Below are 81,184 nucleotides of genomic sequence, written 5' to 3'. Positions count from 1 at the left end.
TTACTACATGCCCCTCAACATTGGGCCAAAAAAGGGGCGACGCCCCGCGCCGGGGGGGGGGATTGGCGCGAGGCGTCTTTAACCGGCTCGGGGGGGGGGATTGAGCCGGGGCGGCCTCGCAGTCTGTTTCTAAAAAGAACTAGAAGGGGCCAGCCACGTCCAAGTATTACATATCACGAGGAATCTGCAAATACCTTTTAAAGGATTTAATGCCCAATATGTTCGATGTCACGATATTCGATGTCACGTCTCCCCGAGCCCGACATCCCACGTCTCCCCGAGCCCGACATCCATGGGTAAGCTCAGAGTCTATGAACACCGGCGAGAACAGGGCTTCAACAACGCCGCAGCCGCACGCTTCTACGAACACAGGCATCGTGGACGATGCTCCCGCCACCGCTAACTCTCGCGTCGCTGCGTTCTTTGACCTGGATAAAACCATTATTGCCAAGAGCTCGGCATATGCGTTCAACAAGCAATTCCTCGAGCGCGGCATCATTTCGCCGACGGACATGCTGCAAATGGCACTCAGTCACGCCCTGTACATGTCACAGGGACACGATGAGGCGCAAATGGAGGCCACGCGCGAGCAGTTCTCCGCTCTTATCGCTGGTCACAGCGCCCGGGAGCTGCGCCAGGTCGCGATCGAAACCCTAGAGCAGAACATCACGCCGTACATCTACGCCGAGGCCTTGGAGCTCATTCGTGAACACCGCGCACGGGGGCATCAGGTGTTCATTATCTCGGCGTCGGCTCGGCAGATTGTTGAGCCCATTGCGCAGGCACTCGGTGTCTACAACGTGGTGGCCACCGAGCTGGAGGTCCGCGATGGGCTCTTCACGGGTGAAACGGAGTTCTTCTGCCGAGGCGAAAACAAGGCTGTGCAGATGCGTCGGATAGCGGAAAAGCGCCAGTTCAACCTGGCCGAATGCTTTGCGTACTCGGATTCCATCACTGATGAGCCCATGCTGGCTGCAGTCGGCCATCCCGTTGTGGTCAATCCCGATCGCGCTCTGCGCAAGATTGCGGCAGAGCGTGAGTGGCCTGTGCGCCAATTCCGGAATCCCGTCCCGCTGTTTCGCGCGCCGTCGAAACGCAATGCTGCAATTCTTGCCGGCGTCACACTGGCGCTTGGCGCGGGTGCGACGCTGTTGGCACTGCGCAAAAACGACGACGAGCCAAAGGCCGACTAACCCACCATCCAGCAGCCGGCCCGCCTACACCGCTTCGGCGATACCGCGCGCTTCCACGGCACCGGCCTTCAGCCCCTCCAGATGCAGGAGAATCCACGAACGCAGGCCATCGGCGTTTCCCGACGCGAACCCCTCTGCGGCCTCGAAATACTCCTGGCGGTGGCGCGTCCAGTAGACCTCGGGCACGGCCAAGCCACGCGGATCCAGGCCGGTTGCGACAGTCGTCAGCCGCGAGGCGGCGCGGGCGATGATGCCGTTGTGGTACTCAAAGGGGCGCAGAGTCAGCAGTTCACCGTGCACAATCGCCGAGAGCACACCAGCATGGATCTGGCTGCGGCCAGTGATGAAGTCACCGAGCACGTGCAGACGCTGTTCCTTCATCGCAGACGAGAGCTTGTCGTCACCAACCGGACGCCCGGCTTTCATCCGCGCCTCGGAACCGTCTTCAGTCTCACCTGCGGGCGATGCGTTCAACGCAAACTTGGCCAGCACCTGCTGCGGAGCGCGCTGCCACACGCGAGTGGTCTCACCAATTGACTCCGGGGAAATGGTGTCGGCAACCCGAAGGGCTGCTGCGAGTACGGGATCGGTGATGTTGCCGTCGTCGGGAAGCGATGGCTCGCCGCCTTCTAGCCACGCCGATGCCCGAGCGCCACGCAGGACCGACTCGGAGCCGGTGACGTTGTGCTTGCGCAGGTTGGCCTTGTGTCGGTGGACGGCCTGGATAGCCTTGGCCGCGACATCAGCCGCGTGCGCAACGCCGTCGAGCTGCCACAGGGGCGCGAGGGGGTCCTTGGGGTCAAGCTGCGGAATAGCAGCGGCGGGAGCACTGTCAGCGCCACCGGCACCCGATTCAGATGCCTTCGCCTGCGCTGCCTCACGCTCTGCGCGCTTCTTCGCCGACACGGAGGACACACCCAGGCTCATGCCAGCTAGGCCCCCCTTTCCGGCACCGGCGCCATTGCCGACACCATTGCCAGCACCGGCGCCAATTCCATCGGCTCCACGCACGTTCTCAGGCTGATTGTTCATATCCCACACCCTAATTCTTCACCGCTAAGTAAGTGACAAACTTATATAGAAATGGTCAAAGATGAGAAAAACTTCAACGAGTTCTTGGCTTTTTCGCCCTTATGGCGCGCCCTACCCACAATCAGAGGTAGTATGGCAGTTTGTAACTGCAGGTTTAAAGTTTCAAACCATCTTTTCCAACCATCTGCGTAGGAGGAAGTACACGTGAGCAACGACGATACGAAGGGTCTCTTTACCGACGGCACCGAACCGCGTGTTACCGCTATCCCGCTGAGTGATGTGGATAGCAACGCATCGGGTGATGCTAGCATCGGCCAGCTCGTGTCTAATGCTTCTTCGCAGATTTCCGCTCTGGTTCGCTCTGAGATTGAGCTGGCCAAGGCCGAAATTGCTGGCGAGGCTAAGAAGGGCGCAGTTGGCGGTGGCTTCTTCGCGGTTGCCGGCGTCGTCGCGCTGTACTCCTCGTTCTTCTTTTTCTTCTTCCTCGGCTGGCTGCTGGATGTTTGGCTGCCAACCTGGGCTGCGTTCCTCATCGTTTTCGTTCTGATGCTGGTCATCGCCGGTGTTGCAGCACTGCTGGGTCTGAAGAAGGTCAAGTCGATCCGCAAGCCGGAGAAGACCATCGAGTCGATGCAGGAGCTGAAGGGGGTCGTGCCGTCGGGGTCGGCGAAGAAGTCTTCGCAGTCGAACGGTATGTACACCTAAAGGCTTGAAAGAAATTGGGCGGGACTTTGTTGGTCTCGCCCTTTTGTCTTATTCAGTCCCGGTTTAAGCCCTTCGGATAAGGTATTTTCCCCTCATGACCTCCCTCCGCGATTCTCTCACTGGCCCCTGGCGTCATCGTCTCATTCACGTCCGCGGCCAGCGCCTACACATCGCCGAGTGCGGCCGCCCCTCCGATCCGCTCGTGTTGTTTATTCACGGCTCGACTGGCGGTTGGTTTGAATGGCGCGAGGTTTTGCCGCTGCTTAACGACGACTCGGGCGATCCCCTCCCCGTGCACGCTGTGGCTATTTCTATGCGTGGCTACGGTCAGTCCGACCGAACACCGCAAGGCTACGATCCGTTTGAGGCGGCCCAGGACATCGCCTCATCGATTCGCTCGTTGGGGCATTCGACCGCGCTGCTGGTCTGTCAGGGGTTCGGCACCTGGGTGGCGTGGACGTTGGCTTCGCGGCAGCCCAATCTTGTCTCCGGAATTATTGGTTGTGGTGCTGCACATCCGAAAGTGTGGCTGAACCAGTTGAAGAGCCCGTGGTCGGAGGACTTCCGCAGTAGCCTGGCTCCTCTGCTGCGCCGTTCGTGGTGGGACTCGCGGCCACGGGTACCGCAGTTGCGTCGCAATAAGTTCAGCACGCAGGCGGCTGAGGCTCGCCAGCAGCGGCTCATTGAGCGCATCGTGCGCGAGTCCATGTCCACCGCCGGGGAGGGGTTCGCCGAGACCCCCGCGGGGAAACAGACCGCGGAACTCATGACCGATAGCCTGGCCAGTGGTGCACTCCGTCCTGCACTGGCTCACATGAATTGGTGGACGCGGCCGGCTCCGGCCGCTTTCCGCAAGTGGTTGAGTGCGATGGAGGGCCCGTCGAAAAGCGATGAGCACACGGTGCTGCTCGTCGGCGAGCAGGACACTCGTACCCCACGTGCGCTAGTGGAGCTCAGCTCGAGTCACGTGCGCGTTGTGCCGGATTGTGGGCACTTCCTGCCGGCAGAGAAACCTCAGGCTGTGGTGCAGGCAATCAGGGATCACTTGGACTGGTTGCCGGAGGGGTCTTAGGCTTCGGCTCGGCTGAAGCTAGCCGGAACTCTCCTGCGGTTGCGGCTGGGGCTGACCTGTCCACAGACACACAACTTTCCGCTTACCCCGCCACGCACTGCTGCGTGCCGATGGCCCCGTAGTTATTCATCGCCTCATCGATGTGTGGCTGGACCTCGGCGTGCGTCAGCGCGTAACCAGTCTGGTCATTGTTCACACCGGCACCGAAGACCAAGCCCAGGATCTGGCCCTGCGGCGTAATCAGTGGGCCGCCCGAGTTGCCGTGGCGCACATCCGCCTTCAGAACATAGGACTGGCGCTCGTGTCGAGTCGACGAATAAATATCCGGGCCTCGAATAATGATGTTCTCCGTCACGCGCGCAGGTGTGGCCTTAAAGGGGCCGGACTCGGGAAAGCCCAGCACTACCGCGTCATCGCCCGGACGAGCTTCCTGATCCGCCCACTGCATGGGCTCCAGGGGCAGGTCGGTGGTTCTGAGCAGGGCGACGTCGTCAAGCGGATCGTAGTGCACGACGTTCGCGTCAGCCATGCCGACCACGGTTTCCAGCCGAACAGTGGTGGCGCCGGCGACCACATGCGCATTGGTCAGAATCAGATCCGGCGCAATGACAAAGCCAGTACCCTGCAGCAAACGTTCGCACTGCGGGGCCTCGCCCAAGACGCGGACGATGGACGGTCGAATACTGTCGACGACACCTTGTGAAATCACATTGGGGTCGGCGGGTTCATCGGGGACGTTCTGCTTGTAGCCGAATGGCGGAGCGATGGCGGGCATTCCATCATCGCGAAGCTGACGGAGGATGCCACTGAAGCCGTCGCTCCATTCGTCGGGCGCGACCTGGTCAATGAGGTTCATGCCCTTGGACTCACGTACCCAGTCGGCGAACTGCCCGGGCACGGCGGTGGCCAGGGGTACGGCGATCATCCATGTCACTACCAGCGCAGTCACGGACTGCACGATGGCACCGAGGCTCGAATCCAGGCCGACGGCCAACGGCGAGCGAATGGTATTCCGCAGCGACTGCCCTGCCACTGTTCCCACCGCATGACCAATCAACGCCAACAGAATCACCGTGCCGAGGCCCAAGAGAACCTTTCCCGACTGGTTCTCGACCTGCGCCATAGCTAGCGGCGCCAAGGGCACACCAATGACCAAGCCCAGGACAACGCCCAAAATGGCCATAATCGACGAGACGGCGCCCTGCTGCCAGCCGACGATAAGCGTGAAAATGAAAATCGCCAGCAGCGCAACGTCAAACACAGCGATTGCAGGCATCATCGTCGGCCTCCCTTCAGTACGGACAGTTTTTCACCATTAGCGGAACGCGCGAGCACTGGCAAAAGTTTCTGCACGTTGGTGTCGTCCCACGGTTCTGACCAGCCGGCCACGTCTAGCAAGTAGGACAGCACGCCGCCGGTAAAGCCCCAAACGACGAAGTCACCAACCTTAAATGCCGGTCCTGTCCAGCCGTGATAGCCCAGCATCATGCGGTTGTCCGGATTCGTCAGGTGGCTAATTGGCACATTGAGCACCGATTCCGTCTCTGCAGGGTCGACCACACGCAGCGGATGCGGTGCATGCCAATACGCCAACACCGGATTCACCGCGAAGCCAGTCCGCGAAATGTCAATCGAGTCCAGCACCCGCACCGGTGTCACCGTCTCTCGGTTCAGGCCGGTTTCTTCCTCGGCTTCACGCAGCGCGGTATCGATTTCATCCACGTCCTCGGGATCGACACGACCGCCCGGAAAAGCCATCTGGCCTGCATGCTTACGCAGGGTTGTCGCCCTGTGTGTAAGCACCACGCTGGCATCCTCCGGCCGTTGGTGCGCCTCCGCATCACCGCTGATCAGCACCAACACCGCCGACCGCGCCGGATTCCGCAACGGTTTCTCCTGCGTCGAGGAGTCTCGCCGCAACTTCGCAAACGCACGCTTCACGCTTGACGACGAAGCGGAGCGACCGGCCACCTGCTGCTCCGAGTGGCCTGTTGTGGCGTGGCTGGCGCTGCTGGCGTGACCTGCCGCGTCGTGATCAGCGCTGACCAGGTGCGGCGGCAAACTATTGGTCAACCATTTCGGCAGATACAGCCCCGAGCTTGCGTCACGATTCCACGACTGTCCCTGAGTCACTTCAATGCACCTCGCACGAGATCCGTAATCTGCTGCGCATCGGTGAATTCACCAGGATGAATGGTCGCCACCGTGCCATCTGCCTTAAACACCACGGTGATGGGCACAACTCGCGGTAGATTCAACGCTGGTCCGACCACGTCGACCGTGTCCGAGTAGGTCGGTAGCTTCACTCCGATTTCCTGCAGGAAGGCCTGGCCACGCCCCGCCTCACGAGCCGCATGCACCGTCGCCACCTGCACGTCCGGATTGTCCTTGGCCCATTGCTCAATAAGCGGTAGCTCTTGGCGACACGGCGCACAGTTCCACGCCCAGACATTAAGCACTGTCGGCTTGCCCTCGACGACCTGCCCCATGTCCACCAGTTCCACTTGCCCAGCCTCGTTGTCCTGGCCTGCTGAGTCTCCCGACTCCGCCAACAGCGGCAAGCGCACACCGGTCAGTGAGCCACTACCCGCTACCGCCGCGATCTCATCCTTTGACATCGCTGGCGCTGCCGGTGCACCATCCACTTCACCATCACTGCCAGCGCCATCACCATTGCCAGCGCCATCCGCACCGACACTCACACCAGATCCGGTCCCACCACCGTCGGCCTCGTCATTGCCACCAGTGGTATTCACAATCGCGAAAATCACCAGACCCACAATGCTAATTCCCGCGATGAGCAGCGTAATCAGCGATGCCGAACGGTTAACGTCCGCCTGCCGATCCTCATAGTGGCCACCATTGTGACTATGACCGCCCTGCTCATTCACGAAAAGTGCTCCTCGACTAGTCCTGTGTCGCTGTGGTGATGCGCGCGCTATCCCCGTCGTCAAGCGCGGAAAGTTCCTCCCCACTGTAGCCGTCATTAAGACCGGCCAGGTAGAGAAGCCATTCCCTGTCGTCTGACTTAATCAACTTCTCCGCAGTCTCCGGCTCCGCCGGCCCCGCGACGCCATACGACGGGCAATCTGCCGCCAAGAAGCACGCCCCGCACGCCGCCCGACGCGAATGACACACCCGGCGACCGTGGAAAATCAGCCGGTGCGAAAACCACGTCCACTCCGCGCGCGGTAGCACCTCCATCATCTCGTGCTCCACGCGCACCGGATCTTCCTGCTCTGTGAGACCCATGCGCCGCACCAGACGCCCAAAATGCGTATCGACCGTCAAACCCGGCACCCCAAAAGCATTCCCCAGCACCACATTTGCCGTCTTTCGCCCCACGCCCGGCAGCTTCACCAGCTCCTCCAACGTGCCCGGAACCTCGCCGCCGTGCTGCTCCATCACCCCCTGCGCAAAACCGATAATGTTGGCGGCCTTATTCCTATAGAAACCCGTCGGTCGAACGAGCTCCTCGACTTCTTCCTGATTCGCAACCGCCAAATCGGCAGGGGTGGGGTACCTAGCGAACAGCGCCGGCGTGGTCATATTCACCCGCACGTCCGTACACTGCGCCGACAGAATCGTCGCCACCGCAAGCTCATACGGATTACGAAAGTCCAGCTCACAGTGCGCATTCGGGTATGCCACCGCCAGCGTGCGGTTAATCCGCCGCGCGCGCCGCACCATACCCAGGCGCGTCTCCTTCCCCCGCGCCGCCGGATGCGCCCCCACCGCCCGACGCTTCTTCGACGTCAGGGATCCCTGCGGGTGCGTGGGCTGGGGTTTGTTTATCGTCTGATGCTTGCTTATCGACGATGCCTTGCCGGTCGTATCCATGGTCGTAGTGTATCGGCTACCCCGGATTGCAATTCGCGTGCGCACCTTTCGCGAGCTGAATCTTTAGATTCGTCCGGGATGCGGATGGAACCGGTAGCAGCTCGGGCATATTCGGTCAAAAACCAAAGAAGTCATGCCCCACCACATCTTGGAACACCGTTAGCGAATTGTTAGTTATAAATACACAGTTCAGCGGCTTTTCACCAGAATTCCCCACAGGCGCAGTGGCTCTTTTGCTACAGTGGTGCTTATCACATCTTGGTGACGGCGTAGTTTTGGGATGCATCTGTAGAGGCGATTTGTCGTGAAATTCGCCCAGGGATGAACCTGCCTTGAAGGCTGGCAGCGGCGTTACCGGGAAAGACCGAAAGTAGTGGAACTAGTGGGACGGGGCAGTTTCTCTTCCTGTTTGGCCACTGCAATCTGTAGTCGAGTGCTAATTTGGCGGCTGCTGGCCTGTATTTACGGTGGTTAGTGGCCCAAGACAGGAGAATTTTACCGTGGATGACGTCAAGGAGATTCTCTCCCGGGCCGGTGTATTTCAGGGAGTCGACCAGGAGGCTGTGCAGGCCTTGCTCGGCGAGCTCGAGACGGTTCGCTTCCCGCGTGGAACCACCATCTTCAATGAGGGGGAGCCGGGCGATCGGCTCTACATCATTATTGATGGCAAGGTGAAGCTGGCTCGTCGCTCAGCCGACGGTCGTGAAAACCTGTTGACCATCATGGGCCCGTCCGACATGTTCGGCGAGCTCTCCATCTTCGACCCGGGCCCGCGCACCTCCTCGGCGGTCTGCGTCACCGAAGTTTCCGCCGCGTCCATGAGTGCCGATCAGCTGCAGGAATGGGTTGGTTCGCACCCTGATGTTCCAGCTCAGCTGCTGCGCATGCTGGCCCGCCGTCTGCGCCGCACCAACAATTCACTGGCTGACCTCATTTTCACCGACGTCCCTGGTCGCGTTGCTAAGTCCCTGCTTCAGCTGGCCAATCGCTTCGGTGTTCAGGAAGGTTCTGCTCTCCGCGTGAACCACGACCTGACTCAGGAGGAAATCGCACAGCTCGTCGGCGCCTCCCGAGAGACCGTTAACAAGGCTCTGGCAGAGTTCGCCCACCGCGGCTGGATTCGCCTTGAGGGCAAGTCCGTGCTCATCTCCGATACGGAGCGTTTGGCCCGCCGCGCACGTTAGCTTGTTGCGCACGTTAGCTTGTGGCGCACGTTAGCTTGTTGCGCTTGTGGCGCTGCCCAAACGACTCACATCCCGCAGCCTCTGCTTTTGGATCCCCGGTTCCCGTAGGAGCACATGAAACGCATGAGGCTCGCGGGATTTTTGTTGTCTTCCCCCGCTGGCCTGGCATGCTGACCTGGTATGCCGGCCTGCCATGCTGACCTGGCATGCCGGCCAAGTTTGGCGCACTTATCGATGCTTTTCTGCCACTTATCGATGCTTTCCCGGCACCTATCGATGCACCATTCACCGATTTCTCCTTGCATCAATCACTTATCGATGCGCTGTTCACTTGTGCGCGCGCTATAGCTCATCGACAAGTGGATACCTCATCGATAAGTGATTGAGCTGGCCCCGACGAGGCCAACCCACCCAACCGGCACTAGCCCACCCCAACCGGCACTAGCCCAAACAAAAAGCGCGCAACCCGCAAAATTGCAGGTCACACGCTCTTTTCATGCGGTGAGTCAAGCTCAGCTTCACTCAAGCTCGGCTTCAGCCCAGTCTCAATTAAGCCCAGCCCAGACCAGCCCAGCAACCGGCCGAAGCCCAAGCCGAAGCCAAAGCCGAAGCCCAGCAACTACTCCCCGTGATCGCGCAGGTAGCGCAGGGTCACACGAGTCGACTGCTCAGCAGCATGACGCAGCACCGGATCGACATCCGTGTAAATCTCATCCACAATCTGGTCGACCGTAGCTTCGTCGCCCAGCTTGGCAACGGCATCCTTCACCTGCTGCAGGCGCAGCTTACGACGCTCAATGTACTTCTGCGTCATTACAGTGATGTCCGGCAGGTCAGCACCATGACCAGGCAGCAGACGAACACCCTTGCCGCGCGAATCCAGCATTTTCAGGGTTTCCATGTACTTACCCAGGTCGCCGTCGGTCTCCGAAATCATAGTGGTGTGGCGGCCAGCGATCGTGTCACCGGTAACGATGCCTTCAACATCATCCTCGCCATCACCAGTGTGGATGAAGTAGCAGACAGAATCAGCGGTGTGACCAGGGGTTGCCACGACCTCAATCTGCGGAGTCACTCCGTCGAGGACGATACGTTCGCCGTCGACAAGCGGATCCTGACCTCCCGCGCAGTACTGAGACTCCAGCTCACGAATCGGCGCGCCGGTGAGCTGACGGAAACGTGCGGCGCCATCAGCATGGTCGCCATGACGGTGCGTCAGCAGAATCAACGCAACGTCGCCGGCATAGCGCTGGAGGACGTTCAGGTGTCCCTCGTCCTCCGGACCCGGATCGATGACAATGCTGCGGCTATCCCCCTCAGCCTTAATAACGTAGGAGTTCGTACCCTCCAGCGAAGAGTAGCTGGGGTTCGGGCACAGAACGACGCCCACGGACTGAGAAATCTGACGCAGTTGGCTATACGCAGGATGCTCCATGTCCTCTATCCTACGTGGTTGTGCAATCCGGGGAGCGGGCTACGCCCTCCAATTCGGCTCATTTGGGTGTAAGCACGCTTTACGACGTCCCGGAGAACGCAACATCCCCACTGGTCACGGCACCAAATACAGCAGCTACTGGGCTACTTCAACGATGATCTCGACTTCCACGGGTGCGTCCAGCGGAAGCTGATTCACACCCACTGCCGAACGAGCATGCTGGCCGCGTTCGCCGAAGACGTCGCCGAAGAGTTCCGAGGCTCCATTGATAACGCCCGGCTGACCAGTGAATCCGGCGGCGGAGTTGACGAAGCCGACGACCTTCACGATGCGGGTGACATTGTCGAGACCGACCTCGGCATCGACTGCGGCCAAAGCGTTGAGAGCGCAGGTGCGGGCGGCCTCCTTGGCCTCCTCAGCAGTGACTTCCGCGCCGACGTGGCCGACGTGGGTGAGCTCACCGTTTACGAATGGGAGCTGACCGGAAGTGAAAACAAGGTTGCCCGTACGCGTTGCGGGTACGTAGGCCGCAACTGGCGCGGCAACGGCAGGCAGGGTAAGCCCGAGGTCCTCGAGGGCTTGGGAAGGAGTGCGAGATTCAGAGTTGCTCATTTAAGTTAAGCCTTTCCACGGCGGCTAAGGGCCCGGCGAATAAAGCCGGCCAAAGAAAGATGGCAGCCAACCGTGAGTCAGCTGCCAATCGAAAGCACAACCGCCGTTGCTAGTTAGGTGCTAGACACCGAGGTAATTAGTCAGCCTTCGGGCGCTTGAAGTAACCAACGTGGTTTTCGCCGGTCGGGCCCGGGAGAACGGTGACGAGTTCCCAGCCGTCCTCACCAAAGTTGTCCAGGATGGCCTTGGTGTTGTGAATGAGCAGCGGTGCGGTGAAGTATTCCCATTTAGTAGTCATGGAAGCTACTTTATCTGTCCCCCAGCCTCGCGCGCTGGGGGTTCAGTTTTACTTCGGTCTAAGTTCGGTTTTTACTTAGCCAGCTGTCCGCCAGTCCGGCGGCTTTACTTAGCCAGCTTTGCCTTGCGCTGAGCTGCGTACTGCTCAGCGTAGAAGTCGGCCCACGAAGTAATTTCCGGGTGCTCGCGCAGCATTGCGCGGCGCTGACGCTCGGTCAGGCCACCCCAGACGCCGAACTCGACGCGGTTATCCAGAGCGTCGGCACGGCACTGCAGAACCACTGGACAGTGGCGGCAGATAACTGCGGCTTCGCGCTGTGCGGCGCCGCGAACGAACAACTTATCCGGGTCAATATCGCGGCACTTAGCGCGCGGGACCCACTCCTGACGATCGCGGAAGCTCTCTACACCGAGCTCGTAGTCTGGCGTAGTAGCAGTGCGGTTGCGATCGGGAATCGTGGCGGTCATTGTAGCCTCCTCGTGCCTGCGATTTTCGTTATTTCGAAATAGTTTCAACTAAATAGTGCTGAAATTTTGTTGTAAGTCTATTCACACCAACCAAATAATGTCGATTGGGTCACACTGGGAGGGTGGGCGTGGCGCAGCTCTAAATACAACGATGCAGGTGGGGCAACTTTTTCCAACAAAAGCACGGGGGTGATTTACGTCACTATGAAAATCTTTTTCCAGAAACCACCACACGATGAGTTGCCCGGTATTGTAAGGGCGCTCGTAGCACTCCTCCCCCGCTCGCCAGGCGTTTTTCTGGGCTCGCCGGGCATGTCTCTAGGCGGATTTTCGAAAACTCACTTCGGCTCAATCCGCCCTACCTTGTAGTGTGATTGCTGTGAATAAAGGTTCGACGCTGTTCAAGCTCTCCGTTGCCACTGTGTTGGCTGCGTTGATTGTGGCCAGCGCCCTCTTTCCTCTTGTGGGCGGCTCGGCCTACCTCGTCGCGCGCACGGCTGATGAATTCGCGTCGGCGTCGCGGTCGGTGATTTCTAAGGACGCACCGGGGGTCACCACTATTACGGATCGTAATGATCAGCCAATTGCGTGGCTCTATGATCAGCGGCGGTTTAATGTGCCGTCGGAACGTATCTCGCCAGCTATGAAGGATGCGCTGGTCAGCGTGGAAGATAGGCGCTTTTATGAGCACTCTGGTGTGGACTGGAAGGGTACTGCTCGTGCGGCGGTAAAGAACTTCATGTCCCAGTCGGTGCAGGAAGGCGCCTCCACAATTGAGCAGCAGTTGATTAAGAACCACACGCTGCTGGTGGACGCAGAGTCGGAGTCGGAGCGCCGCGCTGCTACTGCCACGGATTATGGTCGCAAGATCCGCGAGATTCGCATCGCGTTGGATCTGGAAGATGAGCTGACGAAAGACGAGATTCTGACTAAGTACCTGAACTTGGTCCCCTTCGGCAATGGCGCGTTCGGCGTGGAAGCTGCAGCTCAGACATACTTTGGCATTCCCGCGTCCGATCTGAATGTCCCGCAGGCCGCTCTGCTCGCGGGCATGGTTCAGCAGTCCTCCGGGCTCGATCCGTATACAAATCCGGAAGGTGCGCATGCACGGCGTAACGACGTGCTTGCGGCCATGGAATCCACGGGGGCAATTGGCCCGCAGGAGGCTCAGGACGCCAAGGCAGCTGATCTCGGCATCCTTCCGGAGCCTCAGCGCCTGCCGCAGGGCTGTATCGCGGCGGGCGATCGGGGTTTCTTCTGTGATTATGTGGTCTCCTACTTGGAGAACCACGGTATTGAGACCGAGAAGCTCAAGCGCGGTGGCTTCCATGTGAAGACCACACTGGACCCGCGTGTGCAGGACAGCGTGCAGGAGTCTCTGCGTCAGCAGGCGTCACCGACTGCGGATGGCGCAGCCGAGGTTATGAGTTTGCTTGAGCCTGGGGATGACTCCAGGAAGTTGCTCGCGATGGCGTCGTCACGCGTATACGGCCTCGATGCGGAACAAATGCAGACCGTGCAGCCGCAGCCATTTACGCCGGTGGGCAATGGCGCGGGCTCGATTTTTAAGATTTTCGCGGCGACGTCGGCGGTGGAAAAGGGGCTGGGTATTGACACCAACTTCCCGGTGCCGCGTCGTTATGAGGCCTCCGGGCTGGGCACCGGTGGCGCAGAGGGCTGCCCGCCGGGCCTGTACTGCGTGGAGAACGTAGGTAGTTTCCCGCCGTCGATGTCGCTGCGTGAGACGCTCGCACGGTCGCCGAATACTCCTTTTATTCAGATTTCGGAGCTGGTCGGCGTCGATGGCGTGATGGACATGGCGGTACGCCTGGGCATGCGCTCATACACGGAGCCGGGCAGTTTTGATGGTGAGTCCTCGGTGGCGGACTATGTCTCGGAGCATAAGCTCGGCTCATTCGTGCTGGGTCCGACGGCGGTGAATAACCTTGAGCTGTCCAATGTCGCTGCCACCCTGGCCAGCAATGGCCGCTGGTGCGAACCCTCTCCGATTGAGTCGATCACGGATTCCAAGGGCAATGCGGTCAAGCTGAATGTGCCACCGTGCGAGCAGGCAGTGGAGCCGGGGGTCGCGCACGCAATTGCTAATGCGCTCAGCAATGACGCCACCGATGGCACCGCGAAGGATGCCGCGAAAGAGCTGAATTGGGAAGGCCCAGTCGCGGCTAAGACCGGTACCACCGAGTCGAACCAGTCCGCGGCATTCCTGGGCTTCACCGGCGGCCTGGCCGGATCGGTGTACGCCTACAACGACACCCCGACGGTCACGGAGCTGTGCACGTCGCCGCTGCGCCAGTGCCCGAACGGCAACCTCTTTGGTGGTCGCGAGCCCGCGCGGACATGGTTCGGCGCAGTCGGCCCGGTTATCGAGGACTATGGCGGAAAGAACCTCCCACCACTGGATTCGGACTACGGCCTGGGTACCTCTATCACCCAAATGCCGAATGTGGTGGGCATGCAGAAGGCCGAGGCTCGGGAGACCCTTAAGAAGGCTGGCTACAAGGTAGAGGAACGCACAGTCTCCCTCACCGGCGAGTCGCGCGGCATCGTGGTCGGGTTGGATCAGCCGCCGCTGCTACTCAAGGGTGGCACCGTCACGATCCGCGTGGCCGATGGCACCCGTCGTCCGACCCCGCCACCAGCGCCGTCGCCACGACCGGACTCGACGACGTCCCGGCCGGATCCGCTACCGCAGTTCCCTCGTCCGAACACTCCGCCAGCGCCGAGCTTGCGGGATCTGATTCCGCTGCTGCCGTTCTAGGTCGCTCCTGCCGTTCTAGTCCGCCCTAGAAGACAGCTCCAACGCTTATCGCCGAAGAGGGTAACGGCGAAAGGTCGCGCTAGCCCTGCAGGGCAGCCTTAACGGCCTCGGAAAGCCGCTTGCCATCGACCTGGCCAGCGGCCTTTTCCTTAGCCACCTTCATAACCTGGCCCATGATCTTCATGCTCGGCGCGTCATCGCCAGCAACCTCGGCCACAGATTCCGCGACGAGGTTCTTCACGGCGTCGTCGTCAAGCTGTTCCGGCTGGTAGCGGGCGAAAACCTCTGCTTCGGCGAGTTCGGCGTCGGCAAGTTCCTGACGGCCGTTCTGGGCGTACATCTCAGCGGACTCGCGACGCTTCTTGACCTCCCGCTCAATCACACGCAGCACCTCGTCATCGGTGAGCTCGTGCTTGGAGCCGGAAACCTCCTCGGTCTGGATGGCGGCCTTCAGCATGCGCAGCGCCGCAACGGTTTCCTTGTCGCGGGCCTTCATCGCGGCGGTCATATCGGAGACAATTGTGTTCTTCAGTTCACTCATACGCCCTAGATTACCGCTGTAGTTGATAGTGTCTCTGTCATGACATCGCGCGCTTTTTCCAACCAAATTCTGCGGTCTGCCGCAGCTCTCGCCACGCTTGGCTTGACGACGTTCCTCTACGCGAACCAAATCGAATTGCGTGCATTTAAACTCCACCGTGTGCAAGTTCCCGTGCTGGCACCCGGCACGCTCGCCCGGGTGGGAAAGCGCGAGGGTGAGCCTTTCCGGATTCTGCATGTCTCCGACTTCCACATGCTCCCCGACCAGAAGTTGAAGCAGAAGTGGGTTGCCAGCCTCGATGCTCTGAACCCTGACCTGGTGATTAATACCGGCGACAACCTGGGCAGCGACAAGGCCGTCCCCAGTGTCCTCGCAGCGCTCGGCCCCCTACTGAACCGTCCGGGTGCCTTCGTGTTCGGTACGAATGACTACTTCGCGCCACGGCCTGTCAATCCGCTGAAGTACCTGACAGGCAAGAAGCGCAAGCCCTCACGCGTCGAACTGCCGTGGCGCGGCATGCGCGCTGCGTTTATCGAGCACGGCTGGCAGGATGCCACCCATGCCCGGCTGGAGTTTGTGGCGGGTGGCGTGAAGGTGGCGCTGTCCGGTGTAGATGACCCTCATCACGAGTTGGAGGATTATTCGCAGATCGCCGGTGCTCCGAATGCGGATGCCGACATCGCTATCGGCCTGTCGCACTCGCCAGAGCCCCACGTGTTGGATGCTTTTGCGGAAGACGGCTACGACCTGGTGCTTTCCGGCCATACCCACGGTGGCCAGGTGTGCCTGCCCGGCGGGAAGGCCATTGTGACCAACTGCGGTATCGACCGCTCGCGGGCCTCGGGGTTGTCGCGCTGGACCGAGAAGACATGGCTGCATGTCTCCAATGGCCTTGGCACTTCCCCTTACGCTCCGGTGCGCTTGTTCTGCCGCCCATCCGCGACCTTGATTGAGGTTGTGGAGCGGGATTCGTAGTTCGTAGTCCGTCGGGGTGCAGTTCGTAGTTTGTAAGGGCGCGGCGGAGACCGCGGCTTGTTCCCACAGCCCGTTAAGCAGGCGTTTTGCATTCTGACTCAGCGTCGGGCTAAAGTAAGTCCTCGCAAGCACAGCACTGAGACGTATGTTCCCAGTTCGTGTCTGCGGCCTCGGGGTATGGCGCAGCTTGGTAGCGCGCTTCGTTCGGGACGAAGAGGCCGTGGGTTCAAATCCCGCTACCCCGACCAAGTAGAAACCCTCTCTCACCTGGAGTTATCCAAGTGAGGGAGGGTTTTGTCATTGGCTTCTGGGCCTACTTTTCGCCGCCGTTCAGGGTTGATAGCCAAAGAGCGTGTCTGACTCTCAAGATAGCGACTAGTCAGACCCCAACCGCGGCAGCACCACAGCCCGGGGTTACGGGGTTACGTGGCAAAACTGTCAACCCGAAAACTCAGGGGCTGCAAATGTGAAACTGTCTGAGTTTATGACACTTTCAAGCCATTTTTCGGGCCATTTTTGTCATAAACCTAGTCAGTAACTCGGATCAATCCAACGTCACCAGACATAAACGCAGTCAGTAACTCCCACCGACGCCCCGTTCATCACTCGTTCCTATGTATTTTCACTACTGGATCCACAGAGCCTTTCCCCGCTCCCCCAAATGCCCCTTTCACCCCGCGTGGAGCAATTTCGTGGCTGTTAGTCTGTAGAAGTACGAACCTTTTTAACAGCAATGTGAAAGTAGCCCCCAAGTGACGCACCTGGCAACAGCTCTGGCATCAGCCAGCCCCTTTACAGCCAGTCCGCCGTCGGCGACCGCACCACCAGACCAGACATTGGCTTCTGAGTTTGCGTCCGGCGGCGTATCGGCAACATTGAATTCTTTAGATTCCATTCTTTCTGCCCCGGCAACGATTACCCCCCAAGCAAGCAGCTCCGCAGAGCACGCAACAACGCTCGCAGCTCAAGCAGCTCAAGCAGTCCAAGCCACCCAAGCAGCCCAAACCTCCGCCAACAGCCTGACCCTCCTTTCGGTCCCGCTGTTGGTCGCGGTTGCCCTGGCGCTGACCCCGCTGTTTGTGAAGATCCTTGGTCGTCATGCAGGCTGGCCCATCGTCGCGTTTTTTCTCGCGTCGGTGGTCCAGCTTTCGCGTGTAACGGGCGATATCCTCGACGGCACCACCTTCACCTGGTCCCGCGTCTGGTCCCCGGAACTGAATGCGGCGTTTGCGCTGAAGCTCGATCCTCTCTCCATGGTGTTCAGTTTCTTGGCGCTGTTGGTGGGCTCGATAGTCTTCATCTACTCCACCGCGTATTTGCCGCCGAAGAAGTCCGCGATGAGCTTCTACGTCCTGATGACGGCGTTCATGCTGGCGGTTTTGCTCCTCGTGCTTGCCGACGACATCATGCTCCTCTTCATCGGGTGGGAGCTGGTCTCGATGGCGTCGTTCCTGCTCATTGCAAGGTCGGGTTCGTCGGGCGAGTTGGGCTCGTTGCGCACACTCCTGCTGACCTTCACCGGCGGCCTGCTGCTTCTGGCCGCCCTCGGCGGTGCTGTGTGGCTGACCGGTTCCACGAATCTCACCGAGGTTTTGGCTTCGCCTGAGTGGGAGGCCAACCCGGCAGCGCGCAGCCTCATTGCCGCGCTGGTGGCCCTGGGCGCTTTCACGAAGGCAGCTCAGTTCCCCTTCCACGCCTGGCTTCCAGAGGCCATGGCGGCGGCAACTCCCGTCTCGGCTTTCTTGCACGCTGCGGCCGTCGTCAAGGCAGGCGTTTACCTGCTGATGCGTTTTTCCACGGTCTTCGCGGACGTGCGCGTGTGGCAGTTGCTGCTGATCGTCATGGGTATGTGGACGGCTGTTGCCACGGCCTACTTTGCGCTGCAGCAGACTGACCTGAAGAAGCTGATTGCGTACTCGACGGTCTCGCAGTTGGGTTGGATTGTCGCCACGATTGGTGTGGGCACGAAGTTCGCGATTATGGCTGCGGTTGTGCACACCATTGCGCACGCGATGTTTAAGTCTTCGCTGTTCATGATGGCTGGTGTGGTTGATCACCAGGCAGGCACGCGCGATATTCGTCGCCTCGGTCCGCTGTGGAAGCAGATGCCGTGGAGCTTTGGCTCGATGATTTTCGGTGCGGCATCGATGGCGGCAATTCCGCCGTTCTTCGGCTTCATGTCGAAGGAAGGCATGCTGACCGCATTCGAAGGTGCGCCGCTCAGCAACACCGGTGTCGTCATTCTGCTGACGGTGGCGGCGATTGGTGCGATTGGTACTTTCGCGTACTCGGCACGTTTGGTGTTCGGTGCATTTGTGGATGGTCCGCGCAACGTGGACCACATCACTGAGGCTCCAATTTCGCTGTGGCTCCCGGCTGCCATCCCTGGCGTGCTTAGCCTTCCAGCCGCCTTCGCTGCCGGCGCTATTTTGAACCGCCCGCTGGACCGCGTGGCCGATACGGTCGGTCAGCTTCCGGCTGGCACGACTCAGGAATCGCACTTGAGCCTGTGGCACGGCGTGAATGTGCCGCTGATCATCTCTGTGGTTGTGCTGGCTGTCGGCGTGGGCTTCATCTTCACTCGTGCCCGCGTAGGCGCCGTCATGGCAGACCGCAAGCTCTTCCCGTTCACTGGTGTGGAGGCAATCAACGCGTCGCTGAGCGTCTCGCAGCGTGTGGGGCGCGCGATGGGCAAGGTGGCGCGTTCGCATCAGCCATCGCGTCACCTGCTGCCGCTGCTTGGTTTGCTCGCGGTGTACGCCCTGGTTATTGCAATCGCTCCGGGTGTCGGGGGCGCTCCGGTGCTGCCGAAGATCGACGGCATCGATCACCTGACCGATCTGATTCCGCTGGTTGTTGTCGTGATTGGCGTGTGGGCCACGCTTCGGGCGAAGAACCGTTTGCAGGCGGCTGTGCTGCTCGGCGTCACCGGTGTTGGTGTCACGCTGCAGATTCTCCTGCTGGGCGCACCGGATGTGGCATTGACGCAGTTCATGGTGGAAATCCTGACTGTCGTGCTGATGATGCTGGTGCTGCGCTTCCAGCCGCGTGCGTTCTCTGAGACCTCGAAGAACCGCCGTGCCTCGGCGGCGGTTGTGGCAGTTGCCGTGGGCTTGGCTACGTTCGGCGCGGTGTGGTTCCTCACTGGCCGTCGTCAGATGCCTGAGGTCGCGCAGTGGTACATCGATAACACTGAGAAGGTCACGGGCGAGACCAACATTGTCAACTTGATCCTGGTTGAGTTCCGTGCTTTCGATACGATGGGTGAGCTGGCGGTTCTCGGTATGGCGGGTGTCGCGATGGCGGCGGTTGTCACGTCGATGCCTCGCTTCCCGCACCTGCTCGATCAGCCTTCCCCGCTTGCGGAGCCCGCTCTGAACTCCATCATGATGCGCTGGCTGGTCCGCTGGTTGGCTCCGCTTCTGTTCGCCCTGTCCGCTGTGGTTCTCTACCGCGGCGGTACCGCTCCGGGCGGCGGCTTCAACGCGGCGCTGATTGGTGCCGCTGCCGTCATGCTGATTTACCTGTCCAAGGACCGCGACGAGCTGGTCTTCGGCAAGAAGATCCCGGTGGCGCTCAGTGCTGCGGGTGTCATCACGGCTATCGGCACGGGCTTCGTCGGATTCGCCAAGGGGTCGTTCTTGGCACCGCTTTACGGCGAGTTCCTGGGGCAGCACCTCACCACGGCATTGCTTTTCGACGTCGGCGTGTACCTGGCCGTCATCGGCATTGTGGCAACCGCGCTGAATCTCCTGGGCGGCCCGAACCGTCCTGGTGTGACCGGGTCGGACGATGTGATGCAGGATCTCTACTCAGACCGCTCGAGCTTGCGGGTGCCGCCGGAGATGGGCGTGTTCGCCTCAGAAGCGGAGAGCGCCTCCGCCCCCGCCCCAGCTCATGCCACCGTTGAGGAGGCTAAGAAGTGATTATCGCCATCATGGCTGCCGTCCTCGCAGGCGGTGGCACGTACCTGGTGCTACAGCGCGGCATGCTGCGCACCATCATCGGCATGACTCTGATTTCCCATGCCGCCAACCTGATTATTTTGTCCACGGGTGTCGGCGCCTGGCGCGGCGAACCGCTGCTGGGCAACGAGACCACTGCGGGCGCTGGCGCTGCCGAGCAGATGGCTGACCCGCTGCCGCAGGCATTCGTGCTGACGGCCATCGTGATTACCATGGCCGTCACCGCGTTCATGCTGGCTCTGTCTGGTTTGGGCCGCGATGACGACACTCGTATCCATGAGGACCGCGAGGCTATGCGACAGCTGTCGACGGCTGGTCGTCGTGCAGGTAAGCACATTCCGGCTGACTCGGACTCCACGGTCACCGGCACCCCGGGAGTCACTCCGGCTCCGGATAAGTTCCCGCGCGAGACCCCATACGGCGGTGACGAGAAATGGTAGAAGCCTCTGCAATGTCCCCTTCAACTCTGTCTTCGCTACTGCCGCTGTTTGCGGCACTGCCGCTGATTCTGTCGGCGGTCGCAGCCATTCTGCCGAAGCTGTGGATGCGCGCGACGATGGGCATCGCCGTTCCGGCACTGTCGTCGCTGGCTGCGTTTTGGGTGATGTTCTACGTCGCTGACAACGGCCCGGTCGGCCACGGTGTGGGCGCGTTCCCCGGTGGTATCTCGATTCCTTTCTTGGCGGACACGTTCTCCATGCTGATGCTGGGTGTGGCCGCGGCTGTGGTTGCCATCGGTAACTGGTTCGCCCACGTCGCGGGCGAAAACACTTCGCGGTTCTTCCCCTCCCTGACACTGATGATGTTGTCCGGTATGTCGGGTGCTTTCCTGACTGCCGATTTGTTCAACTTCTTCGTGTTCATGGAGGTCATGCTGCTTCCCTCCTACGGCCTAATTGCGGTCACCGGTACCTGGCACCGCCTGGCTGCTGGCCGTAACTTCGTGCTGGTCAACCTCTTGACCTCCACGGTGCTGCTGATTGGTGTCGCGCTGATCTACGGCTCGGCGGGCAATGTGAACATCGCAATGCTGGCCGACATGGCCAGCGAGGGCGGCCCTGGCGGCACGGGTGTGGTCGCGCTGGGAATTGTCATCATTGCGCTGTGTGTGAAGGCTGGTTTGGTTCCGGCGCACACATGGCTGCCGAGGACGTACCCGTCGACAAGCCCTGCGGTGATGGCACTGTTCTCTGCGGTGCATACGAAGGTTGCGGTGTACATGCTCTTCCGCATTTACGTCGTGATTGTGGGCATGAATCCCTCCTGGCACTGGCCGATCATTATCATCATGGCGATCTCGATGCTGGTCGGCGCGTTTGCTGGTCTCGCGGAGAACACCATGCGTGAGGTGCTGGCCTACCAGATGGTCACGGGTATGCCGTTCATTCTGATTGTGTTGGCGTTCACGGACGCTAACGACGGGGGCAGCGCCAAGGCTGCCCTGGCTGCGGGTATTTTCTACGCAATCCACCACATGGTGACTGTCGGCGCCCTCATTCTGGGCTCCGGCGCAGTGGAAGAGACCTACGGTACGGGTACGCTCTCCAGGCTTTCTGGGCTTGCTCGCCGCGACCAGGCGGTCGCCTGGGTGATGGCGGCAATGAGCTTCTCCATTGTGGGCTTCCCACCGTTTTCCGGCGTGTGGGGCAAGGTGGGCATTGTCTTTGCCTCTGCCGCCACTGGCGATGCCCGCTCGATCGTTGCGATCACCGCAATCATCGTTGCCTCGCTGGGCTCGCTGCTGGCCATGATTCGCCTGTGGCGCGCGGTCTTCTGGGGCCGACCGATGCAGGGCGTGGATGATTCTGTTCGAGTTCCGGGAACGCTGGTTGCGCCGTCCGCCATGCTGGCAATTGTTTCTGTGGCCATGTTCGTCGCGGCCGGCGCCGTCACTTGGGCGACCACCGGCGCGGCTGATGCGCTGCTGAATATTGATGGCTACCGCGAGGCGACTCTCGGCGGAGTTGAAAACGCCATCGGAGGTATTTACTGATGAAGTTTCTGCATGTTATCCGCTATTCCCTCTGGCTGGTCTGGCAGGTTGTTGTGGCTGCGACGGACGTGGTGCTCGATACTCTGCGCCCGAACCAGAAGCAGCAGCCGGTACTCATTGGGCTGCCGCTGCGTGTGAAGTCTGATCTTGAGGTCACTCTCTTTGCTGAGTCCATCACCATGACCCCGGGCACGCTGGTCTGCGGCGTCCGTGAAACCGATGCGGGACGGTTGTTTATCATCCACGCGATCTTCGGTGCCGACCTGGACGCGCTGTACGACTCCCTCTACGACATGGAGGAGCACCTCGTCCCCCGCCTCCGCGATGTCCCCCGCCCGAAGGCATTTGTCTTCGAGGAATACAACGCAGACCAGTTCATTGACCCGGATGCCGTCGTCGGTGTTGCCGCTGAGGTCGACCATGGTCTGCCACTGCCGGATGGCATTGCCTCCAATGGCGAAGACAAAGGAGCACGCTCATGAATGACACATTGATCGATCCCACCGCAGTACAGGTAATTAGCGGCATTGGCATTGCTCTGTGTTCAGTGGCGCTGCTTGTGGGCGTGGTGCTGATCTTCCGGGTCAAGGGCAATGTCTCACGCGCAGTGCTTTCCGACGCCGCCTTCTACCCCATGGTGGGAGTGTTCCTCACAACTGCCATGCTGCGGACTACAGCCATTACTTTCGATATTGCAATGCTGGCGGGCTTGCTTGGCATTTTGTCGACCGTGGGCCTGGCCCGAGTTATTTCCCGTGGCCGCCGCTAAGACCGATTAAGGACGAATCGCACTATGAGTATCGCTTCAATCCTTGTAACTATCTTGTTTGCCGTGCTGGTCATTGGCGGATCTCTGTACCTGCTCCTGGCGGGCGTGGCCATGTGGCGCTCTAAAGATGCCCTGAGCCGGTTGAACCAACTTTCCGCCGGAATCATGGTGGGCATCCCCGCGCTGGTGATTGCCAACTTGGTCTTAGAGGCCGACCAGGGCGATCTGACGTGGGGCAAAACCCTCACCGCCATTCTGGCCATTGTTGCTGTCCTGGTCGTCGCTACCGTCGCCTCCGAAGTACTTGGACGCGCGGTGCTGGGTGCCCGTGACGGCTCCGCTGAGGACTACGTCCCGGAGCGGTAGCTAGCGGCGCGGGAAACGTCCTGAACACACCGTTAGCGGCCAGTTTCACAGCGACCCCTCAGCGCGCTCCGACACCCCCTTTAGGCCACCCGGCCTACCCAAAAGGGGGTATATTTCCCCACACTTTTGGCCTCCCACAATGTGATGTACCTCTCATAGGCTATGGCCCGGTCGTTAACTCCATTTATGTCCCTAAATTGAGTGGCAGTTTTTGCCATTTACTAAACTTTGGTTTCCCTTACTTAGGGAACCCTTAGTTATCATTTGTGATGAATTTGCCGTTTGCCTGCACCTTTGTGACACCAAGAACAAAACAATCAATGCAATCCCGGTAAATTTTAAGAAAACAACGCTTTTGTCATCCGATATTCAGGCAGAGGCCGGAGTCGTCACAGACACCACAAAACCGCCCTCTTTCCAATGTTTTTAGGCGAATTTGAGCGAGCTTTGAGGGACGCAACCGACCGAAAGCGGATCGAGGCACTTATTTTTTCATTGCAGCCCCTTGCCCCATCGGTTAACTTAATTTCTGTGAGTCAGCCAAGAGCGACTCAAAATCTTTACCCCCGAGAACCTAAGGATTTTCTCATGTCCTGCTCCGCAGAAGATATCGCAACCATCCTCGAAGCCCTTCCGGCCGTCACCGTCGAGAGCCCGCTGCCGGCTTTCGAGCAGCTGGCTGGCAACGACGTCAACTTCGCTAACGTCGGTGGCGACCTGAACCTGCCGTTCGGTAACGACTTCCTGGACATCTCCGTCACCGACGACCACTCCACCCACGACTCCCACGACGTCGAGGTTTCCGACTTCCTGAACCCGGAGACCACCGTCGACAAGTCCGACCAGCGTAAGTTCGACTTCCTGAACCCGAGCATCTCTGGCATCGGCGCCAAGTAAGCTCCTGGGCTTCATGGCAGGACAATAGCTCCGCCAATCCTTGACACAATAAACCGCCAGTCTCTAAAAAAGACTGCGGTTTATTGTTCAGTTAAAACCGATATTCTTCATTTCGTTACTGTCTAAAAGGAACACCAAAAATGGACGTCACTCCTATCGTTGAGGTTCTGGAAGCAATGCCTTCCGGCCCGACCGTCAACGTCACCTTCGAGATTAACCCGACCATCGATGGTGACCTGACCCTCCTGGAAACCGGTGACTGGAACGCTCCGTTCGGCCGCGACTTCATGGACATCAACATCACGAACGATCAGTCCACCCACAACGACAACTCCACCCACGTCTCCGGCGTTGAGGCTGATAGTGTCTCCGACGCTGCCGAACAGGGTCGAGAGGTGTCCGAGTCCGCCGAAGAAGCCGACGAGGCTGCAGCTGCTCCGAAGTCGCTTTTCAACGGCTCCCCGAGCCTGCCGGGCATCGGTGCCTAAAACAGCTCACACTTAGGGTTGTTCCTTAGCCGCCCAAACCGGGCCGGCGTGCAGGCAACCACAAAGCCGTGGCTGTCATGCACAGACAGAAGTTTTAAATAAAGCGTTAGCCCTGCAGATGGTTCAACCATTTGCAGGGCTAACGCTTTTCTATTTACTTTGATCTACCGCGTGACTGTGCAGCTCTACTCTGCGGTTTTACTGCACAGCCCTACGCGGTTGCTTTACTTCGTTGCCTTAAAGCGCTTTTCCACCTCGGCACCGAGCCAGGAATCAACGTTGGCCCAGTACTGATAGACACGCTGCTCCACCTCTGGGGAGACACCCTGCATGGCACCGACGATGTTGTTTGCCAAGCGATCGCGCTCGGTATCGTCCATCACGTTGCGAACAAGGTCGCCTGGCTGCGAGAAGTCATCATCCTCAGGGTGCTGCACGTAGGCGCCAGCGTAGAACTCTTCGCCCACGCTCTCCCACTGACCAAAGGCACCAGCATCGACCTGGCCGGCGTGACCGGAGCGCACTGGGCAGCCAGCGGCCTTAGCCGCAGCCGCGGTATCGGCCTCCGGGCCGCGAGCGGTGGCGTTGGAGCCGTGAACCGGCAGCTTCGGATCCGAGTAGTAGTACGTGGCCGCACCATCCTGCGAGAAGGAATTCACTGGGCAGCGAGACTGGTTCACCGGCAGCTGATCGCTGTTGACGCCAAGGCGGTAGCGGTGCGCATCAGCGTAGGAGAACACACGCGCCAGCAGCATCTTGTCCGGCGAGAAGCCGACACCCGGGACCGTATTCGACGGTGCGAAGGCGGCCTGCTCAACCTCAGCAAAGAAGTTGCCCGGGTTGCGGTTCAGGGTGAAGTGGCCGACCGGAATCAGCGGGTAGTCCTTCTGGGACCAGGTCTTGGTCAGATCGAACGGGTTCACCTTGTAGCTGGCGGCCTCGTCGTAAGGCATGATCTGCACCTTGACGTCCCAGGTTGGGTAGTCGCCGCGCTCAATTGCCTCGAAGAGATCCTGGCGAGCGTGGTCGGTGTTTTCGCCAACCAGCTCGGCGGCTTCATCATCCGCCAGGAACTCCCAGCCCTGGCGAGTCTTAAAGTGGTACTTAACCCAGAAACGCTCCCCTTCAGCGTTAATCCACTGATAGGTGTGAGAACCGAAGCCATCCATATGACGGAAGTCCTTCGGAATACCGCGGTCACCCATCAAGTAAGTGACCTGGTGAGCGGACTCCGGAGAGGCAGTCCAGAAATCCCACTGCATATTGGCGTCGCGCAAACCTGTGTCCGGCAGGCGCTTCTGAGAGTGGATGAAGTCCGGGAACTTAATGCCATCGCGGATGAAGAACACTGGCGTGTTGTTGCCCACGATGTCGAGGTTGCCCTCTTCGGTGTAGAACTTCAGTGCAAAGCCGCGCACGTCACGCCAGCCATCCGGGGAGCCCTGCTCACCTGCGACAGTAGAGAATCGCGCCAGCATCGGCGTGACCGTGTTCGGCTGGAATACTGCAGCCTTGGTGTACTTGGAGACATCCTCGGTGATGGTCAGTTCACCGAAAGCACCTGCACCCTTAGCGTGAACAACGCGCTCCGGAATGCGCTCGCGGTTGAAGTGCGCGAGCTTTTCCAGCAGGTGGATGTCGTGGAGGTTAATACCTCCCTGTGGGCCATTGGTTAGCGAGTGCTGCTCTGTAGGAACCGGCGCACCGTTGAGGCGAGTGGTCGGACCATTGGAACCTTCATAGAGATTGGACATGGGGATTTCCTCCTAAAGACAGGGGCTAGATGGCAGTCACAACATGCCCTGACGTTTTCCACCCTACACGAAGTTTCATATTTTGCCTATTAGTCTCCCGCGATTGATATGTGGACTTAATTATTAGTCCGATTAGGTTCGCTGTATCAGCCGCAAACACCCGGCCCTAAAAAGGGCAAAATTCCCTCTGCGAAAACCACCCGCAATGACCGTCGAAAAGCACTTACCGCGCTTTCATGCAATACCTATCAGCACTGAATAAAAGGTATAGCCAGCACTACCACTGCCCACGGGGGGTTAAGGGTAGGATTTCACGCGTACCACGCTGTCAATTTGGATTCTGATCGGATACTTCTGCAGACATGAAAAAACAAGGGAGGGGCGCAAAAGCGCTCACAGTCTTCAAGTACACGCTGGCGTTGCTGGCGACCGTTGCGCTTCTCAAGATCGCATTCTTCCCCGCTAACGACGAGGACTATGCGCAAGCAACCGGTGATTTCTCCCAGCCCACCACGGAGCTATCCCCTCAGCGGATCAATAACACGCAGAAGCTGTCTGCCACCATCGTCCCGGATGAGCCCACCGTGATCCGCGCCAACGCTTCCGGTGAAATCACTGACGCCTATGTCAACAGCGGCGGCAACGCCGTAGAGGGGCAGAACCTGCTTCAGGTGAAGAAGACCTCGGTATCTGAGACTGCCAGCACCTCCGGCGGCGCGGATTCCGATGAAGAAGGCGCCGCAGCCGCCGCACCCGAAACTACCGTGACCTGGGGAAACATCACCGCTAAGGCTTCTGGCACTGTGCAGTGGGATATCGTCATTGGCCAGACGGTTGAGATCGGCCAGGAGATTGGCACGATTTCTCCGAACAGCTTCCACGCCGTAGCACCTATTAAGCCGAGCCAGCTGTACACGCTGGGAGACTCGATTAACAATGGCCGCCTCGCCATCAACGATGGCCCGGCACCGTTTTTGTGTGATTCGGTGAAGACTGTCACTGGAAGTAGCGCGGGCTCGCAGAACACTGGCGCCGGAGATGGTGCTGGCATGGGCGCCGCCGCTGCTGGAAATTCCTCGGGCGGCCCACAGCTGCGCTGTGACATTCCCGCAGATCAGACCGTCTACGAAGGTGTTCCTGCCACGCTGATTCTTGGCAGCGGCACCACCTCGGAGGTCCCGGCACTGCCGGTGACCGCGGTGGAGGGACGCTTCCGCGAAGGTGTCGTCTACGCTCCGGCTAAGGATGGCGGCAAGCCCACCAAAATCAAGGTTGAGCTCGGCGCCAACGATGGCACTTTCATTGAGATCAAGCGCGGCCTGAAGGAAGGCCAGCAGGTTTTGGAGTACGTGCCGTCCTACAAGGATGAGTCCGCCGGCGACGGCACTGGCACCGGCGCTGGTGATGGCAGTGACACTGGCTTCGATGAGTCCGGCGATGACGCTGGCTCTGAAAAGTAGGCCCGCGCCATGCTTAGTTTGACCGCAGTCACTCGAACAGTGACGCTGCCCAACGGCGAGGAGCTGCCTATTTTGAAAGGCATCGACCTCGAAGTGCCACGTGGTGAGCACCTCAGCATTGTCGGCCAGTCCGGTTCGGGTAAGTCAACGCTGCTGAACATCATTGGCATGCTCGATTTGCCGGATTCTGGCACGTACACGTTCAACGGCACCGATATTTCCACCTTGTCAGACAGGAAACGCGCTGCGCTCCGGGGCGATAATTTGGGATTCGTCTTCCAGCAGTTCAACCTCTTCCCTTCCCGCACCACGCTGGAAAACGTTGAGGTTCCGCTGATGTACGACCGGGGCGAGAAGTTCTGGAATCGCACCGAACTCGCCGCCGCGATGCTGGAGCGCGTCGGTCTGGGCGATCGTCTAGAGGCCACGCCCTCGCAGCTTTCCGGTGGTGAACAGCAGCGTGTGGCGATTGCCCGTGCGCTCGTGCGCCAACCGCAGCTCATTCTTGCCGATGAGCCCACTGGTGCGCTCGATGTCGACACCGGCAAGATCGTCATGGATCTGCTCGAAGAAGTCGCCACGGAAAACAATGCTGCGCTGATTGTGATTACGCACGATTTAGAGGTCGCCGAGCGCGGCGATCGGGCACTTGAGCTTCGCGACGGTCAGTTGCACGCCGACTCCGTCCTGCTATCTGCCGCCAACGCTATGCACGGCTTCGAGGAGGTTGCTGATGACGACGAATAAAGAAACAGAATCGAAGTCACGGCCTTCCTTCCTCTATGCAGCAACGCCTTATCTCGGCGCTCTGCTGGAAGCGTGGCATGAGCTGCGCATTAACCGTGGCCGCATCATGCTGTCGCTGGTCAGTGTGGCCGCCGCAGTGTGGGCGATGACCACAGTCATTGCGCTTGGCAATATTCTCACCAGTTCCCAGGATGCGGTAACCGCACAGAGCACGGGCATCGCCGGCACGGTCACGTTGACTGCCGGAGCGGGTAGTTCCGGTTCTGAGGAAGGCAGTAACTTCGGCGACGGCGGCTTCAGCAGTGACAGCAGCGCCGGCACGATGGCCGATAGCTTCGGCGACTTCGGCGGTGGAGGCATCGGCGGAAACGGACCGGACGATTTGAGCGTCATCAATCCGGACGGGTCCATCAACGACGCTTTTTCCACTGCCACGCATCGCCTGGTAGAGACCACCCATGCCAACTTGTGGTCGCGTGTTCGCATGCAGCCAGCCACACCTGAGCACAATATGGATGACTGCGCACCGGATGATTACGAGTGTTTTTCGCCAGGCACCCCCGAGCTGATCGCCGCTGACCCGGGCTGGTTCGATATCTACGCCCGCACCATCGTGCAGGGACGTCGCCTTGAAGATGCCGATGGCCAGCGCTTGATGAACCCCGTGGTGGTCAACGACCAGTTCTACGAGAGCCTGGGAAACCCAGCGCTAGCCGACCACCCAACCTTCACCTTGAAGGAAACCGGCAACACCACTTTCACCGTGGTGGGAGTGTATAAGTCCCTCGGATCGTGGGACGCCCCGAGCATTGTCACGCACTACGATTCCTTCCTCAATGCCGGCTACGAGGGTCCGGTGGGTGAGCCGCAACTTCTCGTCGCAACGCCTGAGGAGTCCGCGAAGGAGAACCAGAAGGCGCTGCACAACATTTTCCAGGCGGAGCTCGGCCCCAGCTGGAAGGTGAATACCTCCCTGTCGGAGAAGGACACGGAGATTTCCCAGGAGATGAATAACACCATCACTACGGCGCTGGGCATTATCGGTGGCATCGTGATCGCGCTTGGCGCGTTGGGCCTGCTCACGGTCTCGATTGTCACCATCGGCCACCGTGTCCGTGAGATTGGTATTCGTCGCGCAATGGGCGCGTCGGCAGGACGGATTTTTATCTCTGTGTTCTTGGAGTCGATTGTCGCCACGACGGTGGCGGGCGTGGTTGGCGTGATTGCATCGATCATCACGGTCAAGCAGCTGCCGCTGGATAAGATGCTGGCGTTGCCGCTGGAGACGGGCGCCGTGGCCTACCCCGTCACGGCCGCTGTAATCGGCGTGTTGGTCGCGACGTTCGTGGGCGCGCTGGCGGGTATTATCCCGGCCACCATCGCAGTCCGCGTCAAGCCCATCGACGCCATCCGCTTCTAACACTTCAGCCCCCTAGTTCGCCTGGCTGCGTTGCTGCCTGCTTTTTGCAGGTGAGGCCACGTGCAGCCAGGCGAATTATCTTTAGGTTTTAAGTTGCTAAGCTATTGCCATGACTCCCGCACGCCTCGTCTCTAATGACGAATACATCACGCAGCTGGCGCTGAAAGCCGGTCGCGGTGATCAGGCTGCGCTGACGGAGTTTGTGCGGCTGACGCAGAAGGACGTGTGGCGTCTGCTCGCACATCTGGGTGGCGTTGATGCTGCGGATGATTTAACGCAGGAGACGTATCTGCGTGTCATGGGGGCGCTTCCCCGCTTTGCGGCGCGTTCTTCTGCCCGCACTTGGCTGTTGTCGCTGGCCCGGCGCGTGTGGGTGGATTCGGTCCGTCGTGATTCGGCGCGTCCGAAGAAGTCTGCGGTGGAAGTGGAAAATGCTGCCGAGCAGTTTACGACCGGCGAGTCGTGGTCAGAGCTCGCTGACGCTCGCGTGCTGCTGGAGCAGCTGCCGGAGGAACGCCGCGAGGCACTCATTCTGACGCAGGTGCTGGGTTACTCCTACGCGGAGGCCGCGGAAATCGCAGGTTGTCGTGTGGGCACTATTCGTTCCCGTGTCGCCCGTGCGCGCCGCGATTTGGTTGCTGCGCTTGACGACGGCGACAGTGCCATCGGCGACTCTGCAGCTGTTTAGCCCCCGCTCCGGCCAGGGGACGTAGCCAGCCGTTGTAGGTTGTGGCCTCTCGAAGCTGACTAACGGTCCAGTTCGATTTTGTAGGTCGAGGCGATATCCGCATGGCCGAGGGCATCACGCATTTCACGCTCCGCGTTTTTCAGGGCAGCTACAACGGCGGGGAGGCTCGCCTGCGGTGGCATTGCCACAGTCACTTCCAAGGTGGGTATTCCATTATCCCGGTAGACCCGTGAATCCGCCTGGTTGATGTGGGCGTTGCGCTCTAGATCGGTGCACACCGCATCGGCAACATCGGCGACCGGCAGCGAAATCTCTCCTAACTTTTCCTGTGATTCCGATGCGGCGACCGTGCTGAACCGGTGCGATCGCAGATTAGCGACCACCAGGCTGCAGCCGACCACCGCTAGAATCGCTGTGATTACACCGAGGACGGGAACATACCAGCTTTGCTCAGGTAGTTTTCCCCAGGATTCCATCCGCCCGGTGTCATGAAGCCACTGTGCAGGAGCGACATCGAGGTAGCTAGCAATCGCCCATGTTGCTACCAGTAGTAACAGCGCTGAGAAGAGGAACAACACAATTCGGTCGAATACGCTTACTGATGTTTTCACTTGTCATCACCTTCGTATCCGCCGTGAGTTCCGGAAGCAAGTGCCGTGCCATTCTGGATTTCTTGGTAGTCAGACTTATGCATCCACACTGGCAGGTTGCCATCGTCATCGACGCGTACATACCGGCGCGGGGCGGGAAGAAACACCGCGATGAGCTGTCCCAGCCCATAGATTGCAGCGAGGATTCCGACGAGGAGCAACACCCATGACGCGGCTGAGCCCTGTGGGTTGCTGAACCAGTCGAATACCGGTTGTAACCATGAGGTGTCACCTGAGCTATTGGCGCTAATGATTGCTTCTCTACCTGCGACAATGGCCGCTGCAATCATCAACAGACCGGCGAAAACTCCCAGCCCGCGGACCTTTGGTGATTGACGCGGGTCACGTCCCTGGCGAGTTTCGACTGACTCGTCCGAGACCACCGCGGCCGATGACCTCTCAGTCGGCGTCATAGGGTGTCACCTCAATCTTTTTCAGTGGGCGCGGCTCTGGCGTGCTTACCACCACGGTACGTGGTTGTGGCACGGATACCGGGCGCAGCTGCTCCTGTCGTGGTGCGCGAACCTGTTTCAACCGGGTTGGACGCGGCACTTTAACCGGCCGTAGTAGTGCTGGTCGTGGCGTCTTAACGTTAATTGTGCGTGGCGACGGCACTCGTACCGGACGCAGCTTTGGTTGCCGGGGGACACTCACCTGCACCAAGGACTTCGGCTTTGGTGCTGCGACTTTTCGCAGCTGTATTGGCCGTGGAGTTGGTGTGCGACGCACCTGTACCGGCTTCGGCGCCGAGGTGCGAGTCACTGGTAACGGCGGTGGCGCAACAACGCGACGGGCCGGTTGCGGCTTTGGTGCCTTAATAGCCACAGCTGGTTGCGGCTTCGGCTGCATGACAAAGCGCATCGGTTGTGGAGCAGGTGCTGGGACACTGCGTACTCGTTCTGGACGCGGCGGAGTAACGCTGCGTACCAGCTGCGGTGTCACCGGCTGAATGCTACGCACTGACTGTGGCTGCGGTACTGAAATACTGCGCACTGGCTGCGGCGTCGGCACGGCGATAGACCGCACTTCTGGGACCCGCCGCACCTGCGGTGCGGTTACTACCTGCTGGTTCACCCGGACAGGTGTCAACTGCGGGTGATCTGAAAAGTACGCTAAGTCCTGTCGGGTGACACGCACGTGCCCGGGTTCGACGCTGTCGATGTCAACATCGACGGTGACATTTTCAAGACCGGCCATATCAGCGAGCCAGGCGGCGACGCTTGAACGAATGCGCACCGCAATTTCCGCTGTCGGCGCCGGCCATGATGCAACGGCGCGAACTGCGACTCGAACTGCACTAACGGCATTGGTCGTGGCAGAACTAGGGGCAATCGCACTATCGATAGAGACAATTGGATAGTCGCGCCCTAGCACACGGGATTGGTCGAGGGTGCCGGGAACCGCGCGCACGGCCATCTCTACGATGCGGCGGATTGCCTTTTCGCTTACGACGGTGGTGCCACGCGTTGCTGGAACGTGGATAGTCACCGTCGGCGGCCTCCTCGGTTGAACTTACGGTTGAGTTCGGGCGCATCGATTTTGCCATCGAGTACCGCACCGGCTGCACCGGCCAGAACTCCGAAGGCAATAACCGCAAGAAAACCCGTGAAACCACCAATCATTGCGGCGAAGCACAGGACAACGGCAATCGTCGCGAAGGTCTTTGTGTAATTATCGAACATGAAATTCCCCTTTATACGGGCCTAACTACCCATCCTGCCCTGCTCCGACGCGCAATAGTTGTCAACTACTGGACGCGTGGCTGTTCCTTGGGCTCGTTAGCAGCCGCGATGGCCTTGCGCTGCTCTTCGCGCTGCTTAGCGGCCTCTTCTTCGCGCTCCTGCGGGGTCTGGTAGTCGGTGTGAACATCGGAAACATCGACATTGACTTCAGTGACCTCGAGGCCGGTCATACGCTCAACGGAGCTAATGACGTTCTGACGGATAGCCTCAGCCAGTTCATGGATGGCAACGCCGTACTCGGCAATGATGGTGACGTCGACTGCAGCCTGGCGCTCGCCGACCTCAACAGCAATTCCCTGGGATACGTTGGCGCTGCCGCCGGAAACAAACTCACGGACGGAGCCAGCGAAGCGATCCATGCCGCCGCCAAGGTCATAGACACCGGAGACCTCGCGGGTAGCGATACCGGCAATCTTGGAGACGACGCTGTCGTCGATAGAAGTGTGGCCGTGGCCGGTTCCCTTATTCGCGGAGTCCGAGCCAGCCTGAGTTGCCGGGGTGTTCTTAGCAGTGTTCTTTGCATTGTCAGCCATGATGTGCCGTTCCTGTTCTCAGTGTTGTAGACGAAATGTCTGGACAATGCCGATGCTATAGCCGCCACAGGCAATCTGCAGTGCGGCTAGGAGTACATGACTGCGAGAGAGCCCCTCCAGCAGGGATTTCGTTATGAAAGTCTTTTAGAAAACTGGATTACAGACTTGATGTGCTTTTCTTCCCCGCCATCACGGAGAGCGCTGTAATTTCTAGATTATCCCTGCTTGGCGGCAGGATATGACCTCTCATTTCCCGTTCTGACATCACGAACGAACCCCACGTGCCAGCCGTTTGCTAACAAATTCGACAACTTTGTATAACGAGTGGCAACTTACAGCGAGATTCCACGTTTAAGCGGTGTGTTAATGCCGACCACGATCGAAACTCGTGCGCACCGCGATTTGGTTGCCGCGCTTGACGACGGCGACAGCGCCAGCGGCAACTCTGCAGCTGTTTAGCCCCACTCCCCAATGGGCGTTGGCCTTTCTTCTACCCCATTTTTAGAACGCTACCGCACATGATTGATCACTTGAGCGTAGGTTCTGTCTTAACTGATAGGTTTATATATTTCCTTATATTCGCGATACGAAACGGGTATATGAACTGCCCGACACGCATACGTTCCATCTTTTTCGACGAGATTAGCTTTGTTTTTACGCATCTTTGGGATGATTGGACGCTTACTTTGCGCGTTCGTATTCGCCCTCTAGGAACCACAGCCTGAGGAAATGCTTTTCAATGCGCGACCTGAAAACGCCACAACCAGTTTTTGGGCCGCCACCGACCAACTCACTGAGGAGCAGATTTCCCCATGAATAGACCTTCATGGATTTTCACTGTCACTGCCGTTATCACCGCTACAACCGGACTACCGGCCTACGCGGCCACCATCAACCAAGGCGATCCAGTTGTCATCGTTCACGCTAATGGACCACAGGCTAGTGTCTGTACAGCCGGCTATGTCGACAAAACCAATTCGCAAATCTACACTGCAGGTCATTGTGGACAAGACGGAGACACAGTGACGGATGGGACCTTTCAGAAAATTGGAGTATTCCAACCGTCTCCCACCTATGACCATTCACTAGATACAGGAAACGACATTGGAGTTGTCTCGCTTGATGACCCCGCTACTGCCGGTGAGAATTCGTATTCAGGCGATTCGACTCTATCCCCCACAGATGTTCAAACTGGCGAGACAGTCTGCATATACGGAAACACTACGGGGAGAGTTTCCTGCGGTTTAGCCGCTGATCGCGAGGCATACCAAATCGAGGACAACGCTCTACAGGTTCAGAACGTACACGCTCAACGAGGCGATTCCGGTGGCCCTGTATGGGTTCCGGAAAAAGGCGCTGTCGGCGTTGTATCGACTACCTGGAACATCATCGATGGGAACGGGCAGCAGCTTGGTTCCTATATCACCGCTAACTCACCCTGGTAAAAGGGCTTTGTTTGCGTAGGGCTTCCTGATGGGTGGGACGCGAGTCTTGTTCTTTGTGCTGCCCAATGGGTTCTGTGCAGGCGACTGCACAGAACCCATTCTTGTTATTAGGACTGCTGGCGGCGAGTCCAGAACCAACCGCAGCTTGCGACTACCGCACCAAACAGTGTCCAGAGAAGAACTCCGTTTCCGCCGGTCTTTGGCAGCTTACCGGTCTTGGTGTCGGTCACCTGCATGATCATGAGTTCGCCGGAGCCTTCGGCCTTGATAAGCGGGCTGCTGCCACCTACCACTGAGACGGTGTACTCCTTGGTCTCCTGGTCAATTGAGATTTCAAAAGCTACTGGCTCTGGCAGCAGGCTAAGTCCTGCCGGTGCCATCGTTTCTACAAGGTAGAAAGTGCCAGTTTCAGTGATTTCAATTGACTTCTGAGCAGGCGTGATGGTGTAGACCGGTCCTCCACTGTAATCCGGCTGCCCACCAGCCGAGGGGTAGATATCGAAGGTTGCACCACCAAGTCCCGGTAGAATCTTGACTCCCTCACCATCGACGTACTCCGCCTTTTCCAAGGTCAGCTTGCCCGGCTTGGTGTCCGGCGCTTCGTAGTTATCGACGACACAGGAGACGGAAGACAGGACCTTATTGGATTCCGACATCTTTACGCGGAAACCGAACTCGCCCACATTTTCCACCTTGAGAGGTGAGGTTTTCCCGTCGCGGGTTTGAGTACATACGGCGTTGAAGTCACCGGTGGAATCCAAGGTGTCACCACGGCGGAACAAAGTGAAGCCCTGCTTCTGTGTTTCAGTCAGAACCAGCGACTGCTCACGCTCGCTTTCAATGTTCCACGATGCAGTACCCTTGTCGGATTCAGAACCGGAGGTTACCTTCATCGACTGATGAACCAGCGGGCCATTACCAGAACCGATGACATTGTTATTTGCGGACAGTGTGAACTCCCAACCAGGGGCACCGTCTTCGAGAACCTTGCCGTTTTCATCGACAATCCTCTTCTTGACCTTCACTACACCGTTGCATCGTGTGGTTACGTCTTGGGCGATTGTTTTCATCTGTTCGGCAAGCTTGCTGTAGTTAGACACCCTCACCGTGTCATCAGTGCCCGAGATATCCTCGCCCATGGTCTTGACATCACGCGTACCGTAGGTCCACCTCGATTGATTGAGAGTGACCGTCTCTTGCCTCCCATTGGGTAGACGCTCATACACCTGCAGGGTCTGGCTGCCGGCCGCGTCGTACGCCATTTTCAGGTTCACCAAGATGTCGGTGCCGATGTAATTGGCGTGCGAAGCCTTCGGGTGATCACTTCGAATTTTGTAGTAGAGGCCTGGGGCTTGTCCCGGATCTGCTTGCCAGCCAATGCGCTTGGCGTCTTTGAGCACCAGATCATTCGTTACAACGGGGCGTTGGCTGCTTCGCCCGCCAAGAGTCAGGTCGACCATGAGCGGCACAACACGGGTACCGGCAGCTTTGAGTTCGTTGGATGCTTTGATTGCGTCGTTGAGAGCACTAGCCTGAACGAATTCACCACCGATGCCCTTGCTCTTGATTGTCGAGGAGGTCGTGGGCATACCATCAGTGATGAAGTACACCACGTCGTAGTCGTTATCCTTGACCTGCTTCAGGCCCGCTTCCCAGTTCGTAGCACTGTTATTTGCGTTATAGCTCCAGTTCTTAACTACGTCCTTTGCTCGCTGGACGCCCTGCTCCGACAGCATTGAAATATATGGTGGGTTCTGACCGTGTGTCGTTCCAGCCTGATTAGCCGGACCGTCACTTGCGAAGTTATAGATGCCGAGCTCGGCTGGAGTGCCCTGCAGGGAATCGATAAATGCATTCGCGGCCTTTTTAGATGCTTCGAAACCATCAGTATCTGCGTAACGGAGCGATGTCGAAAGGTCTGCTACTACAGCAATACGCAGACCACAACGCTGTGGCATCGGCGGGTTAGGGACTCGCCCATGCACCCATTTGGCTCCATCTGGTGGCGAGATAATCTCCGGTGGTTTTGGCTCGTCCTTTTTCTCTCCATACACATCGAGGGTGACCTTCAAATTCTTGTTCTGCGAAAGATTATTAGTGAAAGTGAATACCGCATCCTTCGGTACAAGGGCAGAGTCAACCGGCTTACCATCCTTTACCGGAACAACGTCCATGGTGATGAAGCCGTTGCCAATATTGACGTTGCGTTTCTGCAGAGTTACGCCTGGCTCAATCTGGTCCAGAGTGAGGTTGTACTTCTGCGGATCCAAGAAGGTCGCGTCAGTCTCGATACGCACGGTTGCGTACTTCATGTGAGATTCCTCAGTCACCTTAGCCGTAAAGGCATTAGGCTTCTTCGGATCTACTGGGTCAGCTTTAACTGCAAACTCGTGGCCGATGGCATCAAAGTGACGCCCTTCGACAGCCGGTGGCTTGGGATCTTCAGAAGAATTTGAGCAGTCTTTAACTTCACCACTTAGATTGAAAGTCCACTCGGTACGCGCGTTCGGAGCAAGCTTAAACCCCGACTGTGCCATTGCAGTGACCTTGACTGTACCCGGCTTGTTCTGCTCGTAGACGTGCCGGCCAGCCGGCTTCTTCTCTGCGTTGAGGTAGTAATCAACACCCTTGGTGTCCGGGATATTGATGTACGCCTTCTCCACGCACTCCGGTGCAGTCGCGGGATCAACAAGGGTCGGATCCGCAGGAGTTACCGTTCCTGGTTCTGGCTCCGGATTCTCCGGCTCGGTGGGCTCGGTGGGCTCAGTTGGCTCTGTCGGCTGGGTAGGCTCCGTCGGGTCAGTTGGCTCACTTGGGCCGGTGGGCTCAGTAGAGCCGTCGGGAGTACCGCGAAGGGTGACGGATACGCTGCCAGTTGCTGTCGAACTGTTGTAGTTCAATACTAAGTTAATCTTATCGCCCGCTTTCACCGTTTGATTCAATCCGCTGTGCACAATTTCAAACGGTGCCTTTTTCGATGCACCAGACCCTATATTTGGGGCGAACTGAGACGGAATCGTCCTGCCATTAATACTTAGCTCATATCCCTTAAGCCACTCTGATCCACCAACATTGAACTGAAGACTGTCAATCGTCGCGTCGCTATCAATAGTGAACTCAAATTTTGCATCGCCCGGATTGGGCTGCACCTTAATCTTGTTAAACTCATGCTTCGGCGGAGACGTCGGAATAACCTCCGTCTGCGCCTGTGCCTGTGGCGCATTGGGCGCAAACGCCTGACCGCTGACAACGAGAGCTACCGCTAGCAAAGCGGCCAAGAACATGCGAAGCGTAGTTCGCATTGAATCCGGCAAGCGGAATGTTGTCGAAAACATTAGTTCTTCCCACTTTCTGAGTTCTTCTTGCTAGCGGCGATAATGACGAATCCTCCGCCGATTAGTGCTGCAGCGGCAGCTACCAGGCCTGCTACCTGCACACCGGTGAGCGCCAAGGAGCCGGATCCTCCGCTACTTCCCGAGCTTGAGGATGAACCCGACGAGCCCGAAGGCGTCGAGGTACCAGGCTCATCAGGTGGCGTGGAGGTAGTCGAAGTGGTCGTCGAGGTTCCCGGTTCACCCGGAGTGGTCGGAGGAGTCTTCGGCGGGGTCGATGTGCCCGGCGTAGTCGGCGGAGTTCCAGGTGGTGTTGTCGGAGGGGTCTTCGGCGGAGTGGCCGGAGGCGTCGACGGTGGTGGTGTCTCCCCCGGCTTGTGCGACTTCGCCACAATGACTCCCTCTACAGGAGTGGAGTCATAGTCCGCGCCATAGAAAGGCACCGATACCAAGAAGGGGTTGATCTCCCGATAACTGTCGTTCGGAGCCGTCGAGGTCACAAGGTAAATACCCTCCGGCAGGTCACTGAATTTAACAGAGCCGTTTTCGTCAGTGACCTGGCTGAAGTGGAGGTCTTTTGGCCACTCGGCAAGCTCAGCTGCGGTGGCATTTTCCACCTTCTCGCGGTCCTGCTGGCTTGACGGCGAAATTCCCTTAAGACGATGCAGATGAATGGTCACGCCAGAAATAGAGCCCGACGCCGTCGAATTATCATCGTCCGGGTTTCCTGGGCTCAAGGTAATTCGCACAATGTCAGTGCCGCTTGTTGCTGAAACGCCCGGAGCGTCCACGCGTCCAACAATCCTGGCCGCGTTGGCGTCATTCGCGCCGATTGCACCCATCACTGCAACCAGAGCGCAGGCAGCTAAGAACGCAGCTATCCGGTTCCAGGTGGATGTCAAATATTTATTCATTGTCGTTTTCCCACCACGAAGTGTTGTTATTATCCTCGGACGCTGATTCGCTGCCGTCAGCGAGTTCATCGCTGTCTGCGTCGCCATCAGCAGTCTCGACGTCCGCGTTCTCGGCGTCGTCGTCAAGCTCTTCGTCGGCGTCGAGGCGTTGGCGCCAGAGCCACCACGCAAAGCCTGTGCCAAGCACAAACACCGCTACGAGCAGGGCGTACATCCACCACTGCCATCCAGCTCCGTGCGTTTGGTCGAAGACATTGCTTTCCGACGGATCCATCGGCACTTGGTGCCCACGCACTAGCAGACGATGCGTGTTGATTCCGTAAGGGGTGCAAGTGATGAGGGTGATGTAGTCCTGGCCGTCAACGGGACGAAGATCATCGGTCTCATGCGGAAGTACAACCTTGATTTGATCAATTTCGTACTTCAGCTTGTGGCCTGCGACCTGGATATAGAAGGCGTCTCCCTCTTTTGCTTTCCGCAGGTTATCGAAGAGCGTTACGTTAGTAAGTCCGGTGTGACCGGTAATGATGGAGTGGGTTCCAACACCGCCGACTGGAAGATCGGATCCGTATAGGTGTCCGAGCCCCTTGGCGAGCACCTCATCACTGGTGCCGTGGTAGATCGGCAGGTCGGCCTTAATCTCTGGGAAGATTAGACGCGCCATCACGTCGGTAGCGTTTAGCTGATCGAGATAAGCGGCGTACTCAGGGTTGTGGTCATTAATTTCGTTAAGCCACGGGTCCAGAATCGGGCCGGTGGTGTGGCGCTCATTGTAAGAATGAGCACGCTCCCACTGTTCATCTTTAACTTCTTGGGGTACGGACTTCTCCAGCTTGGCGAACTCTTTGGCCGCCTTAGAGGTGCCGTAGTTATTCAATGCCGTGGAGACAACCGGGTACAGCATCACAAGTAAACCCACAATCACCAGAATTGCGGGGAGAACCATGCTGTTCTTTTTCGCCTGCTCAGGCTGATTAGGCTGCTCAGCTGATGCGTCCCGCGTCAGAGTCGACGCAGAGTGTTTACCCACGGAGGAACTCCCAAGAAGTCAATCAAAAAGGGATGTGGCCTTTCTCTTTCTCACCGGCATGGGAATGCCTGCTGTTGAAAAAGAGCACATCGAAAGGCCGCAACAGTAATTTCAGTGATGCGCAAACTACAGGAATGGCGTGCGCTGTTGAACGCACGCTATTCCCGCAACACTGGAGCTAAAGAGCTCCAGTGACCGAGCCTTTACTCGGGTTTAGTTCTTGGAACCGCGGCGGGCGAACCATGCACCAGCTGCGACGATAGCTGCACCGATAGCAGCCAGGATGCCAATACCGGCACCACCGGTCATCGGCAGGTTCGGGGTAGTGTCGTCGGAGTTAACGACCTCACCCGGGTTAGCGCCGACCTGGACGGAAGCCAGCTTGTAGACGCGCTCCGGGTCAGTCGAGGTAGCAACCAGCTTGAACTCGAGTGCCTCCGGCAGCAGCTCCTTGCCCTTCGGAGCCTTGGTCTCAATCAGGCAGTAGTGGGACTGGTCATCAGCGGCAACCTCAGCATTGTCTTCGAAGTCGTTGACGTGAAGACCGGTAATCTTGACGATACCGTCCTGGCCAGAGACGAAGGTGGTCTTAATTTCGCCGCCCTGCTGACCGTTTACCGGAGTCCAGGAATCCTTCTTGGTGGTGTCAATTTCGGAGCACTGCTTGCCAGCCTCCTGGCGGACAATCTGGAACTCGGCGCCTTCCAGACCCTTGCGGTTGCCATCGACCTTCTTGAACTGCAGGCCACCCCAGTAGGTCTTGACCTCCGGAGTCTCCTTCGGAGTGGAGTTTTCGGTACCATCCGGGTTGTTCTGGAAGACCAGAGCCTTGTTCGGCGCGATATCGGTATCCTTCGCGAACTCAGGCTTCAGCTTGGTGGTGATGGTAACGACGACCTTGTCACCGGCCTTGAGAGTATTTGCAACTTCTGGCTTCAGGGCGACGTCGACCTTGTTGCCCTCGAAGAACTTCCCATCAACATCCTGCGTCGGCTGGATCTCCTGGCCAGCGACCGTCACCTTCACGTCGGTGATTTCCAGCTTCGGGTCAATCTGGTCAGTGATCTGGAACTGGGTGCGCTCCGTGTTCGGCTTCAGCTGGCGAGCAGTACCTGTGACGGTGTAGACAAGGTTCTTATCACCAGCGTTCTGGTCCTTGTCCTTGACGGTCTTGGTCGGCTCTTCGTCCTTGTAGTTCTTCGGGAACGCGTGGACATCGTAGTTCCAGCTAGTGCCCTGGTTATCCCCACCGTTATCCGCGGTCATCGGAACGAAAGCGATGAACGGAACAGCCGGGTCGTAACCTTCCTTCGGACCGGTCTCAACAACCAGGTAAGCACCGAGGTCAAGATTCTGGGAAACGACCCACTTGCCGTCTGGGCCGGTCTTACCGGATGCGACCTCGGTGAGGACTCCAGCCGGGAGGCCGTCCTTCAGCTGTGCGCCCTGGGAGAAGTCTTCAGCCTTCAGCTTCGAAGCAGCCAGCAGACCCTCGTTGGTGGTGACATCGATGGGGGTAGCGCCATCTGCAGTCTTGTTGATCTTGTAGACGGTAAAGCCGACACCCTCAAGCACCTTACCACCGTTGGCCTTAACGTCCTCGACATCAGCTTCGGTACCAGACGGCTGGCCTTCGCTGGTCGGGTTACCGAACTTGTGAATGGTGAGCGAGCCCTTGGCGTTCTTATTCACCAGTGGGGAGTCCCCGGCAGCCTGGTTGATGGAAGTGTCCTGAGCGATTGCAGCCGGGGCGGAGACACCCATCGACAGACCGACGATGGCAGCGAAAGTTACCGAGCGGGCGGTACGGGAGAACTTATTCACGAAAACAGGTCCTTTACAGAAGTCCAAAATGAAGCGACACGCTTCAATACGTCTCGCGATTCACTCCAGACGGCGACACCAACGTTCCCCGACTTGCCAAAACTGAGATTTTCCTTAAGAAAAAGACCAGTCTGTCTAACCTTTTAAGCCTAAGCGTTATGAACTTTAATGTTTGAATGTATAAACATTGCAGCTCAAGCTCATTGCTTGCTCGGTTAACAGCGCTCAGTGAACCGCTTATAAATAACTTAACCGCTTAAGCATCTGGCCGATACCCCCAAGGAGAACGGGCCGCGACACCTAGGCATGAAAACCCTTCGCATTCACACTTCGTACTACCTCCGCGATAGCTCTTTGCACTGTTCGCGACGGGCTTTTGCTCATTCACCCAAAAAAGCGTAAAGATTTCCGCGATTTATCCCCCTCCCCCCAATCAGGGCTAACCAGTTGGTTTGTATCAATAGCTTTTACCCCCTACCGCTATCGTCGCAGCGCACGCCGGGCAAATGAGGGCTCATCAACCTTCTCGTATTTGCTGTCACGACAACGTCGTCAAGCGAAAGCAAAAGGACACCATCAAAAAACCAAGAAACGCCCCGCGACCCACCGCCTTGTGCTAGGACCTGTAAAAGCACAGAGACAGTAAGCGACACGGGGCGCGCTTCGGCGTCACAGGGGACGTTTAGAGAACCGCCCAGTAGTGAACATCGTTGTAGCCGTTGAGCTTGAGGACGTCACCAATCTGGTCGACCTTCTTCTTGCCCTCAGGGGTCATGCCATCCGGCATGATCTGCACGTCAGCGCTGTGATCGCCGGTGAAGGTGATGTTGACGTAGTCCTTGCCATCGCGGTGCTCAAGCTCGAAGACGTAGCGGTTGACGGCTAGCTTGCCCGAGTGGAGGAACCCACCCTTGCCCGGAGCGACAACTGCAGTGTCAGCAGAGTTTGCAGGTGCAGCTACTGCCTGTGCGGCAGTGGCAACCGGAGCGGCAAGCACGAGTGCGCCCACACCCCAGACACCGATTTTCTTCAACATGCTCATAGGTACTTCCTTATCTTCTGTGTTTCTGCAGGGTTTCTGCAGATTTGTTCTGTGTTTTTCTGTGACTGTCGGCGCCGCCGTTGTTCGACGGCGTTCAACAGCCACAGCCAATGAAATTGGTCAACTAGTTGAGGCTGAGCCCCAGCGCCCTAGTGCTCTGATCTAGCGCACTGGATTAGCGCACTGGAGTGGCCTCGACGATGATGTTGTCGGCGTAACCCAAAGTGCCGCCGACGAACTCGCCTCCACAGGTAATGAGGACCAAGCGGTTCTCACCAACTGCATCGTTGACGACCTCAGGCATCTGAGCGCCCTTGACCACCTGGATCGGATCCTTGCTGACGGTGAAGTCTCGGCTTTCGCCATCCACCTTCACCGTGACAGTGTCACCAGCCTTCAAGTCAGCGAAACGTGCAGCGTAACCATCACCCTGATCCACCTCATTGACGTGACCAGTAATGACGGACGATCCAGCAGCACCTTTCTCACCGGGAATCGCTGAGGCGGAATACCAGCCCAGGCGAGAAACATCGGTCGGAGGAATCAGAGATCCCTGATCAGTCAGCTGAACGAAATCAATCGGAGCCGACTTACCATCAATGAGCATCTCCATCTCGTGCACAGCTCCCCGAGAACCCTGTGCTGGAGTAGGAAGATTCTCCTGCGCACCTTCGAGCGCCGAATCATTGCGGTTCAGTTGGGCAATCACCAGCAGAGCGATAACGCCGATTAATGCGATAGCGGCGATATACACCCGTGGCTGCTTCCACCAAGGCACGTCCTGCAGGTCTTCGACTTGGCCATCGGCCTGATCTTCGTCCTGGCCAAACGCATCAACATGGCCGAGTGCGCCAGTTTCGGTTTCCGGTTCGAATCCTGGTGCGTTTCCAGGTTCCTTGCCGGTCTCGTCCGAGCCAAACTGATCAGTCATGGAATCTCCTTAGTTCGTGGCTACCGTCGGCAGAGCGTGAGTAGCCAAACCAGTCGGGCCAGACGGAACCGAACTAATTGCACGTCGTTCCGAGTTCGGAGCCAACGGCTTTCCGTGGTTCTTCTGCTTGTCCTGGCCAGTGCCACCGATGATGGTGACGTTGGTGTTGTTCTGCTCCGAGTGCTGATTAATCACAGTGGTCGGGGTAGCAGCTTCGCTGGTAGGTGCAGAGGAATCGTCGTTAGGCGTGTTCTGCTCGCCCTCATCCTTCGGCTGCTCAGATGGCGTGTTCTCCGGGGTCTTGCCGTTCGTGACAGTCTGCTCCGCAGAGTTGATGTCCTTGTGAACAGCAACTTCCTTGCCATTGGCATCGGTCAGAGTCTCGAAGACAACCTGGGAAGCGCAGTCGCCGTCAGTGATGATGATCGGGACATCAACCGTGCCTGCGGATGCCGTCGGCACAAAGTGCAGGCGGCTCCTAGCGCCAGTGGACTTGCCCGTCTCCTTGCACATCAGCTCACCGGTCAACGTGTACTTCGTGCCCGGCTTCAGGCCAGTGAAGTGCACGGTGTCGATGACGACAGCACCCTTTTCAACCAGAGCCTTGCCGGCAATACCGGCAGTAGTCGTGATGGCTGGGTTGTCCTCAGACTGCGCTGGGGTGCTCGGGTGGTTCGGCTTTTCCGGCTGGGCAGGCTTCGTCGGCTTGGACGGCTTTTCCGGCTGGGCAGGCTTCGTCGGCTTGCTCGGCTTTTCCGGCTGAGCGGGCTTAGTCGGCTTGCTCGGCTTGCTCGGCTTTTCGGACTCGGACTTAGACGGAGTTGTCGTCTCAGACGGCTCTTCCGGCTGTGTCGTCTCCGGCTGCTCGGACGGCTCATCCTCGCTCGGAGTTACCGGAACGGTGGACGTGGTCGGCTCAGTCGAGCTGGTCTCCGGTGCGGTCGTCTCCTCGGACGGAGTTTCGCTTTCCTCAGTCGGGGTGTCTTCCGGCTTCTCCGGAACCTCTCCAGTCACGGTCTGGCTTGCGTCATTGATATCTGCGTGGTCAGCGATCTCATTGACCTGACCAGCGCTTTCCTTACCAGTCGAGTCGACCTCATCAGAGGTCAGGTGCTCGAACACGACAGCCTCAGCAACAGGAGTCTTAACAGAGTCAGACACCTCAAGAGTGACAGTCACAGTACCGCTTGCCGACGTCGGCTTGAACGTCGCCTCGCCATGACCAATCACAGAGCCATCAGCCTTATTAACCAGTTCACCGGAGAGGGTGTAGTTCTTACCAGGCACCAGGCCCTCGAAATGCACGGTGTCGACAACCTTGGCATTAGCCTCAATGCGGTTGCCCTGAAGCTCGGCTACCGTGCGCAGCTCCGGCTCCAGCGGCGTATCAGCGGGTTCGCTCGGCTTAGACGGTTCGGTAGTCTCAGTCGGCTCCGTCGGTTCCGTGGTCTGCGACTCAGTGCTGTCAGTCGGCTCGGTCGGTTCCGTCGGAGCGGCCGGCTTCGTGGACTCGGAGGTGTTAGGAGTAGTCGTCGATGAGCTCGGCTGCTCTTCGCTTTCCGACGTCGTCGGAGTCTCAGACTCACTGGTCTCAGAAGTAGTGGTCTCGCTGGACGACGGCTCCGTTGTCTCTTCGGTCGTCTCCTCGGTTGTCTCTTCGCTCGTCGGGGTCTCTTCGGAGGTCGACGGCTGCTCCGGCTTTTCGCCGTGAACGGTCTGAGCTGCGTCGTTGATGTCCTCGTGGGTAGCGATTTCTACCCGCTGACCATCGGTGTTGTCCTGGCCATCGGCGGTGACCTCTGTCGAGGTCAGCTTTTCAAATGCAACAGCAGCGGTAACCGGCTCATCTACATCATCGGAGACGGTAATCATGACAGCCTGCTCACCCGAAGAGGTCTCCGGAGTGAATTCCACGCTGCCGGTCCCCAAGATGCGATCAGCATTGGTCTTGTCCACCAGGGTGGCGTCCAGGCGGTAGTTCTTACCCGGAACCAGGTCGGTGAACTTCACGATGTCCTTAACCACAGCGCCCGCAACAATCTTGTTGCCGTTCAGGCGAGCCTGAGTGGAGATCGACGGCTTACGCGTGGTCGGCTTCTCCGGCTCGGACGGCTTGGTCGACTCGGACGGGGTCGTGGTCTCCGCAGGCGTGGTCGGAGTAGTCGGCTTTTCCGGTTCGGTTGGCTGCTCCGGTTCAGACGGCTTCGTCGGCTCTGCCGGAACTTCACCGGAAGACGGAGTGACATTGTCAATCACAATGATGTCTTGTTTCTTACCATTGTTGAAAATGTAGCCAGTGCGGTTCGTGCCATCGACAGTGCCCTGACCGACGTTAGCCGGACCAGTGAGGTAGTCGTAGACAGCCTTCGTCGATGGGTTGTGAATGCCCTGGGAGAAGTCAATGCCATCGGAGAAGTGCCACAGAGCGAATTGAGTTGCGTTATTGGCGTCCAGCACTTTCAGACGTCCTTTAACTCCAGCCGCCTTCCCCAGTTCATCCAAACCAACAGCTGGAGAACCGTGGTGCGCAATCCAGTTGAGCTTCCGGTATCGGTCAAAGTCGTTCCGCAGCTTGTTATTGGTATCTGTACTGCGCGAGAACTGACTGAAGTTCTGTACACGACCGGTGTCATAAAGATCACCGGCGACGCTGGCCTCAATGCAGTAACCCATTTTGTGGCTACCAAATGGAGTTGCCGCCTCGTCAAATGCCGCAATGAGTGGCCCAAAATCACGGACATTTCCATTGGCTTCAACACCCTTAACTGTTCCAGGAACACTCAAAATCTTCTGGATCGTCAGGGTTTCGCCAGTGTCTTCTGCCTCCTGCGCATGCGCAATTATTGGAGATTTAGCGAAGAAAAGAGCGAGCACAGCCACGAAGCTAAAAAGCGCCAACCAGCGCTTCTCGTTTGTAAAACGACCGAACATGAGCCCTCCCCCTTCCTTCGATTTCAGTGCGTTATACACCTTTCGCTACCTTTCCAGCCTTCAATTAACAATCAATGACCACGCATAAGCGTCTCCAGCCCCCATCACAGGTAGCCCAGTTGACATCGCCTTCTAATTCTCATTTATAGCGTTGGCCGTCCCCGAATATAACAAATACATTTTATGTTTGTTGAGCCATTTAATTGCCACCCCTATTGTCTTTTATTTCAATGTCAATAATTGTTGTTTGCATATTTTTTCTGGGGTGGACATTTGGACACCACACACATGCCGAAGTTCCACCTTTCGCCACGACACCTAGCCATTCAACCCATAAAATCACGATTAACCTGCGCATATGAAGTTTTTTCAATGAATCCCCGCCCATTAATTTGGGTTAGAATGTCTCCCATGTCACGATTTTCATAATTGTGAGTTACGGCACAAATGACACCCCACCCCCACCTAATGAAAATGCAAGCCAATAAATCTCTAAGAGCAAAAATGATGTCTCAAGACTATTTACAAAAGAATCCCCGGACATCATTTAATAAGCCACATAATTGTGTGCTAATTGCGGCTGCATAAATAATCGCCTCTCCGCCCCAACCTCTCCATCCGCGGTTAATAGACAAAAATGGGTCTGATTCACGGCATTCCAACAGATCACGTTATGTAAAACGCGACTGAATAGGGGACTGCAAATGTGAAACTGTGCGAGTTTATGACGCTTTCAGGACATTTTTCGGGCCATTTTTGACATAAACGCAGTCAGTAACTCGGATCGACCCAACGTCGCCAGCTATAAACACAAAAAAGCGCCTCCCCACTCCGCAAGGAGTGAGAAGGCGCTCGTGCGCTGTTACGTATTAATAGCCGCGAGAGCTAATAGCTGCGCAGTGTCATTGTAGTGCAGTGCCTAAGTCAGCTTAAACGGCCTTAGATAGCCTTTGCACCGGTGAGGTCCAGGTCGACTGGCAGGTTGTCACCCGCACCGTCCTCGGCCAGCAGGCCACCCTGGTTGTTGCCGCCGGTCTGGGCACCCTGCTCCTGGCCGCCAGTCTGGAGGCCACCCTGGTTCTTACCACCGGTCTGCAGGCCCTGCTCCTGGCCGCCAGTCTGAAGGCCGTTCTGGTTCTTACCGCCAGTCTGGAGACCCTGCTCCTGGCCACCGTTCTGCAGACCCTGGTCGCCACCGACGTTTTGCAGGCTCTGGTCCTGGCCACCGGTCTGGAAACCGGACTGACGCTCACCAATCTGGCCCTTGTCGTTAACCTGGTCGCCGCCGACCTTGTCGCCCTTGTCCAGCTTGTCGCCGCCAATCTGGTCTCCGCCGTTCAGCTGATCGCCGCCAGCGTTCTGGAGACCCTGGTTGCCGCCAACGTTCTGCAGAGCGTTGTCCTGATCGCCACCGACGTTCTGCAGACCCAGGTTGCCGCCCTCAGTCAGAGAGTGGAAGTTCGGGAACAGTGAGTCGACCTGAACCAGTGGGCCCTCCGGGAAGTTCACGTTGAACTCAGGTACCGGCAGCGGAGCCGGTGCTGGCAAGGAGGAAATCAGTTCGCAGATATTGCACAGGTTATCCATGATGATCCTTTAGAAAAATGAAGTGTAGATAAATGGTGTGGCGCGATGCCCAGAGCTGAAGGTAAAGGGCTTCTCGCCTTCTCCTTTGCGGCCACTGCCGTGCTCACACGAAAACCGTACCGGTGATGAAAAACGGTCACAATATAGAAATTCGACCCACTTCAGCCAGGAAATTGGAAACAGAATAACGGCGAAATTTAACCTGCACTTATGCCCAAACGTCGCATGTCACGGGTCACATTGCTAGCCGTTTGGTCACCCCAAACCAGGCTCGCCTTTTCCAGCAGAAAAGCCTCGGCACCTAATGAACTGCTCCCCATTAGTTGGACTGAGAAATCAGTTACCGACTAGTGGGGAGTAGTTGTCATTGAGAGCACGAAGTTCGCTAAGTGAATATCAGCGCGAGCAATTGGTTGAACTATTTGAGCAAGGCATGGGTTATACAGCCGCTGCCAATGCCCTTGGTGTCTCCAAGTATGCCGCCCGTATGCTCTGTCGTCGGTTTAAGCTGCATGCAGGCTATGTCTTGTGGAGAAACCGACTAAGCAGCAGTACTCGTTCGAGATCAAGAAGGAAGTTGTCCAACGCCACCTTGCTGGCTAGACAGCGATGGATCTTGCACGTGAATTTGGCCTGTCATCACAGCAGCTGGTCCGCGGGTGGTCGTGGAAATGGCGCAAAGACGGCGATGACGCGTTGAAACCAAAGCCGAAGGGCAGACCCAAAGGATCGGTCACGCCGAAGCCGCTGTCGGAGGAAGACAAGCTGCGTCGCGAAAACGAACGGTTGCGGGCCGAAAATGCCTATCTAAAAAAAATGCGGGACTTGAGGAATCAGGGACGCGCCTGAAAGTCCAGGCGATTGTCATCCTCAAGTCTCACCACCGCTTGGAGTACCTCCTAGAGGCAGCAGGTATGCCACGGTCGACGTTCTTCTACCACCAACAACGACTCAGTAAGCCAGATAAGCACGCCGAGCTCAAGCAAGCGATTCGGGAAAGCTTCGAGCGTAACAAGCATCGCTACGGCTACCGACGAGTGCTACTTGACCTACGCAACCAGGGCTGGGTGGTCAACCACAAACTCGTCTACAAACTCATGCGCCAGATGGGGCTTCGAGCTAAGATTCGCCAGCGCAGACCGTATATTTCCTATGTTGGGACGATCAGCCGCATTGCTGACAATAAACTTGACCGCAAATTCACCCCAGATAAGCCAAATACCGTCTTTGTCAGCGACGTCACCGAGTTCAGGGTTGCAGGCCGCAAGGTCTACCTGTCACCGGTGATGGACTTGTTCGACCGTTCAATCGTTGCCCACACCGTGGCTACATCGCCGTCGACAGCGTTGACCACCGATTCTTTGTCCAAGGCGATCGCGGCGTGGGCACCTGAACCCGGGTGGATGATGCACACTGACCAAGGTTTCCAGTACCAGCATGCCTCCTGGCGTGACCTGATTGGCGACAACGGTGGTGTTCAGTCGATGTCGCGTAAAGCCAACTGTTACGACAACGCGGTCATGGAAAATTTCTTCGGGCACGTGAAAACCGAGATGTACCACGGAGAAGTCTTCGACACGGTCGCAGAGTTCAACCAAGTAATCGACGAATACATCCAGTGGTACAACACCGAACGCGTCCAACAACGACTCAAGGGCCTGACCCCGATGCAATATCGAAATCAGACCCTTGAAGCCCTAACCGCCTAGAGTTAAACCAGTCCAACTTTCGGGGACCAGTTCACCTCGGATCCCCGCGGGGCTTTTTCTGCCCCTCACCCTTTCACTTTTGCTTTAGGTAAGGGTAAGTTAACTCCCACTATGACCTCGAACCCAGTTACCCTGAACACTCCGACGAACACTTCCGCCTACCGCGCGGCCTTTTCTGACCACCTACTCTTGGCCGCCCCTTCTGAACCGCACCATCGAATCATCCGCGCCACTGTTTATGACGTCAGCGCCCCGGCAGAAAACCTGCAGAGGATCGTCATCCGCTCCCCCGAGCTAGTCGGCTTTCAGCTTTCCGGCCCGGACGAATTCTTTGGCCTCTTTATGCCGGCTAAGCCCGGCGAGAATCTCCATTTACCCCTCCACGGAGGTGGCGCCAATATCCGCGCAAGCGTTACAGCCATGCCGGAGACCCAACGCCCAAATTTACGTTGGTACACCGTACGCTCACTCGATCCCGAGTGCGGACAGATAACTTTCGACGTGGCGACACATGGCGTCAAAAATCCAAAGGATGAGCACGTCGGACCAGGGCTCGCCTGGGCTCTTGCAACTCGTGTTGGCGACCAGGTAGGCATCTGGACATGCCAGGGCCTCTGGCACCGCGCGCAAAGTTCACAAACACTTATCGCAGACCCATCTGCCGTACCTTCCGTTCGCGCCATTTTGGATTACGCGGATGCGTTTGCCCCGGAACAGTTGCGCGACATACACCTCGTAGTGGTCGCCGAGAACCATGGTGACCTCGAGCCATCCCTCGTCGCCGACTGGGAGAGCAAGCTGGGCAGCCTAGAAGTGCTGTTTAGCGCTACAACGGACTTCAGCACGGCAGTGATGTCCCACCTACAGCAACTGGACCGTGCCGAACACCCCGCAACACAGTCGAAGTACGTCTGGGTCGCGGGTGAAGGACAGCTCTGCAAGGAAGTACGGCGCCACGCAATTCACACCTGGGGCCTCAATAGCGAATCCGTGCAGTGGTGCCCCTATTGGTTCCTAGGCAGGGCACGGCCTTAATTGGCCACAATCCCTCGCGGCACAATAATCGGAGCCATACCGCGGGGATCTTCCCACACCTCGGCATTCAAGCCATATGCCTCGCGCAACACATCCACCGTCAGAGCCTCCTTTGGAGAACCCTCGGCGATCTTTTCCCCTTCCTTCATGACGATCATCTCGTCGCTAAAAGCTCCCGCCAGGCCAAGATCATGAAGTACGGTAATCACCGTCTTGCCCTCTTGAGCGAGCTCCCGCACGATACTTAGAATCTCTATCGCATGTGCCGGATCTAGGTAGGTAGTCGGTTCGTCCAACAGCACAATTGGCGTATCCTGCGCCAACACCATCGCCATCCAGACCCGCTGCCGCTGGCCGCCAGAAAGCTCCGCCACGTCGCGGGCAACAAGATGGTCAACCTTCGTCTTCTTCAGCGCCTCGCGCACTTTTTCTTTATCTTCTGACGCCGTCGCTCCCCCACCCCAGAGCGATCGACGATAAGGGTGCCGTCCGCGCTCCACAAGTTCTCCAACGGTCAATCCCGCCGGACACAGCGGGTGTTGTGGCAAAAGCGCAATTAGTTGGGCGGCTTCGCGCGACCGCAAACTATGCACGTCCTTTTTCTCTACAAGAACCCGTCCTTCGGCGGGAGCAAGCAGCCGAGAAAGCGTCTTGAGCAACGTCGACTTGCCACAACCATTGGGGCCTAAGAGCGTGGTGACCTTCCCGGGCTCTGCAGTGAAAGACACGTCCTTAACAATGCTTGGGCCGTCGTTGTAGCCCACGGTGACGTGATCAACTTGAACGTTCATTGAACCATTCCTTTCAGAGTTCCGCGACGGGCCGCCAACCACACAAGCAACACCAACGCGGGGCCACCGATGATGGCGGTAACCAAACCCACAGGGGATGTAAATGGCAGTGCGCCCGCCACGACGGCGCACGCAGCTAATAGAGCAGCGCCTGCAAAAGTAGAGCACAACGGATGGGGCGTGGGCGTTCCGGCCACCAGCTTGGCCAGCTGAGGAGCCAATAGTGCCACGAATCCAATTGGGCCGACAAAGGAAACCACCACCGCGACAATGCCCGTTGCGGCAATGAGCAAAATAGCGCGCACCCTCGTGACATTTACCCCAAGTGTGGACGCGGTGGCGTCATCATGAGAAAGAAGAGGGACATCGCGCGTAACACAGAGGCCTAAAACTACGAAGGGCAACAGGCCCAACACCATAGGCAACAAAGCTTCCATACGCACAAAGCCGGTAGACCCAGCGAGCCAAGTTTGGGCATCCGTGGCACGAGTTAAGTCAGCCCGGAGCAGGAGATACTGCACTAAAGACTGCGTGAGGAAAGACAGTGCCAGGCCGATGACCACTACGCGCTGCGACGTCCCGAAGCCACCGAGTAGAACGAGCAAACCAACGATCACTAGTGCGCCAAGCAAAGCGAGTGCAGCACGCCACCAGAACGTCGGCGCCCCCTCACTCCATGCAGGGCGGGTAACTACGGTGCCCGCCACAACCAAAACCGCCGCGCCGCCGGATACACCGAGAATGTCCGGGCTGGCCAGCGGATTGCGGGCCATGGTCTGAGTCCACGCACCTGCCAGCCCTAGAGCCGCGCCGACCAGAACGGTAGCGATTGCTACAGGCAGGCGGAGATCCCACACCACGTTGATTGCTTGCTGTGTGCCCCCACCGGTGAGAACCTCGATGACTTCCATCGGGCTGAGCTTCACCGCTCCTTGCCCCAGGATTAAGCAGTAACAAAGAGCCGCTATGAGGGCGAACCCTGCCGAAGCCGCCAGGACGCGTCTGCTTCGTGAACGCTTAATACTACGGATAGACGTCATATCGCTCATATCGTCAGCTCCGAGTCATTCGAGGTCGGTGAACTCTTCTTACGTCGCACCGCCAGAATCATCACTGGGGCACCGACAATAGCTAAGACAATGGACATTTCCAGCTCGTTAGGCTGCAGGACGAAGCGGCCCACAATATCGGCTAGCAACACAGCCGCGCCACCAACAATGCCGGTCGGCAGCAAGAGGCGAGTCAGGGACGGGCCGGTAAACGGGCGTAATAGGTGTGGCACGGCGAAGCCCACGAATGTCACAAGCCCCACAGTGGCTGTCGCCGAGCCGGCGAGGATGATCACCGCTGCGGCAGCCAACAAGCGGGTTCTCGTGGGCGAGCTGCCAAGGGAACGGGCGGAGTCCTCTCCCATCGCAAGTAGATCCAGCGGGCGTGCTGCAAGCGCACCGCATAGAGCACCTAGTGCTAGACCTAAAGCAGCTAAGGCCACGTCTTCCATACCCCGCCCAGCCGTAGAGCCAACGGTCCAGCGGCGGAGCCCTTCCAGGGTGTCGGAAGAATAGAGGCTCAGCATATTCGTGGCCGCTTGCAGGGCGAAGGTAACTCCCACGCCCACGAGTACCAGAGTTAGCGGGTTACGCGATACGCGGGAAATCAACAGCACGATTAAGGCAGCGACGGCCGCCCCGACGAGCCCTACAAGTGTCCGCTCCCCGACCGTCGTTGCCCAGCCCAAGGTCAGTGCCGCAGCGACTGCGAAACTTGCTCCAGCGTTCACGCCGATAATGCCGGGATCTGCCAGGGGGTTGCGGGTCCAGCTCTGAGCAATGGCACCCGCCATAGCCAGGGCTGCGCCTGTGATCACAGCCAAGAGGGTGCGCGGAACGCGCAAGTCCCAAATGATGCCGGACTGTTCAGCATTGATGCCGGATTGCGTAGATGGGTGCGGACCATGCATGAGGATGCTGGTCACTTCGCCAATGGAAAGATCTTTGGAACCCAAGTACAGGGAGGCAAGCAGCAGCAAAGCCAAGCCAACGAGTGCGGCCGAAGTAAGCAAACGCCGGGAAAACACCAAAGAATATCGAGTTCTTGAAACGGACACTTTCAATTAAATTGCGTCAGAGAACTTGTCGACTGCCCAGGGGATGGTCAATGGGTTCGGCATACTCATTGCATTGCCCACGTTTTCGTCCATCCAGCGGACCTTGCCTTCGCGAACAACGTCCAGCTTGCTGAATGTTGGATCCTTCTTCAAGGTATCGGCGGCACCCTGGTAATCAAGGATGAAGAGGTAATCGACGTTGTTGAGGTCGCTGTAGTTCTCAGGTGCGATGTCGCGGTAGAACTCGCCCCCGTTACCTTCGAGCTCCTTCGGGATCTCGAAGCCCAGACTCTTGATAAACTGCCCGCGACCGTCACCGGAGGTGTACAGGCCGATCTTTCCCTGATAAGGCATGACGATAGCCGCACGCTTGCCTTTGAGCTCAGGGTGCTGCTGTTGGAAATCATCGAAGGCCTTCTGCGTTTCTTCGACGAGTTTGTCGCCTTCTTCTTGCTTGTCTACAGCGCCGGCGATCTGGTTGACCTGATCCCGCCAGGGGATCTGCCAGTCCGTGGCACCGTCTGGCTTAACGGTGGTTGGGGCGATGTCATTAAGCGCCTTCTTCGCCTGCGCGTCTACGGCAGAGTTCACCGCAATGATCTTGTCCGGATTAGCGGCGGAGATCTTCTCCAGGATTTCAGCAGTGAATCCGTTGGCAGTACCGTAAACCACTTCAGGCTTGTTGTCGCCGAGCTTTTCGGTAGCCCATGGGCCGACGCCAGACGCATCAACATCTCCCTCAGCACCCCAGGGCGCTACGAGGACTGGTTGGATGCCTAGAGCGAGCAAGGTATCGCTGTCTCCCAGGCCAACTGCGGCGATGCGCTCATCCCCGGTGCCCTCATTTTTTGACGCCGCCGCGTCGTCGCCTCGGGAGCAACCAGACAGAACAAGAGTGGATGCTGCCAAGACAGCGGCGGTCTTCAGCGCCGCTCGACGGGTCAGCGAATTGTTTCGAAACATGTGAAAGCCTAACGTGTAAGGAACTCTTTGAGACGCTGTAAAGTACCCGTAGCCCCAAGAGACTGATGGCCTCTTTCGGCTACGGCCAACACAGTAATCGGGTCTATATTACACAGGTAAGGCTAACCACACAACAGGCTGCCCTAAGTTAGTCCGCTTCCCGCTCGGCCGCTACCGACTCCATCGCCGCCCTGGCCACCCTAGCCACCCTGGCTCTCAGTGCCGAGATGCTCGCGCTATTGCAACTCGTGGCACCAACTGTCGGAAAAGTTGCACTTCGAAGGTCGAAATGTCGCTAGAACGGGAATCTGTCAGCACAGGCGCGCCTCCGAATTTTGCGACAATTCCCTGACCTGCAGTTTTGCGGAGCTGCAAATCAGCGTCTTTAACGCACTCCCGTTCTAGCGACATTCACCCCTGCTAGCGCCCCAAAAACGGCGCCGTCGGCCACGCATTCCCGGTCTAGCGACATCTGCACATCCTCACGCCGCCAAATAGGGCGCCGGCGCCTCCCGTGACGCAATCCCCCCAGCACTGCGCTCGCACAATCTCACATTCCGCTGGCGCTGCAGCCAAGCGGAAAGCGTGGGCGTCAATAAGAAAAAAATAGGCCCCCTACCGCAACAATGTGAACTGCTCCCCATTAGTTGGACTGAGAAATCAGTTACCGACTAGTGGGGAGTAGTTGTCATTGAGAGCACGAAGTTCGCTAAGTGCCGAGGCTTAACTTTTTGCGCTTTTAAGTACTGCGCTCAACTACTGGTCAGCGACCAACAACTCCGCAATCTGGATGGTATTCAGAGCAGCGCCCTTACGCAGATTGTCGCCAGAGACAACCAGCACCAGGCCACGCCCCTCCGGAACCGACTGATCGACACGGATACGACCCACCAGGGACTCATCCACACCAGCGGCGGCAAGCGGATTCGGAACGTCGACGACCTTCACGCCCGGCGCGGACTCCAGCAGTTCGGTTGCCTTCTCTACGGACAGAGCATTCTCAAACTCAGCGTGAATCACCAGCGTGTGGCCAGTGAACACCGGAACGCGCACACAAGTACCAGCAACAGCCAGCTCGGGGATAGACAGAATCTTGCGGGACTCATTGCGGAGCTTCTGCTCCTCATCAGTCTCCAGCGAACCATCATCAACAAAGTTTCCAGCCACCGGCAGCGCGTTGAAAGCAATCGGTGCGACATACGGACCAAAGTCCTCCGCAACCAGAGCCGAACCATCAGTGGTCAGCTTCTCCAGGTTGTCGATGTTCTCGCGCACCTGGCCAGCCAGAGTATTCACACCAGCAAGGCCCGAACCCGAGACCGCCTGATAGGAGGACACACGCAGACGCTGCAACCCGGCCTCGTCGTGAAGCGGCTTGAGAACCGGCATCGCGGCCATGGTGGTGCAATTCGGATTCGCGACAATGCCCTTCGGGATGTCCTGCAAAGCATCCGGGTTGACCTCGGAGACCACCAACGGGACCTCCGGATCCTTACGCCACGCCGACGAGTTATCAACAACAACAGCGCCAGCAGCCGCAAAACGCGGAGCCTGCTCCTTCGACAGCGTGCCGCCAGCGGAGAACACCGCGACATCAATGCCCTTCAGATCCTCATCAGAAGTAGCCGCGACATCCTCGACAACAATCTTCTCGCCGCGGAACTCCAACTCCTTGCCCGCACTACGAGCAGAAGCGAAGAAACGAACCTTATCGGCCGGGAAATTACGCTCCGCCAACAGGGTGCGCATCACACGGCCAACCTGACCAGTGGCACCAACAACAGCAATCGTGGTCATAAGAACTCCTTAACGTCCCGTACCAGCGTAAACAACAGCCTCGGTGTCGCCACCGAGATTGAAAGCGTCGTGCAGAGCCTTCACAGACTTATCGACATCCTGGTCATTAACCAGCACCGAGATACGAATCTCAGAAGTGGAAATCAGGTCGATATTCACACCCTCATCAGCGAGCGCCTCACAGAACGTCGCAGTCACACCCGGGTGGGACTTCATGCCAGCACCGACCAAGGAGACCTTGCCCACGTGATCGTCGTAAAGCACGTCCTTCCAGTCGTTGTCAGCCTGCAGCTTCTTCAGCAACGCCATCGCCTTCGGAGCATCCTCGCGCGGGCACGTGAAAGTAATGTCAGTGCGGTTATCCGCGACGGTGGAGACGTTCTGCAGCACCATATCGATGTTGATCTCCGCATCCGCAACAGCACGGAACATCTTCGCCGCCTGGCCCGGATCATCCGGAATGCCCAGCACGGTCACCTTCGCCTCGGAGCGGTCATGCGCCACACCGGTCAACACTGCTTCTTCCATAGGAATATCCTCCATCGATCCATCAACAAGGGTGCCAAGTTCATTGCTATACGACGAACGCACACGCAACGGGACATTAAACGCACGGGCGTATTCGACACTTCGCAGCTGCAAAATCTTCGCGCCAACCGCGGCCATCTCCAGCATCTCCTCGAAGGAAATGGTGTCCAAACGCTGGGCATCCGGCACAATGCGCGGATCCGCCGTGTACACGCCATCCACGTCGGAGTAAATCTCGCAGACGTCTGCCTCCAGAGCTGCCGCGAGAGCGACCGCAGTGGTATCCGAGCCACCACGACCCAGCGTAGTGACGTCCTTGGTCTCGCGGTTCACACCCTGGAAACCGGCCACTAGGCAGATATGGCCCTCATCGAGAGCCTCACGGACACGGCCCGGAGTGACCTCGACAATGCGGGCGTTACCGTGGCGCTCCGTGGTAATTACGCCGGCCTGCGAACCGGTAAAAGAACGGGCCGAGGCGCCGAGGCTTGCGATAGCCATAGCGACCAGCGCATTGGAAATACGCTCACCGGCGGTCAGGAGCATGTCCATCTCGCGTCCCGGTGGGACCGGGTTGACCTGCTCAGCGAGGTCCAGAAGCTCATCGGTGGTGTCGCCCATTGCCGAGCAGACAACCACGACGTCATTGCCCTGCTTTTTGGTTTCCACAATTCGTTCTGCAACACGACGAATGCGTTCGGCGCTCTCCAGGGATGAACCACCGTACTTCTGCACAACCAGTGCCATGGTCGGCAACCTCCAAAAACTAGGCAACTATATGCACGTGACTATTATTGACTCAATTTACTTGAGTCGCATTCGTAATTACATAGTGGGTTACCAAAACGTAGCTTGCGGAGGTTGTGCGGAGGGTTTGGATCGGGTTGCGTGGGGGTTTGCGGGGTGTTTGGGCGTGGGTTGGGTGCGGATCGGACGCTGCTGCGGGCTGCAAATGTGAAACTGACTAAGTTTATGACAAAAATATGCCCTGAAACTTGTCAAAACTGTCATAAACCTAGTCAGTAACTCTCGGTACTGTGCCAGGAACTCCGGGCTCAGTCAGCTCCACTCCGAGCTCAGTCAGCTTCTTGGCCGAACCAGCTAATTCCCGAGGCGCTGCGGGCACCAAGCACTGCCCCGCCCAACCCCTGCGAAGTGGACATGACAAGTGTTGCGTGCCTAGCATCTCCTACGTGAACAATGACCTTCTCGCAGCGATACTGGCACTGCTGTCCGCACTCAGCATCGCGTGGGGAACCGTCATCCGCCACAACCTCTCCGGAACACTGGAAGAGGGCACCAGCACACTTCGCGGAGTGGCGAAGACCCTGAAGCTGCCGCGCTGGTGGCTGGGCTCGGGCCTGGCGATTGCCGGGTATGTATTTCAGGTCGCGGCGTTGGCATTTGGCACGTTGCTCCTGGTGCAGCCGTTGCTGGTCATGAAGCTGATGCTCACGCTCCCGCTGGCGGCGAAGGTCAACGGTCGGCGGATTTCGCGGTCAGAGATGATCTGGTCCGTGGCGCTTACTTTTGCGGTGGCGACGCTGGTGTTGCTCGGCAAGCCGACTGCCGGCTCCACCGATATCCCCACCTACCTGTGGGGATGGGCTCTTGCCGTCGGTGGCGTGGTCACCTGCGGGCTTTACGCCGCTGCAGTTCAGTGGCCCAACACCGGCACCGGCGCCGGTGGCGGCTCAGACACCAAACAGCGCGGAGTGCTGCGCCAGAACCCGAAGGCCCTACTGCTCGGCACTGCAACCGGCTGGCTGTACGGCTTCGTCGCGCTGCTGTCTAAGTCGGTGGTCGATACCTATGTCAACGACGGACTTGTCCAGCTCCTGCTCTCCTGGGAACTCTGGCTGCTGGTGGCACTGGCGGTTATTGGCGTCGGCCTGCAGCAGGCGGCTTTTAACGCGGGACCGTTGCAAGCTTCGCTGCCAGCTATGACCGTCGTGGAGCCGATCGTTGCCTTCAGCTTGGGATACATCGTTCTTGGTGAGCGCTTCCAGGCAGTTGGTGTGCAGTGGGTGGCGCTGTTTATCGCACTGGTGACCATGATTTCTGCCACTATTGCCCTGGCGGCTCGGCCGGCAGAGGCGACCTCCACAAGCGCCCCAAGCATCGCAAACACCGCAGACACCGACGCCCCAAGCACCGAAATCACCACCACAGACTCCACCGATGCCGCCGCGCGGTAAGTAGAGTTCAACTCTCCCGGGTTGCATGACCTAAATTGGTATGTGCACTTATTAAGTCGTTAGCGATTTGTCGGCCTGGCTATCCCCTGCCCGGGAATTATCCCTGGTGAGAAAGACCCGTGGCCGCTATGCACAAGGTCACCAAAGGTAGGACTCGATGGGGCGTCATTCCCATTCCAAGCGGGCAACTTCCAAGCGGGCATCCAAACCGACATCTAAGCGGAAGTCCGAACGCGCAAACAGCACCAGCGCCGCAACCAAAACCGCCGCAACCAACACCAAAGCAAAGCCCCAAAAGGGCAAGAAGCTCAACTCGAACACCATCATCGCCCTGCTGTTGATCATTGGCGGTTTGGGCGTGCTGCTGTACCCGGTTGTCGCAACGCAGTGGAACAACTTCCTGCAGGCCCGCGCCGCAGATGAGTACTCCAAGCTGGAGAAATCCGCTCCTCCCGAGGTCTTGGACACCGCCTGGAACGAGGCCCACGAGTACAACGCCAGCCTCGGCGAGGTCAATCCCGGCGACGCCTGGACCACCTCCGATGACGAGTCCTCCCCCGAGTACCAGCGCTACCGCCACTACCTCGACGTGCTTGGCGAGACCGACGCGCTCGGTCGCATCGTCATCCCGTCCATCAACTCTGACCTGCCCATTTTCCACGGCACGTCGGAAAAGTCGCTTTCGCGCGGTGTCGGTCACCTCTACGGCACCGACTTCCCGGTCGGCGGCGTGGGCGAGGGCGAAGGTCGTCACGCGTCGCTGTCCGCGCATACGGGTCTGCAGAATGCGACGCTGTGGGACAACCTCGACAAGGTCAAGAAGGGCGACGCGTTCTACATCGCAGTCGCGGGTCACAAGTTGAAGTATGAGGTCCACGACGTAGCCGTCGTAAAGCCGGATGAAACCGATGCTTTACGACGCGTCCCCGGAGAAGACCTAATCACCCTGATTACGTGCACGCCTTACGGCATTAACACGCACCGCCTGCTGGTGACGGGGCACCAGGTGCCGATGGATCCTGACGAGGAATCCGTGTTCGACGGCAGCGGTTCGCAGTGGCAGTGGTGGATGTGGGCCATCCTGGCAGCAGCGGCGGTGATTATTGCGCTGCTGATTTGGTGGCTGCGGAAGCTCTCGCGCGACGGCAAGAGCGAACCGGAGGCCGAGCGCGAGAGCGACGAGGCGGAGGATTAGGCCCCCTTACGAGGTGGCCATCACCTTCGTCTCCCCGATTGCGTCCTTGATGTCGTTGATTCCCTTTTCAAAGATGCGCTGGAGGCCCAGTGCCAGGATCAGCGACGGGATGATGAACAGCGCCAACATGAACATCAGCTTCCAGTAGTCGGCCTCGTAGATACCGGCGATGGAGCTGCGGAACATGTCAATCGCGTAGGTACCCGGCAGCCACGGGCTAATGTTCTGGACCCACTGCGGCACCAGAGGCAGCGGATACGCGCCACCTGCAGCCGAGACCTGCATCACCAGCAACAGCACGCAGATGGCCTTGCCGGCATTGTCGAAGGTGAAGACGAACGAGAAGACGATCATCATGAACACCAGCGAGATGATCCAGCCGGCCAGCAGCATCAGGAATCGGTGTGCGGGATCGATGCCCACGTACACCTGGAGTCCCAACACCATCAGCGTGGCCTGAACTAGGCCAACGGTGGCGAAGGTGGCGAACCGGCCGAAGTACTTCTCGGCGCGGGTGTAGTCATCGGTCTGGGCAGCGTTGATTTGCTGGTCGCTGGACTTCTCGGCCTCAGCGTCAGCATCATCGCCGACCTCAGCGGCTGCATCGCTCTGCGCATCATCGAGCGCCTCATCGCTCTGCGCCTCATCGACCGCAGCTTCGACCTCATCAGCACCGACCTCATCGCCGACCTTCTGACCGCCGCGGCTACGGACCGTGGTGCGGATCAGCACCGACGACAGCAGCGCACCGATCCACAGCGCGAGGGTCGCATAGAACGGCGCCATACCCGCACCGAAGCTCTGGACTGGGAAGACGGGGTCTTCCTCGACCTGCACCGGCGCGGCCAACTGCGCTGCCAGGGCACTTGGGTCATCACCGACGGCCTCAGCAATTCGCGAGAGGTCACCGGTGTCCTTCGCCTCTTCCAGCGCGTTGTGAATCTCGTCGAAGCGAGCGGCCAAATCATCAAAGCGGGTGCTCAGACCCATCGTGGCGGCGCTGGTCTTACGAAGCGTATCCACCGGCGAGCCGGAAATCGTACCGCGGATGCCGCGAATGTCCTCGCCAATGACCTCGATGTCGTTGCTCAGACGCGACACCGGCTCCGACAGTGCGTCGATCTGCGGGCGCAGGTTCTGCTCGTAGGAGTTCTTGGCATTTTCCACAGCCGCAATCGCAGCCGTGAAAGCGTCCTTCGCCTGGCTTATCGACGATCCCGTATCCCGGCCACGACGCAAATCCGCCGCCACGGCGGAGAAACTCTCCTGCAGCCCACGGGTGCGAGCAATCGAGGTGTTCAGATCGGAAATCGCGCGGTCATAGCCCGGCTTAGCGACACCCGGAACCACTGCCCCCACGGTGTCTTCCAGGCGGTCGCGCATCGCAGTCAGACCGTCGGCCTGCTGGCCGAATTTGGCCGCCATCGCATCGAAGGTATCCGCGGTCGCGCCGCTGGTGGCCTGGGTGCCGTCGACAAGCTCGTTGACGCGGTCGCGCACGCCTTCGTAGCTCGACTGCGTTGCGTCGAGCGCCGTGCTAACCGAGTCGCGAACATTGCCGACCCCGGCTTCCAGATCGCCTGCGACGTTGCCGTCACCCGAACCATTGCGCAGAATGTCCATCCGCGCACCAGCGTTTTCCAAAATGGAATCCGCGGTCTCCACCAGCGGCACGGTGGTCTCCACCAGCGTGGACAGCGAACGAGCAGTCTGCGCACCGGAGCGCAGCCGCGCGGCGGTGTCATCAACGCGGTTTTGCACGCGCGTCAGTGCCTGCTTGGAGTCGGAGGTGTTTAGATACTCATCCAGCGAGGTGATCACGCCCAGCCCAACACTGGCGACGACCTGCGTGAAGTTCTTGTCAATCTCCTGAATAACGCCACTCGCGCCCTTACTCGTAATGATTGACGAAAGCGCGTTCTTCTTCTCATTCGTATAGAGCGTCAGCTTAGGCGCCTTGGTGCCCCGGACGTAGAAGGTCATCAGTTCAGTACTGAAGTTCTCCGGAAGCACGATTGCCGCGTAGTAGTCACCGGACTTAGTGCCGTCGATGGCGTCCTCAGAATCCGTAATCTGCCAGTCAATTTCGTGGTTACGGCTCAGCTTCGACAGCACCTCATTGCCCAAGTTGACGTCAATCGCACCGATATCCGTGCGATGACCACGGTCATTACTGGCGACCGCAATCTTCAGCTTTTCGGTGTTCTCAAACGGCTCCCAGCTGGCCAGCACATTAAAGCAGGTGAACAGCAGCGGAATCAGCACCAGACCGAAAACCATGATGCCGGTCATCGTGTTCTGGCGGATCACCCGAAAGTCGTTCCGCACAATTTCAAGAACGTTTCTCATTAGGCTTCACCTTCTGGGGAAGTCTTCACGCTTGCCGACGACACCTTCGTCTGTGGCTCAAACGTATCGCCAGCATTTTCCAACGAGTACGCATGCGGATGGGAAGTCTGGTGCTCCATGTAGGCGCGCAGCTCCTCCTCCGACATCTCGCTGAGCTCCTGGGCGTGAATCACAGACTGCTTGACGTACTCGCGCACCGCGATGTAGGCGAGGCAGAGCAGCACAAACAGGCAAGCCAGACCGAAGAACAGGGCCTTCTGATCCGGGTAGTTACGGGCCAAAATACCCAGCACCACCAGGGCGGCCAACGAGACACCAATGGCAATGCGCATGAACAGCGCGTAGCTGCCACGCAGATTCTCCATCCGCTCGTCGACTCGCGACTGGTACTCCTCGCGGTTACGCAGCGCAAAGACGAGGTCACTGAGCTTGTATCCGCTACCGACCAGGTGGACTTCTTCGTTGTTGACCAGTCCGCCCTCTTCAAGCTGGTGGTTGACCAAGACATTGACCGAGGACAGGCTGCGGCGCAGCCAGTAACCGACCACGTAGGCGACCACTGCCATGGCCATCAAGGTGAGCATGTTCTTCAGGTAGTAATTCGAGTAGAAACCACCAATGGTCTCGCGGAGAGCATCAATGCCGTAGGTCAACGGCAAGAACGGATTCAGCGCCTGGAAGAAGTCCGGGGTCATCTCAATTGGATAGAGACCGGCGGCGCCAGGAATCTGAATAAACGCGAGCACTACGGCAATACCACGTCCCACGTGGCCAAACGCCGCCACCAAACTGTAAATAATGGCGAGATAACACAACTCCACCACGACACAGGTGAGGACGAACGCAACCGCGCTGACATGCTGCACACCAATGACGATGTCACCGATAGAGACAATCAGCGCCTGGAAAGTAGCGATGATGCCCAGCAGCAATGTGCGGCCCATGTACGCCTGGCCCACCGTGATTTCCTTGAAACCTTCCGCGTCGACTTCCACGCGGAAAATCACAATCAGAATGAACGCACCAATCCACAACGACAGGTTGGTAAACAGCGCCGCCATACCCGAGCCGTAGTGATCCACCGGGAACACGGCCTCAGTCTGGATCTCGGCCGGATCGCTCAGGAACTGCGAAATTCCCTCGGGGTCGAGGTCATTGACCATGTTCATGGCTTCGCGCTCTTCGGTGGTACCCAGGGTAAGAACATCGAGACGCGCGGTTTCCAGGCCATCGCGTACGCCATCAAGGTCAGCCTTGAAGCTCTCGAGGACCTGAGTCGCAGCGGAAAGCTGCCCACTCGTAGCGTCGAGAAGCGCGGACGTTTCCCGGACGGTGTCCTTTTGCGCGCCAAGCGCCGCCGCGTACGAACCCACGCGCGCGTTGAGCTGATTAAGGGCCCTGCTCAACTGCGGGAGTGCGTCCTTGGACGCCTGGCGGATCTGATCCGAGGCGGCCTTGCCGTCCTTAGTGGCCTGCGCCAATGCCTCGCTGGTGGCGTTGAGGGAGTCGAGAGTTCCCTGCGCCGAGCCAGAGACATTCTTCAGGCCCTCCACCAGCTCTTTATTGGTGGCGTTGCTCTCGTCGAGCGCATCGATTGTGCGCTGGATTGCCTGTTTATCCGGGCCGTTGAGCGGGCTGGCATCCAACAGGGAATTCAGGCCGCCAATGACCTGATCCGCCTGCTTGACGATGTCCTCCGCCGCAGCCGTCGCGGAATCCGAACGGGAAATTGCGCCCTGCAGATTGCCAGTCATCGCGCCGATCGCGGCGTTGGCGTTACCGGTGCCCTCTACCAGGGCGGTACTGCCCTGCAGGTAGGCGTCGTTGAGATCCGCGGAGAAATTCAGGACCTCGTTGTTGAGCTCACCAGTAATCGCCTGCACCTGCGTCAACGCATCCTGGGCATCGTCGAGGGCCGTATCTACGCTGCCAAGAGTCTTCTTAATCTGCGCAATCGTCGGCTGCAGATCGCCAATCTGCTCCTGGATAGCGTCGACTTCATCGCGGCTATTGGCAACCGCATCAGCGACATCCTGGAAAGCGTCGGCGGAATTGAGACGAGCCGCATCGAACCGCCCCTGCAGCAGGCCGCCAGCTTCCTTAACCTCCTCGGTGACCGCCTTCGCAATCTCCTTATTAAAGGAAGCGGAGATCTGGCCATCAATGCCGGACGCGCCCTGCGCCGTGATGTGCGGCGAGATCGCGTTGATTTTCTGGTTAGCGCGGTATTTCAGCTTTGCTGGATGCCCCTGCCCTTGGATCAGATCGACCATTTCCTGCGAGAAATTCGGCGGAATGGTGATTTCGGCATAGACCTTGCCGCGCTTTAGATCTCGGTCTGCCTTCTCGGCATCGGGGAACTGCCAGCCCAGTTCATGATTTTCTTTTAGTTGTTTGACCACCTGGTTACCGATATTGAGACTTCCGGTAACCGAGGAACTCGCGCCCTTGTCCTCATTCACAATTGCCACGCCGATGTTCTCGGTGTGCTCATACGGATCCCAGAAGCCCGGGATGTTGAACCAGGAATACAAGGCAGGGGTAATCATCACGCCGATGATAATCACCCACACTCTTGGGCTATTGCGGAGACGGCGCAAGTCTCGCTTCAGAATAGACCAGCTAGTTTGCACCTTAAGGACGCTATCATCTTTACCCCGCTAAATACATTGGTCCTAGCTTTAGAACTATCGATGGGCGGGGCCGTCGGCAACGCCTTTCACTGCACGGAGCCCCACCGCACAGCCCCTAACGACGCAGAACTCTTACGGCACAGAAACCCGCGCATATTTCCCCCACTAAAACCCCCGAATGATGAAATTCATATAACCAACGGGGTAAGGTACATCACATGCAACGCGGACTACTGCTTCTATGCCGCGGCGGGGCTTGGGTTTAAGGCCGGCTCCCCGTCGCGGGGTTAGTTGTGCCGGCCTACAAGAAAAGTCCGAATTAGAAAGGCCCACAACATGTCTCCTTCCGACGCTTTTATTTCCGCTCCTTCTGTAATCTCCACTCCTGCTGGCGAGATTCCGGAAGGACAGCCTGCTTGGAATAAGCAGCGCAACTCCCAGATGGCAACCAACCGCTACCTGCCTTACGACCAGGAAGTTCAGGACTTCCAGCTGAAGGACCGCACCTGGCCGGACAAGCGCATTACTAAGGCACCGGTTTGGTGTGCCGTCGACCTGCGCGACGGCAACCAGGCACTGATTGATCCGATGAGCCCGGAGCGCAAGCGCCGCATGTTCGAGCTGCTGGTCCAGATGGGATACAAGGAAATTGAGGTCGGATTCCCGTCCGCTTCCCAGACTGACTACAACTTCGTGCGCGAGATCATTGAGAAGAACATGATCCCGGACGATGTCACCATCCAGGTTCTGGTTCAGGCTCGCGAGCACCTGATCCGCCGCACCTTCGAGGCATGTGCCGGCGCAAAGAACGTCATCGTTCACTTCTACAACTCCACCTCGATCCTGCAGCGCGATGTTGTGTTCCGTAAGGACAAGGACGCAATCAAGAAGATTGCCACCGACGCCGCGGAGCTGATTAAGACCATCGCGAAGGACTACCCGGACACCAACTGGCGCTGGGAGTACTCGCCGGAGTCCTACACCGGCACCGAGGTTGAGTACGCCAAGGAAGTTGTCGACGCCGTGGTTGATGTCATCGACCCGACTCCGGACAACCCAATCATCATCAACCTGCCGTCGACCGTGGAGATGATCACTCCGAACGTCTACGCAGACTCCATCGAGTGGATGCACCGCAACCTCAACCGCCGCGACTCCATCATTCTGTCGCTGCACCCGCACAACGACCGCGGCACCGGCATCGCCACCGCTGAGCTCGGCTACATGGCCGGCGCTGACCGCATCGAGGGCTGCCTCTTCGGCAACGGCGAGCGCACCGGTAACGTCTGCCTGGTCACCCTGGGCCTGAACATGCTGACCCAGGGAGTCGACCCGCAAATCGACTTTTCCGACATCGATATGATCCGCCGCACCGTCGAGTACTGCAACCAGCTGCGCGTTCCGGAGCGCCACCCGTACGGCGGCGACCTGGTCTTCACCGCTTTCTCCGGTTCCCACCAGGACGCCGTGAACAAGGGCCTCGACGCAATGGCAGACAAGGTCCGCCCGGGCGCTGCCGTCAAGGAGCTTTCCGACGAGGACCTGCGCGCGGTGACCTGGGAAGTTCCTTACCTGCCCATCGACCCGAAGGACGTCGGTCGTTCTTACGAGGCCGTTATTCGCGTGAACTCCCAGTCCGGCAAGGGCGGCGTGGCCTACATCATGAAGACGGACCACGGCATGAACCTGCCGCGCTCCATGCAGGTCGAGTTCTCCTCCGTCGTGCAGGCAGTCACCGACGCCGAGGGCGGCGAGGTCAACTCCAAGGCGATTTGGGACATCTTCGCAGGTGAGTACCTGGACCGCGAGGCTCCACTCGAGCAGATTGCCCTGACTGTCGATGCCCCTCAGAACGAGTCGGACGCCACCAAGATCAAGGCTCACATCGTCTACGAGGGCAAGGAGCAGACCGTCGAGGGTGTCGGCAACGGCCCGCTGGCCGCTTACGCCAACGCCCTGGAGAAGCTCGGCATCAACGTCGAGGTTCAGGAGTACGTCCAGCACGCTCGCACCGCAGGTGACGACGCCGAGGCTGCGGCCTACGTCCTCGCAGATGTCAACGGCACCAAGGTCTGGGGCTCCGGCATCGCTGGTTCCATCACCTACGCGTCGCTGAAGGCAGTCACCAGCGCGGTCAACCGCGCACTGGCTTAAACTCCACATAGTTACTGACTAGGTTTATGACACTTTCGTGGCAAAATTTGTGCTCAAAGTGTCATAAACCTAGTCACTTTCTTTTTGAGGCAAACTATCCAGCGGCCCCTCGGCCCCGCTACCCAATTACCCAACTACCCAATCAACGGGCCGGCATTGCGCACATCCGCACGGAAAGTCACCCCACCTGCGGCTACCACGCGTTCGCGCTCGATCAGGATTGAACGGAGCGTCGATAAGCGAACTGCGTGCAATTCCACCTCTTTCCACACCACCCTCGCGACATCCAGCCCCGTTGCGCGCAGCGAACGCTCGCGGTAGGTCTCCCGCGTGAGCAGCTCGGACTGAGCCGCAGGCGTCGGCGCGACCTCGCTTGCCGAATACTTGATGTGGCCATCGAACTCCACGACAAGCAGCAGGTCAGGGATATAAAAATCCACGCGGGCGAGAAAGTGCGGCGGATCGTGGCTGGTGCCGCGAGTCCAGATTTCGGCTTGCTCGTGGAACTTCAGTCCGAGCTCGAGAAGCGCGGCTTTAGTCAGCGCCTCACCGGGCGTTTCGCAACGACCATGACAGACCGCGAGCGCACGGTGAAACAGCTCTTGGCCCCGCACGCTGGGATAATGCACCGGGAGCTCCTCCAGCTGATCGCGCGTGGCGCCATGCCGCAGCGCACCTTCGACAGCCAACACCGCCGCCCGCCACGACACGGACTCCGGCCCCTTCTGCCTGAACCGGACGCGACACTCATCGAAGGCCGCACGCGCGAGCACCGCGACCCGCCGGTCCGCGAGCCCCTGCGTGTGATCCAGATGGATCTCCGAGCGCAAGCGCATGCAATAGTCGATGCCGTGGAACTCCTGACTCCCGCCCACGACCACAATCTTCGCATCGCGCACCAGCACCCACGAACCGTGCAAGGCCAGCGCTGCAGCTCCCGAAATGACGCCTGACGACGTCTCGGAGACCACCGCCAAAGCAGTAATAGCCAGGCGTTTCTCGCGGTGGAGCCCCTCCCAGGCGTGCGCGACTACATAGTGACCTCGGCAAAGCCGCTCCAGATAACCGGCCCGCGCCTGCCTTGCGACCTCGCGGTATCCATTCCCCGGCTGGTCATCCGGCCTAATGATTCCGAACTGGTCCGCCACCAGTTGCTTTCGTTTCTTGTTACTCACTTCTCCCCCGCCCCGTGGTTGTTGTCCTGTGGCTGTTGCCCCGTGGTAGTTATTTCGTCCTTATTTTTGTGGCGCTGTTTTGTGGCTCTATTTCGTGGCCTTGGCTTGTGGCACTGTTTTGTGGCCCCTATCTAATAAGGCGCGGAAATTACCCTCGCGGTTCCATTCCTTTTCGGCTGAGCACCCAGTCGGGGGAAAACTTTTGGGGCTTGCGTGGTTTTTGTAGTTTGCGTGGTTTACGGGACCCGTATGACCGTGCCCCACGGTCCTACTGAGCTTGAGGCCGAGCTAGTGCCCAAATTACTGACTAGGTTTATGACACTTTCGTGGCAAATTTTGTGCTCAAAGTGTCATAAACCTAGTCACTTTCTCCGCGGGTGAGCGCACCCGCTAGTCTTGAGGCATGACTGAATCGGCGCGCGAGGAGCGCAAAGCGACTGGGACCTCTTCTCAGACGAAGAGGCGGCGGCGGAATCGTCGCCGTTCTCAACGCGCGTCGGCAGCGGGCGCGAAAACACCACCAACAGCACCGGCTTCCACCACAACGGACGCAGCCACGACCAACGCAGCTACGCCGGCCTCAACCACCACCGACGCGGCCACGACCAGCGCGGCTATTACCGGCGCAACCGCAACCGGCGCGAGTACCGCTGGCACACCCACACCGGCCACAGCCGAGACCGCCGCAACAAAGGCCGCTGACGAGCACAAACAGTTCTCGTCGGCGGAGGAAGCTCCTTACGCAATCGTGTCCATCCAGGCCACGGGCATCCACCCCAAGACGTCTCGGCTGGTCAGTCTGGGAGTATCCACCGCCGACAGCAGCGGCAACATCGTGGACACCTGGCATGTCGTCATCAATCCCACCGAAGATCCCGGCCCGACACACCTCCACGGCCTCGAGCCCGCGGACTTCGAGGGGGCTCCGAAGTTCGGGGTTATCCAGGCCAAGCTCGCGCACGCGCTCGATGGGCGCACGTTGGTTGCTCATAATGCGCCGCTGGTCTGGGGTTTTATAGTTGCCGAGGCAAAGAGGGCCCGTCGTCAAGCGAATCGTGAGCGGTCCGCGCGGAATAAGCGGGGGCGTCGTCGCACGCGCACTCGTGTCGCGCGGATTCCGGCGCCCGCACGGATTGCCGATACGTTGGAAACAGCGCGTCGCCAGGGAAAACGGCTTGACGACGCCCGCCTGCGCGCCGTCGCGCGCGCCTACGGCCTCGATGTGCCTTCGCCCGAGGCGTCGATTGCCGGCATCTCGGTGCCGGAGCGAGTGCGGACGTTGGATGACGTCACCACCACGCTTGCGCTGTTCCGCGCACAGGGCGGGCTCGATGCGGGCGCAACCGTGAACATGTACACGCCCGACCAGCTGCGCGAAGACATTGTGGGCCTGCAGCGCTCGGCAGTGCGTGTCGACGCGATGGAGGCGCCGCGCCCCGTGGAGAACCCCGGCCGCTATACGCCGGGGCGGAAGCTCGCGGAGGGCATGGAGTTCGTCGTGGCGCCAGAGGTGTCGCTGGACCCGGATGAGCTGATTGAGGCGGGAGTGCGGGCTGGGCTGGCCTACTCGGAGAAGGTCACGCGAGAGTCATCGGTGCTGGTGTGTAACCGACCTGCGGATGTGACACCGGATCAACTGACGGGCAAGGCCATGCATGCCCACCGGAAGGACATTCCGATCGTTTCCGATGAGGCATTCTTGCGACTGGTCGGAGAGATGGAGAAGTAGGGCTAGGGCTTTTGCCCAGCGCATTCGTTCTGCGAATCATTCACAGTAAAATACACAGTTATGAAAGAAGGCACTTCACATAACGACGTAAGTGACCACAGTCGCGACCGCGCAAGCTCCCCGAGCCTGCGCGCTCGGTTTGCGACTGCCGCCGCTCACGCCGCCACCTGGGCCTCCCGGAAGTCCGGTCGCGGCGCGGGTGGCATGATTGGTGGCCTGATTGCGCAGAAGATTGACCCGCGCATTCTGGCTTCCCTCGGCAAGGGACGCCCGGCCGCGATCATCACTGGCACCAACGGCAAGTCCACCACCACCCGTATGTTCGCGGCCGCCATGCGCGCCGCTGGCCACAACGTGGCCACCAACGAGGGCGGCGACAACATGGACGCGGGTATTATCTCCGCGCTGCTCGCCACTCCCGATGCGGACAGCCTGGTCCTGGAGGTCGATGAGCTGCACGTCCCGCACATCGCAGAGGACCTGAAACCGCAGGTCCTGGTGCTGCTGAACCTTTCCCGCGACCAGCTCGACCGCGTCGGCGAGATCAACAAGATTGAGGCCACACTCCGCGCTGCGGTGGACGCTAACCCGCAGGCGACGGTCATCGCCAACTGCGACGACCCACTCATCGCGTCGGCTGCGTGGGATGCCAAGAAGGTTATTTGGGTCTCCGCGGGCGGTGGCTGGACCAACGATGCCACCTCTTCCCCGCGCACCGGCGGCCCCATCATCCAGGACGGCCACAACTGGTACGCCGTGAAGCCACTCCCGGACGGCTCGGAGTTCAAGCGGCCAGAGCCGGACTACCGCATCACTGCGGAGGGAGTCATCACGCCTGCTGGCGACACCCTGCCAATGAACCTCACGCTGCCGGGCAACGCCAATCGCGGCAACGCCACCTTGGCGATTGCGGGCGCTGTCGATATGGGCGCGGACCTGGAGAAATCCCTCCGGGCCACCGAGACCGTCGACAACGTTGCGGGCCGCTACTCCACCATGGTTGTGAGAGATGACAAAGGCGCCGAGAAGCACGTGCGCATGCTGCTGGCCAAGAACCCAGCCGGCTGGCAAGAGGCGCTGTCCATGGTCGATCGCACTGCGGATGCAGTGGTCATCGCGGTCAACGGTCACGTCGCCGACGGCGAGGACCTGTCCTGGCTATGGGATGTCCGCTTCGAAGACTTCGACGGCATGGATGTGTTATCCGCGGGCGAACGCGGAACTGACCTCGCGGTGCGGTTGCTGTATGCGGGCATTGATGCGAGGTTGGTCGCAAATCCGCTGCAGGCGATCCGGTCGTGTGAGGCGCGGGGGTCGTCGTCAAGCGTCACCCGAGTTGAGGTGCTGGCGAACTACACCGCCTTCCGCGATCTGAAGCGCGACATCGAACGAGCACAGGAGGAAAAGTAAATGAGCGAGCTGTCTATCGGTCTGATCCTCCCGGACGTGCTGGGCACCTACGGCGATGATGGAAATGCGCTGGTGCTGCGACAACGCGCGCGGATGCGTGGGATTGACGCCGAGATTGTCCCGATCAAGCTGGGCGACGCCGTCCCCACCAACCTGGATATTTACACCGTCGGCGGCGGCGAGGACGTCGCGCAGACCATCGCGGTGGAGCACCTGATTAACGACGGCGGCATCAAAAAGGCAGCCGATGCCGGCAAGCAGATCCTCGCAATTTGCGCAGGCTTCCAGATCTTCGGCAATTCTTTCCGCGCGGGCGGACGCGACGTCGCAGGTCTCGGTCTTGTCGACTGCACCACCGATTCGCTGCCCACGCGCGCAATCGGCGAAATCTGCACGCTCGTCGATCCCACGAACGGTTTGCTTGACGACGTCGACGCCAGCCCGCTGACTGGCTTCGAAAACCACATGGGTCGCACGACCCTGGGAGCCGATGCGAAGCCGCTTGGTCGGGTTGTCCGTGGCGTGGGCAACTCCAGCCCTGAGGTAGAGCAGGCGGACTCCGGGATTGCTCCGGGAGTAGACGTTGCTGCACTTAACCCCGCCGGTGGCGTCGAGGGCGCGGTGCAGGGCTCGATTATCTGTACCTACCTGCACGGACCTGTGTTGGCCCGCAATCCGCAGCTGGCCGACCTGATGCTGGCCCGCGCGACCGACCAGGACCTGTCGAGCCTGGCTCCTCTGGACCTTGAGGTCGTGGATAAGCTGCGCGAAGAGCGCATCCTGTCCAAGCCGCGTCCGAAGAGCGAGCGCTAGTTTTTGTGGTTTCGCGCGACCGGCCGAGCTGACTGGTCAGCGGCCGGTTGGCGGGCCTAGACCTTCAGCCGGCCCGTCAGCGCGCGGGACAAGGTGAGTTCATCGACGAACTCCAAGTCACCGCCGAGCGGCATGCCGGAGGCCAACCGAGTGACCTCGAGATCCGGGAAGTCCCGGAGCAGCCGGGCCAAATAGGTCGCGGTTGCTTCGCCCTCGGTGTTGGGGTCAGTCGCGATGATGACCTCGTGGATTTCTGGGGGTTGGGTCTCGTCGACGTCGTCAAGCACGCCTGCGATACGTTGCAGCAGCGTGCGGATATTGAGCTCGTTCGGACCGATGCCGCCGAGCGGATCGAGCGCCCCGCCGAGCACGTGGTAGCGACCGTTGTACTCCCCCGTGCGCTCGATGGCCTGGATATCGCGCGCCTCTTCAACGACGCACACCAAACCGCGGTCGCGGCGTGTGTCCGAGCAGTACTGGCACACATCGGTTTCCGAAATATTGCCGCAGACCCGGCAGAATTGCACACCCTCGCGCACCCGACCAAGCGCGGATTGGAGCCGGCCGATGTCCTCCGGCTCCGCCTTCATCAAGTAGAAAGCGATACGCTGAGCTGACTTCGGGCCGATGCCCGGCAGGCGCGAGAACTCATCAATGAGATCTTGGAGTGGTCCCTCGAACAATGATAATTACCTACAAATACTGGTCTGAAAAGCTAATTTAGAAACCGAGGCCACCGAGACCGTCGAAGCCCTGGGACAGCGGGCCCATCTTCTGCTCTGCCAGCGACTGCACCTTAGCGGTAGCGTCCTGGAAAGCAGCGAGGACCAGGTCCTGCAGCCCGTCGACATCCTCCGGGTCTACGACCTTCGGATCAATGGCGATGTCCGTGACCTCGCCCGAGCCCTGCATAGTCACCTTGACCAGACCGCCACCGGCCTCACCGACGATGGTGGAGGCGACGATCTCCTGCTGTGCTGCCTGCAGCTGCGCCTGCATCTGCTGTGCCTGCTGCAGAATTGCGTTCATATCTGGCTGAGTCATAACTAACTTTCCTAACTATTATGCTTTTTACGTGCAGATTTATAGTTACGCGCACGCTTAAAGGCTCATCGCCCTTGCTTTACGACGCGCATCGCCGCCCCATTCTAACGGCTCTAGCGGTCTTCTAGCGGTTTGGCTCCCAGCTCCTTTTCCAGCATCTCCATGACCACGTCCTTTAGCGAGCGGTGATCGAGAGACCCGACCTCGTTCGCGGCCTCGAAATACTCGGAGGTGTCCTCTTCGTAGTTATTGTCCTGCGGGGTTTGGAGAACCGGATTGTAGTTGGTGTTGGCGTTGGAGTTGTAGTTGGACGGGTTGCGCGAACCGTAGCTCTCTGCGCCCTCTGCTCCCTCTGGTGGAGCGAACTCCTCCATCGGCTCTGGTGGCAGTGGGACGCCGCCGAAGCCCGAATCTTGATTGGCTTGGGCCTGAGCATTTGCTTGAGCGTTTGCTTGTGCCGCGCGCAGGAATGACTGCGGCTGGTTTGGCTGCTGCGGCTGTTGCTGGGCCGGGTTCGGGTTCGGTTGAGCTGGCTGGCTTGGCTGACGTGACTGATGTGGCTGAGCCGGCTGGTCGTGGCCTGCCTGCTGTCCCATCGCAGCACGCTTGGCGGCTTCGATTTTGGCACGGCGCTCAACAACGGATGCGTATGTCGATGACCGCTGCGGGCGCGGTGCTGGCTCTGACTGAGTCTGCTGTTCCTGCTGTACCTGCTGCTCAGATGTCTCTGGTTGCGCTGGTGCTGCGGGTGTCGGTGCAGGGGCGGTGTCGTTCGGCGAGGACGAACCTCTTGACGACGAATCATCCTCCCCGGAACCACCATTAGTAGCTGTTGAACGCGGTGCGCGCGGGCGCGTACCGACGACACAGTGCACCTGGCCGTTGAAGCCCGTCACCTGCTTCACTGCAGCGGACAGTGCCTGAGCGTAATCAGGCGTATTGAGCCTGGTAGCGAGCGCTCCTGTGCTGTGTCCAATGACGAGCGTGTCGTTTTCGACATCGAGCGGTACCGCCTGCTCGGCCAGCACGCGAATGGGGAACGCATGCTGTCCGTCGACAGCCGCAAGGATGTCCTGCCAGTGCTCGCGGATTTGCTCGATACCGGCGGGTGCAGGTTCGGGCTCCGGCTGTGCTGGTTGCTCCGGCTGTGGGGCCTGAGTTGGCTGTTCAGAGTGAGCTGTCGAGGCAGAGACAACTGGCTCTTCCTCGACAATCGACATCGAGCCGCCTTCCCCCTCACGCTCGCGGGTTTGCTGCTCACGCTCCTGCGCAAGCTGCGCCCGAGTCTGCTGCTCGCTGATGCGGGCATGCTCCGCCATCTTCCGACGGAACTCACGAATCTTCTCCGCCTGTGCTTCTTCCTCGGACATCGGCTGCTCAGCCGGTTCAGGCTGCTGCGGTTGTTCGGCCTGCTGAGACTGTTCAACTGATTCGGCCGGCGTAGCCTGCGTAGGCTGTTCAGCGGGCGCAGTAGGTGTTTCTGGTGCAGGCTGCGGCTCAGTTACCGACTCCTGCGACACCGGTGCCGCTGGTGCAGACTGCTGCTGAACAGGTTCCGGCTGGGACTGAGGCTGCGACGATGCCTGCGCGGGCGCCGCCTGCCCAGCACGACTGCCCTGGGCCTGCGCCCCCTTCTTACGCTGGGCATTCCGCTGGCGCCACGCCTCACGAGCCGACTGGCCAGACTGCATCGGCGAAGCATCGGCCTCAGCCGCACCCGACCCCGACCCCGCGGCGGAAGACGCCGGTGCCGCTGCGGGGGTTGCGGCCCCCGAGCCGTCGGCAAGCGCGGGCCTGCCGTGCTCCAACGCCTCTACGCGTTGCAGCAGCGACTCCACGGAGTCTTCGGTGGCGGGCAGGAGCATGCGCGCGCACAGGACCTCGAGAAGCAGGCGCGGCGAAGTCACGCCGCGGAAGTGACGCAGGCCGTCAGAGAGCACCTGCGTGAAGCGCGTCAGGGTAGCCGGGGGAATTGTCCCGGCCTGCTCCAGGACGCCGTCGATTTGGCTCTCCGGAATCTCTACAAGCCCCTGCTCCAGCGCGTTCGGCACTGCGGACAGCACCAGCAAATCACGCACTCGGCCAAGCAGATCCGAGGCAAACCGAGCCGGATCCTGGCCCGACATAATCACACGCCCGACCACGCTAAACATGGCCGCGCGATCGCCTGCCGCCAGCGCCTCAATCGCATCCGTGATGATTACGCTGTCAGTGACACCGAGAATGGCCGCAGAAGTCTCATAATCCACACCATCGGTGCCGGAACCAGCAATGAGCTGATCCATAACCGACAGCGAGTCACGCGGCGAACCGCCACCGGCCTGGATGACCAGCGGATACACGTCCGGCTCTACCCGCACACCCTCGGCCGTGACCACACGCTCAAGCAGCCCGCGCATATCCGGCGGAGTCAACAACCGGAACGGATAGTGGTGTGTACGCGAGCGAATCGTCGGCAGCACACGCTCCGGCTCCGTGGTCGCAAAAATGAAGATGAGATGCTCCGGCGGCTCCTCCACAATCTTCAACAGCGCATTGAAACCCGAGGCGGTAATCATATGCGCCTCGTCAATAATGAAGATGCGGTAGCGCGACTCCGCCGGCTGGAAGATAGCCTTTTCCCGCAGCTCACGCATATCTTCCACACCGTTGTGGGAAGCCGCGTCCAGCTCAATAACGTCCAAATTGCCCGGACCACCCGGCGCCAACGCACGACACGACGCACACTGGCCACACGGTGTCGCCGTCGGCCCCTCCGCACAGTTCAAACTGCGCGCCATAATGCGCGCCGACGAAGTCTTGCCACAGCCACGCGGCCCGGAGAACAAATACGCATGGTTAATGCGGTTGGGACGCCCCTGCGCATCACGAGATTCCAACGCCGCCGACAGCGGGTCAGTTACGTGCCGCTGCCCCACCACTTCGGCGAACGATGCCGGACGATACTTCCTATACAGAGCCACGTGCTCAGCCTACCTTCCACCCCGGACCGGCTAGTTCGAACCCTCCTGGGAAACAACCGACTCGCGGCACCAATCCCGCAGGTCAGCGTCCACTTCGGCCAACTTCTGCATCAACGCCTGCGGACCCTGCTGCTCATAAAACACCAGCTCCGCATCCGTAATTGGCACCAGCTGCGTCATCGTGGTCATGCGCCCCTGCGGCGACTCCACATCGCCCTCATGCAGGCTGATCTTGCCCGGCATCTCGGACACATTCGGCACCCCGTCGCTCCACACATACGGCACCGTGCACAGCACGTGCGCCACGGTAAAGGCCGCGCTTGACGACGACTCCCCTACCTCGGCCACCTGATCGGCCGCCAGCCGCACCGCATTCGGGATGACACGGCCCGGAATTGGCGACAGGAACTCCGGTTCTTCCTCCACCAGCGCTCCCGCGGCCGCGACCATGGTGGCCACGGGAAAATCAGCGTATGCGACGGAGAAGAGCTCCACGCGGATATCCGTCTTTGCTGCGCCGGTCAGGCCACAGTAGTTGCGGCCCAACTCCACGGTGGCGGCTGCCGTTTCCGGACGACGCTCGTTCGCTTGGCCGTCCGGCCCGTCGTAAAGTGAGAACTCAGCGACCCGAAGCGGAGCCGAATCGTGTTCCTGCCCGTGCCGACCACTGCCCGGCAGCTCCGTCACATACTCGCTGACCTGGGGTTCTCCGGGGAAAAGCCCGGAGATCCAAAACTTCGTCTCTTCGAAGTTCATATAGTCCTATCCCGACCTACCTGGCCTGCTTAACCTACGCAGTCGCCTTCTCAGCGGCGGCGAGCAGCACACAGGTAGCGACGCCATCCATAGCAACCTCGAGCTCCTCCATCGGAGGCAGCGACGGTGCCAGGCGGATATTGCGATTATTCGGATCCTGCTTCAGCGGGAAGGAAGAACCAGAACCGGTCAGCGCAATGCCGGCCTCCTTGGCCAGCTCCACCACGCGACGAGCAGTGCCATCGACCACGTCGAGGTTGATGAAGTAACCGCCGGTCGGCTTCGACCACTCTGCCACGCCGTACTCCGACAGGCGCTCATCCAGAATCTGCAGAACCTTCTCAAACTTCGGAGCCAGCGAACCTGCATGACGACGCATCTGCTCACGCACGCCCTCCGCGTCACCGAAGAACTTGGCGTGAGCCAACTGGTTGACCTTGTTCGGGCCAATGCCGCGGATACCAGCGTGCTTGAGGTAATCCTCCAAGTTGGCGTCCGAGGAAGCGTAGAAAGCAATACCAGCGCCTGCGAAGGTAATCTTCGAGGTCGAGCCGAATGCCCACACGCGGTTCGGGTTACCGGCCTCTTCCGCCCACTTAATGACGTTGTGAATCTCCGGGAACTCATCCGTCAGCGTGTGAACCATGTAGGCGTTATCCCACATCAGACGGAAATCCGGAGCGGCGGTCTCCATTTCAACCAGACGGCGGCAGACCTCAGCGCTGTAGGTCACACCCGTCGGATTCGAGAACATCGGGACATTCCACATGCCCTTAATCTGCGGGTCGGAGGCAACCAGCTTCTCCACGACATCCATATCCGGACCGTCTTCGTTCAACGGCACCTGAATCATTTCAATGCCGAAGTGCTGCGTGATAGCAAAGTGCCGGTCATACCCCGGAACCGGGCACAGCCACTTCAGCACCGGCTCCTCGTTCCACGGGCGCTCCGAGTCCACGTTGCCGAACTGCATGGCCCACGAAATCAGGTCAAACTGGATGTTCAGGCTGGAAGCATCCTGCGCCAGGACGTTTTCCACCGGCAGATCCATCAGTTCCGCCCAGATAGCGCGGATATCAGTAATGCCCTTGGCGTTGCCGTAATTGCGGACATCCTCCCCAGAAGCCGAAATGTAATCCGGCGCCGGGAGACCCAGCAGGGCGTTTGCGAAATCAAGCTGTTCCGACGACGGCTTACCACGAGTCAAATTCAGTGCGAGGTTGCGGGACTTCAGTTCCTCATATGCCTTCGCAAACTCATCCTTGTGTGCCGCCAACTGCTGAACATCGAAGGAATCCACGGCCATGGTGTACGCACCCTCCCAGGTATCGGACATAAGTTAAAACCTGACAAAACTGGCACGGAAAGCTTTTTCCCCGCGCCGCATCCGGCTTTGCAACCAAGTGTAAGGCATACCCCGGATTGGGATTTCTACAACTTCCCCGACAGCGCATCCAGACGCTGCTTACTCGGCCCCTCCAAGCCGATAATTTCTACCTCTTTGCCCCGGTCAGCAAACTTGACCCGCACGGAATCTAACGCCGCCACCGTGGAAGCATCCCAAATCTCAGCCTCAGACATATCGATGACAATCCGCTGCGCAGGATCGGTGTAGTCGAATTGGTACACCAGGTCGTTACTGGAGGCGAAGAACAACTGACCCCGCACCTTGTACGTCCGGGAGTGGGCGCTGGGGTCGTCGTCAAGCACTTCAATCCTGACCAGGTGAGCGACACGGCGCGCGAACATCAGCGACGCCACGACCACACCCAAAATCACCCCGATGGCGAGGTTATCCGTCGCCAGCGTGGCGATGACCGTCACCAGCATCACCGCCGTCTCCGAACGCGGCATCAGGCGCAACGTCCGCGGGGAAATCGAGCGCCAATCGACCGTGTCCACCGACACCACGACCATCACCGCAACCAGCGCCGCCATCGGAATCACTCCAACTGCAGAACTGAGCAGAAGGACCAGAATGAGCAGGAAGACACCGGAAAAGAGCGTCGTCAAGCGAGTGCGTCCCGACGATTCCTTCACACCCACCATCGTCTGACCAATCATCGCGCAGCCAGCGATACCGCCGAAGAAACCGCCCGCGATGTTCGCCACACCCAGCCCCCACGTCTCGCGGGTCTTGTCCGAATGCGTATCCGTGATGTCGTCCACGAGCTTCGCCGTCATCAGCGATTCCATGATGCCGACAATCGCCACGCCCACCGAATACGGCGCAATCAGCTGCAGAGTCTCCCAGGTCAGGGGCACATTCGGGATCAGCAGCTGCGGGAGGGATTCCGGAAGCTCGCCCATATCGCTCACGTTCGGCACGCGCCAATTCGCCAACACCGCAACAAGCGTGACGACGATCACCGTTACCAGCGGAGCCGGAATCGCGGTGAACACGCGGGGCAGGAACACCATAATCGCAATACCCAGAGCGACCAGCGGATACACCAACCAGGGCACATCGATGAGATGCTTGAGCTGCGCAGTGAAAATGAGGATACCCAGCGCGTTAACAAAGCCAATCATGACCGCGCGCGGAATGAAACGCTGCAGCTTAGCGATACCCAGCGCCGCAAAAGCAATCTGCAACACACCCGCGAGCAGCACCGTTGGAATGAGGTAATCCATCCCGTACGTCCGCGACAACGGCGCGACGACGAGCGCAACCGAACCAGCGGCAGCAGTAATCATGGCCGGGCGGCCACCCGTAAAGGCAATCACAATGGCCATAATCACCGAGCTAAACAGCCCCACCGCCGGGTCCACGCCCGCCAGGATGGAAAACGAGATGACCTCGGGGATTAGCGCGAACGACACCGCAGCACCGGCCAGCAGCTCGGTGCGCAGGCGCTTCGGTGAAGAAACTGCGAACCGGAAGGAGTCCCACACGCCCATTGGCGCTGGGGTTTCTCGGGTTTCTGGTGGTCCTGGAGTTTCTAGCGGTTCTCGTGTTGTCTGTGGTGGCACTCGCGTGTCGTCTGCATCGCTCATGCACAGTATTCTTCCAGACCAGCGAACGCGACCACTTGTGGCCAAGGTATTCACCTATCGATGCGCTGCAGCGTGGCCATAAGTGAATAGCTCATCGATAGGTGAAATGGCCTGGCCAATATCGCGGGGGTAAGTGCCGAAAAAACATCGATAGATCATAAGAAACCGCCGACAAGTGCCCGAAACCTAGCCATAAG

The 81,184-nt window shown here is 59.0% G+C and carries 65 protein-coding genes, 1 tRNA gene and 1 pseudogene; 28 read left to right on the top strand and 39 right to left on the bottom strand.

All coding sequences use genetic code 11. The features are described from left to right. Positions 1-311: 311 nt before the first annotated feature. Positions 312-1,193: an HAD family phosphatase gene (locus CHU70_RS05445; RefSeq protein WP_049189454.1), complete on the top strand. Its 882-nt coding sequence runs from the start codon at positions 312-314 to the stop codon at positions 1,191-1,193. A 24-nt stretch (positions 1,194-1,217) separates the two neighbouring features. Here the strand turns inward: CHU70_RS05445 and CHU70_RS05440 are convergent, their stop codons facing one another. Then, positions 1,218-2,225 (bottom strand): hypothetical protein, encoded by a 1,008-nt coding sequence (locus tag CHU70_RS05440; RefSeq protein WP_147719222.1) that lies wholly within the window; start codon positions 2,223-2,225, stop codon positions 1,218-1,220. A 204-nt stretch (positions 2,226-2,429) separates the two neighbouring features. Between CHU70_RS05440 and CHU70_RS05435 the strand changes: the two genes are divergently transcribed. Then, the gene (locus CHU70_RS05435; protein WP_147719223.1) at positions 2,430-2,930 is read left to right on the top strand and encodes a phage holin family protein; all 501 of its coding nucleotides are present in this window, start codon (positions 2,430-2,432) and stop codon (positions 2,928-2,930) included. Positions 2,931-3,024: 94 nt separating this feature from the next. Then, positions 3,025-4,002 (top strand): alpha/beta fold hydrolase, encoded by a 978-nt coding sequence (locus CHU70_RS05430; protein ID WP_070549773.1) that lies wholly within the window; start codon positions 3,025-3,027, stop codon positions 4,000-4,002. Between the two features lie 82 nt (positions 4,003-4,084). Here CHU70_RS05430 and CHU70_RS05425 read toward each other — a convergent pair whose 3' ends face one another. From CHU70_RS05425 to nth, 4 genes are read right to left on the bottom strand one after another with little or no spacing between them, the layout of a single operon-like run. Continuing rightward, positions 4,085-5,281, bottom strand: coding sequence for a MarP family serine protease (locus CHU70_RS05425; protein ID WP_070652844.1), 1,197 nt, complete (start codon positions 5,279-5,281; stop codon positions 4,085-4,087). After that, positions 5,278-6,135, bottom strand: a complete 858-nt coding sequence (locus CHU70_RS05420) for a CoA pyrophosphatase (protein ID WP_016421925.1) — start codon at positions 6,133-6,135, stop codon at positions 5,278-5,280. Before CHU70_RS05420 ends, CHU70_RS05425 begins: the two co-directional genes overlap by 4 nt. Then, complete coding sequence (locus CHU70_RS05415) at positions 6,132-6,893, bottom strand: TlpA disulfide reductase family protein (RefSeq protein ID WP_147719224.1); 762 nt, start codon at positions 6,891-6,893, stop codon at positions 6,132-6,134. The genes CHU70_RS05420 and CHU70_RS05415 overlap by 4 nt, the downstream gene beginning before the upstream one ends. Before the next feature lie 16 nt (positions 6,894-6,909). Further along, positions 6,910-7,842, bottom strand: coding sequence for an endonuclease III (gene nth / locus CHU70_RS05410; protein ID WP_370449631.1), 933 nt, complete (start codon positions 7,840-7,842; stop codon positions 6,910-6,912). Positions 7,843-8,342: 500 nt separating this feature from the next. Between nth and glxR the strand changes: the two genes are divergently transcribed. Further along, the gene (gene glxR, locus CHU70_RS05405; RefSeq protein WP_005511668.1) at positions 8,343-9,026 is read left to right on the top strand and encodes a CRP-like cAMP-activated global transcriptional regulator GlxR; all 684 of its coding nucleotides are present in this window, start codon (positions 8,343-8,345) and stop codon (positions 9,024-9,026) included. Between the two features lie 619 nt (positions 9,027-9,645). Here the strand turns inward: glxR and CHU70_RS05400 are convergent. The 4 genes from CHU70_RS05400 to CHU70_RS05385 all read right to left on the bottom strand — a co-directional run bounded on the left by CHU70_RS05400 (position 9,646) and on the right by CHU70_RS05385 (position 11,838). Continuing rightward, positions 9,646-10,461: an MBL fold metallo-hydrolase gene (locus CHU70_RS05400; RefSeq protein WP_070432015.1), complete on the bottom strand. Its 816-nt coding sequence runs from the start codon at positions 10,459-10,461 to the stop codon at positions 9,646-9,648. 135 nt (positions 10,462-10,596) lie between these two features. Beyond that, a complete protein-coding gene (locus CHU70_RS05395; protein WP_070595909.1) occupies positions 10,597-11,073 on the bottom strand; it encodes a RidA family protein in 477 nt (158 codons plus the stop codon). A gap of 136 nt (positions 11,074-11,209) precedes the next feature. Then, on the bottom strand, positions 11,210-11,371 hold the full coding sequence (locus CHU70_RS05390; RefSeq protein ID WP_005511670.1) for a hypothetical protein: 162 nt from the start codon (positions 11,369-11,371) through the stop codon (positions 11,210-11,212). Between the two features lie 104 nt (positions 11,372-11,475). Next, complete coding sequence (locus CHU70_RS05385) at positions 11,476-11,838, bottom strand: WhiB family transcriptional regulator (protein ID WP_005511664.1); 363 nt, start codon at positions 11,836-11,838, stop codon at positions 11,476-11,478. 370 nt (positions 11,839-12,208) lie between these two features. On the opposite strand from CHU70_RS05385, the gene CHU70_RS05380 reads away from it, so the two are divergent. Next, a complete protein-coding gene (locus CHU70_RS05380; RefSeq protein ID WP_147719225.1) occupies positions 12,209-14,617 on the top strand; it encodes a transglycosylase domain-containing protein in 2,409 nt (802 codons plus the stop codon). Positions 14,618-14,696: 79 nt separating this feature from the next. Here CHU70_RS05380 and CHU70_RS05375 read toward each other — a convergent pair whose 3' ends face one another. Continuing rightward, complete coding sequence (locus CHU70_RS05375; RefSeq protein ID WP_016421920.1) at positions 14,697-15,158, bottom strand: GatB/YqeY domain-containing protein; 462 nt, start codon at positions 15,156-15,158, stop codon at positions 14,697-14,699. Between the two features lie 39 nt (positions 15,159-15,197). On the opposite strand from CHU70_RS05375, the gene CHU70_RS05370 reads away from it, so the two are divergent. The 10 genes from CHU70_RS05370 (at position 15,198) to CHU70_RS05325 (ending at position 24,611) form a co-directional block, all read left to right on the top strand. Continuing rightward, entirely contained in the window at positions 15,198-16,133 is a 936-nt protein-coding gene (locus CHU70_RS05370) for a metallophosphoesterase (RefSeq protein WP_016421919.1), read from the top strand. 171 nt (positions 16,134-16,304) lie between these two features. Then, a tRNA-Pro gene (locus tag CHU70_RS05365) sits at positions 16,305-16,381 on the top strand. Positions 16,382-17,152: 771 nt separating this feature from the next. After that, the gene (locus CHU70_RS05360; RefSeq protein WP_370449633.1) at positions 17,153-20,059 is read left to right on the top strand and encodes a DUF4040 family protein; all 2,907 of its coding nucleotides are present in this window, start codon (positions 17,153-17,155) and stop codon (positions 20,057-20,059) included. Further along, positions 20,056-20,538, top strand: a complete 483-nt coding sequence (locus CHU70_RS05355; protein ID WP_147719227.1) for a sodium:proton antiporter — start codon at positions 20,056-20,058, stop codon at positions 20,536-20,538. Before CHU70_RS05360 ends, CHU70_RS05355 begins: the two co-directional genes overlap by 4 nt. Before the next feature lie 11 nt (positions 20,539-20,549). Next, a complete protein-coding gene (locus CHU70_RS05350) occupies positions 20,550-22,091 on the top strand; it encodes a monovalent cation/H+ antiporter subunit D family protein (RefSeq protein ID WP_242451357.1) in 1,542 nt (513 codons plus the stop codon). Continuing rightward, a complete protein-coding gene (locus tag CHU70_RS05345; protein WP_016421915.1) occupies positions 22,091-22,573 on the top strand; it encodes a Na+/H+ antiporter subunit E in 483 nt (160 codons plus the stop codon). Before CHU70_RS05350 ends, CHU70_RS05345 begins: the two co-directional genes overlap by 1 nt. Further along, on the top strand, positions 22,570-22,860 hold the full coding sequence (locus CHU70_RS05340; RefSeq protein ID WP_005511667.1) for a monovalent cation/H+ antiporter complex subunit F: 291 nt from the start codon (positions 22,570-22,572) through the stop codon (positions 22,858-22,860). The genes CHU70_RS05345 and CHU70_RS05340 overlap by 4 nt, the downstream gene beginning before the upstream one ends. Positions 22,861-22,884: 24 nt before the next feature. Beyond that, on the top strand, positions 22,885-23,226 hold the full coding sequence (locus tag CHU70_RS05335) for a monovalent cation/H(+) antiporter subunit G (RefSeq protein ID WP_016421914.1): 342 nt from the start codon (positions 22,885-22,887) through the stop codon (positions 23,224-23,226). 588 nt (positions 23,227-23,814) lie between these two features. After that, entirely contained in the window at positions 23,815-24,123 is a 309-nt protein-coding gene (locus tag CHU70_RS05330; protein WP_016421913.1) for a hypothetical protein, read from the top strand. 140 nt (positions 24,124-24,263) lie between these two features. Next, positions 24,264-24,611, top strand: a complete 348-nt coding sequence (locus CHU70_RS05325) for a hypothetical protein (RefSeq protein WP_016421912.1) — start codon at positions 24,264-24,266, stop codon at positions 24,609-24,611. 224 nt (positions 24,612-24,835) lie between these two features. On the opposite strand, the gene CHU70_RS05320 is transcribed toward CHU70_RS05325, so the two are convergent. After that, complete coding sequence (locus CHU70_RS05320; RefSeq protein ID WP_147719229.1) at positions 24,836-26,365, bottom strand: catalase; 1,530 nt, start codon at positions 26,363-26,365, stop codon at positions 24,836-24,838. 362 nt (positions 26,366-26,727) lie between these two features. Between CHU70_RS05320 and CHU70_RS05315 the strand changes: the two genes are divergently transcribed. The 4 genes from CHU70_RS05315 to CHU70_RS05300 all read left to right on the top strand — a co-directional run bounded on the left by CHU70_RS05315 (position 26,728) and on the right by CHU70_RS05300 (position 30,680). After that, positions 26,728-27,825 (top strand): hypothetical protein, encoded by a 1,098-nt coding sequence (locus tag CHU70_RS05315; RefSeq protein WP_070546313.1) that lies wholly within the window; start codon positions 26,728-26,730, stop codon positions 27,823-27,825. 9 nt (positions 27,826-27,834) lie between these two features. Continuing rightward, positions 27,835-28,572, top strand: a complete 738-nt coding sequence (locus CHU70_RS05310; protein WP_005511665.1) for an ABC transporter ATP-binding protein — start codon at positions 27,835-27,837, stop codon at positions 28,570-28,572. After that, complete coding sequence (locus tag CHU70_RS05305) at positions 28,559-29,992, top strand: ABC transporter permease (protein ID WP_147719230.1); 1,434 nt, start codon at positions 28,559-28,561, stop codon at positions 29,990-29,992. Before CHU70_RS05310 ends, CHU70_RS05305 begins: the two co-directional genes overlap by 14 nt. Positions 29,993-30,101: 109 nt before the next feature. Next, entirely contained in the window at positions 30,102-30,680 is a 579-nt protein-coding gene (locus tag CHU70_RS05300; RefSeq protein ID WP_147719231.1) for an RNA polymerase sigma factor, read from the top strand. 59 nt (positions 30,681-30,739) lie between these two features. Here the strand turns inward: CHU70_RS05300 and CHU70_RS05295 are convergent, their stop codons facing one another. The 5 genes from CHU70_RS05295 to CHU70_RS05275 form a co-directional block, all read right to left on the bottom strand. After that, positions 30,740-31,291 carry a hypothetical protein gene (locus tag CHU70_RS05295; protein WP_049192917.1) on the bottom strand — a complete coding sequence of 184 codons (552 nt, stop codon included), beginning with the start codon at positions 31,289-31,291 and terminating at the stop codon, positions 30,740-30,742. After that, a complete protein-coding gene (locus tag CHU70_RS05290; protein ID WP_049192916.1) occupies positions 31,288-31,743 on the bottom strand; it encodes a hypothetical protein in 456 nt (151 codons plus the stop codon). The genes CHU70_RS05295 and CHU70_RS05290 overlap by 4 nt, the downstream gene beginning before the upstream one ends. Next, positions 31,730-32,818 (bottom strand): Asp23/Gls24 family envelope stress response protein, encoded by a 1,089-nt coding sequence (locus CHU70_RS05285; protein ID WP_016421904.1) that lies wholly within the window; start codon positions 32,816-32,818, stop codon positions 31,730-31,732. Before CHU70_RS05285 ends, CHU70_RS05290 begins: the two co-directional genes overlap by 14 nt. Then, positions 32,815-33,012: a hypothetical protein gene (locus tag CHU70_RS05280; protein ID WP_016421903.1), complete on the bottom strand. Its 198-nt coding sequence runs from the start codon at positions 33,010-33,012 to the stop codon at positions 32,815-32,817. The genes CHU70_RS05285 and CHU70_RS05280 overlap by 4 nt, the downstream gene beginning before the upstream one ends. 65 nt (positions 33,013-33,077) lie before the next feature. Then, the gene (locus CHU70_RS05275) at positions 33,078-33,605 is read right to left on the bottom strand and encodes an Asp23/Gls24 family envelope stress response protein (RefSeq protein WP_016421902.1); all 528 of its coding nucleotides are present in this window, start codon (positions 33,603-33,605) and stop codon (positions 33,078-33,080) included. Positions 33,606-34,417: 812 nt separating this feature from the next. On the opposite strand from CHU70_RS05275, the gene CHU70_RS05270 reads away from it, so the two are divergent. Continuing rightward, the gene (locus CHU70_RS05270; protein WP_080969619.1) at positions 34,418-35,050 is read left to right on the top strand and encodes a trypsin-like serine protease; all 633 of its coding nucleotides are present in this window, start codon (positions 34,418-34,420) and stop codon (positions 35,048-35,050) included. Between the two features lie 107 nt (positions 35,051-35,157). On the opposite strand, the gene CHU70_RS05265 is transcribed toward CHU70_RS05270, so the two are convergent. The 8 genes from CHU70_RS05265 to CHU70_RS05230 form a co-directional block, all read right to left on the bottom strand. Beyond that, positions 35,158-38,385, bottom strand: a complete 3,228-nt coding sequence (locus CHU70_RS05265) for an LPXTG cell wall anchor domain-containing protein (RefSeq protein ID WP_147719232.1) — start codon at positions 38,383-38,385, stop codon at positions 35,158-35,160. Next, positions 38,385-39,296 carry a SpaA isopeptide-forming pilin-related protein gene (locus tag CHU70_RS05260; RefSeq protein WP_070546308.1) on the bottom strand — a complete coding sequence of 304 codons (912 nt, stop codon included), beginning with the start codon at positions 39,294-39,296 and terminating at the stop codon, positions 38,385-38,387. The genes CHU70_RS05265 and CHU70_RS05260 overlap by 1 nt, the downstream gene beginning before the upstream one ends. Continuing rightward, complete coding sequence (locus tag CHU70_RS05255; protein WP_222865504.1) at positions 39,289-40,302, bottom strand: class C sortase; 1,014 nt, start codon at positions 40,300-40,302, stop codon at positions 39,289-39,291. The genes CHU70_RS05260 and CHU70_RS05255 overlap by 8 nt, the downstream gene beginning before the upstream one ends. A 237-nt stretch (positions 40,303-40,539) precedes the next feature. After that, on the bottom strand, positions 40,540-42,150 hold the full coding sequence (locus tag CHU70_RS05250; RefSeq protein ID WP_070546306.1) for a SpaH/EbpB family LPXTG-anchored major pilin: 1,611 nt from the start codon (positions 42,148-42,150) through the stop codon (positions 40,540-40,542). Positions 42,151-42,832: 682 nt separating this feature from the next. Continuing rightward, the gene (locus CHU70_RS05245; RefSeq protein WP_005511660.1) at positions 42,833-43,192 is read right to left on the bottom strand and encodes a hypothetical protein; all 360 of its coding nucleotides are present in this window, start codon (positions 43,190-43,192) and stop codon (positions 42,833-42,835) included. 175 nt (positions 43,193-43,367) lie between these two features. Beyond that, complete coding sequence (locus CHU70_RS05240) at positions 43,368-44,123, bottom strand: class F sortase (protein ID WP_070546304.1); 756 nt, start codon at positions 44,121-44,123, stop codon at positions 43,368-43,370. A gap of 9 nt (positions 44,124-44,132) precedes the next feature. Beyond that, positions 44,133-47,054, bottom strand: coding sequence for a VaFE repeat-containing surface-anchored protein (locus CHU70_RS11465; RefSeq protein WP_147719235.1), 2,922 nt, complete (start codon positions 47,052-47,054; stop codon positions 44,133-44,135). 939 nt (positions 47,055-47,993) lie between these two features. Continuing rightward, entirely contained in the window at positions 47,994-48,641 is a 648-nt protein-coding gene (locus CHU70_RS05230; RefSeq protein WP_049171148.1) for a hypothetical protein, read from the bottom strand. Between the two features lie 519 nt (positions 48,642-49,160). Here CHU70_RS05230 and CHU70_RS05225 point away from each other — a divergent pair. After that, a pseudogene (locus CHU70_RS05225) lies at positions 49,161-50,350 on the top strand (IS3 family transposase); the annotation flags it as partial. Positions 50,351-50,461: 111 nt separating this feature from the next. Then, on the top strand, positions 50,462-51,385 hold the full coding sequence (locus tag CHU70_RS05220; RefSeq protein WP_016421889.1) for a siderophore-interacting protein: 924 nt from the start codon (positions 50,462-50,464) through the stop codon (positions 51,383-51,385). On the opposite strand, the gene CHU70_RS05215 is transcribed toward CHU70_RS05220, so the two are convergent. The 6 genes from CHU70_RS05215 to CHU70_RS05190 form a co-directional block, all read right to left on the bottom strand. Then, on the bottom strand, positions 51,382-52,176 hold the full coding sequence (locus CHU70_RS05215) for an ABC transporter ATP-binding protein (RefSeq protein ID WP_016421888.1): 795 nt from the start codon (positions 52,174-52,176) through the stop codon (positions 51,382-51,384). The two genes, CHU70_RS05220 and CHU70_RS05215, sit on opposite strands and share 4 nt — an antisense overlap. Then, positions 52,173-53,225: a FecCD family ABC transporter permease gene (locus CHU70_RS05210; protein WP_370449632.1), complete on the bottom strand. Its 1,053-nt coding sequence runs from the start codon at positions 53,223-53,225 to the stop codon at positions 52,173-52,175. The genes CHU70_RS05215 and CHU70_RS05210 overlap by 4 nt, the downstream gene beginning before the upstream one ends. Then, positions 53,222-54,238: an iron ABC transporter permease gene (locus CHU70_RS05205; RefSeq protein WP_222865499.1), complete on the bottom strand. Its 1,017-nt coding sequence runs from the start codon at positions 54,236-54,238 to the stop codon at positions 53,222-53,224. The genes CHU70_RS05210 and CHU70_RS05205 overlap by 4 nt, the downstream gene beginning before the upstream one ends. Positions 54,239-54,289: 51 nt before the next feature. Next, a complete protein-coding gene (locus CHU70_RS05200; RefSeq protein ID WP_049171163.1) occupies positions 54,290-55,246 on the bottom strand; it encodes an iron-siderophore ABC transporter substrate-binding protein in 957 nt (318 codons plus the stop codon). 756 nt (positions 55,247-56,002) lie between these two features. Next, positions 56,003-57,043: an aspartate-semialdehyde dehydrogenase gene (locus tag CHU70_RS05195; protein ID WP_049171166.1), complete on the bottom strand. Its 1,041-nt coding sequence runs from the start codon at positions 57,041-57,043 to the stop codon at positions 56,003-56,005. A 9-nt stretch (positions 57,044-57,052) separates the two neighbouring features. Beyond that, positions 57,053-58,318, bottom strand: coding sequence for an aspartate kinase (locus tag CHU70_RS05190; RefSeq protein ID WP_048733180.1), 1,266 nt, complete (start codon positions 58,316-58,318; stop codon positions 57,053-57,055). A 446-nt stretch (positions 58,319-58,764) separates the two neighbouring features. On the opposite strand from CHU70_RS05190, the gene CHU70_RS05185 reads away from it, so the two are divergent. Then, on the top strand, positions 58,765-59,769 hold the full coding sequence (locus CHU70_RS05185) for a DMT family transporter (protein WP_147719237.1): 1,005 nt from the start codon (positions 58,765-58,767) through the stop codon (positions 59,767-59,769). A 157-nt stretch (positions 59,770-59,926) separates the two neighbouring features. After that, positions 59,927-60,964, top strand: coding sequence for a class C sortase (locus tag CHU70_RS05180; RefSeq protein ID WP_070827602.1), 1,038 nt, complete (start codon positions 59,927-59,929; stop codon positions 60,962-60,964). A 6-nt stretch (positions 60,965-60,970) separates the two neighbouring features. On the opposite strand, the gene CHU70_RS05175 is transcribed toward CHU70_RS05180, so the two are convergent. Together CHU70_RS05175 and CHU70_RS05170 are read right to left on the bottom strand one after the other, a co-directional pair. After that, positions 60,971-63,313: a YhgE/Pip domain-containing protein gene (locus tag CHU70_RS05175; RefSeq protein WP_147719238.1), complete on the bottom strand. Its 2,343-nt coding sequence runs from the start codon at positions 63,311-63,313 to the stop codon at positions 60,971-60,973. Beyond that, positions 63,313-65,946: a YhgE/Pip domain-containing protein gene (locus CHU70_RS05170; RefSeq protein ID WP_147739782.1), complete on the bottom strand. Its 2,634-nt coding sequence runs from the start codon at positions 65,944-65,946 to the stop codon at positions 63,313-63,315. Before CHU70_RS05170 ends, CHU70_RS05175 begins: the two co-directional genes overlap by 1 nt. A 336-nt stretch (positions 65,947-66,282) precedes the next feature. On the opposite strand from CHU70_RS05170, the gene leuA reads away from it, so the two are divergent. Continuing rightward, positions 66,283-68,100: a 2-isopropylmalate synthase gene (gene leuA / locus CHU70_RS05165; RefSeq protein WP_049193461.1), complete on the top strand. Its 1,818-nt coding sequence runs from the start codon at positions 66,283-66,285 to the stop codon at positions 68,098-68,100. A gap of 134 nt (positions 68,101-68,234) precedes the next feature. On the opposite strand, the gene CHU70_RS05160 is transcribed toward leuA, so the two are convergent. Further along, positions 68,235-69,275 carry a hypothetical protein gene (locus tag CHU70_RS05160; RefSeq protein ID WP_147719240.1) on the bottom strand — a complete coding sequence of 347 codons (1,041 nt, stop codon included), beginning with the start codon at positions 69,273-69,275 and terminating at the stop codon, positions 68,235-68,237. Positions 69,276-69,678: 403 nt separating this feature from the next. Between CHU70_RS05160 and CHU70_RS05155 the strand changes: the two genes are divergently transcribed. From CHU70_RS05155 to CHU70_RS05145, 3 genes are read left to right on the top strand one after another with little or no spacing between them, the layout of a single operon-like run. After that, entirely contained in the window at positions 69,679-71,004 is a 1,326-nt protein-coding gene (locus CHU70_RS05155) for an exonuclease domain-containing protein (protein WP_187269754.1), read from the top strand. 60 nt (positions 71,005-71,064) lie between these two features. Further along, the gene (locus CHU70_RS05150) at positions 71,065-72,414 is read left to right on the top strand and encodes a MurT ligase domain-containing protein (protein WP_048733196.1); all 1,350 of its coding nucleotides are present in this window, start codon (positions 71,065-71,067) and stop codon (positions 72,412-72,414) included. Continuing rightward, a complete protein-coding gene (locus tag CHU70_RS05145) occupies positions 72,415-73,227 on the top strand; it encodes a type 1 glutamine amidotransferase (protein ID WP_147719241.1) in 813 nt (270 codons plus the stop codon). A gap of 56 nt (positions 73,228-73,283) precedes the next feature. Here CHU70_RS05145 and recR read toward each other — a convergent pair whose 3' ends face one another. From recR to CHU70_RS05115, 6 genes are all read right to left on the bottom strand, one after another. Beyond that, on the bottom strand, positions 73,284-73,910 hold the full coding sequence (gene recR / locus CHU70_RS05140) for a recombination mediator RecR (RefSeq protein ID WP_005511888.1): 627 nt from the start codon (positions 73,908-73,910) through the stop codon (positions 73,284-73,286). A 37-nt stretch (positions 73,911-73,947) separates the two neighbouring features. Next, positions 73,948-74,271, bottom strand: coding sequence for a YbaB/EbfC family nucleoid-associated protein (locus CHU70_RS05135; RefSeq protein WP_005511884.1), 324 nt, complete (start codon positions 74,269-74,271; stop codon positions 73,948-73,950). Between the two features lie 113 nt (positions 74,272-74,384). Beyond that, positions 74,385-77,234, bottom strand: a complete 2,850-nt coding sequence (locus tag CHU70_RS05130) for a DNA polymerase III subunit gamma and tau (RefSeq protein WP_070607661.1) — start codon at positions 77,232-77,234, stop codon at positions 74,385-74,387. Between the two features lie 30 nt (positions 77,235-77,264). Beyond that, entirely contained in the window at positions 77,265-77,990 is a 726-nt protein-coding gene (locus CHU70_RS05125; RefSeq protein WP_005511889.1) for a suppressor of fused domain protein, read from the bottom strand. A gap of 34 nt (positions 77,991-78,024) precedes the next feature. After that, entirely contained in the window at positions 78,025-79,296 is a 1,272-nt protein-coding gene (locus CHU70_RS05120) for an aminotransferase class I/II-fold pyridoxal phosphate-dependent enzyme (protein ID WP_187269755.1), read from the bottom strand. Between the two features lie 125 nt (positions 79,297-79,421). Beyond that, positions 79,422-80,891 (bottom strand): SulP family inorganic anion transporter, encoded by a 1,470-nt coding sequence (locus CHU70_RS05115; protein ID WP_147719243.1) that lies wholly within the window; start codon positions 80,889-80,891, stop codon positions 79,422-79,424. Positions 80,892-81,184 lie beyond the last annotated feature (293 nt).

The organism is Corynebacterium sp. LK10, from assembly GCF_008042455.1.
Classification (GTDB): Bacteria; Actinomycetota; Actinomycetes; order Mycobacteriales; family Mycobacteriaceae; genus Corynebacterium; species Corynebacterium jeikeium_D.
Note: the sequence above shows the minus strand (reverse complement) of the source record. Positions and strands in the feature narration are given on the sequence as shown.

Bases quoted from the DNA above. Each gene is read 5' to 3' on its own strand.
- CHU70_RS05155 (WP_187269754.1), top strand. From the start codon at position 69,679: ATGACTGAATCGGCGCGCGAGGAGCGCAAAGCGACTGGGACCTCTTCT.
- CHU70_RS05370 (WP_016421919.1), top strand. From the start codon at position 15,198: ATGACATCGCGCGCTTTTTCCAACCAAATTCTGCGGTCTGCCGCAGCT.
- CHU70_RS05320 (WP_147719229.1), bottom strand. From the start codon at position 26,365: ATGTCCAATCTCTATGAAGGTTCCAATGGTCCGACCACTCGCCTCAAC.
- CHU70_RS05390 (WP_005511670.1), bottom strand. From the start codon at position 11,371: ATGACTACTAAATGGGAATACTTCACCGCACCGCTGCTCATTCACAAC.
- CHU70_RS05395 (WP_070595909.1), bottom strand. From the start codon at position 11,073: ATGAGCAACTCTGAATCTCGCACTCCTTCCCAAGCCCTCGAGGACCTC.
- CHU70_RS05125 (WP_005511889.1), bottom strand. From the start codon at position 77,990: ATGAACTTCGAAGAGACGAAGTTTTGGATCTCCGGGCTTTTCCCCGGA.
- CHU70_RS05230 (WP_049171148.1), bottom strand. From the start codon at position 48,641: ATGGATAACCTGTGCAATATCTGCGAACTGATTTCCTCCTTGCCAGCA.
- CHU70_RS05260 (WP_070546308.1), bottom strand. From the start codon at position 39,296: ATGAATAAATATTTGACATCCACCTGGAACCGGATAGCTGCGTTCTTA.
- CHU70_RS05240 (WP_070546304.1), bottom strand. From the start codon at position 44,123: ATGACTGATCAGTTTGGCTCGGACGAGACCGGCAAGGAACCTGGAAAC.
- CHU70_RS05300 (WP_147719231.1), top strand. From the start codon at position 30,102: ATGACTCCCGCACGCCTCGTCTCTAATGACGAATACATCACGCAGCTG.
- CHU70_RS05340 (WP_005511667.1), top strand. From the start codon at position 22,570: ATGAATGACACATTGATCGATCCCACCGCAGTACAGGTAATTAGCGGC.
- CHU70_RS05210 (WP_370449632.1), bottom strand. From the start codon at position 53,225: ATGAGCGATATGACGTCTATCCGTAGTATTAAGCGTTCACGAAGCAGA.
- CHU70_RS05330 (WP_016421913.1), top strand. From the start codon at position 23,815: ATGTCCTGCTCCGCAGAAGATATCGCAACCATCCTCGAAGCCCTTCCG.
- CHU70_RS05135 (WP_005511884.1), bottom strand. From the start codon at position 74,271: ATGACTCAGCCAGATATGAACGCAATTCTGCAGCAGGCACAGCAGATG.
- CHU70_RS05350 (WP_242451357.1), top strand. From the start codon at position 20,550: ATGTCCCCTTCAACTCTGTCTTCGCTACTGCCGCTGTTTGCGGCACTG.
- CHU70_RS05400 (WP_070432015.1), bottom strand. From the start codon at position 10,461: ATGGAGCATCCTGCGTATAGCCAACTGCGTCAGATTTCTCAGTCCGTG.
- CHU70_RS05440 (WP_147719222.1), bottom strand. From the start codon at position 2,225: ATGAACAATCAGCCTGAGAACGTGCGTGGAGCCGATGGAATTGGCGCC.
- CHU70_RS05180 (WP_070827602.1), top strand. From the start codon at position 59,927: ATGGGGCGTCATTCCCATTCCAAGCGGGCAACTTCCAAGCGGGCATCC.
- CHU70_RS05215 (WP_016421888.1), bottom strand. From the start codon at position 52,176: ATGAACGTTCAAGTTGATCACGTCACCGTGGGCTACAACGACGGCCCA.
- CHU70_RS05345 (WP_016421915.1), top strand. From the start codon at position 22,091: ATGAAGTTTCTGCATGTTATCCGCTATTCCCTCTGGCTGGTCTGGCAG.
- CHU70_RS05120 (WP_187269755.1), bottom strand. From the start codon at position 79,296: ATGGCCGTGGATTCCTTCGATGTTCAGCAGTTGGCGGCACACAAGGAT.
- CHU70_RS05315 (WP_070546313.1), top strand. From the start codon at position 26,728: ATGAAAAAACAAGGGAGGGGCGCAAAAGCGCTCACAGTCTTCAAGTAC.
- CHU70_RS05175 (WP_147719238.1), bottom strand. From the start codon at position 63,313: ATGAGAAACGTTCTTGAAATTGTGCGGAACGACTTTCGGGTGATCCGC.
- CHU70_RS05245 (WP_005511660.1), bottom strand. From the start codon at position 43,192: ATGAGCATGTTGAAGAAAATCGGTGTCTGGGGTGTGGGCGCACTCGTG.
- CHU70_RS05425 (WP_070652844.1), bottom strand. From the start codon at position 5,281: ATGATGCCTGCAATCGCTGTGTTTGACGTTGCGCTGCTGGCGATTTTC.
- CHU70_RS05375 (WP_016421920.1), bottom strand. From the start codon at position 15,158: ATGAGTGAACTGAAGAACACAATTGTCTCCGATATGACCGCCGCGATG.
- CHU70_RS05265 (WP_147719232.1), bottom strand. From the start codon at position 38,385: ATGTTTTCGACAACATTCCGCTTGCCGGATTCAATGCGAACTACGCTT.
- CHU70_RS05190 (WP_048733180.1), bottom strand. From the start codon at position 58,318: ATGGCACTGGTTGTGCAGAAGTACGGTGGTTCATCCCTGGAGAGCGCC.
- CHU70_RS05385 (WP_005511664.1), bottom strand. From the start codon at position 11,838: ATGACCGCCACGATTCCCGATCGCAACCGCACTGCTACTACGCCAGAC.
- CHU70_RS05275 (WP_016421902.1), bottom strand. From the start codon at position 33,605: ATGGCTGACAATGCAAAGAACACTGCTAAGAACACCCCGGCAACTCAG.
- CHU70_RS05115 (WP_147719243.1), bottom strand. From the start codon at position 80,891: ATGGGCGTGTGGGACTCCTTCCGGTTCGCAGTTTCTTCACCGAAGCGC.
- CHU70_RS05305 (WP_147719230.1), top strand. From the start codon at position 28,559: ATGACGACGAATAAAGAAACAGAATCGAAGTCACGGCCTTCCTTCCTC.
- CHU70_RS05290 (WP_049192916.1), bottom strand. From the start codon at position 31,743: ATGACGCCGACTGAGAGGTCATCGGCCGCGGTGGTCTCGGACGAGTCA.
- leuA (WP_049193461.1), top strand. From the start codon at position 66,283: ATGTCTCCTTCCGACGCTTTTATTTCCGCTCCTTCTGTAATCTCCACT.
- CHU70_RS05145 (WP_147719241.1), top strand. From the start codon at position 72,415: ATGAGCGAGCTGTCTATCGGTCTGATCCTCCCGGACGTGCTGGGCACC.
- CHU70_RS05430 (WP_070549773.1), top strand. From the start codon at position 3,025: ATGACCTCCCTCCGCGATTCTCTCACTGGCCCCTGGCGTCATCGTCTC.
- CHU70_RS05270 (WP_080969619.1), top strand. From the start codon at position 34,418: ATGAATAGACCTTCATGGATTTTCACTGTCACTGCCGTTATCACCGCT.
- nth (WP_370449631.1), bottom strand. From the start codon at position 7,842: ATGGATACGACCGGCAAGGCATCGTCGATAAGCAAGCATCAGACGATA.
- CHU70_RS05335 (WP_016421914.1), top strand. From the start codon at position 22,885: ATGAGTATCGCTTCAATCCTTGTAACTATCTTGTTTGCCGTGCTGGTC.
- CHU70_RS05325 (WP_016421912.1), top strand. From the start codon at position 24,264: ATGGACGTCACTCCTATCGTTGAGGTTCTGGAAGCAATGCCTTCCGGC.
- CHU70_RS05445 (WP_049189454.1), top strand. From the start codon at position 312: ATGAACACCGGCGAGAACAGGGCTTCAACAACGCCGCAGCCGCACGCT.
- CHU70_RS11465 (WP_147719235.1), bottom strand. From the start codon at position 47,054: ATGTTCGGTCGTTTTACAAACGAGAAGCGCTGGTTGGCGCTTTTTAGC.
- CHU70_RS05310 (WP_005511665.1), top strand. From the start codon at position 27,835: ATGCTTAGTTTGACCGCAGTCACTCGAACAGTGACGCTGCCCAACGGC.
- CHU70_RS05195 (WP_049171166.1), bottom strand. From the start codon at position 57,043: ATGACCACGATTGCTGTTGTTGGTGCCACTGGTCAGGTTGGCCGTGTG.
- CHU70_RS05220 (WP_016421889.1), top strand. From the start codon at position 50,462: ATGACCTCGAACCCAGTTACCCTGAACACTCCGACGAACACTTCCGCC.
- CHU70_RS05200 (WP_049171163.1), bottom strand. From the start codon at position 55,246: ATGTTTCGAAACAATTCGCTGACCCGTCGAGCGGCGCTGAAGACCGCC.
- CHU70_RS05280 (WP_016421903.1), bottom strand. From the start codon at position 33,012: ATGTTCGATAATTACACAAAGACCTTCGCGACGATTGCCGTTGTCCTG.
- CHU70_RS05150 (WP_048733196.1), top strand. From the start codon at position 71,065: ATGAAAGAAGGCACTTCACATAACGACGTAAGTGACCACAGTCGCGAC.